A 112359-nucleotide genomic window follows, 5' to 3' on the forward strand; every position below is an offset into this window, starting at 1 on the left:
CTCATCGGAAACGGGGGTTACACTAGAGGCCGGGGGCGCCTTAGCCGCCGGCGCGCAGGCGGCAAGGAGAAGGACAGTGGCTAGGGTCGTGAGGTGGCGCATGAGTCGTCCCTTTCTTGGCGCGGCGCTCTGCTCGCTCTAAGGGTTCAGGTCAGAGCAGAAACTTAGCAGGGCACATAGCATGGCAAGACCGGGTTCGCGCAACCTCATAACCGACATTGAAGGCATCCGCGTTGGTCAGGCCGAAGATGCCCGGGTTGGAACGGGCGTGACCGTAATTGTTCCGGATTGGCCGGCTTTGTCCGCGATTTGTGTCGCCGGTGGCGGCCCCGGAACCCGGGAAAGCGACGTTTTGTCTGCCGGACGGCTGGTGTCTGACAGTATCGACGCGATCTGCCTGTCGGGCGGTTCTGCCTTTGGACTGGCCGCTGCTGACGGCGTGATGGCGGGCCTGAAGGCGCAGGGCAAAGGCTTTGCGTTGGTGCCCAGGGCCGGCGTTCCGGCCACCCCCATCGTCCCGGCTGCTATCCTTTATGATCTTGCCAATGGCGGCGACAAGGACTGGGGCGATACCGCTCCCTACGCCCAGCTGGGCCGGCAGGCCTTTGAGTCGGCAGGAAAAAATATCACCCTTGGCAAAGCGGGCGCCGGTTTTGGCGCCCGTGCAGGCCTGGCGACGGGCGGGACTGGCTCGGCCAGCATCGTCACACGTGACGGCCTGACGGTCGGCGCCTTGGCGGCGGTCAACAGCTTCGGGTCTGTCCGCATGCCAGGCTCTGACGCGTTCTGGGCCTGGCCCTATGAAATCGCTGGAGAATTTGGCGCCGCCCGCCCAGAAGCTGGCTTTGCCTTCGACCCCGAAGACTGGGGCGCGGCCAAGGCCAATCCCAGCCCCCGCGAGAACACCACGATCGCCTGCATCGCCATCGACGCGGCCGTCACCCATGATGAACTGCAGCGCATCGTGCAGATGGCGCTCGCCGGGATGGCCCGCGCCATCCGTCCAGTTTTTGCCCCGACAGACGGAGACGTGCTCTTCGCCCTCTCAACGCAGGCCCGCCAGATCGATGGCGCCCGCCCGATGGCGATTGCCCGCCTCGGCGAACTTGCCGCCGGAACCCTCGCGCGATCCATAGCGCGTGGTGTATACGAAGCGGAACGGCAGGAGGGACGGCCATGAACAGATATCTCAAGCTGGCGGTGGGGACCGCCATCCTGGCAACACTCAGCGGCTGCATGGTCGCCGGGCGCGACGCCGACATTGCTGACTGGCCAGGCATGGCCTCAGTGCAGACGGTTTCGGGAAGCACGATCTATCATGAGTGCGGTGCCACGATGATTGCGCCCGAATGGGCCCTGACGGCAGCCCACTGCGTCGAAAACGCCCGCATGGAAGCCAATGGCCGCGCCGCCCAGTATCTGGAAGGGGACAATGGCCAGATGACCCGGTTTGGCACCCTCGCGGTCGCCGCCGGGCTCGGCGACCTGACCGTCGTTCCCAAGGATACCGTCTTCGCCGTGCGCCGCATCGTGATCCATCCAGGCTATCGCCGAAGCGCCCCGGAGCAGGGCAATGACATCGCCCTTCTGCGGATCGCAGGAAGCTGGGACGGGCCGCTGATGCCGCTCGACGGGCTTACTGCGAGCGCGGGAGACCTGATGCAGCCCTATGCTGACATCGTGGCTGCAGGCTATGGCAAGCTCGGCGAAACGGCGCAGGGCCAGGAGGGCGTTGCCCGCGGGGGCCGGCATGTTCGCGCGCCCTCACTGATCCTTCAGGAAGGCTATGTGCCGGTGGTCGATACTGGTGTCTGCAACAGCCAGATCCGCGACCGCATCAATGAGGCCGGCCTCGCCGCGGCCTATCCTGGTCTCGTCATCGATGGCATTACCCAGCTCTGCGCCGGTATCGGCGGGTCGGACGCCTGCCAGGGCGACAGTGGCGGCCCGCTCGTCATCCGCAAATCATCCGGCAGTGCGGTTCAGGCCGGAGTGGTCAGCTGGGGCATGGGTTGCGCGCGGGAAGAGAGCCCAGGCGTCTACATGCGCGTCTCCGCCTTTGCGCCCTGGATCAGCGCTGTCACGGGCGTTGCCCTGCCGGCGCAGGTCGTTGCTGAAGCGCCCCCCGCCATCGAGCCTGTGGCGGAAGATAGTGTCCCGGCCGCGCAGACAGGCCCGTCCGCACCAGAACGGGCCGACGGTTTGCCACCGGAAACCGTTGAAACACCTGCTCCGGAAGAGACTGCACAGGATACCGGCAATTGAGGCTTGCATGGCGGTAAACCCGACTGTATGTGTCCCGCTTCTTCAAGTGGACAAGCACCCGTAGCTCAGCTGGATAGAGCACCAGACTACGAATCTGGGGGTCAGGAGTTCGAATCTCTTCGGGTGCACCATTAAATCAAGGACTTACGAGCCTTGGGGGTCAGCAAAAAAACTCAAAAATAGCTCTGGGTCCCACTGGGGTCCCAATTAACAGGCTGTTTCGCGGTGTTTCGCCGCGTAGTGTTGTGAGAACAGGATAATGCTGCTCTTGCGGGCCAGTTGGTTGACCGCGTCCGATGACGTGAAGATCTTCCGTTTCAGCTTGAGTTTCACACGAGCGGAAAGGTGCTGAATACCGCCGGCGATTGAGCCCTCTGCAGGATCCAGCTGATCCCTCGAAGCCTGGTAAAAACTCGAACTGCCGAGCGGCAGCAATCTGGCGGAAGCCAGACGGAGTCCAGGTTTGCGTATCAGGCAATTCATCGCCGATTCCTGCCTTAGAGCCCCATTCGCAATCGCTTGCTGCTTCGGTGTTGTCCGCTCGCAGGTACCGCGAACAGCTTCTGTGAACCCATCGAAAAAGGAGTCAATTCTTGTTGGAAACAAGGACGCCCTCAATCGCGTCCATGACGAAATCCACGACCTGGTCAAAAAATTCAGGGTCAGGGCGACGTGAATATTCGAGCGCCAATCCTCGGGTTAGCGCCCTCATTGCATACTTGTAGACACGGAAGTTCACAGCGCTTTCGCCAAAATCCGCAAGCATACGGGTTAGCGCGTCGTCGCCGATGCTTCTTTCTGTTTGCAGGTAGGTTTCAACGCGGTCGCGCAACGCCTGATCGCTTTTCGACGCGATCCAGATCTCTAAGAGAAACCAAGTTGCGGGATCACGGTAAGCGGCCTTCAAGCCGTAACGAGCGCCGGTAAGATTAGCCTGCGCAAGGTCTGCAATAGATTCTTTGTATTTTTTCTGGCGCCGCTCAAGAACTTGCGCACATGCCGCAGCTATTAAGTCCACGCGCGTATCACCAAAATGATGCTGGATAGCGCCGCGCGTTAAGCCCGCCCGCCGGGCAATGCGTTCGAGCGTGGCTCCCGCATAGCCGTACTCAAAGACAACCGCGATGACTGCATCGACAAGTTTCTGTTGGGTTTCCAGCGCCTTCATGATGCTCCTCTTTGCCGCCCTCGCGGGGCATGTTGCTTTGGGCGGCTTCCCTTACCCGAGTTGCAACAAATAGCGTCCCGAGCCAACCCGCTGTCACGAAACTGATGCCTAAACGCGCTAAGCAGAACATACATACACGAATGTATGTGGAGGGGAATTATGATTTCTACCAGAAAACATCTGCTACTCGGATTGCTGGTTGCCACGTCCGTAACGGCATTTTCGTCTGCGACGGCGCAAGAGGCGAGCATTCAATCCGCGACCGACGAAGTCGCCGACGTTCTGGTTCAGGACGCGGTTGTCGTGACTGCACGCAAGCGCGAGGAGCGTCTGAGCGATGTTCCCATCGCCATTTCGACATTTAACGGTGAGCAGCTCAAGGATAGCGGGGTGTCGAGCCTCACCGACCTCTCCACTCTCGCGGCCGGGGTCAGTTTCCGCCAGGACGTCGCGGGGCGGGCGTCCCCAAGCATTGTGATCCGGGGCATTGGATTTGATGACTTCCGTTCAAATGGAAACCCCGCCGTCGCTGTAAGCTTCGATCAAATCTACCAAGGATCGAACGCCCTTATCGGCGGCGGCCTTTTTGATATTGACCGGGTCGAAATCCTGAAGGGACCTCAAGGCACGCTCTACGGTCGCAATACCACTGCCGGTGCCGTCAATGTGATCACGCGGGCGCCGGGAGAAGCTCTCCAGGCCAACGCATATGCTGAGTACGGCAGTTTTGACCGTATCCGAGCAGAGGCAGGCATAGGCGGGCCACTGAGCGATACCGTCAGCATCCGGTTGGCGGCGGCATACGAATCGGGTGGAGGCTTCCTTACAAACAAAGGCACATCGACGTTCACAGGGTTCACGCCGGCGCCCGGACTGGTTCCACCCCTGCCGTTCGTTCCTGAAACTGAAAACGTAGGCGATGCAGACTTCCTGGCTGTCCGAGGTACGCTTCTTTTCGAGCCCTCTCCGGACACCACTATAACCGCGCAGCTAAACTTTGCGCGCGACCAGGGCGATAATAGCCAATCAGATGTTCTTGGCAGGTCTGCGACGGGCTTTACTGAGCCCGACACCGATCCGTTTACGTACTTTGGGAACGTTGCGCCGACCATCGACTCTGATCAGTCGGGTTTCAATCTGCGTCTTGAACAAACAATTGGCGGCGCTACGCTAACTGCAATCGGCTCGTATACCAATCTCGACCGGGCCTACACGTTCGATCCCGGCGATCCGCGCCGCCGGTTCGACCTCGACTACGCCGACGACCTTGACCAGTATACCGGCGAGGTTCGACTGTCGGGCTCAGCCGGAGCCCGCATGGACTGGACTGTAGGCGGATTCTATTTCCAGGACGAAGTGCGTCTTCGCAGCCTGCTCGACGCGAGCGATTTCGTCACCTCTATCATCGCCACTGACTATCTGCAGATGCGTGAAAGCTCGGCGCTCTTCGGTGAGACGGACTGGCATTTGTCACCCAGCATCACGCTCACGGCAGGGCTGCGGTATACTGACGAGACGAGCGAATTCTCTGGTTCTACGATAGATCTGGACCCTTACGGCACAGGCATTGCCACAGCAGCGCTGCGACTGCCCGTATTCTTCGACAATACCTTCGAGGATGACAATCTTTCTGGCCGCCTCATCCTTTCTTACAGCCTTGCAAACGATGCGCTGGTCTATGCTTCGTATAGTCAGGGCTACAAGAGCGGCGGATTTGACGGGTCGACGATCTTCTCTGCGCCGGAGGCGTTGCCGTTCCAGTCTGAGAATGTCAACGCGTATGAAGTCGGGGCAAAATTCCTTGATGCGGGCTCTCCGTTCAATGTCACAGTTGCAGGTTTCCGTTACAGCTTCGACGACCTGCAAGCCAACTCGGTGCGTCAGACCGCCGGGATCACCACCGCCGTGCGCACGAACGTCGCCGCTGCAACTGTCTGGGGCGGTGAAATTGAAGCCGTGATCCGCCCGGTCCGAAACGCAAGAATCGGTATGGGCTTGGCGTATCTCAACACAAGCGTTGATGATTTCGTTTCGTCCGACCCGGCGGAAGTTGCTCGGCGTAACGGCAACGAACTGCCAGACTCCCCGGAAATAGCCTTCAATATCGACGCAAGCTACAACTACGGCCTTTCAGGCGGCTGGGAGCTGAAGCCGCAGATGAATTTCAGCTACATTGATGATCACTTCAAGGAGATCGATAATTTCGTCGCCGTTGAAGGGTACGGAAGGCTTGATCTTAGGCTGGCGCTGACATCGCCCGACAGCGGACTGACGCTGGCGGCCTTTGGCCGAAATGTGACCGATGAAGTCTACTTCACGGGCGTGATCCCGGCCACTGCAGCAGGCGCCGTGATCGGCCAGCAGCGGATAGTCGGACGCCCTGCGACATACGGCATATCGCTGGAGTATGCGTTCTGATGGCGTCTATGCTCATAGCGCACATCTCAGACCCGCACATCGTAGAGCAGCCGAAGCTCTGCTATGATACCGTCGACACGCGCGCCAATCTGGCGCGCGTGCTCGCGCGGATTGAGACAATGCGGCCTACACCCGATTTGGTTGTACTGACGGGCGATCTGGTGGACGAGCCAAGCGCTGAAGCCTACGCAACTCTGCGGGAGACGCTCGGCTCCCTGTCGATCCCGCTCATTCTTTTGCCGGGAAATCATGACGACCGGGCCCTGCTTGCCAAAAGCCTTCCTGAACACAACTATCTTCCGCAAGGAGGCGGGAAAGCGCATTTCGTCATTGATCGGACGGATGCGCCGCTCATCGTTGGCTTTGACGCTGTCGTCCCAGGATGCGAACACGCGTTTGTCGGGAACGAGGAACTCGACTGGCTGGCGCAGGCCTTGGGTGGGAATTCCTCGCGGCCGACGATGCTCATGATGCATCATCCTCCAGTTCACACTGGGCTGGCTTTTATGGACGCTATGCAACCGCCGCTCGATCCACGCTTCGAGTCCCTCATCGCACGGCATCGCCAGGTTAGACTCATTGTTTGCGGACACGTGCACCGAACGATCGACGCAGTGTTTGGAGGCACTCGCGTTGCGGTGTCAGGCAGTACGGGCTTTCAGTTCGAGTTCGCTCTTGACCCCAATACGCCGCCTCGCTTCTCACTTGAGACGCCGAGCATCAGGCTCCACCATTGGAACGGCGAAAGCGTGACTTCATTTACCGCGCCGCTCGCCGAGAACTGGCCGAGCTTCGGATTTCCCGGGGTGAACGAAGCGACATGGCCCGAGATGATGCGCCGTATGCGCGACGGGGCCTCGCGCAATGATGTGTATACCCCGGAAACGGCTGCGGAAGGATGACGACGCAACCGGAGCGCCTCGGCCTGGTGCGGGTGCTTAGCTATGCTGCGCCAGGGCTTGCAATCAAGGCGCTGACGCTGCCCTTAATCGCCTATCTCCCACCCTTGTACGCGAGCTTGCCAGGACTTTCGCTGGCTGCTGTCGGCGCCATCTTCATGCTGGCGCGCCTGTGGGACATTGTAACCGACCCGCTGGCGGGCGCTCTTATGGACAGGTCGCGCCCGCCACTTGGCCGCCGCAAGTTCTGGATTGTACTCGCGACGCCGGCTCTCATGGCGGCGCTCTGGCCATTGTTAAATCCGCCTGAGACGGCTGATACAGTTTACCTTGCCGGGTTGCTGTTCTTTTTTTACCTCGCCTGGACATTGCTAACCATAGCCCACGCCGCCTGGCCGGCCGACCTGACACCCGATCCTGCAGGTCGCACGCAGCTCATAGCCTGGCGCGAATGGGCGGGCGTTATCGGCATGATTTTAGTGTTGGTGGCGCCAATTACCCTTCTGGGAAGTGGCGCGCCGCTTGATGATCAATTGGGGGTCATGGCAGGCCTGCTCTTGCTGATCATACCGCTTACCATTTTGCCATCTCTGATACTCCTTCCGCAGGGCCTGGCTGCAGAACAAAAAGAAAAGCCAAAGCTGTCTGGCGCCTGGCGGCTCATCCGGCAATCGCCTTCGTTACGGCGCCTCCTTGCTGCGGATTTGCTTTCCGGTGGCGGCTACGCTGCGAACAGCGCCACATCATTTTTCATCATGTCGCACTATCTCTCCGTAGGCGATCAATATTCCTCAATCATGTTATGTTTCATGCTGGCAATGATCGCCGGCATTCCAGCCTTTCTCAAGCTCAGCCTTTGGAAGGGTCCGCATGCCAGCTTCGCTTTAGCTATGATTGGCGCGGCGGTGGCGAGCGTTGGGTTTGCTTTCGCGCCAGCGGACAATGTCGTCGCCGCAATGATGCTAAACGCTGCGTTGGGTTTCTGCACGGGCGGCTACCAATTTAACTTGCACACAGAGATGGTTCGATTGGCCGATAATGATCGCAAGCAATCCGGCCAGGATCGCGTCAGCCTCCACCTCGCGTTGCTCGCAATGACTAACAAGCTTGGCTATGCTTTGGCCGTGGGCATCGTCTATATACTGCTTGAGTGGTTTGGCGGGACTCGCGAGGGCTCTGCAGAATTACCCTCGGTCGCGCTCGTTGGTCTCGGACTTGTGGCCCCTGCGGCGATGTTCGGGTGTGCGGCATGGGTGCTGACAAAGTCATCAATTCGGCATGCCAAGCATGAGACTGCTTTTGAATGACAATCTCTGGAGACTAAACCCATTTTGGGAGAAAACCGAGTTTTGTCCGAGTTGCAGACAAACTGACTTTGTGGCTGAGAAACGAAGATAGCGGAGTGAACCGCGCCGGCAGACCCCGAGACTGTCTGCCTGGGGTCCTGCAGCGAGGGTGCTTTCCTTCAGCAAAGCAAAGTAGATGGTCCGGGCTTATGTCTCAGGAATGTTCCTGATCGGCTGAAATGGGCCAAGCCTGTTCCGCCAATCGGTTTCGGCGTCCGGCAGGGTCACTTCAGTCCTGTCATTCAGTGCCATCACCAGAACCCGGCTGGAGATCGCCGAAGCAAGACACTGACCCGGATAAAGCGAATGTCACCTTCCGGCGATCTGATGGCGCTGAGGAAACGCGCTGGAACAAATTACTGAATATCAGTCATCGTATGGATCAGCGAGGGTATTTGGATGACTGTCATCATACGCTGTTTCAATGAGCGTCCGCATTGCGATGATATCATCAATAACCAATGGGATCAGCGACTCTGTGACGAATATTCCATAGATCCCCCGTTGCGTATCGATCCAGGGATATGCGCCGAACGCCCCAACGCTTTGAAGAATGCCGCAGTCTTCACCCGGTTCGTTCAAATGACACCATTGTCCCAGCGCGTATTCCCAATCGGCCTCCGAAATTGCGGGCAGTGCGCCGCGTGCGAGACCGACAGTCGTAACCTTCGAGAGATCATCCAGAGCTGCTTCTGACAAAATGCGGCGCCCTTTGTAGACGCCGCCTTCTGAGATCATGGCGAGGAAGGCACCAAAGTCTTCAGCACTGATCTTCAATCCGCCTCCGATAAGCGGGTTTGTGACATCCTCTGGATTTTCGACATCACAGTTCAGCGGATGGCAGAAATAGGCCCCCTGCATTTCAAGCGGACCGGCCAGGCGGTCGAGAAAAAGGGCCTGGAAGGATTGGCCTGATACTTCTTCCATGATGGCACCGGCAATCTGCATTGACACCCCGCCATAGCTAAGCGTGGTGCCCGGGGCCGACTCCAGTGGGAGGATCGCCAGTTCTCGAGCGAAGGTTTGTAGCGAGGCATTTGCTCGCGCATCGACGAGATTGCTCGAGTTCATTCCGGATGTGTGAGACAGCATCTGGCGCAGCGTGATCCTGGAAAGCTCTGCTGTCAGATAAGGGGCGTACTGGCTTGCGGGCGCGTCCAGTTCAAGCAAGCCTTCATCGACCAAGGTCATCACAAGGGCGGCGACGACCCATTTGGAGGCTGATGCGACATAAACAGGATCACTCACCGCCATTGGTCCTGCAGAGGCTTGATAGAGGATCGTGCCGTCTGCATTGTAGACAAGCATAACGGCTCCGGTTTCACCGGCCGCGCGTTCGAGGTAGGGTTCAATCGTCTGATAACCATCTTTGGCCGTCGACATGTGTTCGATGGCTACATAAGAGGTCACATGATTGGATGATGCGCAGCCGGTAAGGCCGGCGATGAAGAGAGACATGGCGGCGAAGCCCTGATCAAGTCGCATGTCCAGTATTCCTCCGCCTCACTCTCGATGGTTTACACCTGCACCCTAAAATCTTGTTCGGAGCGTCACGCCATAGGTCGCAGGGTCCTGTGTGAATTGCGCACGGGACCGGTTTCCAGCCGCACCCCGTAGCGGCACTGTGAAGGTGCTGTTTACGGTTTGCTCATCTGTTACATTGCGTCCCCAAAGCTCAATGGCCCAACGCTCATTCTCCGATGACAGACCAACCCGAAGATTGATCTTGGTATTGGCTTCCTGAATGTCGCCCGGAAGCAGAAGCGTGGGGTTAAGCAACTCTGCAGCCTGTGTGCTGGTGCGGCGGTCGTCCTCGTAGCGGAAATTTGCATTGGCGAAGAAGTTCAACCCGTTGAACTGGTTTTCATAGGTCGCTCCGCCAATGACGACCCATTCCGGTGAGTTGGTAAGCGAGATCCCGCAAAGACTGGCGGAGTTGGGATTGAAGCCTGGCGCGCCAGGCGTCGTGACGTCGCAATCATCGGGATAGCTCGCATCTGTGTAGGTGACGGCGAGGTTGCCGAGTATCTTGTCGGTCAGGCTCGCCTCTGTCTCCAGCTCAAAGCCCGAGGCTTCCGCTTTGCCGACATTGAAAGTCCGGAACTGAATGCCTGTGAATTCCAGAACCTGGAAGCCCTCCAAGTCTTGCTGGAAGATGGCGACATTGGCGCGTGCGCGACCGTCAAACAGATTGGCCTTAACGCCGAACTCCCATGCGTCGATGCGTTCGGAGCCAAAGCGCGGATCGACTCCGCCAGCTGCTGCAGAAGGGTCAAGGTTGAAGCCGCCTGATTTGAAACCGTGCGTGAAGCCACCATAGACGTTCACATCGTCGCTCAGCTCATAGCTGCCTTTGATCGTGTAAACGACTTCCTCATCCTCGAACGTGTCGTCGAACTCCCGGGGGAGGAAGGCCAGCAGCGGGGCCGCTGGACTGCCTGCAATCGCGCCAAACAGAGGACCGGGATTGATCGGATCATAGACAGGCGCAGTGAAGACGAAACAGTTTAGTCCGACCGCCGGTGCCGAGAGCGGAGGCGGCACGTTTGCGAGGTTTCCGAACGTCCCGAGACATGCATTGTGCTGCCCGCCAAGCTGCGTGAAGCGGCCATCCTTGGTCTCTTCGACATAGCGCACCCCCAATGTGACATCGAATTTTTCGGTCACCGCCAGAATATTGTGTGTGAAGATCGAGAAGGACTCGCCCTCCTGGAGGAAGGCGTTATCCGCAAAATCACCGGTAGCCGGAGCGCCGCCTGAAAACGCCAGAAGCAGATTAGACGTCTGGCCGAGTAGCCCGGCGCTGACAGCGGCCTGATACTCATCCAGAAGTGTGACCGAGCCACCTGTCGTGATTTCCTCATTCGAGACGTAAAGGCCGACGAGCCAGTCAAGCCGGTCATCAAATGCAGTATTCTGGAGCCGTAATTCGTGCGTGGTGGTCTCGATCGTTGTGAGATTGCTGCCCGGGTCGAAATTGGTGCCGCCAAGTGCGATCGCTTCTGCAGAAGCCCCTGATGTGAACATACGCAGTCCCGTATAGTCGGTGCTCAATGCCTGCGTTGCCTGATAGTCGCGATAAGCTCCGATATAGGTAAGTTCGCCAAGTGGCGTTTCGGCGTTGTATTCCAGAGAGACGCCCATTTGCTCAAATGGGTTGCGGAACTCACCGTCATTCGACTGCAAGGCGTCAAGTGCAGCGGGTCCGATATTCGGCGCCCCACCCGTCGGGTCGAGGCCCGCAGGAGCGAATGCAGCAGCGATCGAGGTGTCACTGAACCAGACTGCCTGACAGCAGCGCTCTTCAGCCTCAGCATAGTCAGCAATCAGACGAAGAGTGCCGCCTGTCCCCAGATTCCAGAGCGCCTGCCCGCGCAGGGAGAAACGATCGCGGTCATGGCTTTTCTGACCATTGAGGCCTTCGACGAAGCCATCTCTTTCATGAATGGCTCCAGACAGGCGAATGCCGAACTTGTCTTCAACAACAGGAATGTTGAGGCCAGCCTGAAGATTGAAAAGACTGTAGTTGCCCACAGTGAGGTTGCCGAAACCTTCATATTCTGAGAGGTCTGGCCTCCTGGTCTTGATGTTGAGTGCGCCTGCTGACGTGTTGCGGCCAAACAGCGTGCCTTGTGGTCCGCGCAGCACTTCAACCTGCTCGACGTCGAGCAGGTCGCCCAGCGCGATACCTGGACGCGACAGATAGACACCGTCGACAAACACGCCGACCGAGCTCTCCAGCCCGATATTGTTACCCGTTGTGCCAACACCGCGAATGCGGAGCGTGGTTCCGCCAGATACAGTACCCGCGCTGTTCATGTTGAAGCTAGAGGCAAGGCTGTCGAGATTGGCGATATCAGACACTCCGGCGCGTTCCAGCGCTTCGGGATCGAGAGCGGTCACTGCAATCGGAATATCCTGAATACTCTCCTCGCGCTGAGTCGCTGTGACGATCACCGTGGACAGCGTACGCGGATTATCGTCTGCTTCCTGAGCGGTTGCGATAGGACCGCCAGCAAGCAGCGCCATTGTGGATACACTTGCAAGTGTTGCACTGATGGGGCGGACAGAGACAGTGTTTGGTTTGACGGTTTTCATAGATTCCTCCCGATCGATCTCGAAGCGATCTTTCAGGTGAGCTATCAGGAGATCACGGGGAGGAATGTCAAAATTGCAACATTCTTAAACTCGAATTCCTCTGTCACTTTCCAAGCTGAGCCGTCTTAAGGACAAGCCCCGATCAATCATCACCGACCGTCTTTTCCAGCCAGACCGAGAGAGCCGCGGCCGAGCATATTTCGATGTGTCCGTAGTAACGCCGCACCAGTTTGAGGCTCTCCAGCTCCGCCAGCGCGCGGTTCATTGAAGCGCGTGACAGTCCCAGCGTGGCAGCAAGATCTGACTGGCGAAATCGGAGCTTCGCATTCACACCGTTCAAAGGCGCCATGATCAGCAGATATTTCGCGACACGGGGAACCAGCGCCAGCAATCTCAACGCATGCAGCATCTCAATGAGCACATGAGAGCGAAGCAGAGTCGCCCGGAGCAGGGCACTAAGAAAGGCAGGTTCACGGTCACAGAGTTTGAGGAAAACTTTGGCCGGAATGTTGATCAGCGTGGTTGGCCCTACAGCCGAAATGTCGTGACTCAGAGGAAGATCGGTGAAGACAGTAAACTCGCCAAAAGAGTGACCTGCGCCGATAAAGGAAGTCAGAATGAAGCCGCCATCTGGTCCATATATACCCGCCTTGGCCGCGCCTTTCTCAATCACCGATATGCCAGGCTCACCATCACCGCGGCTATGGATAAACTGACCATCCGAAAGCGTCCTTCGGCGTCCGGCTGATTGCAGTAGCGCAATCTGGTCCGGCGACAGAAACTCGAGGAATGGTTTGGGTCTGTGTCTTGAGATGTCCATGCCGAGGAATGTCGCATTTTCGACATTCCTCGCCAAGTCGGTTTGCTAAGCCAAGCCAATGCAGACTTTGTTTCTCTTGCCTGGACGCAGCCAGTTGAGCTGGACATTACCGAGCACTTCAACGGAAGGCGGACCTCATGAAGACTCTTGTGCTGGCGATGGCGGCATTTGTACTCGCTTTACCTTGTGTGAGCGCTCCGTTGGCTGAAAAAGGGCAAGACCCGTTGTGCGGGACCTCCCAGTCCGGGACCGACGCCGCCCGGGAAGCGTTCTTCTTCGCTTTTCCGCTCTATGAGATGTTTCGGATGCGCCAGCGCGCGCTGCTGCCTGAAGGGGCTCTACTCAACAGTCTGCGACATCGCGCGGAGCTATCCGGTCTGGAAGATCGATACATTACTACGCCAAACCGGGACACTTTGTATTCGCAAGCCTGGCTTGATCTGGCGGACGGACCTGTGCGTTTTTCCATTCCGGAGATGGGAGACCGCTATCACAGCGCACATCTGATGAACGCGTTTTCCGATACGTTCGCGGTTTTGCGCAACGAAACTACCAGAACTCGCGCCTTCCTGATCGCAGGTCCGGAGTGGCAGGGCGAGGTTGGCGCCGATGAGACCCTCATCCGTTCACCAACCCTGGATGCATGGCTGGTTCTTCGCACACACGTCAAAAACGATTCAGATCTTGCGGAGGTCCAGCGTCTTCAGCTTGCCTATAGCCTCGACAGCGACAATGGCAGCGCCGACGATCTGGCGTTCGAAGGGCGGATACCGGCTCTTCCTGATGGCAAACAGTTTCGCGAAGTGGTCAACGCCGCACTCGCTCGGGGACCCATCCCAGAAGCGCAGAAGGACAGGCTTGAGTGCATGTCAGCAACCGGCAGTGGCCGGATATTCTCGAATGACACAGGCGCGACAGAGATTCCGGAATATCCGAAACTGAATACGTTTATTGGCCAATTTTATAGCGAAACTCAAACAGCGTTTGAACAGGCAGGGGTATTGGTCAATGGCTGGAGATATCCTCCAGCGAACATCGGGGCGTTCGGAACAGACGATGTCTATCGCAGTGCCATGGCCTTAGGGGGTCTTGCAGCACTTCCGATAGAGGAAGCAGTCAACCCGATGACAAATTTGGATGCAGATGGTGGTCAGCTTGATGGTCAATCAGCCTATCGGCTCCATATCCCCAGCGACATCCCGGTTGACGGATTCTGGTCGCTGACTCTCTACGAATCGGACGGTGCCGGACGATGGTTCTTCTATCCCAATGAGATTGATCGCTATGCGATCAGCAGCGCGTCCAATGATCTTCATCGGGAAGAGGACGGTTCAATCGTCGTGGAAATCTCCAATGAAGAGAGGTCGGACTCCGCCAATTGGTTGCCAGCTCCACGCGGTGCATTCAGATTGGTATTCAGGGCCTACAGACCGCAAAAAGCATTCCGCGATGGCGAGTTTCGCTTGCCCCCAGTTGAACGCGATTGATCGAGTATGCGTGATCCTGCCGAAAACGAAGGTCTGAACAAAGAAGTGACTTCTGTCATGAGCGAGTTGTTCGCCTGATATCCGGTCCGAGGCTGATCCAGACTAATGGAGCTGCTGCTTGTTCAGCCCTGGCAAACATTGCGAGCGGCTGTTTCGGGCCAGGTTGGCCCCGATCATCGGACTCGGCGTCGGGCAGGGTCGCCTCAGTCCGGTCATTCGGCCGCCATACAGTAGCCAGGCCTGAGTTCGCCTCAATCATTCGAACGCCCCCAACTCTGCGGACGGCCGCAATGCGAGCAAAAGGAGACAAAAAGCTCAGAGACTTGTCTCGCCCTGAAGCGGTCGTTCGTAGTGTCAGCTCTCGGTCAGGAGCTGACATAAGGCGAATAAGGATTTGGCCGCAGCTGGCTGCTGACAGTCCAATGCAAACCAGTCTCTGGCAGCGTTTGGGATAGGGGCGTTTATTCAGAAAGAAGTTCACGCTATTCTGAAAGAGCGGCGCTTCTAATCGATCTAAACATCGCTCCAGCTTCGTCTAATCAAGACAGATCAACTGATCGGTTGACGGATCGATGTCGAGGTTCACGCAATCGTCCAGGTCGGGCTGAGGGCTGGATGGCGGCAGGGTATTGCCGGACCCGTTGTCTGGAGATTGCCGACCTTCAGCTGGGAGCAGAAAATAGTCATATTTGGGGATGCTCGCTACGCTGACGCTGATCCGGCCATCCGGCAATTGGGTCATGGTCGAGGCTCCGAGCAGAGGCAGGTCCTGGCCAGTAAACGTATTTGGACCGGTCTGTCGAATATCCCTGATTATTACCATATTCGGTCGGATCTTCAACGTGAGTGCATGGGTCCAGGGATCCAGCGCATAGGCCCGGCCTTTTTCTATCCGGATCGTTTTCCCCAAAGTCGAGATTTTCCAATCTCCATCGATTGCAAGCGGCTCGGTTTCAGGCACTTGTGTTGAATAGGGCAGGAAGGCGTCCATTTGCGGAATTCCGGCCGCTGCGGCGAATGCATCTCCCATCGTTCCAGCCGCAAGCGCCTCGGTTCCGGCGCACCCAGACAAGATAAGCGCGGCTGCTCCAGACAGGGGCGCAGCATAGAATTTTCCCATTGATTTAAGTCGCATATTGAATCCTCCTTTGATCCAGGACCTCTCATTTGTCTGGGGAGTCGTAACGGAAAAGCGCTGCACGCCTAATGGGTAGCGTTACCCAAAAAAGGGGACTCACGGGGATCACACGTCTCTGACCGCTCGCGGATTTGGGTAACGCTACCCATAAGCCCGGTCGCCCGCGTGCGTTAGATTACCGGCTAAGCTGAGCAGTCCTTTGACTGCCCGGATCGTCGGAAAGGACGGGGAAAAATCATGGCCGGAATCATTCATTCAATCCTTCGAACGAGTATGCTGTGCATGCTTTCAATCTCCTTCATGCTCTCGTTTCCATCGACGGCATTCCAAGCCCATGCAGACGATGTCGAAGACGAGATAGAGACGCTTGCAAGAGAGAAACTGATGTCGCTGGGCCCCGAGCTCTTCGAAGCATTCGTGGTCGGACTCGATGCGGCGAATGATGAATCCCTGCAATCCGGTATCAAGAATGAAAGCGCCCAAAACCTGCCCGGTTGTGTGGCCCCGCTTTCGGATTTCCAGACCCGGACCTTGAGTCTGTCCGGCGGTGGGACGCTACTCGTGGTCGGCGCAGATTTTGAGGGCGGCGTGGCTTTTAAGTGCGGGGAAGGTGTTGATCTTTTCGACCGCCGTCAGACCAAGTTTTTCGGGGCGGGCGGCTGGGCCGTGCGAGTTGGTGCTGCGGTAGACGCGGCGTTTAACATCGGGCACTGGCAAGTCCCGCACAATAATCTGAGAGGTCGATCCGTCGGTTGGGAGTTCGAGTTGGCCGATCTCCTGAAGTCTCTACGCGCTGTGGCGAAGTATATGGATTGGATCGAAAAAGAGAACAGCGGGTCGGAGCGGTTCCCGTTTTCGATCGGGGTCACCTTCTGGTGGGAGAATGAGGCCTCAAGCAGCTGGGCCAAACCGATCCGGGGTGAGTATCAGGGCTTTGTGATTTCATTCGTGAAGGACATGGGTTCCGAACTCGGAGCTGGATTAGTGACGTCTCGAACGGTCCAGTTCTGCGATAATGATTCAGAGTGCACACTTGGGCTTTGGAGCGATGAGTCTGGAGACAATCAAGTCCTCATTCGCAAGCATGTTTTCGACCCTGATGAGAACAATCTGAACATCAAGCTCGGAGATCATTATATCGTCGCTGACATCGATAGTGACTATCTGGACCTGGACACATCAGAAAAGACCGTACGCGGCCAACCCCTGGACTGGAGCGACTATCGCGAACGCCGGGATGGTCGGACCCTGTATAGGATTTGCTTCCGGGACAATTATACGAAAATGCATCTCAGCCTGGGTGGCGGCATCTGCAACAATTCGCAAAAGGTGACGCTGACCATGCAACGCCCGCTGGAGGAAAGCGATGTTGTTGGCCGGGATTATCGCGGATACTGGAATGGCGCGCAGGGGGGCACAACGCGTTACATCCGGATTGTCGAACGTGACGCGAACCACACCCTGACTCTGCAGGAGTTCGGGTCCAGCGCCCAGCGTGTATTCACAAAAATCATCGGGCCGACCTATACCGAGAGGAGTACGGCAGCGATGCTTACTGTGCGCAATGATGTCCTTCGGCTCCAGGAGGGGAGAAGCACGCTCGAGTTTACCCGAAATTCGGTAGAGGATGATGAGCGCATGCTCGGCTCGGATTTTGCCCTCGCGGACTCGATCAATGGCGAATACTGGAATGCAATTGTGAATGGCGAGACGGTCTATGACAAAGTCGTCTCCCGCTCGGCAGGCCGAATTGAACTCTCGCGCGTCGGTGAAAATGAGAGCAGACAGTATATAAAAACAAGCCCCTTCGGAAACCGTTTTCTGGGCACGGACGGGGTCTTGGTTGTCGATGGCGCCCGAATGGAACTGAATGGAGCTGTGTTCAGACGAAACTCGATTGACGAGGATGCTCGACTGGCAGAGCTGCTGATGCAATCGCGCCCCTGGCCTGGTATCGGGGCCGTGGTTGCGGCTGAAGATGAAATCATTGACGTCGTGGGCGCTTGGACCTGGACCTCGGACGACACCCTGAAGACAAACATCTTTGTTAGCCAGACAGACTCGGAGATCCGGCTGCGCGATCGTCGGAACCCGCTTGCACTGCACACATACCAAAAGATCGCTCCGAATATCTATCAGCACAGTTCGGGCAGCACGTTCGATTTTCGTTCCGAGACGATCCTGGTCTGGAAAAACAGTGGGGGCGATCAGAGCATCATCATGCGTCGTGAATAGTGCAAATCCGGCTTTCGCATTGACGATCTCCTCGACTGGTTCTTAAGAACGAGTCGGGGAGACTTGAATATTGAGTACAACAACGCCTTCTCGCACAGTGATCGTGGCTGATGATCATGCGGTAGCCCGTACGGGGACAAAGTCCGTTCTCTCAGAGATCGCCGGTGTTTCAATTGTGGCGGAGGTTGCCGACGGTCTCAGTGCGATTGCGGCGGTCAAGACGCATCTACCCGACCTCCTTGTGCTGGACGCCGCGATGCCGCATGCAAAAGGCATAGAGGTCTTCGCCGATGCGCGCCGCTGGAGTCCGGGTACGGCAATTGTCCTGCTTACGGGCTTCACTTCTGCGGGGTTTCTGGCAAACTGGCTGGACGCCGAAGTTGACGGGATATTGCTGAAATCCTGCGAGCCGAGCGAGATGCGAACCTGTTTCGAGACGGTGCTGGCGGGAGGGCGCTTTATCGCCGAAGAGGTGGGAGACATTCTCGAACGCACAACGCCTGCGGATGCCTTCACCAATCGCGAGCGTGAGGTTCTGTCTCTACTGGCCATGGGGCATCAAAGCGTAAACATCGCAGCGCGCCTCAATATCAGTTCGCGCACCGTGGAAAAGCACAGAGCAAGCCTGATGGCGAAGGTCGGGGTCAATTCGATCGCGCAGCTCATCGCGTATGCGTTGCGTGAAGGGTTGCTGGATGAGCATCGGCAAGTCTAGGCACCTCACTCTTTGCCCGGGAATGCAAATGGGTAGTCGCACCCATGGTCCGGGCGACGGGTTAGGGGCAGATTCTTTGCATGATTGATAAGCTGCGTTCCTGCATCGACTCTGTGCCGGCTGCCATAAGGTCCGCGCTATTGCTGGCGGTGATGATCGCAACGTCGATAGGTCTATGCCTCGTCTTCGCGACCCCGCAGGACGATCCCGCGGAGCGGGGAGAGGTGATCGAACTTCCTGTCGCGGATTATTCAAGCGCATTCTTTGGCCTGTATGCCGAAACCCTGGCCGAAACGGATGGGCCAATGACGCTCGAAGACGTCATTGCGAGCGACGGTTGGGAGACCATGGGCACGCGATATATGAGTTTCGGATCTGTCTCGGATACCATCTGGATTCGGGCCAGGGTTCGAAACATTTCCGATGCACCCATCACGATCCGGTTCGATACGCGCCGCGTCGCATTCGATCATATGGACATGTATCTGACCGATCCTGACGGAAGCGGTTCGACACAATTCCTGGATTATAGCTATGCAGCGCCGTTCTCGGATCGGCCCGTCAACCATCGGTTCCTGGTCGCAGATATCGAGCTGGCGCCCAATGAAACACAGATGGCCTATGTGCGTTTCCGCGGCCTGTTCAACACAATCCTGCCGCTCCGGCTGGCCTCACCTGAAGCCTTTCAGATGGCCGAGAAACATGAGGTGTTCTGGTCGGCTCAATTCTACGGCACGTTCACTGCCATCACATTCCTGACCTTGCTCGCCGCGCCTCTTATTGGCTGGCGCACAAGTCTCAGTTTCGGCTTCTTTCTGATCACCAGCGCCGCCACATGTCTTGCGGTGGAGGGTTATATTGATCAACACCTCATCCCCGACAAGAACGAGATCACTGCCCGCCTGACCGACAGCCTGTATTTCCTCACAGCCGCAGCCATTCTGATCTTGAGCCGCACCGTGTTCGATCTGCAGGCCAAGGCGCGGTTGCTGGACTTCGGTGCTTGGTTGGACATCTTACACCATTCTCCTGATTGGAACCTTCCACTTCCTGTTTGGCATTGCGCCGAGAACCGTGTTCATACCCATTTTTCTATTCTTGCGTGGCACATCGCTGATCTTGCATGCTGTGGTCGGGATTTGGGCGGTCTGGACACGGGAAAAAGGGGGGACAGCCTTCGCGGCCAGTTCGATCCTCGTCGCGACGGCGTCGATCGCGCTGGTGGTCGATCCGACGTTTGGCTATCCCTATGGCGGCTATCCTTTCATCATGCGCTGGCTTGTAACGGTCGAAGCGATGGCGCTCGCGATCGCTATTGTTCAGAGTGTTTTGGGCCTCAGAAAAGAGCGTGACCTCGCCATCAAGGCGGATCTCGTCGCAACCCGCGAACGCCTTCGATTGTCGCTCGCGCTTGCAGACAGCCAAAGGGCTTACTCTCGCGCGCAGCGCGCAGCAGGACAATATATGCGCCGCTTGCAAACCGTGAGTCATGACATTTTGCAGCCACTTCAGTCTCTGAAATCTACGCTGCGGGAGAAGCCCTCAATAACCGACGAGCAGGCTGAGAGACTCGAGGAAGCGTTCGATTACCTGGAGGCGCTGGCGCGCCAGAATCTGCAGTCCCATCATGACCATACGCGCGTGGCGGCGCAGGCTCAATCGAGCGGATCGGACAACATCCCGATTGCCACGGTGATCAGCACTGTTGCGACCATGTTCGCGAACGACGCGGCGGCGAAAGGCGTTGAATTGTTGATTCACAGCGCTGACGAGACAATTTCTGTCCCGCACCCCGTTCTACTTATGCGGGCTATCAGCAATCTGGTATCCAATAGTTTGCAACATGCCACGGGCAACAGGATAGACATCTCTTTTGACTGCGACCAAACAGGCACCTGGGTGTCGGTCAGGGATCAGGGGCCTGGCATGTCCGCCGACGCGCTTCGGGATATGCTGGATTTCGGAAATCGCGGCGCTGTATCGCACGGATCCGGCTTTGGCCTGGCAATCGTGCAAGACGCAGCGCGAGAAATGGGAGCAGAGCTTGAGATACACTCCACGGAGAGCGGCGGTACAACGGCGAAACTCTCATTCATCAACTCGCCAAACCGTTGACTGGTGCTGAGTGTATTCGAATTTGTTGTTTGTTTCTCATAGTAGCGAATTATCGAATATTGGCAGCGTTCCTAAAGTCCTCTTTGCGAGCAAAAAGAGACATAAAAATTAAAGCGTGTTCGACCGGAATGGGCCAGGCTGGCTCCCACCAGAAGAATCCGGGACCGGCAGGGTTGATCCGATCGTGCCGTCCGGCAGGCTCACCGCCGACGAGGCCGAAGATCGCGGATAGAAGTCATTGATACTGCGGCGCCGCAAGAGCGCTCGCGCCAAGCAATGTGTAAGTTATCCCGCAACCGCTAGCTGTTCAAACATACCGAGCGACCTCTCCGATCCAAGACGGCGAGCAGACTGGACCAAGCGGTCCAAGCCGACCGAAAATTCTCGCCCAGGATGCTCTAAAACGTGCTATAGAACACCAATAGTATGATTTTTGCGCCCGAAGGAGCCCAGCCATGACCACCGTCCGAAAGACCATTACCCTCACCGATACGCAGAATGACTGGATCAAGGCGCAGATCGACAGCGGCGCTTACACGAACGACAGCGAAGTGTTGCGCGACCTGATCCGCAAGGCGCAGCAGGAAACTTCCGAGATCGAGGCTATTCGCGCGGCGCTCATCGAAGGCGAGAGAAGCGGCCTCAGCGCGCGCGGGCCCGAAGAGATTCGCGCAGCGGTGAAGAAGCGGAAGCCCCTGAATGGTTGATGGCCGCTATCACTTAACCCAGGCGGCCGATGCGGACCTCGAACGCTTGTACGAGTGGGGCATTGATCGCTTCGGCGTGAATGCTGCGGACGAATATTATGATGGGCTGACTGCACGCCTGGCGCAGATCGCGGGTACTCCGCAGCGATGGCAGGAGGTCGATCATATCCGCGCTGGCTATCGCCGCTCGGTGTATGTCGCGCATTCTGTCTATTTCCGGGTCGAGGCCCGTGGCGTCTTGATCGTGCGCGTCCTCGGGCGCGAAAATCCGCAAACCGGTCTTCCGAATGACTAACCGATGATCAGGGCAGCCCGGTCTTCGGTATGCCACGCCGATATGAGGCCGGACTTCGCCGAAATCGGTCACAGCGTGACCCTTGATTATTGCCCTTGACCGGGGAGCGAGACGTGCGCTTCTACTTTTCCAATGCTCGATCATAACAACACCACAGTCCTAATCACGGGCGCTGGCTCAGGCATCGGCAAGGCGCTCGCTGAGGCGTTTGCTGCGCGTGGCGCGTTTGTGGTGCTAGCAGATGTGGACGCAGCAAGTGTCCACGCGGTCGCGGCCGAGATCGGAGCAAACGCGCTGCCGGTCGTTGTCGATCTCGTGCATCCCGAAGCGGCGGCAGAGACAATCAACAAGGCGTTCGCTTGGCGTGGACGGCTCGATCTTGTCTGTTCGAACGCGGGTATAGGACACCACAAGAAGATCAAGAACGAGCTCCTTGGTCCTGAAACAGAGCGCCTGTTCGCGGTGAATCTTTTCGCTGCCGTTCGTATTGCACAGGCATATCTGCGCGCAATCGAGACAAGCGGCGCGCGCGGACGCCTGATGATTACCGGCTCGGAGAACTCCCTCTCCCTACCGGCGGCGGTGCGGGGGCGGGGATTGGGCCTCTACGGCGCAACCAAGCATGGCGTTCTGATCATGGCAGAGTGGCTCCGCGACGAAAATGACGGCGCGCTTGACGTCCACGTCCTCATGCCAGGAGCGGTCTACACCCCGCTCATTGCCCGGGGGCTGCCCGATCCCGCAGAGGCCCCGCCGGAACTCGGGCTCATCACGCCCGAGCGCTGCGCAGAGCTTGCACTGAAAGGCATGGACCTGGAACTCTTCTACATTCCCACGCACGCTCACATAGCCGATGACATGCAGCCGCGCCATGAAGGCGTCGCAGTCGCACTAAAAGCGCTCGGCCTTCGCTAACAACGGTTCGACTGGCTTAGTCGCTCGTTTTCCTGGCGCTATTGCCCTACCTGTACCAGCAGCTCACCATCGCCGGTAGCGGCCGTTGTCTCAGTTGAGGGCCTGCCTCCGACTTGGTTGCGTTGCTACAAGGCGTAAACTCAAGATCAACGCGACCCAAGGCATGTTCTCACTTGTTCGGCCGGGCGCAAGGCCTCAGGGTAGCGGGCCTGCAGACTTTAAAGGCCCGCGATACTTGCCCTTGAGGAATACTCCAATGCAGGCTTCGCGCCACAGACGTCTACAACGTGAAAGGGATTTCACGGGCGACCGACTGACGAGCTTTCAACAGGTGTTCCTCAGGCACGGGCTTCCGGGACTGGTCCTTGCACTGACCTTGCTCGCGATTCCAGGGCTCCACACGGTATTTGTCGGGGGAATCCAGCGCGGACTTCACAATCCCTTTCCTTATGCGGCCCTCTTCCTTCTGACGTTCCTGATCTTGAATGTTTATGTATGGCGGATCGATCGGTGCTGGAGCCTGTCGAGGTTTGGTTGGGTCCTCTATCTCGGCGCGCTCTCGTTCTGGGAAGAGTGGTTGTTCCGGCTGGCCGTTCCCACGATCCTGGAAAGTTCGGGTGCTGCAGCCTGGCAGGCGTCGACGTTCAGCGCTCTGGTATTCGCAGGCGCGCACTATTTTACGCTACGCTGGAGGTTGCGGTGGTGCATAGCGGCGTTTCTGGGCGGACTGCTGCTCAGCCGACAAATGCAATTGCATAACGACCTGTTGCTGGTTGCAGCGCTTCATTGGATCGCCACGCTTGTGAACACTCCCCGACCGCCAGGAGTTTCTGCGGAACGTGCAACGGCTTGATCAATGGGGCCGGATTAAAACAGGTTGGCTCCGATGATCGATTTCGGCGTCTGGCTGGATCGACGCAGTCCTGCCGCTTAGTCACGTCATCAGCGCCAGGCGCAATCTCGCCGGAAGTTGCCCTTCGCGGAGCACCTTCAGCGTTTCTCCTGCTGACTCCTGCACCACAGCAGGTAGCCTTCAAACGTCTTCGCGATCGGCGCCAGTGATCCGTTCAGCAATTGCTCCAACCTGTGAAGTTCTACGTCGTAAACCTCGCCAGTTCTGAGCGCATAGAGTACGACGCCCTCGCCTTCAAAGCCGGTTAAAGCGACGAAACCGGCCGGCACGCCCAACTCATCTTGTGCGTACTGCGTCGCGTCAGCGATCTGGTCGGGTTCGTTGAGGTCATACCAGCCACGGCACGTCGACGCGCCGAAGCTGGTATAGAAATGCGCTAGCTCGCTGTTGGCCGGGATGCCCAAGTCCTGCAGCAGCGCGGCCGTCTCGGACCGCGCGCCTTCGACAAATTGCCGGTAACGCGGCGTGCTGTTGGACTTGAGCCAGCGCTCTACTTCGGGTGCGAACATGGGTATTTGCGCCTCTACTTCACAATGGCCTTTGGCGCCCCAAGCGGGTGGCGCCGGCTATTCTGGGCCAAGTCGGCACCCACCGTCAGAGTCCCGGACCGGCAGTGTCGATCCAATCGTGCCGTCCGGAGTCCTCACCGCCGCCAGGCCGGAGGTCGCCGAACCAGGTCGGCCGATCGCATCTTCTATTAACAGATAAGATTCAACGACTGTCTTATGCTGCATGGCAGCCACAGCGTTTTCACGATGGAACTCACATATGATCGTATCGTTTCTGGACGCAAAACTGGTCTTGCCGATGATGGGGCTTGTTGTGTTTGTCGGCGCCCTCTTCTTTAGTCGGCATCGCGACAAAGTCCGGCGAAATTCTCTGAAAAAGGACGCTAACGGCTTATACACTTGGACGGACTGGCCCGGTGGACCGCGAAGCTCCTACACGGACCCGTCGAGACCCGGTGGAAAATGGGACAGAGAGGGCGAGTAAAGTGCCTTTGATGGCAGACCATTGCGTGATGACCGGATCCGGCGCCACCTGTTCTGCCACCGACTTGACCACGAACACTATGGCAAACGTGCCTCGCTCGATCATGTGGCGCAGCTCGTGCGGGAGATTGCGCTCTGAGACTGCTCTGTCGCGCGTCCGCTCTGCGCAGGATGCTCGGGCAGAACTGACCGGGTAGTCATCCCTGAAGTTAAACGGCTTCAGAACTGGGATCTTGGGACCGATATGCGGGCCGAAAACATCCCCGTTTCTTCAAACCCAACATTCGCAGAACCAATTACGACAGGCAGCTTCGGGCCAGGTAGGCTCCCACCAGAAGATCCGCGACTGGCAGGGTCGATCCAATCGTGCCGTCCGGCAGGCTCACCGCCGCCGGGCCGAAGATCGCCGGGCCTTAACTGAATGCCTTTAATTTGCATTCGCTTGTTATTCAAACGAAAGCCAGTTTCAAAGATGATATGCGAAGAGACGGCGATGGTGCGGATTCATGGACAAGGTTCTTAGAGGCTTTTTGACCGTCCTGGACGCGGTAGGCACGATAGCGATGTCGATTGTCGTGCTCGGCGGCGCCTTGTTCGGTGCATGCTTGGCCTGGTTTGTTCTGGGTGCCATGGAAACCGGGCCAGTCTGGCGCATGACTGGTACGGTGGGGGCCGGACTGATCTCGGGCTTTCTGTCTTGGGCCATCTTGAACATCGCAGCGTTCTTCAATGCAGACTAAACCTGGGCCCACAAGAGGCTGGCCAGGTCGGGGACCCGGGTGTTGAAGCAGGGGACGCTCCCTCGCTTCCAGATAATCTGGAACGCCGGATCCAGGGCCAGCGCGACGAATGGGACGGATGCTGTTTATGAATGGATCGCAAACCCTGATGCGAGCCCACGGGATTAACCAGCCATCTGCCAAAGGCAGACCGACAGTGTCAAAAGGGCCAGATCGGCTCTGATCGTCATCGTCGGCAACAGGCAGTGTCGCTCCAGTCCGGTCATCTGGCCAGGTTTCGAAGGCGCGCTCGATTTCCCCGCCGTACGCTGATACCTTCGCAACCGCTTGAACGGGCTGGATGCGGCGCCGACAGATCCGGAACCAGGCAGCTCAATGCTTGTCGACTGTGGAGGGGCAAGGAGGTCAAATGAGTACCCGGAACTTGCGCTGGACGATCATCGCCCTCACGGCAACAGCCTGTGCATCGTCGGCGCCAGCAATCCGCGATACAACCGCAACGCCTGCCTGCGAAATCTCGGCGCCCGACACCGCCTGGCTGAACACGTCTTTGGCGGCCGTGCGCGAAGCGGCGCTCGGACTGGGCGGCGACATCCGGCTCGACCAGACAGAAATCATAGTCTTCGATGCAAGTTGCACCCTGATCGTTGCGCCAACCGGCGAACGCAGCTTCACCGCTCATGACGGCATGGTTTCGCTCCCGATCGGGCGCACGCCAGCTGTCATAACGTCTTTCGCAGCGCCATCGGCAGATCCCGGAGGCGCCTATTTCGTCATGGCCCTGCCAAGCATCTGGGAATCGGCCGGCTTCAAGAGTGAAATCTCGGTGCACGATTTCACACTCGGTGTCTTCGCTCATGAAATCAGCCATGTGTGGCAACTGCCGACCTATTTTCAGTCGATCCGGAGCGTGACTGGCGTCGAGCGCCTGCCCGCGCCGGTAGATGATGACATGGTGCAACGCATCTTTGGAGAGGATGAGCGGTTTCAGCGCGGCGTTGTCGCGGAGATTGAAGCCTTCAGATGGGCAGCCCGGCAAGAGGATCCGGAGGCGGTTGGCCGCCTTGCCCGCGAGGCGCTCGGACAATTGCGCGAAAGATGGAAGACGCACTTCACCGGCGACTATCGCGCCCTCGCCGAGGTTCAGGCGACCTTTCTGACGCTTGAGGGATCGGGCCAATGGTTCGCCTTGCGAGCCCTTACTGCGTCGCCTTCCGGGCCGCGTCTTGAACCTGACCTTGCTCTGCGTGCTTTTGGTCAACGTGGCGCAAAGTGGTCGCAGGATCTCGGCCTTGCTCTTGCAGCTGTGCTGGACCGGCTCGATCCTGGCTGGCCATCATCCGTCTACGGTGCCGACGATATGTCCCTGATCGATCTGCTGGACAATGCGCTGGCGCAGCCCTGAGCGTGGCCGACAAGACGCCTATCGGAGGGCTCTATGTCAGGAAAGGGCCAGGTTGGCTCCGACAATCGGTTTCGGCGTCGGGCAGGGTCGCCTCAGTCCGGTCATTCGGCTGTTTCACCAGCACCCTGCCGGACTTCGTCAACACTGACCTACAGAAAGCCGGTTCCATCTGAAGGCTCCGGCCCGTGCCAGTGACGGCCAGGCACATCAGGTCAGTCTTGCCACAATACTAGCGTTCTGCAGGAACATCGGGATAAGCTTGGGCATGGACCGTTTTGCACCAACCACAAGCGACTATGGCCTGCTGGCCATGCCCCTGGAGCAAGCCGCAGCCGCCTATGCCGTATTCTGGGCTGATGCGCCGGTCGTCATGACCCGGTCTGACCTTCAGGGCAGCCCGGAAGACCTCTTTGCACATCTGGAACCGCTGAGCATGGCGCTCGATCGAACCCTGCTTGTTGCCAACGGCCAAAGCTGGACCAGCTATTTTGCCAATGGCCTGATCGGATCGGATGTCTTCCTGCCGGTGTCCCGGATGGCGGCAGCGCGCGGATGTACTGGCTTGCGTGTCGTCAGATCACGCACGGCGACCATATTCGAGGCCTACGAAAGCCCGGAACGCGGCGGGAATATCCTCAACTCCCGACGATCCATTTGTGCTGCGCGCGAGGGAGGTTGGGAATTCAGATCCTCGGGCGAGCCTTACGCGTTTGAAGACCTCTCCCGCTACGAGGCCAAGCGCGTCAGGGATCGGTTTACGCCCGAGCATCTGGATGACCTTCTTGCGGGCCTGGGCGCGCCGTTGAGTCCACTGCCAGAGGACCAGAAGCTTGACGCCATATTGTTCGCCCACGAAGCAACCGCGTCGCATCTTGCGCGGTGGAGTTATGCGGAAGTGCAGGCTGGGCTGCCTTGGAAGAGGGGCTAGACTTCGGCCCTTGCATGTCAAGCACAGACGCAACCTTGCTGCCTTCTATGCGCGTCGAAGAGCCGATGCTTGCGATCGTGGCCACCCGTCTCAGAGCGGAAAGGCGCTCAGGAGCCAGGGTGCCAAGGGTGGCCTCGATCGGGCTGAACCCTGCAACCTATGGCACGCACTCGCTCAGGCGCACCAAGGCCGCCCTCATTTATCGCAAGACCGGCAATCTTAGGGCTGTCCAGCTCCTGCTCGGACACACAAAGCTTGAGAGCCCAGTCAGGTATCTGGGCGTGGACGTTGACGATGCGCTGGAAATCTCGACGGGCATCGATCTGTGAAAATCCGGAGGGGCAGGAAGCGAACTTACCTGCCGTTCCATTCTCGGTTCAAAACAGGCGCCGTCTCGCCGGAATGAGACATTTGAATTTTATTTTTGCAAACGACGGATCAAGCTGTCTGTCTCGTTAAATTCGAAACACAGAGAGCCAGCCATGCCTCAAACTCTTGCCGCGTCGATTGCCGTCAACCGCTTCGGGCTGGGTGCCCGGCCGGGTGAGCTTGATGCGGAAATCACAGACCCGAAAGACTGGCTGGCGCAGCAACTGACGCGCACGACGAGCTTCACGCTGCCCCCGGGCGGTTTGCCGACCACCCGCAGCGCCGCCGAAGCGCTCGGCAGCTATCTTGAAGACCTGAAGAAAAAAACGGCAGGCAAAGCGGGCAAGATGAGCCCGGATGAGCAGGAAGAGGCCATCCTAAAGCCGCTCCAGAAATTACGCGAAATCCTGATCGCCGAAATCGAGGCGCGCACCCTTCGCGGGCTCACGACCGAGGCGAGTTTCGCGGAGCGTCTCGTCCTGTTCTGGTCGAACCATTTCACGGTTTCTGCGAACAAGGCAGTCACCATTCCCTTTGCCGGGGTATTCGAGCGCGAGGTGATCCGGGCCGGCCTGACGGGCACCTTCGCCGACCTGCTGGTCGCCTCGACCCGGCACCCCGGCATGTTGCTCTATCTCGATCAGGCCCAGTCGATGGGGCCGAACTCGAAAGCCGGAAAACGCCGCGACAAGGGTCTCAACGAGAACCTCGCCCGCGAAATCCTTGAGCTGCAGACCCTCGGTGCGCAGGGCGGCTTCACTCAGGCGGACGTCACAGAGTTTGCCAAGGCGCTTACCGGCTGGTCGCTCGCGGGCGGGCGCACCAGGCTGCTTGTCCCCGGCGCAGACCCGGGCGACTTTATCTTCGTGGACCGCTTCCACGAACCTGGCACCCGCACGGTGATGGGAAAACGCTACAGCGCGGACGACGAAGGGCAGGGCGAAGCCATCCTGCGCGACCTCGCCAAGCATCCCTCCACGGCGCAACGCGTTGCCATGAAACTCGCCCGGCATTTCATATCAGACAAGCCGCCTGCTTCTGCCGTCGAGGCGCTGGCGAGAAGTTTCCGCACCAGCGGTGGCCGCTTGCCGGCGCTGCACGAGACACTGATCTCGCTTGAAGAGGCCTGGAATCCCGAGGCGCAGAAGTTCAAGTCTCCCAATGAGTTCTTCCTGTCCGCCCTGCGTTTCACGGGTCTGCCCAAAGTCGAGCGCAAGGCCATCACGGCGGCTTACGGCCTGCTCGGGCAGGTGCCCTATCAGGCGCCGTCGCCTGAAGGCTGGCCGGATGATGCGGCCAGCTGGGCAGGGCCAGACGCTGTGATCAAGCGCGTCGAGTGGGCTCAGGCTCTTGCCGACAGGCTGGGAAACAAGGTTCGTCCCGAAAATCTAGCGCGATCCGCACTCGGCCCGGCCCTGTCAGCAGCAACGGCCCAGAGCATCGCCCGCGCAGAAAGCGCCTCGCAAGGGCTGACACTCGCCCTGATGAGTCCCGAATTCCAGCGCCGATAGGAGGCCCATGATGACCCTTCCTCTGATGACGCGGCGCGCGGCGCTGATGGCGGGCGGCGCCATGTTCCTTGCGGGATCCGCAGGCGCCCTGACCATTTCCCGGCAGGCCGCAGACCGCAAGTTCGTCCTCGTCATCCTGCGCGGGGCAATGGACGGGCTAGCAGCCGTCGCCCCCTATGGCGACGCGCACTACAGCGCCTTGCGCGGCAAGCTCGCGCTGGCGCCCCCGGGCGAAGCCAGCGGAGTACTTCCGCTTACGGATGGATTTGGCTTGCATCCCAACCTTGCCTTTCTCTACGAACAATGGACAGGTCGCGAGCTCGCCATCATACCAGCCTGCGCGTCGCCTTACCGGGAGCGCTCGCACTTTGACGCCCAGGACGTGCTTGAGACAGGCGCTGCAGAAGTTTTCGGGGCAAGCGACGGCTGGCTCGGCCGCGCGCTGACAGCCCTGCCTGCAGACTTGAAACGCGAAGCAGTGTCCATCTCGGGATCGCTGCCGCTTGTGCTGCGGGGATCGCCCTTGGCGACCAGCTGGGCGCCCTCCTTCGCGCCGTCTGCCAGCGAGGACACACTCAACCGCTTGATGGACCTCTATGCAGGCGACGCCCTGCTGGGCCCGGCGCTCGCCTCCGCCATCGAGACGAATGCGATCGCCAGTGCGTCCGGCATGGACGGTATGGACGGCAAGGCCCGGCGCAATGGCCCCGGCGCCTATAAAGGTCTTGCGGAAGCGGCGGCGCGGCTACTGTCCGCCGAAGGCGAGCCCGCCGCCGCCGTGCTGTCGTTCGATGGCTGGGATACCCATGCCAACCAGGGCGCCGCCAATGGCCAGCTCGCCCTTCGCCTCGCCGGACTCGATGCGGCCTTGCGCGAGCTCAGGAACGGGCTCGGCGCTCATTGGCCCAGAACGGTCGTGGCGGTGGTCACCGAGTTTGGTCGAACGGTCGCCGAAAACGGAACCGGCGGCACCGATCATGGCAGCGGCAGCGCCGCCTTCCTGCTGGGCGGTGCGGTGTCGGGCGGAAAGTTCGGCGGCGACTGGCCCGGACTGGCGCCCAAAGCGCTGTTCCAGGGCCGCGACCTCGCGCCGGCAAACGACATCCGGTCGGTCTTCATGGCGGTGCTGCAAGACCATTGGGGCGTGGACCGGGACACACTTGGCCGGATCGTCTTTCCAGATGCGATTGGGGTGCGGTCAATTTCGGGCCTGTTACGGGCTTGACTATCTCCGCAACGGGCTTCGCCATGCGAAGGGTCATCCGGAATAACTCGACTGTCAGGTAAAGAAAAAACCAGCTCCGGGGCTCCGACTGGTTACAGCTCCCGCAGCAATGCGCCTGGCTGGCTCCCATCGTCATTGTGGGGGACCGGCAGGGTCCCTTCAATCCGGTCATCGCAATGCCCCACCACCTAAAGGCCGGGCTTCACCGCAAGTCGCACCGCTGCCGCTTCCTGAGTATCTCTGACGCTCTGCAAACCAAGCCTGCGTGATGCAAGGAATTGGATTGAGATGCGATGACGCTGCGGAGGCCATGGCCTGCATAGAGGCTTTCGCGCGGCGCGCGTGAAGTTTGAGAGCGGCACTATACCGGCTGATAACCAGATTGCGGCGCTCTGACGCGCCAGACAGTCTGCGCCGGCTAGGCGTGCGTAAAGAGGGCAGCTTTAAGGAGACATTCAATGAGTGAGATTTATTCGAGACGCCTGCTGGCCAGCATGTACATGCACCAGGCTCGCATGTTGTATGAGGATGGCCAGAGGAAGGCTGCAAGAGGGCTTCTGGTCAAAGCCATGGCCATGCTCGTCCTGCCGGTAGCGGCCCCCAGCCGGCACTGATACCGGTACGCGCGCACCGCCGCTGAAACAATCGGGTTCCCGGCGGCCGCCAGGCGCGCAGCAGTCACCGGGGGCCTCAGGCGCCAATACCCTGCGGATTGATGCAAGTTCGCCCACGCCCGATTGCACGGCGGGGAAGAGCCTTGGGCACATGCCGATCAGGACACTGACTATTTTTGCAAAAAGGAACAATCAGATGGCGACAGTTCTGATCATCGGGGCCAGCAGCGGAATAGGGCTTGCAACGACCCGACTGGCGCTGGAACGCGGACATTCGGTCGTAGCCTTTGCGCGTTCGGCAGGCCAGATAGCTCTCCAGCACGCAAGGCTCAGGAAACTGGTCGGAAATGCGCGCAAAACCGATGACGTCCGGCTCGCGCTTGCCGGCGTGGACGCGGTCATCCAGACGCTCGGCGTACCTGCGAACACCCGCATGATCACGGGTCCGGTCGACTTGTTCTCCACCGCAACGACAACACTCCTGCCTCTTATGAAAGAACTCGGGATCCGCCGGTTGATTAGCGTGACGGGTTTCGGCGCCGGGGAAAGCCGTTCCAGCATAGCGCCTTTGCAACGGCTCGGATTCAACCTCGTATTCGGCCGTGCCTATGGCGACAAGGATCTTCAGGAGCAGCTGATCACGCAAAGCGGTCTCGACTGGACCATCGTTCGGCCGGGTGTCCTGATAAATACGCGCAAAGTCGGGCGGTACCGCGTGCTGGTTTCCCAGCAGAACTGGCGCAACGGGATTGTCTCGCGCAGCGATGTTGCCGATTTCCTCGTCAGGCAACTCACTGACGAAACCTGTCTCAAGCAGGCGCCAGTGCTTGTAAGGTGATAGTGTGGGGCCAGCTTCAAACAGTCTGCCTGAACCGTGCTGGTTGGGCAGATTTATTCCGCAGACGAAAGGTTTGTGTATTTAAACTTATGCGACGCCTCATAATGGTTTTCTTCGCTGCGCTAACCTGTATGGTTTCAGGAATGACCAGTTCCGCTTCGCCGAAAAAAGCAACCATCTCACCTTTGGTCACCTTTCAGTCGCCGGAAGAGGCTCGCGCCTGGCGAACCGTCAACGACGATGTCATGGGCGGCCGCTCTCTGGGCGGAAGTGTTGTCGAGGCAGGGCAACTTGTCTTTACCGGGCTGATCAACACCAACGGAGGAGGTTTCTCTTCGGTGCGCCGCCAGTTAGAGCCCGGCGCGCTGGAAGGTGGCCGGGCCTTGGTTCTTTCGGTAAAGTCCGATGGACGTGCCTACAGGCTGATCGCGCAAACCGACGCCCGTTTCAGGGGCCGTTATGTTTCGTATCAAGCGCCGATCCCGGTAAGCGAAGTGGGCGAGTGGGCGACTGTCCGAATTCCCTTGAGCGATTTCGCACCCACTGTTTTCGGCCGCAGCGTTCCGGCCAGTGAGTTTGTGCCCGCGCAGGTTACCGAGCTTGGCGTCATCATTGCAGACAATGTCGATGGCAACTTTGCGATTGCCGTCAGATCAATCAGCGTCGAACGTTAGGTCTTACTTTGGTCGGCTGCTCGCCGCGAGTGCCGTGAGTTAAGCTTTGGGCCAGGTCATCAGCAGGCTGGGGTGCTGCTACCCGGCGAAAGATCGCCGAACTCTGGCGAAACGCAACACCTCAAACTACGAGGTATTTAAAGAGCCAGTAGCCTGAGAGCCAGAGTGTTGCATAGGCGGACACAAGTCCGATGCGTCCCCGCATGACCCCCTGAACCAGCGTTCTGTGTTCTCGTCCCGCGGCGAAATAAACCGTCAGCAGGTAGACCGAGAAAAGACCGCCAAAGCCGCAAGCAAAGAATGCAACATCGCCGATGATCGAGAGCGGGGTCGCGCCGTCGATGAGCACTCCGGCGAGCGGCAGAAATGACAGCATTACCCAGAAGCCCAGGACAGGCGCGGCATACATCCAGAGAAGTAAACGGCCGACGCCGCTATGGTTCAAAGTCGTCATGGTCGTGCTCCTTTAGCTTACTCTCTGATACGGTCGGCAAGTCCAGGTGGACCTCAGTCAAACCTGTGGTCTGCTGCCGCAGCGTCGCCGGAATGCTCCGAGAGTGACCGTCGACGACAGGCAGGGGCGGGTTCGGGCTTCAGACCGGCTCAAATGGGCCAGGTTGGCTCCGATCTACGTCGCTGACGACCGGCAGCGTCACATCAATCCTGTCATTCGACCGTCTCACGCAAACCAGGCTGGAGACCGCCGATTGTGGTCGCTCGACCAAAGCGATTGTCTCGCGATGATCATTCCGGAGGGATCGCGTCGGATCACGATTCAGCTTTGGTTGCTGTCCGGGCTTGCTCGGGCCGGATTAGCCAGAAATGATGTCGGCGATGCGCCTGTGCCTGTTGACTGCCCTGACGATGCTAGCCTTTGCCGCAAACTCGGTGCTGAACCGTTGGGCGGTGGGAGCAGGTCACATTGAAGCTGTGGACTTCGCCTTCGTGCGGGTCGTGGCGGGGGCAGCAACACTCTCGGCGTTGCTTCTTTTGCAGCGTGGCGCGCTGGTCTGGCCGGGGCGGCAGGGACGGGTTGCCGGGGTGCTCGGGCTCGCGGTCTATCTCATCGGATTTTCGTTAGCGTATCGTGGGATCAATGCGGGAACCGGGGCGCTGGTTCTGTTCGGCACGGTGCAAGTCATGATGTTTGCGGGCGCGCTCAGGTCGGGCGAAGCACTTCCGGCGCGGCGCTGGGCAGGTGCCGGACTTGCACTTGTTGGCCTGGCCCTGATTGCGGCGCCGGGGGACAGCGGGGTGGCGCTTGTGCCGCTTGGGTTGATGGCGGCGGCCGGGATCGGCTGGGGGGTCTATTCCCTGGCAGGGAGGCATGCCACCGATCCGCTGGCAGAAACGGCATGGAATTTCGTTCTTGCTGCGCCGCTGGTCCTGCCGCTGTGGCTGATCGCCGGGGACGGCGCGCCGGACGCGGTCGGGGTTGCACTGGCCGCGGTGTCGGGCGCGGTCACCTCGGGTCTGGGCTATGCGCTCTGGTACAGGATATTGCCCGCGCTGGGGGCCGGGCGGGCAGCGGCGGCGCAATTGACGGTGCCGGTGATTGCTGCGCTGGGCGGGGCGATCCTCTTGGCCGAGGTCCCGGGGCCACAGTACTGGCTTTCTGCGGCTCTGGTCTTGGGCGGAGTGGCCCTGGCAAGTCTGCCGGAACAGAGGTTCTTTTCCAGGCGATGAAGGGTATGTCCAGTCGCCGCATTGGCCCTGATCATCGATGGCCGCGACTGGCAGGGTCTCTTCAATCCGGTCATAGGGCTGCCAAGCGTGCACCCGACGGCAGTTCGCCGACAATAGACGCCCGCCGACTTATCCGGAGTGTCAGCAGTGGGCGCGCAACGAGACTATCAGATTGAGCCTCACCTAGGCCGGACATCGACCCTCGTCAGTCATGCAGCCTTCAACGGTTTCGCACGTTTGATTCGCGTCTGCTCTTTTGGATCATGCATAACCTCCCAGAGTTCCGTCCGACGTTGCACGTTCAACCAGAAATCCGGGCTGTTGGAAAAAACTCGCGCAAGTATCAAAGCCGTTGCCGCAGTAACATTGCGCTTGTTATTGCACAGCTCGTTGACATGCTTGCGTTGCACACCCATCGCCTCTGCAAGGGCGCTCTGGGTCAGACCGAGCGGCTCCATGAACTCCTCGATCAAGATCTCGCCGACCGAAGCCGGCTTGCGTTTGGTCATCAACATATCGCCTGTCCTTCCCGTCTGAACCTATCTGTAACTATGATCGTCCAGGTAGACGTTCGAGGCTTCGCCCCGCGCGCCATCCCACTGAAAAATCAGCCGCCACTGACGGTTGATGCGGATCGAATGCCAGCCCTCGAGATTGCCGCGCAACTTTTCGAAGTGGTTGCTCGGTGGCACCCGAAGATCTTGATCCGTCACGGCGTCATCGATCATTTGGAGCTTCCTGAACAATCGCCGATCAATATCAGATGGAATTCTCCGAGACGACACATCGTCGACGAAGAAGTCGTGTAACCACCCATCCCGGAAGCTGACAATCAATCATTCACCTTGTGGTAAATGTACCACTCCATGGGTCACCTGTCAATCGGCTGAGGCGCGCTCAATCAGTTCTTGCCTCATCGCTAGAACGACTTTTCGGGATGATGCCCCCCCTATCCGAATCATCAGCCGGCTGAAATGGGCCAAACGCGGCCGACTGACCAGGCGGTAACGTATGACTGTTGTCGCCCTCAAAAAAGACATCCAGCTTTCGGTCCCTGATAGCTCGACCGATCAATTCGGTGCCTGCTACAGGCCCCCCCCTGTCTGTTGAAGATCTGCTATCACGGGGTTGCAGAGGGGAGCCCGTCCCCCCCCAGGGTCACGAGCCCGCGTGGGAGCAAGGGTCCCCTCTGCGTGATGTTTAACCTGAACAGTTGCTTGGGACGGCAGATCCCGCATGACATGGACAGGAGCTTTCACCATGCCAGAAATTATTATTGGGTGCGACCTCTCTCGTGCCTGTCTTGACCTTCACATCTTGCCGGACGGCCTTGCCAGCCGGATCGACAACTCCCCTGAAGTCATTGAGGAATGGGTTGCCAGCCTGCCTCCCGGATGCCGTGTCGTCTTCGAGGCCACAAGCGGTTGCGACACGGATCTCATTGCCGGACTTTGTGCCGGCGGCGTAGCTTACAGCCGGGTCAATCCGCGCCAGGCCCGCGAGTTTGCCCGTGCCCTTGGCGTCCTCGCCAAGACCGATCAGGTCGACGCCCGCATCCTTGCAGAAATGGGCCTGCGCCTCGACCTTGCCATCACCGTCACGCCTGATCCGTCCCGCATACAGCTGGCCGACTACCTGCGCCGACGTCGACAGCTGGTCGACATGCGCAAGGCCGAAAAGGTCCGCCGTCACAGCGCCGGCCAGCGAGATATCCTCAAGGATATCGACAGCCTGATCCGCATCCTCGATCGCCGGATCGAAGCCATGGACAACAAAATCAGAAACCTGATCGAAGAGGATGAGGCCCTGGCCGATGACGCCCGGCTTCTTGCAGCCGTTCCCGGCATCGGACCAACCGTGCTCGCCACCCTGCTTGGCGAACTGCCAGAGCTTGGCAGACTCGACAGGCGAAAGATCGCCTCCCTTGCCGGTCTTGCGCCCCATGCACGCGAAAGCGGGACGTGGCGCGGGCAACGCCGGATATGGGGCGGACGACGAAAGGTCCGCGAGGCCCTCTATATCGCGGCACTCTCGGCATCCCGGCGCATCCCGGCTCTGATCGCAATGCGACAACGCATGAAGGAGAAGGGCAAGGCGCCCAAGACGATCCTCATCGCCGTCGGACGACAGCTCCTGGTAATCCTCAACGCGATGATCAGAAACCGAACTCCTATCGCTCTATGAGGAACACAGTTGCCCCCGCAAGCTATCAAGACAAGTATCCCTTCAACATTTTCGATGCCTGCGCGACCATGATGTCTGCCGATGCTGGCAAGGCGACCTGGTCAACAATCCACCTATGGGTAAGCGCATCCGCGGTATCGACGAGAAGCGTGGCTTTGAGTTCAGCTTCTTTGACATGTTCCGAAAGGACCTTAGCAACAAGAGCGATGATTCTGGAGCGCAGAGCTTTGATCCGCTCGCGCTGGGCGGACGAAATCGGGACCTCGCCGGCAAGGACGCGATGAAGGCGCGGATCATCTTGATGCAGGCGAATGAACCCAAATACCAAAGCACGGACAATGTCATCAATTTCCAAGCGCCCAGAAAGTCCGTTGGCCGCATCTGCCAGCATGGCTTCCCCAGCGGCCAGATGCCGGTCGATGATCACTGCCAGAATGGCCTGTTTGTCCGGGAAGTATTCGTAGACGGACCCGAGCGCCTGTTCCAGCAGCGGGCAGGGTGGCGGGTGAGGGTGAGGCGTTAACGCGGGAGGGCGAGCGGTTTACCGGGTGTATGAATCCGGGCTGCAGGTTTACACACTGCTATCCGGAAGGATAGGAATTTAGTCCAAACTTCATGGCTGGCGGGCACATGCTGGTAACTGGTTAAGTTACCAGCAGGTCCGCCCATGGCACGTGAAACGACATCACGGCAGATCCCTCTGCAGGTCGCCCGGTTTGCGTCACTGAAAACGGTGAGCGGGCTGGCCGCGCTGTGCCTGATTGCCATTGTTGCGGCCGCGCCCGTGCCGGATGCAATCCAGGCGCAACTCTGTATCCTGACGATTGCAACCTATTTCGTGATGGGTTGGCTGCGCCCAACGGGCGGGCCGTTTCGCGTGTTCGTGGCGCTGCTCATCATCTTCACCAGCACGCGCTACATGATCTGGCGTGTCACGGAGACGATGCCGTCAGACTCGGCGCTGTCGATCGCGGGGGGCATCTTCCTGCTCGGGGCAGAGAGCTATGGCTATGTCCTTCTGCTTCTGTCCACATTCCTGTCGGTTGACGTTTACAAACGCCCGCCCCGGCCTGCGCCGGTATCGGCGAGCCGGTCGCCCACGGTCGACATTCTGGTGCCGAGCTATAACGAGCCCGATGAATTGCTGGAAGTGACACTGACGGCCGCGCTGAATGTCATTTACCCGGCAGGCCGGATGAATGTTTATCTTCTCGACGATGGCGGGACGGTGGCCAAGCGGGCACACGCAGACCCGGTCAAGGCGGCGGAAGCGGCAGAGCGGCATGAGCGCCTCAAGGCGATGTGCGAGCGCCTGGGCGCGCACTATCTGACGCGGGAAAAGAACGATCACGCCAAGGCCGGAAACATCAACGCCGCGCTGGCCAGGACCAGCGGCGAGCTGATCCTGATCCTCGACGCCGATCACGTCCCTTCGGCGGATATCCTTGTGCGGACCGTGGGGTATTTTGTTGAAGACCCCAAAGTCTTCCTCGTCCAGACGCCGCACTTTTTCCTCAACCCCGATCCGCTTGAGCGCAATCTGGGCACATTCCGCGAGATGCCCAGCGAGAACGAGATGTTCTATTCGGTCATCCAGCGCGGGCTTGACGGGATCAATGCGTCGTTCTTCTGCGGGTCGGCGGCCGTGCTGCGGCGCGAGCTGATCATGGAGATCGGCGGCATTCAGGGCGATACGATCACGGAGGACGCGGAGACCGCGCTGGAGCTTCACGCGCGGGGCTATCGAAGCGTCTATGTAGACCGGCCCATGGTGGCGGGTCTTTCGCCCGAGACATTCTCCGGTTTCATCGTTCAGCGGATGCGCTGGACACAGGGGATGATCCAGATCTTCCTTCTGAAGAACCCCCTCCTCAAGAGGGGGCTGACGCTTTCGCAACGCATCGGCTATCTCAATTCCTGTTTTTACTGGTTCTTCCCGCTGGCGCGGCTGACGTTCATCCTCGCGCCGCTGCTCTATCTGCTGCTGGGCGTGCAGGTCTATGTTGGCGACTTCTCCGACTTCCTGATCTATGGCCTGCCGCATATCGTCGGTGCCCTGATGCTCTCGTCGATCCTTTACGGGCATACGCGCTGGGCATTTGCCTCCGAACTTTATGAAGTTGTCCAGTCGATCCATTGTTCGGGTGCCATTCTCCAGGTGCTGCGCAATCCCCGCGCGCCGAGTTTTGCCGTGACGCCCAAGGGCGAGAATCTGAGCGAGAACTTCATTTCACCTCTGGCGCGGCCGTTTTACGTCCTCATCGCGCTGGTCGGGCTGGGGCAGGTGGCGGGGCTGGTGCGCCTGTTTGTGGATCCGGTCGGCGCCGGTGTCATCACGGTGCTGCTGCTATGGAACACCTTCCACCTCCTGCTGCTGATCGCCGCCCTCGGCGTATTGTACGAGCGCTCGCAGCAGCGCTCTTTCCCGCGATTTGAAATCAGCCGGGACGTTCGCCTGGCGCAGGCGGGCCGGGACGTAGCCGCGCAGATGACGGATGTGTCGATCACCGGCATGGGCTGTCTCATCCCCAACGGCGCGGGCGGGCAGGTCAGCGTCGGCGACATGCTGACCGTGGATGCAAGGGAGCTGGGCGCGTCGAGTGCCTCGATGCTCAAGCTCAAGGTGCTTTCGGTATTCGATGCGCCCGAAGGCCAGAAGCTCGGCCTGAGCTTCGTCATCGAAACCCGCGAGCAATGGGCCGTTGTCGTCACCCTGATGTATGCGCGCAGCGAGAACTGGAAACAGTTTCGCGATACCCGCGCCAATGCCAAAGATATGGGCGCGAAAATCGCCCGTCTCATCCAGTCCAGCCTTTTTCAGGCGGTCAGCCACATCCGCGTCATTACACGGGAATTACGCTCATGAAGTCTTTCGTCTGTTCTGCCGCCATTGCGGCGACGCTCGCTTTGTCGCTCGGCCAGGCCCCGGCCTATGCCCGCCAGCCGGTTGCCGAAGAAGCGACGCTGGACATTTATGCCCGCTACCGGGAAAATCCCCGGGTTTCGACCGAGCGCCTCGAGAACGGTCTCTGGCGCGCCCGCCTGCCGCTGGCGGCGCTGCGCGCGGGGCCCGGCGCCATTCACCTGGCGGGCTCCTATGCGAGCGAGGAAGTGTCCTTCGCGGTTGCCCCGCAGGCTGACATAAAGGAAGCGCGGGTCATCCTGCGGCATGTCAGCGGGCGCTCCCAGCAGGGACAAAGCCCGCAGATCCGGCTCGGCATGAATGGCCAGTTCATCGGTCAGCTTGACGGCGTGACAGAGCGGGCCGCTGCGATCAACGAGGTCGTGCTTGACCCCTTAATGCTGCGGGCTGGCTATAACGCACTGCGCATTGATGCGGTTCAGCGCTACACGCTCGACTGCCAGGACAACAGCGCCGCCGAGCTGTGGACCGAGATCGACACGTCTCGCTCATATGTCGAGATCATCTATGCGCGCCCGCAATTTGCCGCGACGCTGGCCGATCTGGGCGCGGTGGTTTCTGCCGGTGTCGGCGGGGTCGACAAGCTCGGCATTCTGACGCCCGGGGCAGATGCCGAGACCCTGCGCTGGGGCGCGCTGGCCTCGCAGGCCGTCGGTAACCGGCTGGGCTACCGGCTTCCGGACATCTCGATGCTCTCCGCCCTTGGTCGGGATAGTGACGGGGACGGGCAGGATGTCATCGCCTTCGGTACGCCCCAGCAGCTTGCAGGGCTTGCCCCTGCCGGTCTTGCGGCCCTCAGGGAAGGCGACTCCTGGCTCTCCATCGGTCCCTCGCCGGCGGACCCGTCGCGGTTCCTGATCATTGCCGCCGGACATACGCCGGAGGCGATCGAAGGCGCGCTGCGCACCCTGGCATCGGACGGCTTCCCGCTCTCGGCCACCCCTTCGGCCATCATCAAGGCGTCGGACGTGCCCGGGGCTGTCGCAAGCGGCGGGCGTCTGCCGCTGCGCGCCGATTCCAGATATGTGTTCCGCGATATTGGCCTGGATGGCGCCGCCGTTCTCGGTCAGGAGCAGGGCAGTGCCCGGCTCTCCTTCGCGCTTCCGGCAGATGTCCGCTTTGATGCAGATGAAGACGCGATCCTGATGCTCGACTTTGCCTATGGCGCCGGGCTTGATGATCGCTCCGTGGTCAACATTCTCGTGAATGGCGCGTTTGAGCGGGCCGTGCGCCTGACCAATTCCGATGGCGAAGTCGTACCTGGCTATGAAGTTGAATTGCCGGCCAGTTCGCTGCGCCCCGGCTGGAACTCGGTGGATTTCCAGGTGGAACTGTCGTCTCCGCAACAGGGGGCGTGCGCGGCCGGTAACGCCCGCAATCTCGCCTTCACCCTGAAGGGCACCTCGACCCTGACCCTGCCGCCGGCCGGCCAGTTTGCCGAGTTGCCAAACCTCGCCCTGCTGCGCGAGGCCGGTTATCCCTTCACCGGGCTTGAGGACGCGCCGATGACGATCCGGGCGGCGGACGCGTCTGCCGAGACGATGGCCAGTGTCTGGACGCTGGCAGCACGCCTTGGGCAGATCAACGGAACAGTCTTTACAGAAACGGATTTCGGGATCGGGCTCGACCTGCCCGATGCCAACACGCTGCTGGTCGGCGCGCGGCCGCAGCTCGGCGGCTTCCAGCCACTGCAGACGCTCAAACTGCCTGAAGCGGGCGGGTTCAGCCGTCAGCTGAACCTGGTGGACCTTGGCGACAACGGCCTGCTGGCCGGCGGCGAATCTCCCGCGCATGACGGGCGTCTGGTCATGGTGGTCACAGCAGAAACCGATGCGCAACTGCTGGCCTCTGTGCGCTCCCTGGTCGAGCCGAGCCATTGGAGCCAGCTCAATGGCGGCGCCGCGGTGTGGCGCGAAAACGCTGCCACACTTGTCTGGGCGCAGGCAGATGCCGGCTTCACGCTCGGCAGAAGCCCGTCGGTTGAGCGGCTGCGCATCGCCGGGCTCAGTGGCTCCTGGGCCTGGATCTTCTCGATCGCCACGATCCTGTTCGCCATGGCTGCCGGCCTCGCCCTGATCGCACGTCACATGCGCAAGCAGATCGGCGGCAAGTGATCAGGCCGGTCGCTTCCCTGCGCGGCTGTCTGGCCGGCGCCTGCGCCATGCTCGCTCTGGGCATGAGCGCGCAGGCTGCGCCGGATATGAAGCGGGAAGGGGTATTCTCCATTGGTATTCCTGCAGCAGATATGGCCGTGGATGCCGGGCCGGCCCCTCTGACGCAGGCAGAGCCGGGCGGGGAAGATATCAACGCCGTCTGGGTGCTGGGGACGGAAGGAAAATGGGAAGAGGCCGCCGGCCGCCTGGAGGCTCTGCGCGGTCGGTATGGCTTCTGGCAGGCGCCGGCCGGCCTGGTGGAGTTCATTTCATCCGGACAGCGGGAACAGAAGCTGCGCGCAGCGCTGGCCGCCGAAGACTGGAGCGGTGTGCTCAGCTTTCTGCCGCCCCCGCCCGCGCAGGGGTGCGAGCGGCCCGATCATCTCTGGGCCCGGGCCGGTTCGCTGCAAGGGGTGGAAGATCTGCCGGGCCTTGAGGCATTTTATATTCGTGAGCTGACTATCTGCCGCGATACCGCGCAGGTCGCCGCGCTGGCAGTGCGCGCCGCCGGGACGCTGAACGCAGAGGGCCTCTCTGCTCTGGTGCAGCTGCCGTCCCTCTCCGGCAGCGATGTGCCGGAGGTCCGCAAGGCCCATGCGGGGCTGGTGCAGGCCAAAGCCCGGCTGGAATTTGCCGCGGCAAAGGCTGCGGGCGATGCGGACGCGGCAAGTACCATCGCTGAGCGCTCGGGGGATGCCGCCCTTCTGGCTGAGGCGGGCTGGCTACTTCTGGAAACAGATGCCGCCCGCGCGGCCACGCATTTCAGCAAGGCGCTGGCGCCTGCTGACGACGCAGCCACGCGCCGCGGCCTCATCCTGGCTGCTCTGAAGCAGCAGGACTTTGCCGGCGCCCGCTCGGTCATTTCCGCTGCGACCACCAGCCATCCCTATACAGACCTTCTGGCTCAGGCAGATCTGGGCGAGGCGCGCCTGCTTCGCGATCATGGCCAGGCCCGGCGCGCCGCCGACATGGCAGGCCGGGCTGCACGGCTTGACCCCGCCCTGGCCGCCGAGGCCGAAGCAATCAGTGGCGGCGCCCTGCTGGATGCCGCCGGAGCTGCTTATGACAGCGGTGATTTTGCCGGCGCTTTTGCCTTTGCCCGCAAAGCCGCGGCCTATCCGTCGGTGCGCCGCGCAGCCGACATGCGCGCTGCCTGGGCTGAGCTTCAGACGGGCGATGCCAGCGGCGCCGCCACGTCGTTCAGCATCCTTTACCGCGCGGTGCCCGATGAGGAGGCTGCGGAAGGTTTTGCCCTCGCCGCGCAGAAGGCAGGAAAGCTGGGGTCGGCCGAAGCTGTCGCCCGCGCGGTTGGCGGGCCGCTCGGCCAGAAAGTGCAGGCCCAGTATGCCTCTGCAGCCTTCTATACAGGCGATTATCTGACCGCCCGTGCGCTGGCGCCCGAAACCTATGCTGCCCTGGGCGGAATAGAGCGCACCCTTTACCGCCAGACGCTGACCCTGCGCGAGCAGGACGGCGCGCCGGGCGAGAACAAGATGACCGGGCTTGCTTCTGTCACCTCCGTTGAAGCCGTGCGTGGCACGAGCCGGTATGAAGCGGGCCTTACCCTCTACAAGATCGACAATGGCGGCGCCGGCGAGGAAACCTTCGCTGCCCCCCACCTTGCCTGGACCAGGGAAGGGGAGACCAGCCTTGCCGCACGCATCGGCCTGATGCCAGTCGGCAGCGCGCCAGGGGCTGAGGTCACCGGCGAAGTGGCCGCCGTTCGCAGTTTCGGTAAGCACAGCGCCGAAGTGCGGGCCTATGTTCGCCCGCGAACAGACAGTCTGCTGTCTTTCTCCGGCAATGCAGATCCGGCGGGGGCCGATACTGGCCCCGTCGCCGAGACCGGCGCACTGGTGCGCGGACGGTTCGATGCCGGCGGGGGGCGCGCGGTTCAGGCAGAAGTGTCCGCCGCCTCGATCGAAGGGCGCGGCAGAGTTGAGAATACCATGGTTTCGGCAGGCCTGTCCGCATCGCAGGCCATCGGCGCGAAGGGCTTTGACTATCTGGTCACCGGCCCGTTCTACCAGTTCCAGGCCTATGACCGGAACACCAACTTCTATTCGGCAGGCAATGGCGGCTATTTCAGCCCGCAGCAATTCCATCGCGCCGGCTGGTCGCTGAACGCCCGGACGCAGGCGCTGAAGGACTGGATCGTGAAGGCAGACGCGGCGCTTGCCTATGAAGATGTCCGCGAAGATGCCGGTGTTCAGTTCCCGGTGCTTTCCGGCCCGGCCACAGCGCTCGGGGGCGGCTCAAGTGCGGGCCTTGCCGGCTCGCTCGATCTCTCGCTGGCCCGCAAACTCAGCCGCGATGTCATTATTTCTGCCAATGTGTCGGTCACCGCGTCCAGGGCATTTGAAGATGTCCGCACCGGGATCGGCCTTGTCTGGGTGCCCGGCGGGCGCGCAGCGCTTGTGCCGTCAGACCTTGCCACAGATCCCTTCTCACCTGGCTCCTGGATTCGGCCATGACCTCTCAGACGATCTCTCCTTCCTTTGCCGCCCTGAAGCGCAATGATCCGGTTCTGGTGCGCGCGCTTCAGGCCGTCACCTTCGGCGGGCTGGTGCTGGGGATGTTGCTCTATGCTTTCATTGCGGTACGCAGTGATGTGGCCGCCAGCCATCGCCATCTTGCCGATGCGGCGTCCGCTGGCCAGCTCGCTGCCGAGGCAGAGCTTGCCCGTATCGATGCGGCCGCTGAACGCGCCCTGCCACTGGTGGCTGGAACGCTGGGCGCGGATGTTTCCGCCAGCGCGCTGCGCGCGGCCAGAAACAAGGTTGGCGAGATCCTTGCCTCGTCTCCGGTTTCCGCCATTGCGGTGATGGATGGCAGGGGCGGGGTTATCTCCGTATTCGGGCAGATGCCTGCCGATGCGGTGGGCCGTCTGGCGCCGCCCGCCCAGAGCCAGAGGGCAGGGCGTGAGCTCTTGCAGCTTGATTTCGCCAGCATTTCCAGCCACCGGGCTGCGTATTTCAGCGCTGTGGAGCTGTCTTCCGGGGCACGTGTCCCGGTCGTGTTCATTCTGCGCGCCGGCGCCTTTCGGGCCGCGCTCGATGCGGCGCCCCCGGCAGCGCGCGGCGCGCGGGCTGCGCTTCTGAATGTGGATGGCGCGATCGTCCTGTCCAGCGCGCCTGGGAAGGACGGATTTTCCGCGGCAGACGGATCGCTCGCCACGCGCGCTGCCAATGGGCAGCGTCTCTATACGGAAGAGACACTTGTCAGCGAAGAAGTGGCCGGCGCAGAGCAGGGCACCCTTCTGGAATTCCGGCCCGTGGCCGGTGGCCGCCTGCATCTGGCCTATATTGGCACCGAGCCATCGGTGCAGAGCGCAATTGCTGCCCGGCAGTGGGAATTCCTGGCGCTCGCCGGGGCCACGCTGCTGGCGCTGGTCCTGGCGCTGTCGCTGATCCAGAATGAATGGCGCCGGGAAGATCGCGATACCGAGGATCTCAACCTGGCGCTGGCCCAGGCCAGGGCAAGCAGCAACCTGCTGGACGCCGGGGTGATCGACTGGTCGGTCGCCGACGGACGGGTGACCTATTCTGATGGCTGGGCCGAGCGGTTTGCCCGCGGATTGAAGCCTGCATCAGAAGAGGCTTTTGACTGGATTGCCCGCATCCATCCCGAGGATCAGGCAAGCGCCCGCGAAATTTACCAGCTGATGCTGGACGGGGCTGCGCAGGATATCGAACACCGCATCCGTGTCCGTCTGCCTTCAGGCTTGTGGGTCCAGGTCCTGGAACGGGGCCGGATGATCGGGGATGCCGAGGGGCGCCCCGCCCGGATCGTTCTGGTCCAGACCCTGGAAGCGGCCGATGGCGGCGCGCTCAAGCAAGCCATCAGTGGGCTGACCGATAGAAGGGTTCAGGCAGCCACCGGATAAGCGCCCGCGTGAAGGGTCTGTCCAAAGGGGGAAAAACCGGATGCAAAGGCGTGCATGCAGTCAGCAAGGGGCCGCCCACCGACCGCGCGCCTTCAAATCACAAGCATAAAGACAAGACTATAGATTTTCGCCGCTCCGGTTTCAGGCCGGCTGGCAAACGAGCTTCTCTGCTGCGGGCCACAGGCGCCGGAGATCTAAACAGCCTTCCGGAGCCGTCCGGTGATGCGCAGTGCGTTCTCCTCGATAAGGCCAGCGGCTTGTTCGACATAACCGGCTGCGCTGCCGGGCAGCGCTTCTACGGCCCTGGTTACGCCGCCCCTCCTGGCGACACACTGGTCCACAAGTTCCTCTACCCGTTTGCGGACATCGGCCGGGCGGTAACTGACTGCCTTTGCAATGGCATCCCAATGATGCGCGCCCACCTCGCCCGGCTTGCGTCGCTTCCCGGCGATATTCTGGGCGAAGTACTGAACGACATTCGGCCAGGGGAGGACGGTGGACACATCGTAGAGCGGCGCGAGACGCGGCTCTGCTCCTACAGGCAGAAGGAGGGAGTAGTTTTTCGCGTGGGCGTCGGTGTTGGCGACGAGAATGTTGAAGATCGTCTGATCGAGCAATGAGAGGGCATCGGCTGGCGGCAGCTGACGGCCTGTCCGCAGCAGGGTTGCCAGATCGGGCCCTGGCCTTGTGCCGCGCTCATATTTTCGTCCGGGCGGGATACCATTTGCCTGGGCGAAATCTTCCTGATGTATCCGTTGCAGCGCGCCCGCCCGGCCGATGCGCCGGTCATAGCGCAGCACGCAGATTGCTTTCTGCCCGCCTGCAGGAAGGATCGACGCTTCGGCTGCAGGGATGCCGACCGCCCGCGCGAGGCGCAGGCAGTAGGTCTCGTTCTCGACGATACCCGGCAGGATGGGATTGCCCGGTTTGAGGATAACGGTCGAGGGCGCGCCGTGGCGCGGGACAGCCAGAACATCACCGTCGGCCGGCAGCCTCAGAACAGGCGTGCCGCCGGCGTCGAGCACGGCGAGCGCCGATTTCTTCTGCCCGCCTGCGAGGGAGAGCCGGACGCCTTCTTCCCCGGCAAGAAAGGGACGATGTTGCAGGTCATCGAAATGGCGTTCCAGGGCGGCTTCAGGATCGGCTTCCTGGTAGAACTCTGTGAGCGGGGTATAGGTCCACGCCGCCGGCTCGGAGGGCGCGCCGAAAGAGAGCGCGCCGGCCGTGTCCCCGCCGATCTCGTTGAGGATGGCGAGCGTGTCTGAACGGTCGAGCCCCAGGGAGCGGGTCAGGATGGACAGCTGCTCTTCTTCGGGAAGGAGATTGGCGAGCCAGGGGGAGATCACGTCAGACGGGTAGGGCGCCTGCCGGAGAGGCAGGGTAAGGGACAAAGGGAAGGCGCCCTGGGTGGCCAGCCATGCAGACGTATAGGCAAAGCCCAGCGCCCCGTCCTCTGCAACCTTAACATCGCCGACGTGCAGCGCGTCAAACCAGACCGGCACGGCCTTGCTCATGTGTAGTCACCCAGATCATACCCGCCGGGCCTGACGGCGGCAGGCTGGGAGGCGCCGTCTTCCCGCTCCTCAAGCAGGTCGCCCGCGCTGACCCGCAGGGCGGCGGCGATCCTGCAGAGGGTGGTCAGGCGCAGATCACGCTGGCCGGTTTCTATCAGGGACAGCGCTGATGTACTGATGCCGCTGAGACGGGCGAGCTCATGCAGATTCAGGCCGCGCGCCCCGCGGGCTGCGCGGATCCGGCCTCCGGTCCTGATGAGGCGGTCCTGGTCTGTGTCGTGAGGCATTCCGATCATCCGGTTTATTGCATTCGGTAAAAGTACGGCCATATCAGCCTCAGGACAACTTGTTTTACCGAAATCAATAAAATTTGTCCTGTCGGGCGCAGTGAGAAGGATAATTTATCTAAATCGATAAATGCGGCCCGGTTCCAGCGCATCTCGCGAAGAGCATGATCATGATCTGAGAATTGTCTCGCATCTCAGATGCGCGAAAATTGCATGGCTCTCTATTTGGTCGGTGAGACAACTGACGCCAGACGCGCGCATCAGCACGCGAAGGCCGGTGAGTTGATCCAATCCGGTTTCAGTTTAACCTTTTAGACCATTCGGACATCTGGCTGTAGCATTTGATGTGCTTTGGTGGCGACATGGAAAACCGCGCCAAGATGCAGAGACCAGAGATGCCGGACGAGTTTATCGACCTCGAATACGATCTGCATCGTGTCGAGGCCAGCCGGGGTGTTCTCGAGCTCGCGGTCCGGCAGCTTCGGGCGTTTGCGCTTTGCCTGATGTCCAGCCGCACTGAAGTCGATGACATGGTGGAAGACACGCTGATGCTCTTCCTGGCGGAGGACCGCATCCTTCGCGAGAGTGATGCCTGCTTTGCCGAACTGCTTGATGTGTTCCGCCGAGTGCATGGGCGGGCGATGCTTATCCAGGGCGCGCGGCCCCCGCCCGAGAGGCAATATGCCGGCTATCTGCAGCTTCCGATGCCTGAGCGGGAAGTTGCTGCCCTCGTCATCGGCGGCGGCATGACGCTGCATCTGGCGGCAGGTCTGCTGAAGATACCAGCGCAGGAGGCAGAGCGCCTCCTCGACAGCCTTCGCCGGCGGCCTGGTTCGTCCAGTCTTCCGGAGTGGCCATTCCTTCGGGCAGGGTCTACTGATCAAGCTTCGCATCGGGACGGCGACCCGGTCTGACATTCTATTCGGAAGAGCTGGGGAAAATGTGGCTGGAGAAAGTGCATTTTTCCAGGATCATCCTGATCCTCAGCTGATCGTTGATCCGGAAACCCGGAAAATTCTGGCGGCCAATGGCGCGGCATCGGCCGCTTACGGATATGATGTTGCTGCATTTCCGGCGCTTTGCCTGGAAGACATTGATGAGGCAGGGGCGCAGTTCCGGCTCGATATGGCCGAAGGGCCGGAAATCCGCAATCACCGGCGCTGCGATGGCGAAATCTTCAGTGTCCGGGTCCGGCAGCGTAACTTTCAGAAAGATGGGCGCAAGGCCGTGCTGCTCGTCATTCAGGACATCGCGACCCTTGTCGACTCTCTGGGGCCTGACAGGGAAAAAGCCGAAGAAGGCCTCGCGCGCCGGCAGGAACAGGAGGTCAATCTCAGGGTCGCACAACGCCTGCTGAAGATCGGCTTCTGGAAGTATGAAATCGGCAACAGGAAGCTCGTCTGGTCGCCAAGCCTCTATGACATGGCCGGTATCCAGCCACACGAATTCGACGGCACACTGGAAAGCTATGTAAAAATTCTTTATGCAGATGATCAAGATCAGGCGGCGCTCGCGGTTCAAGCGCTCGACAGCCCCGATGTTACCTACCATGCGTTCGAGCGCCGGATAACCCGCAAGGACGGAAGCATCATCTACGTAAAGGGTGTCGGTGAACGCACGCAGACCTATTCTGGCGATGTCATAACAGGCGTGGTGCAGGATGTGACCGCTGAAAGGCAAAGGGAAGGCCAGCTTCGCCTGCTTGGCGCCTCGATCGAAAGATTGAACGACATTGTCGTGATCCTGCGCGTTGATCCCTCCCTTCCCGGAACAGATGCGCCGATTGTGTATGTCAATTCGGCGTTCGAGCGGATTACGGGATATTCCCAGAAGGACATGATCGGGCGTCCGCTTTCCTTTATCCTTTCATATGCGGAGCCAAAGATTGACCCGCGCGCAATGGAGTCGACGCTGAATTCCGGGCAGTCATTGCGGCTGGAGCTGGTTGGTCCGGTTACGGCAGACAAATGGACAACCTGGGACGTTGAGCTCCTGCCTGTTGCCGACGTCCATGGAAAGTATTCGCACTGGGTGGCAGTTGCCCGGGACATTACCGACCGGCGTCTGGCAGAAAAGCGCGCTGCCATCAATGAAGACCGGTTCCAGCTTGTCAGCCGCTCGACGGCTGATGTTGTCTGGGAGTGGGATGTCATCACAGACACGTTCGTCTGGAGTGAGGCCTTTGACAAACTGACGGGCACGCCTGGCGCCCACCTTGAAGTCGAATTCGACGCCTGGAGCCGTCGGGTTCATCCCGAAGACCGCAGCCGGGTGGTTGCAACATTGCGTCAAACGGTTTCATCTCCTTTCTCGCAGAGCTGGTCGGACGAATACCGGTTCCTGCGCGACGATGGAAGCGAACGAACCATCCTCGACCGGGGTTTTGTCGTTCGGGATGATACCGGGCGCGCGGCACGGATGATCGGCACCATGATCGACCTTACCGAACGCCGGGCCAGCGAGCAGCGGACCAGGGAGTCCGAGCGGCTCGAGGCTGTGGGCCAGCTTACCGGCGGCGTTGCGCATGATTTCAACAATCTGCTCACGGTCATTCTCGGGAACAGCGATATTTTGCGGGACAAGCTGGAGGATCCGGCGCTTCGCAGGATGGCGGAGCTCATCCATCTGGCGGCAAGCCGGGGCTCAGACCTGACGCGCCGCCTGCTGGCATTTGCGCGTCGTCAGCCGCTCAAGCCGCAGCGTGTCTGCCTGAACGAGAGGACAGGCTCGGTTCATGCGCTTTTGCGCGGCGCGCTCGATGCCCGCATCCGCGTGCGCCACGCTCCGTCGAGCGATCTTTGGGGCGCGCAGGTCGATCCCGGCCAGTTTGATGTCGCCATACTCAATCTTGCGTTCAATGCGCGCGATGCAATGCCGGACGGGGGAACGCTCAGCCTTTCAACAGAAAATCTGCGCGTACGCGGACGTTCCGGGATGGAGCGGGAAGGGGTACCTGCCGGAGACTATGTCTGCGTCACCGTAAGCGATACCGGGACGGGTATGACGGAGGAAACCCTGCGCCGGGCCTTCGAGCCCTTTTTTACGACCAAGCCGGCGGGCAAGGGCAGCGGCCTTGGCTTGAGCATGGTGTATGGATTTGTTCGCCAGTCCGGCGGACATGTGCTGATCCTGTCCCAGCCCGGAGACGGCACGGCGGTAAGACTATTCTTCCCCAGAACGGCTTTGAAAAAGCAGGATGACGCCTTGCCTGCGCCAGAGCCTTTGGAGGCGCGCGGTCCTGAGACGGGAAGTGTGCTGATTGTAGAGGACGACCCGCTCGTGCGCGAGCATGCCGCCCATAGTTTCGAAGCGCTGGGCTATTCTGTCTGCCTGGCAGCCTCGGCAGCCGACGCGCTGGAAATCCTCGAAACAGGACCGGACATATGCCTTCTTTTTACGGACGTTATTCTCGGAGAAGGAATGAACGGGATCGAGCTTGCAGCAGAAGCCGGGCGCCGGCGGCCGGAGCTGAAAATCCTCTACACATCCGGCTACGTTCCCGGAGACTACGGGGTAGGCAGCCCGCTTGAAAAGGGCGCGGAAATGCTTCGCAAACCCTATGATCGGGAAGAACTTGTCAGGAAGCTGGGCCGCCTCAAAAAAAGCCCGCCATCAGGACATTAAGGCGTTCTGGCGACGATCCTGTATCCGATACCGCGCGCGGTTTGCAGAGCCTGCCCTGCGCCAGGATCGAGTTCTTCAAACTTGTGCCGCAACCGGCTGACATAGGTTTCGAGGACCTTCTCTCCTTCCTTGTAGGGGCGGCCAAAGGCGTGAAGATAAAGGCCGTCTCGGCCGACGGGCTTTCCGGCAGCAGCAATAAGGGCATCCAGGAGACGGGCTTCGGCATGCGTGAGGTCTGTCCGGGATGAGCCCAGCTGCAGGACATGCTCGGCTGCCAGATATTCGATATTCCCGATCTTGACGAGTGATCCTCTGCCCTCAATGGCGGGCAATGGGGCTCGCCGCAAAATCCGGCTGGCCCGGGCATGCAGTTCCCTGGCGCTGGTGGGTTTGAGGACGTAGTCATCGATGCCGCGATTGATCAGATCAGCGCGAAAGTCCGGGTCGCCCCAACCCGACAGCATGATGATCGGGACATCGCTGATCTCCCGGATTTCAGTGAGTATCTGTGAGCCGGATGCGTCGGGAAGCTGGAGATCGAGGATGACACAGTCGACGGCAAGGAAGCGCGGCGAAAAGAGGAAGGGCTTGAGGGCCGCAAAGGAGTCAAACGCATGGAACGCGTCGGCCGGCTCTGGCCAGCCGAGGGTTATGGTTTCGAGGACCATGGGGTCGTCATCGACCAGCACTATGCGCATTGCCTGCTCCGGTTTCGACCGGTTTCTGAAAACCCGTCAGCGCTGAAGGCGGTGGTGTAAAACTGTGCAGCCTCAGGTTTACAGAGGAATAACATTCTTTGCCGGATTCTGCGCTTTGGCAAAATCACCCATATGGGGGGTCCAGAAACCGCGCCGGCCGGGAACCTGTTAACAGGACCGCTGAATAATTTATCACTTTATCCGGACGCGGAGTGGAACTGAATCCTGCCTGCTGCGTATTTACGGGCAGACCGGGAAGACGCGCGGCGAAGCTTCCTCCCCCTACACAGCCCGCATGGCGCTGTCTTTCCGGTTCGCTTGCGTCGCTTCTCGATGCCATCCGGCACGAAGCGATTGTCTGACCCCGCCACATGCACCTCCCGCGTGCATGCCCGGCGGGTCAGCGCCTGTCGCAGAAGCGCAGGCGGGTCGAGCGGAACCTGACGGATGCCGTAACCGCGAGGTTGCGGACCTCATCAGAAAGGGAAGGGCCCGGAGCTTTGGCCGCGTCGCCGGACAATCGGGTTGGCACGTCTCTCAGGCAGGAAGTTTCCGGTATGAAAAAGCCGGTACAGAGCCTCCCGTACCGGCTTGATCCATTGTATTGAGACTAACACGCCCTGCCGTCCTGGGCGTGTTTTCCCGGTTCGGCCAGGCAGGGCCTAGTCCTTGGCACGCTCCAGATAGGTGCCGTCTTCGGTATTGATCACGACGCGCGTCCCGACCCCGATATGGGCGGGCACCATGATGCGCACGCCGTTTTCGAGAATGGCCGGCTTGTAGGAGCCCGAAGCGGTCTGTCCTTTGACAACCGGTTCTGTTTCCACGATCTCGGCAGTGAAACGCGCTGGCAGGCTGATCGAAACCGCCTCGCCGTTGAACATCTGCAGGGTAACGGGCATGTTTTCCTGAAGGTAGGGCGCGCCGTCACCGACCATGGCACCCGACACGGTGACCTGCTCGAAATTGGCCGAGTTCATGAAGACGAAATTGTCGCCTTCCGGGTAGAGATAGGTGTGCTCGACCTCTTCGACGAAAGCCTTTTCGAGCTTTTCGGAGGTCTTGAACGTGTTGACGACCTTGATGCCATCGGAAATGCGCCGCATTTCGATGGTGGTGGTCGGCGTTCCTTTGCCGGGGCGGAAGGATTCTGCCTTGAGGACGACATAGAGCTGGCCGTCCGTGTATTCGATAATGTTGCCTCTGCGGATATCCGCTGCGATTTCAACGGCCATGGGGTGTTCCTGAGTTGCGGGAGCGAAACGGCCGCTATATACCGCCTCCGCGCCATTTGGCCAGCCGCATGCTGTGGCTTTTCAGTCTGGCCCGGCCGGTCGCGCCCGACCCTTGACCCCTGGAACAGCCCCTATGGACGCATCTGGATGGTGGAATCCTGAGGAACATGCCCGCCGCCGTAGCCATTTGCTGGCCCGGGGACAGATCAAGGCTGCCCTGCGCCAATGGTTTGAAGCAGAAGGGTTTCTCGAGACAGAATGCGGCGCCCTGGTGGTTTCGCCCGGCAATGAGGCCCATCTTCACGCCTTCAGGACCGAGTTTGTGTTCGAGAACGGACAGACCCGTTCTCTTTACCTTCACACCTCCCCTGAATTTGCCATGAAAAAGCTGCTGGCTGCCGGGGAAACCCGGATTTTCGATTTTGCCCGGGCCTACCGCAACCGGGAGGCGGGCGGGCGCCATGCGCCGGAATTCACCCTGCTGGAGTGGTACCGCGCGGGCGCGGGCATGGCAGATGTCATGGACGACTGCATCGCGATTGCCCGGACGGCTGCGGCCGCGGGCGCCACCCGTCAGCTCCTCTGGAAGGGCGAGGTTTGTGATCCTTTTGCCGAGCCTGAAAAGATGACTGTGGCCGAAGCGTTTGACCGGTTTGCGAAGATCGATCTGGTGGACTGTCTGGAAGACGCCGGCCGTCTGCGCGCTGGCGCCCTTGCCGCCGGGGTCGGCGTTGCCGAGGGGGCCAGCTGGACGGATGTTTTCTCCGCCATTCTTGTCACCCGGATCGAGCCCCATCTCGGCAGGGACTGCCTGACATTCCTCTATCGCTACCCGGTCAGCGAGGCGGCGCTATCCCGGCCCGTACCGGATGATCCGCGGTTTGCTGAACGTTTTGAGCTCTACGCCTGCGGTGTTGAACTTGCGAATGGGTACCGGGAGCTGACCGATGCCACTATGCTTGAAGCGCGCCAGCGCGCCGAGATGGACCTCAAGGAGGCCCTCTATGGTGAAAGGTATCCGCTGGATGAAGGATTTGTTTCTGCCGTTGCGCATATGCCGGAAGCGAGCGGGGTTGCCCTCGGTTTTGACCGTCTGGTGATGCTGGCAAGCGGCGCTGCCTCGATCAACGATGTGCTCTGGACCCCGCCTGCCGTTTCGCAGGAGCAGGACATATGAAGCCGGTCACATTCAGGAGCCCTGAAGACCTTTTGTCTGCCGGTATCATTCCGGCCGGCGACATGGATATGATTGCGCGCGTGGCGGAGCAGTATGTGATCGCCCTGCCTGCGCCGCTCGCCGGGCTGATTGACAGGTCGGATCCGGCCGACCCGATCCGCGCCCAATATGTTCCGTCAAAGGACGAACTGTATACAAGGCCCGGAGAAGTGGACGATCCTATCGGGGACGAAGCGCACAGCCCGGTGCCGGGTATCGTTCACCGCTATCCCGACAGGGTGCTTCTCAAAGTAACCTCGACCTGCCCGGTCTATTGCCGTTTCTGCTTTCGCCGGGAGCGGGTGGGACCGGAAAAGGGCGCGCCGCTCGGCAAGGCAGAGCTTGAAGCGGCTTTTGCCTATATCGCGCAGCGGCCTGAAATATTCGAGGTGATCCTGACGGGCGGCGACCCGATGATCCTCTCGGCGACCCGGGCAGGCGAGATCACCCGCCGGTTTGAGGCGATCGAGCAGCTGAAGGTCATACGCTGGCACACGCGCGTGCCCGTTGCCGCGCCGGAACGTATCACGCCGGACTTTGTCGAAGCGATCCGGAGCCGGACGAAAGCGGTGTTCGTTGCCGTGCACGCCAATCACGCGCGGGAGTTCACCCCGGACGCGGTCAGGGCAGTCCGGCGGCTGGCAGAGGCGGGGATTTCGCTGGTGTCCCAGACTGTCCTGCTACGCGGCGTGAATGACCGTTTTGAGGACCTGGCAGACCTGATGCGCGCTTTCCTGGCCGCAGGGATCAAGCCCTATTACCTGCACCAGCTGGACGCTGCGCCGGGAACTTCGCATTTCCGGGTGCCGGTGGAGGAAGGCCAGGCACTGGTGCGCCGCCTGCGGGATGAGCTGTCGGGCCTTGCCACCCCGCACTATGTCGCCGACATACCCGGCGGGGTTTCCAAGGCCGTGATGAACCTGCCCGATATCGAGCGCCGCGGCGATGGCTTCCGTCTGCGGGGCAGGGACGATGCGGCCTACCTGCTGCCGGGGGAGACCGAATAGGCCTGCTCTTTCTGCTCGCGCGTGCGTCCGCCCGCCAGCAGGAGCAGCGCCACACACCCGATTGAGGTCGCCTGGCTGGAAAACAGTTCCAGCAACGCGGCAAACAGCCAGCTTGGCAGGGCAGCGCGACGGTCTGCCTGCAGAAGGATATTGCCCGATCCCTGGCCCAGCAGCTCGGCATTGGCCGCCTCAATCCGGGCGGTCAGATCGTCCCTGCGCTTTGCAAGGCCGAGTTCATTCTGCGCGTCGCGATAGGGTTTTTGCTCGGTGCGGCCAACCCTTTCGACCTCGGCGATGTAGGCTTCCAGCCCTTCAACCGAGCGGGTTTCGGGAGGAATGCCCTCCAGCTGGCGTCGCCAGTCCGCGATCTGGGATTCCAGCACGGCCCGGTTGGAACTGGCCGTCTCGATAATGGCTGCAGAGGCTTCGGCATTTCCGCGAATGTAGATTTCGGTCCCCAGAATCGAGGCGCCGGCGCCGACAAGGGCGAACAGCAAAGCCCGAGCGGCTTCCTTGAAACGCCGGTTGGCGCCGTGCCAGTAGACAAAGGTAAATCCGCCGAAGGAGATGATTGCGGCGATGACGCCCGCCCAGCCCCAGATGCGGCCCTGAACGGGATCGGCGACCGTCGACGAAAAGGCCTGGTAGTTTGCAAAACCCGACAGGCCGGCGGCGCCAAGACCTGCCAGCAGGAAAACCAGGGCGAGCGCGCCGATGATCATCCGCTCGCTGCGGCCCCGGCGTTTTTCCGCTTGCTGCGCTTTCAGGGCGGCGCGCCGCTCGGCGCGTTCGGCCTGGATTTCTTCAGGCGTCGGCAATCTCTGCTCGGGCCTGAGCTGAAGCACTTTGGCCTCGGTTTTCAGCACGGGATTGGCCGCGCGGGTCACTTCGGTGAATTCAGCATCTATCGGGCCGGGTCGCGTGAGTGCGTCCGCGCGCGGTCCAAGCGCCAGGGCGTCCCGCACGGCCGGGACCCTGTCTGGCGCCCGGGCGGTCTCAAGCTGCCGGATCAGGTCCCGCAGGGAGCCCTGGTCCCCCGTTCCACTGCACACATAAGCGTGTTTCTGCCAGTTCAGGATAAGGTTGTTGTCGCCAGATGCGGCGCATTCTTCGTGCAGGGGGCAGGGCAGGCGGGCCTCGCAGGTATCCTGGCTGACGTCGTCATCCAGTCCCAGCAACTCGGCAACCCGCTGCAATTCCTTCAATTGGCGCTCGTCGGCCATGTCGCCCCCCTTCACATCCGGACTTCACGCATAGAGGAAACTGCCTGTCACCGTCACCTGCCTGAGGCAATGCGATCACAAATGCGAATGGAACGCAGTGGAGGCGCATTTTCAACTTTAACCCCCCGCTGAGACATCTTAATCAGGTATTAAGGCAGCCAACGTGAGATTGCCTTTCCTATATGGGGGAGTGCCGCGCCATATCTGGCCGGCCATGAGAGGACTATATTGAAATGATACCGCGTTCCGTCGCGATCCCGAAAAACTGGAAAACGTTTGACGTGCCGAGCTTTTTCTCGGCGTTTGGCTATCCTGTCCTGGGGGTAGCCCTTTTCACGACCATGGTCCTGCTGGGCGTCTTTGTCAGCGAGCTGACCTTCCACTGGTGGTACCTGCCGACCGCCTTTGGCGTGATCGCCTTCTCGGTCTTCTGGTGCAATCTCGGCATTGGCCCGATGCACAGGATCCTCCAGCACCGGGCCGGGGAGATGAAATGGCCCGCCCAGGTCCTGACCATGCTCAACATCATCATCGCCATGCAGGGCAATCTGCGCGACTGGGTGAACTATCACTCACAGCACCACCGCTTTGCCGACGGCCCCGGCGATCCGCACAATCCCTTCGAGTCCAAGCGCTGGGCATGGGTTGGCTGGATCCTGTTCCGGGACCGCAAGGATACCGCCCGCCCGATGGCTGCCTGGCTGAAGCAGCACCCCGTGATCGTCTGGATGGACCGTTTCTACAACGAGATCAGCATCGTCATTCACTTCGTCATACCAGCCGTTATCTATCTGATCGTCTGGGCGGCAGGGGGCTCGCTTGTCCTCACGGCGCTGCTGCATGCCAGCGTCGTCATTGGCCGTGCGATCCAGTTTCATGCCACCGTTTACGGCATCAACGTGCTCGGACACCTGAAAACGCCTGTCTGGGCCGACCATCTGATGGCGCTGCTGACGGGCGGGGAAGCCTTTCACGATCATCACCATGACGAGCCCCAGAGCGCCCTGCACCGTCCGCGCAAGGGCGTCTGGAACCGGATCGTTGACTATAACGGCACGGTTCTGCTCCTTCTGGAGAAGATCGGCTGGGTGAAGGATCTGAAGATCGCCCCGCGCTTCGCCTGAGCACCACATAGCCGCAGCATAAAAATTCCCGGGCGCCCCTCTTTAACCGGAGGGGCGCTTTCCCATTTGAATGGGTCTGGCTTGGGGCGCTTCAGAGGAGGACTACCCATGCCCAATTCATCCGACCATTCCAGCGAAGCTGCTGCGAGCCATGCCTATATCCTCCTTGACCGGACAGGATCGATGTCCGCGATCTGGGAAGAGGCGCTCGGCTCGGTGAACGCCTATGCCGACGGATTGTTCACTCCCGAGGGCGGCCGGCCCCCTGGCGGAGACGACCGGATTACCCTGGCTGTGTTCGACCATCAGGCCGGTCTGCATTTTGATCTGCTTCGCACGGCGGCGTCGGCCAAAGACTGGAAGCCCGTTACCAGCGCAGAGGCGAGCCCCCGGGGCATGACGCCGCTGTTTGATGCGGTGGCCCGGATGGTGGCCCTCGCTGAGGCAGACAATCCCAAGCGGGCGATCCTTGTTATCATGACGGACGGGGAAGAGAACGCGTCGCGCGAAGTCACCCGGGACGGCGTAAAAGCCGCGCTTGCCAGGGCAGAGGCCCGGGGCTGGGAAGTGGTCTTCCTCGGCGCCGAATTTGCAAAGTTCACGGACGCAGAGTCCATCGGCATGGCAGCTGGCAAAACCATGGCGATGTCGAAGGACAATCTGGACCGTTCCATGCGTAGTCTCGCCTCCAAGAGCCGTCGTTACTTCTCTGCCGAAGCCGCCTCAGTGGACTTCACCGAGGAGGATCGCCGGCAAGCGGGTGAAGAAGACGTGAAGCGCCGCAAAGGCAATTGATCTGTCCCCGGACAGGCCGGAAATCCCGCGAAGTCTGAATGCCTGTTCAGTTTCGCAAGGGCTGCCCCTCAAAAGGCGGCCCTTTTCTTTTCTATTCCCGATTCGTGACACAGACGTGCCGCATTCGGGGCGCAGCTTTCCCCCACAAACGCAATTGGGAAGGGACGACCGCCATGAAACTCATTCATTCCATCATCGCTCTGGCCGCAGGCGCTGCACTGGCCGCGACAGCTTCCGCAAAGGTTCTGCCGGTGAAGCCCTCCAAGGCCGATACCGTGCAGTCCTACATCCTCCTTGATCGCACAGGATCGATGTCCGACATCTGGGAGGAAGCGCTGTCTTCGGTCAACGCCTATGCCGGCAGTTTCGCCGCAGATGCTCCGGGGACGGAGATTGCCGGGGCTGATATAAACACAGCCGTGACAGTCGCCGTTTTCGACTATCAGGATGGCATGCAGTTCGATGTACTGCGCGACAAGGTTGATCCCTCGGCCTGGAAAACCATCAGCAATGATGAAGCAAACCCGCGCGGCATGACGCCTCTGTTTGATGCCATCGGCAAGATGATCACGCGCGCTGAAGTCGACAATCCGGAAAAAGCCGTCATCGTGATCATGACCGATGGACTGGAGAATTCCTCGAAGGAATTCACCCGCGAAGGCGCCAAGGCAGCGCTTGACCGCGCCGAGGCGCGGGGATGGGAAGTGATCTTCCTCGGCGCAGAGTTTGCCAGCTTCAATGATGCCGAAGCGGTCGGCATGGCTGCTTCCAAGACCATGGCTGTCGGTCAGGGCCGTATGGAAAGGTCGATGGATTCCCTCGCCCAGAAAGCCCGCGCCTACGGCAAGGGCGCTGCGCCGGCTGTCGAGTTCAACGCTGAAGACCGCGCTGCAGCCGACGAAGCCGGTGTTCAGGAGCGCAAGGGCGGCAACTGAGCCGGCCCCCGGGGTCTCTCCGGGGAAGGCGCCCGGCTTGCCACGAACGAAGTCACCGTAAGAGAGGCGGCCCGTCCCATCCCCGGGGGCGGGCCTTGCCTTTTCCGCTGCGTCACGCTTGCCTTCGAGGGCCGATCCCGCTTCAGGGAAGGGGTTCACAGCAAGCGGATTGAGCCCATGAAATATTATGAGGATATGATCGTTGGCACGGTCACCCGGTCCTCGCGCACCTACAAGGTGACCCGGGAAGAAGTCATCGAGTTTGCCTCCAAATATGATCCCCAGCCATTCCATCTCGATGACGAAGCCGCCGCAAAGACCCATTTCGGGCGCCTCTCGGCCTCCGGCTGGCACACCGGCGCCATGGCGATGCGGATGATGGTCGAGACTTGGAAAGACATGGAGCCGACCGCCGGTCTTGGCTCGCCGGGGATTGATGAGCTGCGCTGGGTGAAGCCCGTCTTTCCGGGAGACGAACTCCGGGTGGAGATGGAGCTTGTCGGAAAGCGCCGGATGAAAAGCCGCCGGGACATGGGTCTCTCCAAATCAAAGCAGACCGTCTACAATCAGAACAACGAAGTTGTGATGACGATGGTCTCCAACGGGCTGATCCAGGTGCGCGATCCCGAACTCGATACCGAATAGCGCAAAAGGAAACGCCAGGCCCCTCGGCCCGGCGTTCCTTCAATTCCGTTCGTTATCAGATCAGAGTGCTTCGATGATCGTGACGTTGGCGACGCCGCCGCCTTCACACATCGTCTGCAGGCCATATTTGCCGCCGCGCGCCCGCAGGGCGTGGACCAGCGTCGCCATCAGCTTGGTGCCCGAGGCGCCCAGCGGGTGGCCGAGCGAGATGGCGCCGCCATTGACGTTGAGCTTGGAGGGGTCGGCGCCGACATGTTTGAGCCAGGCCAGCGGCACGGGCGCAAAGGCTTCGTTGACTTCGTAGAGGTCGATGTCGCCGATCCTGAGGCCGGCGCGTTGCAGCGCGCGATCTGTGGCGAAGAGGGGCTCTTCCAGCATGATGACCGGGTCACCCGCCGTAACGGTCACATTGTGAATGCGGGCCAGCGGCGTGAGGTTGTGCGCCTTGATGGCAGCTTCCGAAGCGATCATCACGGCCGAGGCGCCATCACAGATCTGGCTCGCATTGGCCGCGGTCATGATGCCGTCGTCCATCAGGATCTTGAGGCTGGCCATGCCTTCCATGCTGGCATCGTAGCGGATGCCCTCATCCTTGTCGTGCATCACTTCCTGGCCTTCGCCATTGCGGCCCCTGATGACGACGATTTCGTTGGCAAACGCGCCGGCCCGGGTGGCGGCGGCCGCGCGGCGATGGCTCTCGACCGAGAACGCATCGAGCTGTTCCTTGCTGTGGCCATGCTTCCTGGCGATCATCTCGGCGCCGACGAACTGGCTGAAATGCTTGATGCCGAACTTTTCCTTGACCGACACCGGCGTCGGGTCGGTGGGAATGTCGAACACCTTTCCGGCGCGCGCGTTGATGCCCATCGGGCAGCGCGTCATGCTTTCCACGCCGGCCGCGATCACGAGATCCTGCGTGCCCGACAGGATGGCCTGCGCTGCAAACTGGATCGACTGCTGGGACGAGCCGCACTGGCGGTCAATCGTCACGGCAGGGACGGAATTGGGAAGGTTGGAAGCAAGCACAGCCGTGCGTCCGATCTGGCCGGCCTGTTCACCGGCCTGCGAGACGCAGCCCATGATAACGTCTTCGATCGCTTTGGGGTCCACGCCGGCTTCGCTGACGATGGCGTTGAGAACCTGCGCGCCGAGGTCGCCGGGATGCCATTCGGCAAGGGCGCCGTTCTTGCGGCCACCGGCCGTGCGTTTTGCTGCTACGATATATGCGGTCGCCATGCTCTGTGCTCCTCCTGGCTGAAGCGCTGAGTTTACTGCGCCCTCGGGGCTGCGCCAGCGCTCACGCCGGGGCAGGGGTGAGCAGAAATGGCGTCAGTCGTCGAAACCGAGAAATACGGCCGCCTCGTCGACAGACTTTCTCCGCGAGACCACGGCATTGGCCGGGAAGCTCTCGTCGGGCCAGCCCATCGCCACGCAGGTCTGGATCACCTGATCATCGGGAATGCCGGCCTCTGCGCGCACCACCGGGCTCTGCATGATGCCTTGTGAGTTGATCACGCAGCCCAGCCCCTTGTTCCAGGCGGCATTGACGAGACAGTTGACGACGCCGCCACAGTCAAACGGGGCGATGTCGCTTCCCTGGATCGAGCGGTCATAGGTTACGACGATCGAGACAGGCGCATCGAACTGGCGAAAACCGCGCAGCACCCAGTCCATCCGCTTTTCCTTGTTGTCCCGCTCGATGCCCATCGCCTCGAACAGCTGAATGGCGATCTCGATCTGGCGCTTGCGATGGTCGCCCTCATAGCCTGGCCCCATCCGGAATTCCCGGCTGTCGGGAACACCGGCCAGATTGCGCTCCACATTGCCCTTGCGGATGCGGTCGAGCACGTCGCCGGAGACCACATAGAAGTTCCAGGGCTGGGTATTCAGCGAGGTGGGCGCGCGCATGGCGATCTCGAGAACTTCCCGGATCAGCGCCCTGGGCACCGGCTTGTTCAGGAACCCGCGGATACTTCTCCGCCCCCGGACAACATCATCAAATTCCACGGCCGACGCCTCCCCGAACTGTGATAGCTGCCCAGAGCTTAGCGCAGCAGGCCGCGCTGGCATCCCCTGACGCCGGGGCAAACAAAAAAGCCCGCTCGCTCGAGCGGGCTTTCTGTCAGGCGAGGGGTGAGCGCTTAGCGCGGCGCCATGCGGATGGCGCCGTCGAGACGCACATCTTCACCGTTGAAGTAGTTGTTGCGGCACATTTCAGCAGCCAGCGAGGCATATTCTTCCGGGTTGCCGAGGCGCGGCGGGAAGGGAACCTGCGCGCCGAGGGCCTGCTTGACGGGCTCGGGAGCGGCGGCCAGCAGCGGCGTGTTGAAGATACCCGGCAGGATCGTGTTGACGCGGATGTTCTCGCGGCTGAGGTCACGCGCGATCGGAAGGGTCATGCCGACAACCCCGCCTTTGGACGCCGAATAGGCGGCCTGGCCGATCTGGCCATCTTCAGCTGCCACGGAGGCGGTGTTGACGATGGCGCCGCGGTCGCCGCAGGGCAGCGGGTCGAGGCTCATCATGCCGGCGGCCGATTTGGCGATGCAGCGGAAGGTTCCGACGAGGTTGATCTGGATGATCAGGTTGAACTTATCCAGCGGGAAATGGTCGATATTGCCGGTGTTCTTGTCGCGGCTGGCGGTCTTGATGGCGTTGCCGGTGCCGGCGCAGTTGATCAGGATACGCTCCTGGCCGATGGCTGCGCGGGATGTTGCAAAGCCGGCATCGACAGAGGCTTCGTCGGTGACGTTGACATTGCAGAAGACGCCGCCAAGCTCTTTTGCCAGCGCTTCGCCCTTTTCAGCGTTGAGGTCGAACAGGGCGACCTTGACGCCGTAGCTGGCCAGTTTGCGGGCGGTTGCCGCGCCGAGACCCGAAGCGCCACCGGTGATGACGGCGGAGATGTTTGAATTGAGTTCCATGGGGCACTGCCCTCCCTGTTTCCGAAAACTGCGAACTTCAATTATAATGACCCTAGGAGAGCGCAATGTCTGACGCAGCGGAAATCATCGAGACGGTCAAAGGGCAGGGGAACGTATACCTTCCCAAGACCATCCAGCGGAATGAACGCCTGGCCAGGGGCCTGGTCCCCAAGCTTATGCGGCTGGCGGGGAAAGTGCCCTTTGCCGATGATCTGGCCGCCGCTTACTACGCCGCGCGAGATCCGCGCACACCCGTAAAGGCCAAGGCGGTCCTCTTCGGCGCGGCGGCATATTTCGTGCTGCCCATTGATATGGTGCCGGATGTGGTTGTTGGCCTTGGCTTTACAGACGACGCGACGGTGCTGGCCACCGCGCTCAGCGTCGTCGGCATGCATGTCAGGGAGAGCCATCGCTCCCTGGCGCGCAAGCTCCTGAACCTGCCGGAGCCTGTGCGGGACGCTCCGTGACGCTCTGGCTGCCGCTTGGGATCGCGGGCCTGCTGGCAGTTGTCTACGGCTTTACGCTGAGCCGAAGCCCGCCGAGCCCGGCGAAACTTCTCCTGAAGATTTCCGGCATGGTCATTCTGACCGTTGCAGCTGCCTGGGCGGGCGCGCCGCCGCTGCTGGTCGCGGGGCTTGCGGCGTGCACGCTGGGGGACGCCTTCCTTGCGGGCCGTACCGAGCGCTGGCTGATCCCCGGCATGGCCGCTTTCTTCATTGGGCATGTCTTTTACGTTGGCCTGTTCTGGTCGGCCGGTCAGGTCAGCGGCGACCTGATGAACTATCTGGCGCGGGGCGTGCTGGTATTTGCCGGGGCAGGGTATGTCTTCTGGCTTTCCCCCTCGCTCGGGCCGCTGCGGCTGCCTGTGCTGGCCTATGCAGCGGTCATTCTGGTGATGGGCGCCGGTGCCATCGCCCTGCCGCCCGGATTTGGCCTCGTGCTCATCGGGGCGCTCATGTTCATCGCTTCCGATGCCATTCTGGCGAATGAATTGTTCCGCAGGCCAACCGGTGAGACACCGCGCTGGCTGGCGTCCATATCCTTGTGGAATCTGTATTTTTTCGGTCAGATGCTGATCGCCCTGGGCTTTCTTGCAAAATAATTCACGCAGCCCCCCTTTGTGCTGACACCGAAACTATGCGACAGACGCGGCGGGCCAGGCGCCCCCAACGGCGCCCAGCCTATCTGTGAGGATAGGAGTAAAACAGATGACCGTGACCACCGCCAAGCCGGCCGTGCGCCCTGCTTGCCCGCATTTTTCGTCGGGCCCCACCGCAAAATATCCCGGTTTCTCGCTGCAGAACCTTGTCACCGCCGCCCTCGGCCGGTCGCACCGTTCCGGCGACGCCAAGAAGAAGCTGAAAGCTGCGATTGATCGCACCAAGCTGATCCTCGGCATTCCGGACGACTACCGCGTCGCCATCGTTCCGGCCTCCGATACCGGCGCCGTGGAGATGTGCATGTGGTCCATGCTCGGCGCCAGGCCTGTGGACGTCTTCGCCTGGGAAGCCTTCGGGCAGGACTGGGTGACCGACGCGGTCAAACAGCTGAAGCTGGCAAACTGCAACACCCATGTTGCCGAGTTCGGCCAGCTGCCTGACTTCGCCATGGCCCGCGAAGATGCCGACATCATCTTCACCTGGAACGGCACCACGTCGGGCGTTCGCGTGCGGGACGCGGACTGGATCAGGCCCAACCCCGACCGGGTGGTCATCTGCGACGCCACTTCGGCCGCCTTCAGCCAGGATATCGCCTGGGAAAAGCTCGATGTGATCACCTATAGCTGGCAGAAATGCCTCGGCGGGGAAGCGGCCCATGGCATGCTGATCCTCTCGCCCAACGCGGTGAAGCGCCTTGAAACCTACACGCCTGACCGGGCCCTCCCGAAACTCTTCCGCATGACCAAGGGCGGCAAGATCGACGAGGAACTTTTCCAGGGCGCCACGATCAACACCCCCTCCATGCTCTGTGTGGAAGACTATCTTCAGGCACTCGACTGGGTGGAGCGTCTGGGCGGCTGGAAGAAACTGAAAGCCCGCTCGGATGAAAGCCTTGCCATTCTCACAGAATGGGAGGGCAAATCCGACTGGGTCGAGTTCCTCTGCAAGGACGCTTCGGTCCGCTCGAACACGGGCGTGACCTTCCTGATCAAGGATGCCCGCGTCGCCGCCCTCGATGAGGCCGGCCAGCGCGATTTCATCAAGAAGATGATGAAACGTCTGGAGACGGAGAATGCCTGCTTTGACGCTGCCGGTTACGCCAAGGCCCCCCCGGGCCTGCGCATCTGGGTCGGCGGCTCGGTTGAGCCGTCGGATGTGAAGAAGCTTCTCCCCTGGCTCGACTGGGCCTTCCAGGAAGAAGCGGCAAAGCTTTGAAATCCGGCGTTCCGGGGTGGCTGTCCAGCCGCTCCAGGACGCCAGGACTGCAGCCGATGATCCGTCTTCGCCCCGCCACCCGAGCAGACCTGCAACGCCTCCTTCACTGGGATGAGCAGCCGCATGTGCAGGGCACAGGCGGGGAGGATGACTGGAACGAATGGGACTGGGAAAACCAGCTCGGCCGGGATGTTCCCTGGCGGGAATTCCTGATCGCGGAGCTGGAGGGCCGTCCCATCGGCTTTGTCCAGACCATCGATTGCCGGGAAGAGGAAAGCCATTATTGGGGCACAGACTGTCCCGAGCATTCCTGGGCCATCGACATCTGGATTGGCGAAGCAGACTGCCTCGGTAAAGGTTATGGCACGCAGATGATGCATCTCGCCTTCGCCCGCTGCTTTGCCCATCCGCTCTGCCAGCACATCCTGATCGATCCGCTGGCGGACAATATTGCTGCGCACCGCTTTTACCAATCCCTTGGTTTCAAACTGCTCGGGCCGCGTTCGTTCGGCCCTGACCAATGCCTCGTTTATCAACTCACCCGCGCCGACTGGCGCAATGGAGCCGTAAATGCCTAAAGTCCTTATCGGAGACACGCTCTCCCCCGCCGCCGTCGAGATATTCAAGGCGCGCGGTATCGAGACCGACATAAAGGTCGGTCTTTCCAAGGAAGACCTGATCAAGATCATTCATGAGTATGACGGCCTCGCCGTGCGCTCGGCGTGCAAACCCGACGCGGATGTGATCGCTGCCGCAACCAATCTGAAAGTCATCGGCCGCGCCGGTATCGGCGTCGACAATATCGACATCAAGGCGGCCACTGCCAAAGGCGTCGTGGTCATGAACACGCCCTTCGGCAATGCCATCACCACGGCGGAGCACGCCGTCGCCATGCTGTTTGCGGCCGCCCGGCAGATCCCGGCGGCCAACAATGACACCCAGGCCGGCAAATGGCCAAAATCCGGCTATATGGGGGTCGAGCTCTCCTACAAGACACTCGGCCTCATCGGCTGCGGAAACATCGGCAGCCGTGTTGCCGAGCGCGCCATCGGCCTCAAGATGAAGGTGGTCGCTTATGACCCCTTTCTGACCGAGGAGCGCGCTGTCGAACTCGGTGTGGAGAAGGTGGAGCTGGACGGTCTGCTGAAGCGGGCCGACTTCATCACGCTGCACGTTCCGCTGACGGAGCAGACCAAGAACGTCCTCTCGCGCGAAGCGCTGGAGAAGACCAGGAAAGGCCTGATCCTGGTCAATTGCGCCCGCGGCGGCCTTGTTGATGAAGAGGCGGTGCGCGACCTTCTGGAAAGCGGTCATCTGGCCGGCGCCGCGTTTGATGTATTTGCTGTGGAACCGGCCAAGGAAAACGTGCTCTTCGGCGCCAAGAATTTCGTGGCCACGCCGCACCTCGGCGCAGCCACGGTCGAAGCACAGGAGAATGTGGCCCTGCAGGTTGCCGAGCAGATGGCAGATTATATCCTGACCGGCGCGGTCACCAACGCTCTCAACATGCCGTCCGTCACGGCAGAGGAAGCCCCGCGCCTGAAGCCGTTTGCGAAGCTGGCTGAGAAACTTGGCAGCTTTGCAGGCCAGATTTCCGACTATGGCTATGATGAAGTGGTCATCGAATATGAGGGCGAAGTCTCCGAGCTGAACCGCAAGCCGATCACGGCGGCGTTGCTGGCCGGTCTTCTGCGCGCCTCGCGCGGGGACGTGAACATGGTGTCTGCCCCGGCGATCCTGGCCGAGAGCGGCGTCAAGCTCACCGAGACCAAGACCGAGACCAGCCCCGTCTATGACAGCCTGATCCGCATCAAGGTGAAAACCAAGCAGACAAAGAACTCCCCTGAGGGCGGCTGGCGCACTCTGGCAGGCGCGCTGATTGCCGGAAAGCCCCGCATCGTCGAAGTGAAGGGCATGGCGCTGGAAGGCGATTTCTCGCCGGTGACGCTTTATGTGAACAATCTGGACAAGCCCGGCTTCATCGGCGCGCTCGGCCAGATGCTGGGCGAAGCGAAGATCAACATCGCGACGTTCCATCTTGGCCGTCAGGAAGCGGGCGGGGAGGCGATTGCGCTGATCGGGATTGATTCAACCCCGCCGGCGTCGATGATCGAGAAGCTCGATGCCCTGCCGCAGGTGCGGTATGCCAAAGTCCTGTCTTTCTGAAGAGCCAGCAGGATGTGGCCGGGCGTGACCGCCTGGCCACACTTGACGGCGGCAGGGTCACGGGCTGATGGCTGGTCAACTGAATGTCATGAAAGGTTGCCCATGCGCCATATTCCCCTGCTGATCGCAACGCTTGCCGCGCTGCCGGGCGCAGCGTCTGCGCAAGTGCTTGATGAAGCCCGCTTCGGCGTGACGGCGCACAATACCTGCGTCCTCTATTGCGATAACTCGAACAAGGAAGACGGGCCCAATCTCAATGGCGAGATTGTCCTGAATTCTCCGGATTTTCTGGATCTGGTCTGGAGCCCGCGGCCCTATGCGATGGCCAGCCTGAATACGGCTGGCGACACCAGCTTTGCGGGGGCAGGGCTCTACTGGAACTGGGATTTTGCCGGCGGCTGGTCGTTTGAGCCGGGGCTTGGCTATGTCGTCCATGACGGGGAGCTGGATTTTCCCTTCCCGCAGGGCGACCCGCGCAATGATCCTGTCTCGGCGCAGACCGTGTTCCTTGGATCGCGCGACCTCTTCCGGACGAGCCTTGCGCTTAACCGGGACCTTTCCGGCCCGTGGGGCGTTCAGCTGCTCTTCGAGCACTACAGCCATGGCCAGATTCTCGGCAATGGACGCAACCAGGGCCTTGATAATCTTGGCGTCCGGGTGATCTACGCGTTCGGCGAATAGGCCTCTCGCAAGGGGTGGCAAAAGGCCCCTTGCAATTGGCTGCCGAATGCTGCCCTTGTCGCCGCGGCTTAGGAACGGAGCATCGTGATGGCAGGTGTCGTGGTCGTCGGGGCCCAGTGGGGCGACGAAGGCAAGGGTAAGATCGTCGACTGGCTGTCCAGCCGCGCCGATGTCGTGGTCCGCTTCCAGGGCGGGCACAATGCCGGCCACACCCTCGTGATCGACGGAAAAGTGTTCAAGCTGGCGCTTTTGCCTTCGGGGCTGGTGCGCGGGGGCAAGCTCTCTGTCATCGGCAACGGCGTCGTCGTGGACCCCTGGCACTTTCTGACCGAGATTGAAGGCATCCGCGCCCAGGGCGTTGACGTGTCTCCGGAAAGTCTCGTCCTGGCCGACAATGCCTCGCTGATCCTGCCCTGGCACAAGGACATCGATGCGGCCCGTGAAGGCGCGCTCGGCGCGGCCCAGATCGGCACCACCAAGCGCGGCATCGGCCCGGCCTATGAAGACCGGGTCGGCCGCCGCGCCATCCGCGTTGCTGACCTCGCAGACCCTGCCGCCCTCGACCTCAAGATCGAACGCCTGCTCGCCCATCACCGCCCGCTGCGCGCGGGTCTCGACCTTCCCGAGCCTGATGGCCCCGCCCTGAAAGCGGCGCTTCTGGAGATCGCGCCGCAAGTTCTGGCCTATGCCCAGCCGGTCTGGAAACTGCTGGACGAGAAGGTCCGCCGGGGCAGCCGCATCCTGTTTGAGGGCGCCCAGGGCGTGATGCTGGACGTCGACCATGGCACCTACCCGTTCGTGACCTCGTCCAATGTGGTGGCGGGCAATGCCTCGGCCGGTTCGGGCGTTGGCCCGGGCGCGATTTCCTATGTTCTGGGCCTTGCGAAGGCCTACACGACGCGCGTGGGCGCCGGCCCGTTCCCGACCGAACAGGACAATGACATCGGCAAGCGCCTCGGCACGGTGGGCCATGAATTTGGCACCAACACCGGCCGCGCGCGACGCTGCGGCTGGTTCGACTCGGTCATGGTGCGCCAGGCCTGCGCCACTTCGGGCGTCAACGGCCTCGCCCTGACGAAGCTCGATGTCCTTGATGGATTTGAAGAAATCAAGGTTTGCACGGCCTACCGGCTGAACGGCAAGACCATTGATTACTACCCCGCCGGGCTGACCGACCAGGCCGCGGTCGAGCCGGTTTACGAGATCCTCAAAGGCTGGAGCGGCTCCACCCGGGGCGCGCGCAGCTGGACGGACCTGCCGCCCGAAGCGGTTGTCTATGTGCGCCGCCTTGAGGAACTCGTCGGCAAGCCCTGCGCGCTCGTCTCGACCTCGCCGGAGCGGGAAGACGTGATCCTGATGCGCGATCCGTTTGAGGGATAAGGAGCGCCTTGTCCCGTCGACAAGGGGCCAGAAAGTTCCAAAAAAACGCCAATGGCGGGCCTGAAAACTCCAATAACTCCAACCTCGCTGGCGTGTTTCGTTTCAGAGGCGCGCCAGGATTTCGGCTGCCGCTTCGGCTGGTGAGGTCTGGTCGGTGTCGATCACGATGTCTGCGGGCGGCATCGCGGCCATCGAAGCGGTGAAGGCTTCTTTCAATTCGCTGAGAAGCTCTGGCGAGCGCAACTTGCCGAACTCTGCGCGGCTGGAGTTGGCGATCCGCTGCATCTGCTCCTGCGCGCTGACGGTCAGGGCAATGAAGATCATCTCGCCGCCGGAATTTTCCACCAGGGTTTTCACCGCTTGCGGAAAGCCCGGCTCGACGGTGGGTTCGGGCGCGAAGGTGAAGATCAACGAGCGGTCTTCGGCCACCGCCGCGCTGAACACATCCATCCAGAATTGCTCGCGCAGGCGTATGAAGTTTTCAGAACCAAATGGGAAGACGCAGGCCACTGCATCGACCACGAGATGATTGTGAAAGAGGGGGAGCCCCGTCTGTCTTGCCAGGTGCCGTGCCACGGTGAGCTTGCCGGCAGCGGCCTCGCCATAAATGAAGATCAGGCGCAGGGCGGTATCCTTTCAGCGATAAGCCGCGATTGAGCGCACGACCTTGCCTTCGGGGCCGAAGACAAAGGTTTCGGCCACCAGCTCTTCGCGATGGTTCGTGTAAAGAATGGTGATGGCATCTGACCCGACGAGGATGTCGTCAAGCTCGAAGAAAAGCTGCGGGGCGAGGGCGAGCGCCTTGGTCCAGTAATCCCGCAGCGTCTTCTTGCCGAAGAGGCTCATGGCTTCGTTCTCCATCACCCGCGCAATGCGCGGGGAATGGAAAATGATCTCCTCACTATAGTGAGACAAGATGCGCTCGATGTCGCGGTCGTTCCAGGCGGCGAGCCAGTCACGCGCGAAGCTTTCGGCAAAGCTCCTTGTGAGCATGGCCCTCAAGCCTGGCCGTTGACGGCGAGCACGTCTTCTACCGTGCGCAGGCCCGGCTTGGGCGCGGTGACAAGGACGGCCATGTTTCCGGGCAGGTGCTTGTTGTCGAGCATCTTTTCGTGCGCCAGCGGAATATCGCCCCAGGGGAAGACTTCCGACATGCCGGGGTCAATGCGCCGGTTGAGCACGAGCTGGTTGGCTTCGCTGGCCTGTTTCAGGTTTGCAAAGTGGGAGCCCTGTACGCGCTTCTGCCGCATCCAGAGGAAGCGCGCGTCCATGGTGAGGTTGAAGCCGGACGTGCCCGCGCAGATAACCACCATGCCGCCGCGCTTCACCACGAAGACCGAGACCGGGAAGGTGGCTTCGCCGGGGTGTTCAAAGACGATATCGACGTCTTTCTTGCCGGTGATGTCCCAGATGGCTTTGCCGAATTTGCGGCTCTCTTTCATATAGTCGGTGAACTCCGGCCCGTTGACCTTCGGCAGCTGGCCCCAGCAATTGAAGTCGTTCCGGTTGATCACGCCCCTGGCGCCGAGGGAGAGCACATAGTCCCGCTTGTCTTCAGACGAGACGACGCCGATGGCGTTGGCACCGGTGACCGCGCAGAGCTGGACAGCGAAGGAGCCAAGCCCGCCCGAGGCGCCCCAGACGAGAACGTTGTCGGCCGGCTTCACGATGTGCGGCCGGTGGCCGAACAGCATGCGGTAGGCCGTGGCGAGGGTGAGCGTGTAGCAGGCGCTTTCTTCCCAGGTGAGGTGTTTGGGGCGTGGCATGCACTGGCGGGCCTGCACGCGGCAGAACTGCGCAAAGCTGCCATCCGGCGTCTCGTAGCCCCAGATACGCTGGCTTGGCGAGAACATCGGGTCGCCGCCATTGCATTCCTCGTCATCGCCGTCATCCTGATTGCAATGGATGACCACTTCGTCGCCCGGCTTGACGCGGGTGACGCGCTTGCCGACCGCCCAGACGATACCGGAAGCATCTGAGCCGGCGACCTGATATGGGTCCTTGTGGCTGTCGAAATACGAAACCGGCTCACCAAGCGCAGCCCAGATGCCGTTGTAATTGACGCCTGCCGCCATGACGAGAACGAGCACTTCGTCGGAGTCGATTTCAGGCACGGGGACCTGTTCGACCTTCATGGCCGTCATCGGTCTGCCATGACGTTCCTTGCGGATCGTCCAGGCGTGCATCATTTTCGGTACATGGAATTCAGGCGGGATCTCGCCCACCTCATAGATGTCTTTCTTAACCCGTCCTGCCGTTTCAGTCGTCATGGACCTTCCTCCGTCATTCGGGCGGGGGCGGGCTCGCTCTATGCGGCGTCTTCACAGCCCCGTCCGGCGCGGGCACAGTGGCAAGTGTTGTGAGGCTTCGCAAGGTCAATGTTGCGCTGCACAATCGATGTTCCCTTCCCCTGAGGCATTTAAGTCATGACGATCTGCCAGCTGGTTCACCTCAATGGCGCCCTTCTGCCGCTGATGCAGGCGCATGTTTCCCCGCTGGACCGGGGCTTCCTGTTTGCCCATGCCGCTTATGAGGTGACGGCGGTTTATGGCGGCCGGTTTGTCGATCTGGAGGGCCATATTGCCCGGCTGCAGCGCACGCTGGCGGGGATTTCCATTCCCGATCCGCATTCGGCCGAGGGCTGGGCGAGCCTCCACCGGGAGCTGATCGCCCATAATGATCTCGTGGAGGGGCTGGTCTACCTGCAGGTGACGGGCGGGGCCTATGACGCGCGCGACTTTGCCGGGCCGCAGGCGTTCGTGCCGACAGTGTTTGCCTATGCCGATGCCAGGCCTCTGATCGGAGCGGGCGCGCGCGAGGGCATCGCGGCGGTGTTCCTGGAAGACATGCGCTGGAAGCGGCGGGACATGAAAACGACGCAGCTGCTCTCCCAGGCCCTGGCCTACCGGGCAGCCAGGGGGCACGGCGCCGATACGGCCCTGATGGTTGAGGACGGGTTTGTCACCGAAGCGGCCTCGGCGAATGCCTGGATCGTGACGGGGGAGGGTGAGATCATCACGCGCGACCTCTCGCCCGCAATCCTTTCGGGGATTACACGCGCGGGCGTAATGAAGCTGCGCGAGGCGGGTGGGTTTACCATCACCGAGCGCGCCTTCACGCCGGAAGAGGCGGTTAACGCCGCAGAAGTTTTCACAAGCTCGGCCGGGGCGATGGTGGCGCCGGTCGTGACGCTGGACGGGCGGCCTGTGGGCGAGGGGCGGCCGGGGCCGGTGACGCGCAGGGTGCAGCGGCTTTACTATGAGGCGATGGGCGCGGATGTGCCGGTGGCAGCGCCGTTCGTGTTTGACCGGGACTAGGCGCGGGGCGGTCCTTCCGGATCGATGATTTCGCCTTCTATGATGTCTCCGTCTCCGTCTCCGCCTGCCGGGCCGCCTGGTCGGGTGAAGGCGGCGCTGAGCTGGGAGCGCACTTCGGAGAACTCGCGCACGGCGATCCGGGCGCTGATTTCGTTGGCAATCAGAGCGATGCCTGCCGGCAAGGCGATCAGGGCAAGGTCGATGGCGGCGAGCTGCCGCGCGAGCGAGGTATCCCGGAAGAGGGCGAGCACGCCGACCGTGAGGATGAAAATGCCGATCAGAAGGCCGAGGCGGAAGCCGAAACCGGTGAGCAGGGACGCGCCGGAGATGGCGGTCTGCGCGCCCGCGGCACTGGCCATGCGGCGGCGTTCATAAAGGCTGACGGCGAGCATTGCGGCGGTGAGGAGCGCGAGCGCCAGCGGGCTGCGCTGGAAGATCGCCATCAGCGCGGCGCCGGCGGGAAAGGCGAGCAGCGAGGCGAGGCGCAGGGTGAGCGCGGTCTGGAGGGTGGCGCGGGGCTGGGTCATGTCTGGGGCACGGGGCTCTGGCGAGGTCCTCTGGTCTGGTGCAGGGTAGGTGGCAATTGGCGCGGCGGGCTGCAAGTGTGGCAGACGGGCGGCTTGCCAGCCATGAGGCGCTCGGCCATGTTGCGCCGCAGCATAGGGGAGGCCAGAAAACGATGACAAAAGCCACCAAAGAGTATCAGCACAAGCCGGACGAGCCCTGGATATTCCGCACCTATGCGGGTCATTCCACGGCGAAAAAATCCAATGAACTCTACCGGCTGAACCTCTCCAAAGGCCAGACCGGCCTCTCCATCGCCTTCGACCTGCCGACCCAGACAGCCTATGACGCCGACCATATCCTCAGCCGGGGCGAGGTCGGCAAGGTGGGCGTGCCGGTCAAGCATCTGGGCGACATGCGCGAGCTCTTCGCCGAGCTGCCGCTGGAGACGATGAATACCTCGATGACGATCAATGCGCCGGCGGCCTGGATGCTGGCGCTGTATGTGGCCCTCGCCGATGAGCGCGGCGATGACCGGAAAAAGCTGCGCGGAACGACGCAGAACGACATTGTGAAGGAATATCTCTCGCGCGGCACCTATGTGTTTCCGCCCGAGCCCTCGCTGCGCCTGATCGGCGATATGGTGAGCTGGTGTTATCTGGAAGTTCCAAAATGGAACCCGATGAATGTCTGCTCCTACCACCTGCAGGAAGCGGGCGCGACACCGGAACAGGAGCTCGCCTATGCACTGGCGACGGCCATTGCGGTGCTCGATACGGTGAAAGCCGGCGGGCAAGTTCCAGAATCAGACTTTGAGACCGTGTTTGGCCGGATTTCCTTCTTTGTGAACGCCGGAGTGCGTTTCGTAACAGAACTCTGCAAGATGCGGGCGTTTGTCGATCTCTGGGAGGAAATCGGCCGGGAGCGTTATGGCGTCACCGATCCCAAGGCGCTGCTCTTCCGCTATGGCGTGCAGGTGAACTCGCTGGGCCTGACCGAGCCGCAGCCGGAAAACAATGTCTACCGCATCCTGATGGAAGCCCTCGCCGTCACCCTTTCCAAGCGCGCCCGCTGCCGCGCGCTGCAGCTGCCTGCCTGGAATGAGGCAATGGGCCTGCCGCGGCCCTGGGATCAGCAATGGTCGCTGCGCCTGCAGCAGATCCTCGCCTATGAGAGCGACCTTCTGGAATTTGAAGACATCTTCGATGGCAGCCATGTCATCACTGCCAAGACCGAGGAATTGAAGGAAAAGGCCCGCGCCGCGCTGGCGCAGATCGACGAGATCGGCGGCGCGCAGGCGGCGATCCCCTTCATGAAGGAAAGCCTTGTCAGCGCGCATATCGACCGTATACGCGCAATCGAGTCCGGCGCGCTCACGGTGGTCGGCGTCAACCGCTTTACCGAAACCGAGGCCAGCCCGCTGGGCGCAGGCGACGGCGCGATCCAGACCGTGGACCCGGCCGAAGAAGCCGCGCAGGTGCGTGACCTGAAAGCCTGGCGCGCCGCGCGGGACAATGGCGCGGCCGAAGCCGCGCTCGCCGGACTGCGCGCCGCCGCCGCCGAGAACCGCAACATCATGGAGCCCTCGATCACCTGCGCCAAGGCAGGCGTCACCACCGGCGAATGGGGCACGGTGCTTCGCGAAGTGTTCGGCGAATTCCGCGCGCCGACCGGCGTTGCCCTCGTCGTTCCAAGCAGCGGCGAAGAAGATGTCGAAAAGGTGAGGGCGCAGGTCGCCCGCGTCTCAGAGGCGCTGGGCCGTACCCTGACATATGTGCTCGGCAAGCCCGGCCTTGATGGCCACTCCAACGGCGCCGAGCAGATCGCCGCGCGCGGCCGCGAAGTGGGCATGGAGGTTGTCTATGAAGGCATCCGCTTCACGCCCGCCGAAATTGCCGCCCAGGCCAGGGACGCCAAAGCCCATGTCGTCGGTCTCTCCATCCTTTCGGGCAGTCATCTTGACCTCGTGCGCGAGACGGTCGCGGAGCTGCGCAAGCTGGGTCTTGACGATGTGCCCGTGGTCGTTGGCGGCATCATCCCGCCCGAAGATGGCCGGGCCCTGCGCCAGATGGGGGTGGCGGCGGTCTACACGCCCAAGGATTTCCGCATCACGGAAATCATGGGCGACGTCACCCGCCTTGTTGAAAAAGCGTGGCTTGTGAAAGGATAAGTCCAGGAGTCTGTAGCTGGCCTTGCGGGCCGGGCCGAAAGCAGACTAACGGGGGCGAAGTCAGATGACGGAGCACCCTGCGCATGCCCTCTGCTGCCCCGTTCCAGCTCGGCTGGGAAGAATGGATCGCGCTAGGTGAGCTGGGCCTGCCCGCCATCAAGGCCAAGATTGACACCGGCGCCAAGACGTCAGCCCTGCATGCCAGCGTGATCGAGCCGTTCGGGCCCGCCCACGCGCCCCAGGTGCGCTTCCTGATCCAGCCAGATCCGGGTGATCCCTCCCTGGAGATCACCTGCTCGGCCCCGGTGGTCGACCGGCGCGAAGTTGCCAGCTCCAATGGCGAGCGGGAGCTGCGTTATGTCATCGAGACCCATGCCGGGATGGGCGGGCTCACCTGGCCGATCCAGCTGACACTGTCGAACCGCGAGACCATGACCTACCGGATGCTGCTTGGCCGCGCGGCGATCCAGCCAAGCTGGATCATTGATCCGAATGCGTCCTTTCTCCAGCCCGCGCTGAGCTATCAGACCTATCAGGGCCTGCCGCGCCGCAAGCCGGTGAAACGGCCCTTGCGAATTGCGCTGCTGACGCGCGAGCCGAAGAATTATTCCTCCCGCCGCCTGATCGAGGCCGCCGAAAGCCGCGGCCATGTGATCGAGGTGATCGATACGGCGCGCTGCTATATGCGCATCGGCGCGGTCGATGCCGAAGTGCATTATGATGGCGAGGCGCTGCCCCGCTATGACGCTGTGATCCCGCGCATTGGCGCGACGATCACGGACTATGGCATGGCTGTGCTGCGCCAGTTCTCAAACACCGGTGCCTTCTGTCTGAACACGGCCGGGGCTATCGGGCGCTCGCGCGACAAGCTGCTTGCCCATCAGATGCTGGCGCGGGCGAAGATCGCCATGCCAATCACGGCCTTTGCCCATAGCCCGAAGGATACCGCCGGGCTCGTGGCGCTCGCGGGCGGAGCGCCGATCGTTCTGAAGCTCCTCTCCTCGACGCAGGGAAAGGGGGTACTTCTTGCCGAGACCCGCAAGTCGGCCGAGCGGCTGGTGGACGCGTTCCGGGGGCTCGACGCAAATTTCCTGGTTCAGGAATTTGTCGAGGAAGCCGGCGGGGCTGACATCCGCGCCTTTGTTGTGGGCGGCAAGGTGGTGGGCGCGATGCGCCGCCAGGCAGAGAAGGGGGAGTTCCGCTCAAACCTTCATCGCGGCGGCACAGCGAGCGAAGCGCGGCTCACCCCTCAGGAGCGGGATGTGGCCAGGGAGGCAGCCAAGGTTCTGCGGCTGGAAGTGGCGGGGGTCGACCTTCTTCAGACCAGGGACGGACCGAAGGTATTGGAGGTCAATTCCTCCCCCGGCCTCAAGGGCATCGAGAAGGCGACCGGCAAGGACCTTGCCGCCCGCATCATCGAACACCTGGAAACGGTCGTGCGTCCACTCTCGCGCCATCGCGAGCCGCTCTGACGCCGGATCAGTTGCGGCTGAACAGCCGGCCTTTTTCCGTCACTAGGATCACGATCAGGGAGGCGCCGCCAAGGGTGGCAAAGCCCAGCGTCAGGGGCACGGTTGTGCCGTCAAACTGCGAACCGATGATCATGCCGATGATGCTGGAGATCATCGTGGTGGCAAAGCCGTAGGCGGCCGACGCGGTGCCCGCAATCCTGCCGAGCGGCTCCATCGCAAGGGCCGAGAAGTTTGACCCCATCATGCCGAAACAGGCAAAGCCGATGGCAAACAGCGGGAAGAACACTGCGAGGTTTTCTCCCCACACAAGCGTTGTCAGCGTCAGTACCAGTGACGAGAGAATGAAGGTGAAGAGGGCGATATGGCTGATGCGGCGCATGCCGACCTTCTCGACCAGGCGTGAATTGGCAAAGTTCGAGACGGCAAGCGCGGCGGCAATGCCGGCAAACCAGTAGGCGAAGGTATCGCCCTGATCGAACACGTCGCGGAAGACCTGTTCCGACGAGGCAATGAACGCAAACAGCGAGCCGAAGACGAGGCCTGAGGCCAGCATGTAGCCAAAGCTCACCCGTGTGCGGATGACCTGCAGATAGGCTGCCAGAACGCTTCCGATCTCGAGCGACCGGCGCGCTTGCCTGGGCAGGCTTTCGGGCAGGCGGAACCAGGTCCACACCAGCATGGCCGCGCCCCAGACAGCGAGCACGATGAAGATGCCCTCCCAGGGGGCGACATAGAGGATGAGCTGGCCGATGGCCGGGGCGATGATCGGCACGATCATGAACACCGTCATGACGAGGGACATGAAGCTCGCCATGGCGCGCCCGGCGAAAAGGTCCCGAACCACGGCGGCTGCGACCGTACGGGCGCCCGACGCGAACACCCCTTGCAGGAAGCGGGCGGCCAGCAGCGCCCAGAAGTCGTGCGCGAACACGCAGAGCAGGGCCGTGAGCGCGTAGCCGATGAGCCCGATGAACAGCGGCGCGCGCCGGCCGAACCGGTCGGTGATCGGGCCCCAGATCAGCTGTGGCGCGCCAAAGCCGAGCACATAGGCAAAGATGATCAGCTGCTGGCGGTTCTGGTCGCCGCCCTCTGCCGTCAGGCCGGTGGCGCGGGCGATCTCGCTCAAGGCGGGCAGCATGATGTCGATGGCGATCGCGTTGAGGGCCATGAGCCCGGCAACGATGGCCACGAATTCCACTTTCCGCATGCCTGTCGGCGGGGGCGCGTGAAGGCCCCCGGCCTCGCCCGCTTCACGTCCATCCATCCGTCCGGTCTTTCCAACATCCGGCCAAAAATCCGGCCAAAAATCTGGCGAGCGCCTGGAGACTGCCGGTCCGCCCGTCAACTTGGCCGCCTTTTGGACCCATAATTCGCGCTTGGCCAGAGTCGGCTGCAAACAAATTCGCGGCAGCGGATAAAATCCTTGCCAATTGTACACTTAAGGGGGCTCTGGGGGGATGATAGGGATCAAATCCATGAAACAAAAGACATTCCGGACCGCGCGCTGGGTCGGCCTTGCCGCCGCCAGCATGATTGCCCTTCAGGCCTGTGGTGGTGGAGGCGGGGGCAGCACAAGCCCGCCGCCCCCTCCGCCTCCGCCGCCCCCGGCGGCAAACCGGCCACCGGTGATCTCCTCGGCCGCGAGCGTCAACATCAATGAAGGCGTGACCGGCGCAGTCTACACTCTCACGGCAACCGATCCGGACGGCGACACGCTGACCCGCGAGATGCTGGCGGGCGGGGATTCTGCCCGGTTCAGCTTCAATGCCAGCACCGGCGTGCTGTCGCTCGGCGCCGCGCTCGACTTTGAAGCGCCCCAGGACGCCAATGGCGACAACACCTATGAGGTCAGCTTCCGGGTGAGTGACGGGCGCGGCGGCACGGACACGCTGGCCGTGCAGATCCGGGTGCAGGATGTCGACGAGACAGTGACCGGCATGGCGCTGCGCCGGGTTGGAACCGGTTTCACCGCGCCCCTCTATGTGGAAGGTATTCCGGGTACGGACCGGGTCGTTGTTCTTCAGAAGGGCGGCCTTGCCCGCGTGCTGAACCCCGATACAGGGACGATCGAAGGCGTCAACTTTCTGGATGTCTCGGGCAGTGTGGCAACCCAGGGCGAGCAGGGCCTGGTAGGCATTGCCTTCTCTCCGAATTTCACCACCGATCGCCGGGTCTATGTGAACCTCACCAATACCTCCGGGAATACCGAAATCCGCCGCTATCAGACGGTCATCAACAATCCGTTGGTCGTCGATGTGTCGACCATGGATGTCATCCTGACGATTACCCAGGTCGACGCCTTCCACAATGGCGGCTGGCTGGGTTTCGGCAATGATGGTTTCCTTTATCTGGCGACCGGCGACGGGGGCGGGCGGACAGCGAACGCAGAACTGAACGCCCAGAACACCGCCTCCCTGCTCGGCAAGATCCTGCGGATCGATGTGTCGGGCGATGATTTTCCCGGCGATGCCAATCGCGATTACCGCATTCCTTCGGGCAATGCGTTTCCAGGGGGGGCAGGCGGGGCGCCGGAGATCTTTGCGATCGGTCTGCGCAATCCCTGGCGGTCGAGCTTTGATCCCCAGACCGGCGACCTCTTCATCGCCGATGTCGGTCAGTCGGCCCGTGAGGAGATCAACCGGATGCGACCGGGCGATGCAGGCGTCAATTATGGCTGGGCCGTGCGGGAGGGCACTGCCTCCTATACCGGTGCCGACTCTGCCAGCTTCACACCGCCTGTGGCCGAATACAGCCACAACACAACACCCAGCCTCGGCCGCTCGATCACCGGGGGCTATGTCTATCGCGGCAATATCGGCCCGATCCGCAACCACTACATCTTCGGCGACTTCATCAGCGGCAATGTGTGGTCGGTGCCTGTCTCCTCGCTGACGGTTGGCCAGACGCTGGCGTCGAGCCAGTTCACGCGGCTCAATGATGATCTGGTGCCCGACGCAGGCACGCTCAGCTCGATATCGAGCTTTGGCCGGGGCAATGACGGAGAGATCTACATCGTCTCCTATGGCGGGAGCATCTTCCGCATCGAGGGCGCCCCGTAAGGCGCCCTCATCCGGTAGCGGTCAGGGCGCGGGCCGCTGGATCTGGCCGGCCAGGTTGAAGATCACCTGATCGGCATCGAAGAAGGCCACATCGTCCGGCTTCGGACCTTTGCCCATCACGATTTCGGCGCTGGCGACATAGCTCGTCTGCTCGCGGTAATTGATCGGACCATCCCAGAAGGGATCATAATAGCTGAACCGGCCATACCGCACCCGGCGGTAGGGATCGTAGAAGTACGAGGCCCGCGGCCCGAAAAAGCGGTAGTTCAGATGGAAATGATCATAGAAGGGCGAATAGGCTGCGCCCGAAGGAATGACCCGCGTGCTGGCGTCAGTGTCCCGGCGCACGACGCGGAAATGGTCAAACCCGTTCTGCTTGGTGATCTCGGCGGCGCGGAAGAGGAGATAGGTCTCCACCGTCTTCCGGTCGGTCAGCGAGTTGCCCGAGAACTCCACCTGGTAGCGGTTGTCCTCGATCTTCATGTCCGAAAAGCCGCGATCGGAACTGGTCGCCTGCTGGTAAGGCGTGGCGGTGGCGCACGCCGCGGTAAAGGCGAGCGCAGCAATGGCGGCGACTAGGCTAAGGCGTTTCATGGCAACGGCCTCCTGGAGTTTCTCATCACTATATAGTGTGACTCCACGAATATGAACGCCAGCCAACAGGCAAGTTCACAACACTGTGACGTGGGCCGATCCCGATCACGATCCCGTGGATTTCAGTTTCCGGGCGACATGGCCGCTGTCGACGCAGAGGACGAGCACCGTGACGAGACAGATCCCTGCAACCGCTGCAGGCAGCAGGGTGAAGCGGTCTTCCGGCAGGAGCAGCCAGATCGCAAAGACGGCCAAAACCCGGATCACGGCATGGGCAATGAACGGCGCCGGCCGGCCATACGACCAGCCGAACACCGGCCAGTGGCCCGACATTCCGATGGCGATCAACAGCGGGGCCAGCGCATTGTCGGTCCACATCGCCGCAATCGCGCCGGGCCAGAAAAGCAGCATCGCGCCCATCGCCATGAGCACGGCGCCCTGGTCGGGCACTTTCACTTTCATAAAGGGGTTACGGAAGATCGCCGCCAGCGCGACCGCGACAGGAATGATCGCTCCCGACATCACCTGCGCAATGAACGTCCAGCTCGCTTCGCTGATCCGGCTGCCAGGCATCACAAGCAAACCCGGGCATATCGCGCCTGCCAGTGGTACCGGCCAGCCTGCCCGGGTTTCAGCATAAGCCTACGGGCGGGCGGCCTTCAGACCGGCTTCGATCTCAGTGAGCGTGATCGGGCGTCATTTCGTTCCTCCAATTACTTTGAAATACAGAGTAAGTGGATTAATCAAGGGTGTGACGCCAGAAATTCAGTTCGGGTTGTTCAAACCCCTACAGCCAGCATCGCCTGATAGGCAGACCTGGCTGTCACGCGGTCCAGCCAGGACTTCGTGGCCGGCCGGTTGGCCAGCCCGCCCTGCGCGTCGGTCATCACAATCTGGAAGCCCATCAGGCAGTCTGCCGCCGTGAATGTATCCCCTGCAAAGTAGGCATGCTTCGACAGGTGCGCCTCGATATGCGCGCCGACCTTTTCGCGTTCGCCGGCGATCATCTGCGCCACCGGACCGTCCGTGATTCCGGCCATGCCGGTATAGAGCGCCAGCAACCCGGGCAGGAACACGGCGCCCTCGGCCGAGTGGACCCATTCCAGGTAGCGCGGAAAGTCCGCAGAGTCCGGCTTTGGATGCAGCGTGTGGGCGGCGTCGAACTTCGCCAGCAGGTATTCTGCAATCGCCCCGGTCTCGGCAATCACGACATCGCCGTCTTCCAGCAGCGGCGACTTGCCGAGCGGATGGATAGTCTTCAGGTCCGGCGGCGCAAGCCGCGTTGTCTCGTTGCGCTTGTGGTGGACAATCTCGTGCGGCACGCCGAGCTCAAGGAGGAGCCAGACGATGCGCTGCGAGCGCGAGGCGTTGAGATGATGCAGTTTGAGGGCCATCGGGAATTTCCTCTGTATCCGGATAAAAAAGAAGCGGCAGCTTCATGAGGCTGCCGCTTCGGTTATCTTGCTGCCAAGCGATGATTACGCCGCATTGTAGCCGATCACGGCTTTCACTTCGAGGAACTCCTCGAAGCCATGCTCGCCCCATTCGCGGCCATTGCCCGACTGGCCATAGCCGCCAAACGGCGCGGAGAAGTCCGGGCGGGCGCCGTTGACGAGGATCTGGCCGGCGCGGATGCGGTTGGCAATGGCGTGGGCTTCCTTGTCCGGGCCCTGAACATAGCCGGCGAGACCGTAGACGGTGTCGTTGGCCATCTCGACGGCCTGGTCGACCGTGTCATAGGGCAGGATGCAGAGCACAGGGCCGAAGATTTCCTCGCGCGCGATGGTCATGTCATTGGTGACATTCGCAAACACGGTCGGGCGGGCAAAGTAGCCCTTGTTGAAGCCTTCAGGGCGGCCGGGGCCACCGGCAACGAGGGTTGCGCCCTCTTCGATGCCCTTCTGGATGAGATCCTGGACCTTCTGGTACTGGTTGGCGTTGGAGATCGGGCCGATGGCGCCGGGCGCCGCTTCGGCCGGCATACCGACCTTCACCGATTCAGCCGTTGCCTTGGCAATCGCGATGGCCTGGTCCTGCTGGTCCTTCTGCACGAACATCCGCGACGGGGCGTTACAGCTCTGGCCGGTATTGGTCATCATGTTCATGATGCCGCTGGACACGGCCTTCTGCAGATCGGCCGTAGGCAGAACAATGTTCGGGCTCTTGCCGCCGAGTTCCTGGGCAACGCGCTTGACGGTCGGGGCAGCCGCCTGGGCCACCAGAACGCCGGCGCGGGTCGATCCGGTGAAGCTCACCATGTCGACATCGGGGTGTGCCGACATCGCCGAGCCGACGCCCGGGCCGTCGCCGTTCACAAGGTTGAACACGCCTTTGGGCACGCCGGCCTCATGCAGCACTTCTGCGAAGATCATCGCGTCGAGGGGGGCAATTTCAGACGGTTTCAGAACCATCGTGCAGCCAGCAGCGATGGCCGGAGCCACCTTGCAGGCGATCTGGTTCAGCGGCCAGTTCCAGGGCGTGATGAACGCGCAGACGCCAATCGGCTCCTTGCGCAGCAGGGTGGTGCCTTTCAGCTCCTCCCATTTGTAATCGCGCAGGATGGCAGCGGTGGTGGCGAAGTGGCCCATGCCCGAAGGCACATGCGCGGCATTGGCGAGCCACATCGGCGCGCCCATCTCATCGGAGATGGCCTTGGCAAGGTCGGGCATGCGCTTCTGAAGACCGGCTGTGATCTTGTCGAGGAGGTCTGCGCGGTAGTCCACGCTCGTCTGCGAGAAGCTCGGGAAGGCGCGCTTGGCAGCGGCGACAGCCTTGTCGACATCGGCGGCCGAGCCGATGGAAATCACGGCAAAATTCTCTTCGGTCGCCGGGTTTTCGACTTCCAGCGTGCGCGGCGTTACCGGATCGACCCATTCGCCGTCGATATAGAATTTGAGGAATTGTTGCATGGGCCAGGGCCTCCCTTGAGCGCGTCTTAAATGGACATCTTCCTTACTATAGGAGAGGCAGAGGCGTTTCGCCACTCCTGACGCGGGGGGAGGGGGCGATGGGGCAGACTGAAAACCAGCGCTTTTTCAGGCACTGGCGGAGACATGACATGCATACGCGGCTGGAACTGATGCTCACGCCGGATTGGGGGACTGGGCAGAACCGGAACAGAACCAAAAAAGTGGCCTTCGACGCACCGGTCTTTGAGGAGGCGATGCGGGCCTGGAAATGCGTGTTTCATGTCGACGGGCAGCCGCCGCGCCATGCCTATGGCGAGACGGCGATGCTCAGCCTGATGCTCGCCACGCGGCTCGTCAGCACCCTTGAGGAAAAGATGGACTGATGCGCGGCGTTTAAGTCTTCGGCTTCGTCCAGCCGCGCCCGGCCATGCAGGTGATGTAGTTCACCTCGATGCCATAGCTGATTTCCTGGCAGGCGGCGCGGGCGGATTCGTAGGGCATGGCCCCCTCTCGGGCGATCCAGCCGTCATTGGGCGAACTGGCACAGCCTGCCAGAAGCAGGGCGGCGGCAGGGATCAGGGCTGAACGGATCATCTCTTTTTCATATTCCCGAAAATGCCGCGCAGGATGTAGCGGGTGACTTCCCGGCTGATCGTGGTCGCGGCGGTGTTGGTGGCCCGCTCGGTCGGCGTCATGCGGCGTGAGCGGCTCGAGGTCGTGCGTGATTTTGCCGGAGCTTTCGCCCTGGCCCTGGCGGCCGCTTCCTTTTCCTTCTCGGCGGCGAGGCGTTCCTTCTCGGCGAGCTTTGCCGCCTCTGCCTCTTTCCTTGAGAGGATCTCATAGGCCGACTGACGGTCGACCATCTTGTCATACTGGCCAAAGACGGGGCTTGCCTTGAGGATCTCTGCGCGCTCGGCATCGCTCACCGGGCCAAGGCGAGAGGAAGGCGGCCGGATCAGCGTGCGCTGCACGACAGAGGGCGTGCCTTTTGCGTCGAGCGTTGAGACAAGCGCTTCGCCCACGCCAAGTTCGGTAATCACCGTCTCGGTCTTGAAAGACGGATTGGGGCGGAACGAAGCGGCGGCCGATTTCACCGCCTTCTGCTCCATCGGCGTATAGGCGCGCAGGGCGTGCTGCACCCGGTTGCCAAGCTGGGCGAGCACGCTCTCGGGCACATCGCGCGGGTTCTGCGTCACGAAATAGACGCCGACGCCTTTCGAGCGGATGAGGCGGACAACCTGCTCGATCTTCTGCAACAGCGCCGGCGCGGTGTCCGTGAAGAGAAGATGGGCTTCGTCGAAGAAGAAGACGAGCCGCGGCTTTTCCGGGTCGCCAATTTCAGGCAGCTGCTCGAAAAGCTCCGAGAGCAGCCAGAGCAGGAAGGTGGAATAGAGCTTCGGGCTGTTGATCAGCTTTGTTGCGTCCAGGATGTTCACATAGCCGCGCCCGTCCGGCGTCGTGCGCATGAAGTCGGGGAGCTGCAGGGCAGGCTCGCCGAAAAAGCTTTCCGCGCCTGCCCGCTCGAGAACCAGCAATTCCCGCTGCACGGCGGCCAGCGAGGCAGGCGCCACATTGCCATATCTGCGGCTCACCTCTTCGCGGATGCCTGGCTCGCCGAGATGCGCCAGCAGCTTGCGCAGGTCTTTGAGGTCAAGGATCAGGAATTCGGGATCTTCCACGCAGTGATCATCCGCATACTGAAAGGCGATGTTGAGGATGCCTTCCTGAACGGCCGTCAGCCCCATCAGGCGGGAGAGCAGCACCGGGCCCATCTCCGCGATGGTGGTGCGCACAGGGTGGCCCTTCTCGCCGAACACGTCCCAGAAAATTACCGGGGCAGGGCGATAGGTCAGTTCGCCCATGTTGATGGCGTCTGCCCGGCTTGTGAAGGCGCCGTGGGCTTTATGGGTCTCGGTGCCGGGGAAGGCGATGCCTGAAAGGTCGCCTTTCACATCGGCGGCAAAGACGGGCACCCCCGCATCGGAAAAAGCCTGCGCCATCACCTGCAGGGTCACGGTCTTGCCCGTGCCCGTGGCGCCGGCCACGATGCCGTGCCGGTTGGCCACCTTGAGGATCAGCGACTGGGCATCGTCGGGCTTGCCGGCGCCATCGGCGTCAGCGCCGCCCAGGAAAATTGTCTCGCTCATGCTGCCAGCCCCTTGCTTATACGGTCTCAGATAAAGGGCAGAGGCTAGCCGTTCCGGCAATTTGAGCAAGCCAGGGCGCGCAGGTTTCTCCTGCTTGACGCGTTTGTTGCGCCGCCCCACCCTGCGCCGGTCAACCCAATCGGAGCATTAAATGGGCAGCGCCACCAAGACCGGCATCTGGATCATCGCGACCGGCGTCATCATCGCCCTCCTTTATTTCGGCCGTGAAATCCTCGCCACCTTCGCCATGGCGGTGTTCCTGTTCCTGATCATCGAGGGCTTCGGCACGGTCATCAACAACGCCTCCCGCACCATCCATATCGGCCCGGCCAGAATCCTTGCCGTGCTGCTCGTGGTAGGCGGTTTTGTTGGCTTCATCGCCCTGATGGCAGACGGGGTGGCCGAGTTCGGCCGCGATGGCAGCGAGTATGAGGAAAAGATCAATGCCCTGATCGCTGAGATATATCGCCTGGCGGGCCTGAAGGATGCGCCGACGCTGACCCAGCTTGTCTTCAATGAGGGCGGCCAGCGCTTCTTTGCCACCATCGCCAATTCGGTACGCGGCCTTTCCGGGGATATCGTGCTGATCCTGATCTATGTCGCCTTCCTGTTCACCGCCCAGTCGATGTGGACCCAGAAGCTCGACAACATCTTCCCCGATTCCCAGAAGCGCGAGATGGTCCGCCGGATCGGCAATGACGCCCGCCTCGCCATCGAGACCTATCTGTGGACCCAGACCGTGATCTCCGCGATGATCACCCTGCTGACATACCTGTCGCTATTGGCACTGGGCGTGCAAAATGCGCTCTTCCTCTCGGCGGTGATCTTTGTCCTCAACTATATCCCGACCGTGGGTTCTATTGTCGCAGCGCTGGTTCCGCCGCTCTTTGCGCTGGTCCAGCCCGTCATCCCCGGCTGGGTCCCGGCTCTGGCACTGGACGAATCCTATGTCTACGCCGCCATCGTGTTTGCCATCGTCAGCTTCTGGCAGTTCTCCATCGGGAATTTCGTCCAGCCGCGGATGATGGGAGAATCCTTGAATCTTTCGGCGCTTGTGGTGCTTCTGTCGCTCGCCATCTGGGGCGTGATCTGGGGTATACCCGGCATGTTCCTGTCAGCCCCGCTGACGGTGCTGATGATGATCCTGTTTGCCCAGTCCCCGCACACCAGATGGATCGCGATCCTGCTTTCCGCAGACGGAAAGCCCAAGGTCCGCGCGGCCGCAGAAGAGGCCGCCTGACTGTTCCGCAGGCTAGCCAACCCGTCATTGAAATGTTACACAAGAAGCGGGCTGAGGGTGACGGGTATTGATTCCTGGCGCCACCACTACTGAAAATTAAGGTTTGCAGCGTCGGTTTGCTGTTGATTTACCGATACCGCAAACAGCATATATTGAAATCAGGCTTCCGCGTGCGTCCCCCCACCCAGCCTGCGGAAACTGCCTGTAGGGCCCGTCAGACATGTCCCCGTCTGACGGGTCCGCTTGCATCCGGCGCCCGTTTCCACACATTCCTGAATTTCTGCAACTGTTTCGTTTGAAACATGTTTCTTGAAGCCTTCCCCTGGGGCGGGTAGACCCGGGCATTGACCGGTTTTCGCGCGCGAGTCGTTCCCATGCCCCACTCCAAGACAGCCACCGGACCTGCCAGCCAGGTTCTCGACCAGATTCTTCAGGAAGCCGCCCGGGAAGATATTTCCGGCCTCAGCGAGGCAGACATCCGCGGACTGGCGCAGCGCCTCTGGGATTGGGCTGAAACCGTTCCGGCCGGCCAGCGCGCGGTGCATGTTTCCGTCAAGGCCGAGGGCGCCTCCGGAACGCTCCAGCGCAGCCTGCTTCAGGTCACCGGGCCCGACATGCCCTTCCTCGTCGATTCACTGCTCGGCGAATGCGCCGCCCAGGGCCATGAGGTGAAGACGCTCTTCCACCCGGTCGTCACCATGACCGATGGCCGGATGGTCTCCGTCATCCAGATCCACACCGCCCTCCTGACGCCGGCTGAAGCCGGCGTCCTGGAAGCGGGCGCCCGTGCCACCCTCGCCGATGTCGAGCGGGCTGTCTCCGACCATGCCGCCATGCGCGCGCGCATGCGCGCCGAAATGAAGCGCCTCTCCGGCCTCGCTCACATCCAGTCTGCGGAGCGGGACGAGTCCGTCTCCTTCCTCGAATGGCTCTCGCGCGACCATTTCGTCTTCCTCGGCGCGCGCGAATATGACTTTGAAACCGACGCGGAGGGCAGGGTCGTTCCGGCCGAGCCTCTGATGGTCGAAGGCTCCAATCTCGGCATCCTGCGCGACGAAAACCTCAACGTGCTGAGCCGTGACAGCGAGCCCCTCATGCTCACCCGCGAGATTGGTGACTTCCTCCAGTCGCCCGTGCCGCTGATCATCGCCAAGTCGACCCTGCCGAGCCGCGTTCACCGCCGCGTCCAGTGCGACTATATCGGGGTCAAGAAATATGACGCCGAAGGCCGCGTGAACGGCGAAGTCCGCTTCCTCGGCCTCTTCACGGCAGAGGCCTATGACGAGACGGCCCGGTCGATCCCCTTCGTGCGCCGCCGTGTACAGAAGATCATGGCAGCTTCCGGCGCGGCGCCGGGTGGCCACACCGAAAAGGCCCTCGCCAACCTCATCGAAACCTGGCCGCGCGACGAGCTGCTCCAGACCCGCTCGACGGTTCTGGGCCCGATGATCATGGGCGCGCTGCATCTCATCGGCCGCCCGCGCACCCGCGCCTTCCTGCGCCGCGATGAGTTCGACCGGTTTGTCACCGCCCTCGTCTTTGTGCCGAGGGAATCCTACGACACCGCCCTGCGCCAGCGTATCGGCGCGCTCCTGACACAGGCCTATCAGGGCGAGCTGAAAAGCTTCCAGCCCTATTTTGACTCCGGCCCGCTCGCCCGTGTTCATTTCGAGATCGCGCTGCACCCGAACCATCCCGAGCCCGATCCGGTCCTGATCGAAGAACAGATCATCGAGCTTGCCCGCACCTGGGACCAGGGCTTCCGCGACCTCCTGATGGGCTCAGATCTCAGCGGCGCTGACCGGGAAGGGGCCCGCGCCTTTGTCGGCGCCTTCAACGCTGCCTACCGCGAAGCCTTCCCGCCGGAAGAGGCGATGCGCGACGTCACCTGCATGGCCGAGCTCAGTGCCGGCATGCCCATCGTGGCGCGCGCTTACCGTCTGGATGCCGACAGCCCGTCCAAGGTCCGCGTCAAGATTTATGCCCGCACCGGTTCGATTGCCCTCTCGCGCTGCGTGCCCGTGTTCGAAAATCTCGGCCTCTTTGTGGACTTTGAAACCGGCTATCCTGTTCGCCCGCTGGCAAAGCCGGCGGCCGATGCGCCCGATGTCTACTGGGTCCACGCCCTGTCGATGGAAACCGCCGATGGCTCGACCCTGCCGCTGCAGGAGATCGCCACGCAATTCGAGCAGGCCTTCCTCGCTGTCTGGGGCGGGCGCGCCGAGAATGACGGCTTCAACAAGCTTGTCCTCGTTGCCGGCGCCAGCTGGCGGGAAGCTGCGCTCATCCGCGCCCTGAGCGCCTATCGCCGCCAGAGCGGGCTTGACCAGCCCCAGGAAGTGCAGGAAGCCGCGCTCGCCCAGTACCCGGCTGTCACCCGGCTGATCCTTGAGCTTTTCGCCACCCGTTTCGATCCGCAGGCCGATGCCACGCTTGACGCCCGCAAGGCCGCGCAGCGGGGGATCGCCGCCCGCTTCGAGGAAGCCATGAAGGATGTCGTCAGCCTCGCCGACGACATCGTCCTGCGCCGGCTCTACCATCTCGTCGAGGCCACTCAGCGCACGAACTTCTATCAGGCCGATGACAGCGGCGATTTCCGCCCCTTCATCAGCTTCAAGGTCGCCAGCCGTGAACTGGCAGACCTGCCCGAGCCCAAACCCTTCCGCGAAATCTTCATGCACAGCCCGCAGGTCGAAGGCGTCCATCTGCGCTTTGGCCCGGTGGCGCGGGGCGGCCTGCGCTGGTCGGATCGCCCGTCGGACTACCGCACCGAAGTGCTTGGCCTTGTCAAAGCCCAGCAGGTCAAGAACGCGGTCATCGTGCCGGTCGGCTCCAAGGGCGGGTTCTATCCCAAACAGCTTGCGGACCGGTCAGACCGTGACGCCTGGTTTGAAAGCGGCCGCGACGCCTACAAGCAGTTCATCACCGCGCTGCTCGGCATCACCGACAACATCATCGAAGGCAAGGTCGTTCATCCTCAGCGTACGGTCATCTGGGACGGGGAGGATCCCTATCTCGTCGTCGCCGCTGACAAGGGCACGGCCACCTTCTCCGACACGGCCAACGCCATCAGCCTCGAAAAAGGCCATTGGCTGGGCGACGCGTTCGCGTCCGGCGGCTCGGCCGGCTATGACCACAAGAAGATGGGCATCACCGCGCGCGGCGCCTGGGAAGCGGTCAAGCGCCACTTCCGCGAAACGGGCCGCGACATCCAGACCGAGCCCTTCTCCGTCATCGGCGTGGGCGATATGTCGGGCGACGTGTTCGGCAACGGCATGCTGCTCTCGCCGGAGATCCGTCTCGTGGCAGCGTTCAACCACATGCACATCTTCATTGATCCGGACCCTGCTGATGCGAAGACGTGCCTGGCCGAGCGCGAGCGCATGTTTGCCCTGCCGCGCTCGTCCTGGGCGGACTATAACCGCGACCTCATCTCCAGGGGCGGGGGCATCTTCGAGCGCTCCGCCAAATCGATTACGCTCACCCCGGAGATGAAATCGCTGACCGGGCTCGGCAAGGACACGGCGACGCCTGACGAGATCATCCATGCCCTCCTCAAGGCAGAGGCCGACCTCCTCTGGTTCGGCGGTATCGGCACCTATGTGAAAGCCATTCACGAAACCAATGCCGATGTCGGCGACCGGGCCAATGATGCCGTGCGGGTCAATGGCCGCGATCTCAGGGCCAGGGTCATCGGGGAGGGGGCAAACCTCGGCATGACGCAGGCCGCGCGGATCGAGTTCGCCCTCGCCGGCGGGCGCCTCAACACCGACGCCATCGACAATTCGGCGGGCGTTGATTCCTCCGACCACGAAGTGAACATCAAGATCCTGGCCGCCGAAGCCATCCGCCTCGGCGCGCTCAAGGAGGCCGACCGCAACGTCATGCTGGCGCAGATGACTGACGATGTTGCCCGGCTCGTGCTCACGCATAATTACGACCAGACCAACACGCTCAGCCTTGCCGAAGCGACCGCTTCTGAAGACCATGAAGCGCTCGAGCGCCTGATGGTCTATCTGGAAGAACGCGGCGTGCTCAACCGCGCGCTGGAAGGTCTGCCCTCCACCCAGGAGATGCAGGCCCGCGGCGCCGAAGGCCGCCCGCTCACCCGCCCGGAGCTTGCCGTCCTGCTTGCCTGGTCGAAGATTGTCCTGTTTGATGACATTGTCGCGTCGGGCCTGCCGGACGATCCTTTCTTCGCCAGCGTCCTGAAGGCCTATTTCCCGAGCCCGATCGACGGTTTTGAGCAGGCGCTCGCCAATCACCGCCTGCGCCGCGAAATCATCGCCACGATCATCGCAAACCGCAGCCTCGATCTTGGCGGCCCGGTTGCCATCCTGCGCCTGCGCGAACTGACTGGCGCGGCGCCTGCCGATGCCATCCGGGGCCTTGAAGCAGCCCGCGCCGTGCTCGACATTTCCGGCTACCGCCGCGAAATCTTCGCGCTCGACACGAAAGTCGCCGCCGACCTGCAGACCGAGTTGCATATCGAAGCGGTGCAGGCTGTCAGCGAGGCGGCGGCCTGGTTCATCCGTGCGCTGCCCGATAAATCCACCGGCGAGGCCGTCAGCCTCACCCATGGCCCGCTGAACGAGCTCAAAGCGGCCCTGGCCACCATCCAGACGGCCTATCCGGCCTCCCGGATCGAGCGCTCGGCCCGCGCCTTCATGAAACGCGGCGCGCCAGAAGCCCTTGCCCGCTGGGCGGCGGCAATGGGCTATTTTGCCCAGGGCCTTGTGGTCACCGATCTGGCGACGCGCACCGCCACCAGCGTCATCGAGGCTGGCACCACCTTCTATCATGTCGGCGACGCGCTCCGGCTTGACCGGCTGCGGTCTTCGGCCCGCGAAGGCCTCATCAACGCGCCCTATTGGGACCGTGTCGCCGGCCGCCGTCTCATCTCCGAACTCGTGCGCCTGCAGGCCAGCGTGTCGGAAGAGGCCCTTGGCGCAGGCGGGGCAGAGGCCTGGCTCGACGCGCGCAGCGACGGGCGCAAACAGCTCCTCGCCACGCTCGGCGGGCTCAGCAAGGACCGCGACTGGTCCTTCGCCAAATTCGCGCTGTCGACCGACGCGGTGCGCCAGTTCATGGGCCGTTAGAAAAAACCGGCGGGTAAATCGCGCGGGCACACACAACGTTTACGCCTGTTATCCACAGTGAAAAACATGCTGCGACTTTATCACTGGCCCCTTGATCCCGCCGGCCGCATGGTCCGCCTCGTGCTCTCCGAAAAGGGCGAGCCGTTCGAGGCTGTGCCGTCGCGCCCCTGGGCGCCGGAACTCGAGATTGCCTCGATTGCGCCTGGCGCGGTGGCCCCGGCGGTGGTTTCCACCCATGGCAGCGCCCGTTTCGCGGCCAGCGGCACGCGCGCCATCTGCGAGCATCTTGAAGAAGTCCGCCCCGTGCCCTCGCTCCTGCCCGACGACCTTTCCGAGCGCGCCGAGGCCCGCCGCCTCTGGACCTGGGTGGAAGCGGGCATGGAGGAGGTGACCGACACACTCCTCTCCGAACGCGTGCTGCAATGGACCCGCCGCGACCGCCAGCCCGATTCCGAAAAGCTCCGCCGCGGCGCCCATGCCCTGCGCGGCCGCCTGACTTTCCTTAACGCGCTGGCCGAGACGCGCGGCTATCTCGCCGGCCGCCAGCTCTCCCTCGCCGACTTCTCTGCCGCTGCCCATCTCTCCGCCTATGACTATTTCGGCGATGTGCAGTGGGACGCCGTGCCAGACCTCAAGGCCTGGTATATGCGGATAAAGTCGCGTCCGAGTTTCCGGCCGCTGCTGGCTGACCGTCTGGAGGCTGCCCGTCCGGTATCCCATTATGCAGAGCTCGATTTCTAACCCCGGCGCCCAGCTCAGATCCCGCGCCCTCGCCCTGGGCTTCGACGCGGCGGGCATCACGCGCGCCGACGAGGCCTGGCCCGCCGGCGATCGGCTCAAAGCCTTCGTCGAGCTTGGCCGGCATGGCGACATGGCCTGGATGGAAACCACGCTGGAGCGCCGCAGCGCGCCCACTGCCATGTGGCCGGGCGCCCGCAGCGCCCTTGTCGTGGCGATGAATTACGGTCCCGACCACAACCCCCTCGACACGCTGGCTGAGCGCCAGACCGGCAATATCTCCGTCTACGCACGGGGCAGGGACTATCATGACCTGATCAAGTCCCGTCTCAAGCAGCTCGCCGGGGACGTCGCTGAGATCACCGGCGCCGAGGTCAAGGTCTTCGTCGATACCGCCCCCCTGATGGAAAAGCCGCTCGCCCAGAAGGCGGGCCTTGGCTGGCAGGGCAAGCATACCAATCTCGTCAGCCGCGAGCTCGGCTCCTGGTTCTTCCTCGGCACGGTGCTGACCAGCGCCGAACTGACCCCCGACGCGGCCGAGGCCGATCATTGCGGCTCCTGCCGCGCCTGCCTCGACATCTGCCCGACAGCTGCGTTCCCCGCGCCTTACCAGCTCGACGCCCGCCGCTGCATTTCCTACCTCACCATCGAATATGCCGGGCCGATTCCCGCCGAGTTTCGCCCTGCCATGGGGAACCGCATCTATGGCTGCGATGATTGCCTGGCCGCCTGCCCCTGGAACAAGTTCGCCAGCAGCGCGTCTGAATCGGCCTTGTTTGCGCGTGCAGAACTGAAAGGTCCGGGCCTGGATGAACTGGCCGCTCTCGACGAGCCGGCGTTCCGCGATGTCTTCTCCGGCTCCCCGGTCAAGCGCTCGGGGCGGGACCGGTTCGTCCGCAATGTTTGCATCGCTATCGGCAATTCGGGCGAGCCCCGCCTCGTCTCCAGCCTGCTGCCGCTGCTGCAGGACGCCGCGCCCGTCGTGCGCGGGGCGGCTGTCTGGGCGCTCGCCCGCCTTGATCCTGCCGGCTTTGCGGAGGAAAAGGCGCGCCGCCGGCCGGCAGAGCATGATAGGACGGTGATCGCAGAATGGGACGGAACGCCTGAATGAGCGACGGCATCAACGCAGCAGCGCCCCGCGGGGCCCAGCCCGCGCCTGCGCCCGGGAAGCGTAAAGCCCCTCTCTGGCGCCGCCTCCTGGCTGGCCTCCTGCTGGCGGGCGTCGCCGTCTTCGTCCTCTTTCATCTCTATGCGCTCATCCTGCGCCTTGCGCCCAATCCCGGCACCCTCCTGATGACCCAGCGCGCGATGCAGGGGCAGGCGGTGAAGCGCGACTGGGTCCCGCTCGACAGGATCTCCCCCCGCCTCGTCTACGCCGTCATCGCCGCTGAGGACGCCAAGTTCTGCGCCCATGGCGGGATTGACTGGGACGCCATCGAGCAGGCCCGTGAATACAACGCCAGGAACCCTGACAAGCGCCGCCGCGGCGGCTCCACCATCAGCCAGCAGACCGCCAAGAACGTCTTCTTCTGGAATGGCGGCGGCATGCCCCGCAAGGCGGGTGAAGCCTGGATGACCTATGTGATTGAAACCGTCTGGGGCAAGCGGCGCATCATGGAGATGTATCTCAATGTCGCCGAATGGGGCGATGGCCTCTTTGGCGCCGAAGCCGCCGCCCAGGCCCGGTTTGGAAAATCTGCCGCGGACCTGACCGAGCGCGAAGCCGCGCTGCTGGCGGCTGTCCTTCCGTCTCCGAACAAATGGAGCGCCGACAATCCCGGCCCCTATGTGCGCCGCCGCGCCGGTTCCATCCAGGGCCGCCTGCGCGTCGTGGCCAACGAAGGCTACGCGGCCTGCGTCTTTGGCGAAGACGCTCCGAAACTCCCCTCCCGCCAAACGCCCAAGGGCGAAACCCCGCGCCCGCCGCCCGTGCTCGAAGACCTCCCCGAAGCCCCCGAAACCGGCGAGGAAGCCCTCGGCGCGCCGGTGGAAGAGGAGGGGACAGATGAGCCCCGCAATGCCAATGACGCGCTCAACGACATCCTGAACTCGGCGGACGAAACCTTCGCCAACCCGCCGCCGCCGGACCCGGAAGCATCCGGCGAGCCGATCAGCGATGCCGCCGCCGATCCTGGGCCTGAAGACTTGCCCGAACGGCCCCCGGAAGAGACCCAGGCTGATCCGCCCGCTAAAGCGCCCGACCCTTCCGGCCCGGCAGAGCTGCGCCCGCCGGAGTGACGCGGCGTTAAGTGTCGCCCGTTGGCACGGGCGTGTCCGGATCTGTCCCCAAATGGCCGCGTCCGCCGCGCCGGTGCGCCATACTGCTGCTTGCCATGCCCCAAGCGCAATCGGGGCAGGCTGCAACAGCCCGCCCCGATACGTCTTGATGTCATTTTCTGTCCCCGGATCACCGGGATCAACGCCTTTGCCGGACAGCGGTGAGGGCGGCGCCGGGCAAAGCGGCCGGGGTCAGATCGGCTCGTAAGGGAACACGCTCGCCGTCGCGCCGAGATCGGTAAAGTCCGGGCTCATCGCCGGGAAGGCCTGGGAAATGAGGCTTTCGGGGTTCCACCCTTCCATCCGCGCCAGGGATTTCACCGGGCGGGGCTGGTCGAAGAGGATCACTTCGTTGCCGCGCACGCCGAAAATCTGTCCTGAAACATTCGAGGACTGATCCGAGCAGAGCGCCACGGCGAGCTGGGCCACCTGATCGGCGCGCATCCCGTTCTTCATCCGCTCAACGCGCTGGGCGCTGGCTTCGTCCTTCACCGGGATCGAGGCAATCATCCGTGTCCAGGCAAACGGCGCAATCACGTTGGAGCGGATGTTCTTCGCCGCCCCTTCCATCGCCAGGATGCGGGAGAGGCCGACAATGCCGAGCTTGGCAGCGGCATAGTTTGCCTGTCCGATATTGCCGATGAGGCCCGAGGTTGAGGTGAAGAAGACATAGGCGCCGCGCGCGTTCTCGCGGAAATATTCCACCGCCGCGCGGCCGACATTGTAGGAGCCGTGCAGGTGAACATCGATCACGGCTTTCCAGTCGCCTTCGCTCATCTTGTGGAACATGCCGTCCCGCAGGATGCCGGCCGGGTTGACGATCGAATCGAGGCGGCCGAACGTGTCGAGGGCCTGGGTCACCATATTGGCGACCGCGCCATAATCGGTCACGCTTTCGGAGTTGGAGGCCGCTTCCCCGCCTGCCGCGCGGATTTCCGCCGCGACAGCTTCTGCCGGGCCGGCATCGCCCTCATCGCCGCCCTTCAGGCCGCCGCCGAGATCATTGACCAGCACCTTGGCGCCTTCGCGCGCTGCCAGAAGCGCGGTTTCCCTGCCAATGCCATTGCCGCCGCCGGTTACCAGCACAACCTTGCCGTCCAGAACGCCCATTTGATCCTCCTTTGTGTATCGGGGCGGGACACTATCGCCCCAAAGCCGGGCTGCAAGGGGCGGGGAGAAAATCAAGGTTTGAAAAGCGCCGCTCAAGCGGCTAGCAAGCCGGTCATGACACGTACCTTTCAGGCAGTAATCTGGGATTTCGGCGGGGTCTTCACCTCTTCGCCGTTCGAGGCATTCAACCGCTATGAGGCCGAAAAGGGCCTGCCCGCAGACTTCATCCGCTCGGTCAACGCCGTCAATCCGCTCGAAAACGCCTGGGCCAGGCTCGAGCGCAGCCTGGTCGGCGCTGAGGAATTTGACGGTCTCTTCCGCGCTGAGGCCCGGTCGATGGGCCATGATGTGCCCGGCAAGGACATCCTGGCGCTTCTCTCGGGCCATCTGCGCCCGCGCGTCGTCACTGCGCTGAAGGTCTGCAAGGGCCATGGCAAGGTCGGCTGCATCACCAACAACGCCCCCATCGGCAAGGGCGCCTCGATGACCCAGGACGCGGAGAAGGCTGCCCAGCTCGCCGAAGTGTTTGCCCAGTTCGATCATCTGATCGAGAGCTCCAAGCTCGGCATCCGCAAGCCTGATCCGCGTATCTATGCGCTGATGTGCGAAGCCCTCGATGTGGACCCGAAGAATTGCGTCTATCTCGATGATCTGGGAATCAACCTGAAGCCGGCCCGCGAAATGGGCATGGCGACCATCAAGGTGACCAGCGAAGAACAATTGCTGGCCGACCTGGAAGCCATCACCGGCTATGCGGTGCGCTAGCTTCACGCTCGCCCTCCTGATGGGAGCGCTCGCGGCCTGCTCGCAGGCTGAGCGCGGCGTTGTGCCGGTTGCAGGCCCGCCCGCGCCGCCCCAATCCCTCACCCGTCCGCCCCAGCCGCCCGAGGCGGTCGAGCTGACCGAAGACGCCGAAAAGATGAAAGCCGCCATCCTGCGCGAAGCCGAACGCGGCGCCCTGCGCAGCCTTGGCCGCCTCGCCAGCCAGCAGGAAGGCTTCATCTCCAATATCGGCGGCCAGGATCATTACGAGTTCTGGGACCTCCTGCGCCGCACCGGCGTCGATCCCAACCGCAAGATCCGGGATCTCTTCGAGGGCCCGCCCGGCAAGCGCGAGATTGATGGCGAGACCTGGTTCGTCTGGCCCGACATTGCCGCCAAGGACGCGCGCGATCTGATCCCGGAGAAGCTGACTTTCCTGGAGCGCCGGCGCCTGCGCGAACTTGTCGGCGAGGATGGTATCGCCCGCATCCGCGCCGGTGAAGGCTATCCGGGCATGCGCACAGCCATATCGGCCGATGGCCGCTGGGTGTATTTCGTACTCGGCCAGGATGGAGAGGAATAGGACATGTCAAAGATCGGTGCAGACGCTGCCATAAAGGCCCTCAAGGGCTGGAAGGTCGCCGAAGGCGAGCGCGACGCCATTTCAAAGGCCTACCGCTTTGCCGACTTCAAGACCGCCTTCGCCTTCATGTCGGCCACCGCCCTCAAGGCCGAGCAGATGGACCACCATCCCGAATGGTTCAACGTCTACAACAAGGTCGACGTGATCCTCACCACGCATGACGCCGACGGCGTCACGCAGAAGGATCTCGAACTCGCCGGCTTCATGGACCAGCTGGCCGCAAAGCTCGCCTGAGCCTTACTTCCAGACCACCCGGTAGAGATCAAACCTGCGGTCCTTCAGGTTCTGCACGGCGCCTGACTGGCGCGCCGTGAGCAGGTCTGAGAGGGAAAGGTCGGCAATCGCCACGGTCTCTGTATTGGGCGCGGCATCGGCGGCAATCCCGTCACGGGAGAAGGGGAAGTCTGAGGGCGTCAGGATACAGCTCTCGGCATAGTGGATGTCCATGTTCTCGACATTCGGCAGATTGCCGACCACGCCGGACATGACGACATAGCACTGGTTCTCCACGGCGCGGGCCTGACTGCAATACCGCACACGGAGGTATCCGCGGCGCTCATCGGTGCAGAAGGGAACAAACAGGATCAGCGCGCCCTGATCGACAAGGTGGCGGGCGATTTCCGGGAATTCGGAATCATAGCAGATCATCACGCCGATCGGGCCGCAATCGGTCTGGATAACGGAGTTGCCCTCGCCGCCCTTGATGTTCCACCAGCTGCGCTCGGACGGGGTCGGGTGGAGCTTCTCCTGGGTGTGGACCGAGCCATCCCGCAGGAAGACATAAGCAACATTGTGAATGTCACCGTCAGGCATCCGGGACGGATGCGACCCGCCAATGATGTTGACATTGTAGGAGACGGCCAGGCGCTCCATGAAGGCGATGAAGCGCGGGGTATATTCGGAAATCCGCGCGATCGCTTCGGCCGGGCCGAGCGGCTTGCCCTCCAGCGACAGCAGTTGCAGCGTGAAGAGTTCCGGGAAGGCCACAAAGTCTGCGCGGTAGTCTGACGCAATGTCGACGAAGTATTCCACCTGCTGCTCGAATTCATCAATCGCGTTGATGCGGCGCATCTGGAACTGAACCGTTGCCACGCGGACACGCTCGGGCAGAGAGGTGTCGCCAAGGCTCGGCTTGGCCTTGATCGTTTCCTGTTCCAGCGGGTTGCGCCAGAACATCTGCGTGGCGTGACCACAGGAATCCATATCCTCCGGCATGTAATTCTTCAGCACACCGACGACCTCAAACCCCTGGCGCAGCTGGAAGCTGAGCACCGGGTCGCGCAGTTTGGAGGCTTTGACCGCTTCAATATAGTCGGCCGGGTTGGGGAATTCCTTCCTGTGACGATGGTAGCCGGGCATCCGCCCGCCAAATACGATGCCTTTGAGTTCCAGCCATTGGCAAAGATCCTGACGGACCTTGTAGAAGCGCTGGCCGATACGCAGGCGGCGGAACTCAGAATCGACGATCACATCCATGCCATAAAGCATGTCGCCTTCCGGATCATGGCGGGCGGCAAACCCACCGCCGGTTATCTCGGTCCAGGTATGCTGGGAGAGCGCGGTTGCCGCATCGATCACGAAGGTGACGCAATGGCCGACGATCTGGCCTTCAAACTCGGCAACAAACTGCCCATCCGGGAATTTGTTGATCTGACCGGCTATCTGATCAACCGTATAGCCGTCCGCGACGCCATACACCTTGTCATAGAGCGGACGGATGCCCGCAATATCTTTCGGCTTGGCATTGCGGATGACGAGTTTGGTGCGTGTGGCAGTCATGGTTTCTCCGATGAACGTCCTGGCGCCCTTACCTAGTGCGGTAGTCTTAAAATTGCGCGTAATCCACCCAGTGGGCTGGGGGAAAGGCGCACATCGCCGCCATGCAGCCTGGCTGTGTCGCGTGCCAGTGTCAGGCCGAGACCCGAACCGGAGGTGTTCTGCGAGCGGGCCTTGTCGAGCCGCGAGAAGGGCCGGAAGGCCTCTTCATACCGCTCGGGCGGAATGCCGGGGCCATCATCATCGATGATGATTTCCGCCCAGTGCGGGCCATTGATCACGGTGACGCGGGCGTGGCTGGCATATTTCAGCGCGTTGGAGACAAGATTTGTGATCGCCCGTTTGAGGGCGAGCGGGCGCCCCCGGACCGTGAGCGAGGGCGGCCCGCTGACGGGAATATGCGGCCCGAAGCTCGCCGCCACTTCCAGCGCCATCACGCCAATATCGAACTGGCCCGGCTCGTCGCCTTCCTCGCCGCGCGCAAAGGCGAGGTATTCGTCCAGCATCATTGCCATGTCGTCGAGATCGGACTGGGCCGCTTTCATGTCCTCGGAGTCCGGCATGAGGGCGAGGGTCAGCTTCAGCCGGGTGAGGGGTGTACGCAGGTCATGGCTGACGCCGGCGAGCATCGCGGTGCGCTGGTCTGCAAAGGCGGTGAGGCGGTTCTTCATGTCGATGATGGCGCGCGCCGCGTCGCGCACCTCGGTCGCCCCCGAGGGCCGGAAGTCTTCCAGATCGCGGCCGCGGCCGAAAGCCCGCGCGGCCTGCGAGAGCCTCAGGATGGAGCGTACCTGCTGGTTCAGGAAGCCGATCGCGAGGGCCACCATCAGCAGGGAGAAGAAGATGACCCAGACGATGAAAAAGTGGGAGTTGATGACCAGCGCGCGTTTGCGATCGATGTTGATCTCGGCGATTGTACCGCCGGCAGGAAAACGGATGTGAAGCTTGGCGTCCTGCGGAACCTGCCCGACGACAAGCTCATTGCCCAGACGTGCAGCCAGTTCGCTGACGAGCGTGTCGTTGTAGGCAAAGCTCTGCTGCAGCTGATCGCTGGGAACAGCGCCTGCCGGAAGGGTGCAGGTAAATTCCGTTTCCAGAAGATATTGTATCCGCGCATGGTCATCCGGGCCATAATCGGGATTTATGCAGGCGTCCCGGATGAAGGCCGCGTCGCGCGCGATTGCCTGTCCGAGCTTGCGGTTCATTTCGGCGATGTGGCTGGAATAGTAATACCAGGTCATCAGACCAAGGATCAGCAGGACCGGCGCCAGGATCAGCAGCAGGCTGCGAGCATAGAGGCCGCTTGGGGTGATGTCTCTCAGGCGGAACATCGGCCGATCAATCCGGCATAAGGCGGTAGCCGATGCCCCGCACCGTCTGGATGTGGACCGGTTCCTTCGGATTGGGCTCGATCTTGCGGCGCAGGCGCGTGACCTGAACATCGACCGAGCGCTCAAGCCCTGCCGAAGTCATCTCGGCGAGGTCCTCCCGGCTGATCGCTTCGCCGGGTGTACGGGCAAGGATGGTCAGGAGCTGCGCTTCGGCATCGGTCAGGCGGACGCGCTGGTCACCCGCCTTGAGCTCTCCGCGCTCCACATTGAAGACGAGGCCCGACATCTCGATCTCTTCGGGCGGCGGGGCAGGCTTCTGCCAGCGGCGCAGGATCGCTTCGCAGCGCAGGGCGAGCTCTTCTGGCTCGAAGGGTTTGGCAAGATAGTCATCTGCGCCAAGCCGCAGGCCTTCGATCCGGTCCCGGGTTTCCCCCCGGGCGGTGAGCAGCATGACCGGCGTGGTCCTGGACGGGCCCGACCGGATGCGTTCCAGGAGTTCAAGTCCGGTCTCGCCTGGCATCATGATGTCAAGCACGGCGAGGTCAAAGGCCATATTCTCCATCAGGCGGGAGGCCGCCGCCGCGTCGTGCGCGCCGGTCACCCGGAAGCCTTTCAGGGTCAGGAAGCGCTTGGTCAGGTCGCGGATGCGGTCATCGTCATCGACGATGAGGATGTGGGCAGGATCCCTGAGGCTCATGGCAGTGTCCTCACTTCACCAGCGCTTCCAGCAGGAACCGCGCGCCGGCGACCGCTTCGGGCCCGCAGGCGCGAAACGCCACGCGCAGGCGCTCGCGCACCTCGATGGCCAGCGGGGTGGTCAGGGTGGTGCCGGCGTCGGACAGGGACAGCTTGCGCCGCCGGCCATCGGAGCCCTCCCGGGCCCGCTCGATCAGGCCGCGGGCGTCGAGTTGGCCGATGATACGGGCGAAAGTTGGCACGGTCATGCCCAGTTCGCCGCGCAGCTGGCTGACCGTCAGGCCCGGCCGGTAGCGGATTGCCATGAGAATCTGCATCTCAGACTTGCTGAGACCGGCCTTCTTGCGGGCCGGTTCGGAGGCCCGCATGAGCTCGTTGGCCCCTGAAATCAGGAGTCCGGCCCCGCGATCGAGCTCCTGGTCGGTCAGGAACAGGCGGGGGTCAAATGGGCGGGTCAGGTTGACGGATTGGGCCATAAGTCGGAAATGAACGCGAACCGCAACAAAAGTGCAAGCGAGGAGCGTTCCCAATGGCTGCCATCCCCTATGATGACCGTGACGGCTACATCTGGATGGACGGGGCGTTCGTACCCTGGCGTGACAGCAAGGTACACGTGCTGACCCATGCCCTGCACTATGCCTCGTCCGTGTTTGAGGGCGAGCGGGCCTATAGCGGCAAGATCTTCCGATCTCTCGATCATTCCAGGCGCCTGCACAATTCGGCCGGCATCATGGGCTTCGACATCCCGTTCAGCGTGGAAGAGATCGAGAAGGCCAAGACAGAAGCCCTGGAGAAGTCTGGCCTGGAGAGCGCCTATGTCCGCGCTGTCGCGTGGCGCGGATCGGAAATGATGGGCGTTTCGGCCCAGAACAACACGATCCACCTCGCCATCGCCGTCTGGCATTGGGGCGACTATTTTGCCGACAAGATGAAGGGCATTCGCCTGACCCACGCTCAGTGGCGCCGCCCGGCGCCCGATACCGCGCCCTGCCATGCCAAGGCGGCCGGCCTCTACATGATCTGCACCCTTTCCAAGCATGCTGCCGAGAAGGCAGGCTATCAGGACGCGCTGATGCTGGATTATCGCGGCCAGATCGCCGAGGCGACCGGCGCCAACATCTTCTTCGTGCGCGACGGCGTGCTGCACACGCCGACGCCCGATTGCTTCCTCAACGGCCTGACGCGGCAGACGACGATTGCGCTCGCCAGGGCGCGCCAGATCGAAGTGGTCGAGCGGGCGATCTTCCCGGATGAACTCTCCACATTCAGCGAATGCTTCATCACCGGATCAGCCGCCGAGCTGACCCCCGTGGCCGAGATCGGCGAGCACCGCTACAAGCCCGGCCAGATTTCCCAGGCGCTGGTGAACGACTATTCCAACCTCTGCAACGGCAAGCTGGAGCTGGCGCTTTAGGGCGTCAGTTCGGGCCCTCAGGTCAGGATGTCGCTTGCCGGAAGCTTTGCTTGCCGGCGGGCGATGAAATGGGTTTCGAAGGCGACGACGAGGCAGGCGGCAATGATGATGCCGGCGCCCGCCCAGACCCGCCAGCCGGGGATTTCCTGAAAGAAGAAATAACCCAGCAAGGCCGACCAGATGAGGCCTGTATATTCAAATGGAGCAAGCGTCTGCGCCCTGGCGCGGGCATAGGCCATGGTCATCAGCCACCAGATGCCGATGCCGAAAACCGCCGCGCCCGTCAGCATCATCCAGGAGCCTTCGGCGGGCAGCGGGTCAGAGAAGATGACCATGAATGGCAGAAGGAAAAGAGCCGGGAAGATGTTCATGAAGGTGACGAGGGTGAGGCTGTCTTCTTCTCTCGTCCTCAGTCGGAGGAGCACGATATTCAGGGCATAAAGAACAGCCGAGGCGATCACGGCGATGGTTCCAAAAAGGCGGTTGCCGTCGGCTGGGGCGCCGGCTGTTTCGGCGGTGGCAGCCAGGGCTGCGCCGCAAAAGCCTACCAGGGACGCGCCTATGGTAACCGGGCTCATCTTCTCACCAAGGATCACGCGCGCGATCGGCGCGATCATGAGCGCGGCCGTGAACCCCATCACGACCGCCTCTGCCAGCGCAATCTGGGTAAGGGAGTAGAAGAAGCAGAAGGCCGAGATCACCTGAGCCAGCGACCTCAGGGCATGAAACCGGATCGCGGGCAGGGTGGGGAACGGGCGCCGCGCCTGCATAAACAGGGCGAGCATGATGACGGATCCCAGCGCGTAGCGCCATGTCGTCGCGGTGATGACACTGGTAGCGCCCTGCATCACTGACTTCATGAGCGCGTCTATCCCGCAGCCGAAGATGACGCCGAAACAGACGAGCAGGATGGGATGGGGCGTACGCATGTCAGGCGCCGGCGTTCAGCCCAAGCCAGCTGACATAGGCCGCGTAGCCAAGGAGCATGACGCCGCCTTCGACACGTCCTATCCGCCAGCGGGAGATGGCCGCCATGAACAGCAGCGCGGTGGCCGCCAGCATGACCCAGATGTCGAGCTGCATGATCTCTGCCGGAACAGCGATCGGCTTGACGAGGGCAGTTACACCAAGGATGCCGAACATGTTGTAGATGTTTGAACCGACAATATTGCCAAAGGCGATGTCGCCCTGCTTGCGGAGCGACGCCATGACCGACGTGATAAGCTCTGGCAGCGACGTGCCGACCGCCACGATGGTCAGTCCAATGATCGTCTCGGAGAGGGAGAAGATCCGGGCAAGGTCGATTGCGCCGTTTACGAGGAAGCGGGCGCCCAGCATCGTCATGCCAAGACCGGCCGCAACGAGAAGCAGGTCAAGGGTGATTGCGCCAGCTGCAGGACGGGGTGGGGCGACCGTGTCGTTGGCGGCGGCCGCAGCATGGGTCGCCTTCCGGTCCTGCCGGAAGGCAAACCAGATATAGGCCGCCAGGCTGATCAGGAAGATGGCGCCCATCCAGCGCGTCAGCTGGCCCATCAGGACTGCGCCGAGACAGAAGAGGGTTGCCACGGCCAGGACAAGACCGTCTCGCCTGAAGCTTTCTTTTGCGACGGCAATCGGAAAAATCAGTGCGGCCGCGCCGAGAATGAACAGGATATTGGCGATGTTGGAGCCGACGACATTCCCGATTGCGATGCCGGGTGATCCTGCAAAGGCAGCCTGCAGGCTGGTGACCAGTTCGGGCGTTGATGTGCCAAAGCCGACAAGGGTCAGGCCGATCAGCAAGGGGGAGATGCTGAACTTTTCCGCAAGTCTGACCGCGCCTTTTACGAGCAACTCGCCCCCGGCAACGAGGAGGACCAGACCGATGAGGATAAACACAAGCAGCATCGAGAGAGTCCCTGTGAACCTGCCGGCCCATCCTCTGGCCTATTGCGAAGGCGCAGGGAAGGAGGGCGCAGAAATAATCTGCAGCCGCGCGTTCAAGATTATTCCCGGCTATGGCAAAAGCAGGAATGAAGGACGCTGAACCCCTGCTCAAAGGATTATCCGGGAGGCGGGCAATGTCGCTGAATGCCCTGGCAGTCCTCAGCACTGTCTGCGTTCCGGTCGAGGTGATCGACCGCGACTTGCGCTTTGTGTTTGCAAATCTCTCAATTCCCGAGGTTTCCGGCAAATCCCGGGAAGACCTGGCCGGAAAGCATGTGTTTGATGTTTTTCCGCAGACGCCGCAGCGTATCGCTGAGTTTACCGCCACATTTGAGCGCGTCCCTGACGGGGCCCCTACACCTGCCAAAGAGCAATCCTTGAGATCTGATGCTGCGCCTGATGCATGCCGTCCGGCGGATTGAAGACGAAGACGCAGATACGCCAGCGCGGTCCGGGCGCCTGGGTGAACTTTTGCCTCCCGGCTATTGATTTTCCCTGCGTTAGGGGTGCCTAAGGCTTGGCCTTACCAATTGCGCGTGCTTGATTCCGTCCATGAAAAATTTTCCAGAATTCAAGCATTGGCCCGCGGCATGAAACGCCTGATCCTGATGCGCCATGCCAAGACCGAGCCCTGGAACGAGGGGATCGATGATTTCAGCCGGGCGCTGACCGCCCAGGGGCATGAGGACGCGACGCGCATCGCTGAGGAAATCGTTACCTTGGGCTGGAGTCCGGAGCGCATCCTGGTCTCCAGCGCGCGGCGGGCGCGCGAGACCTGTTCTGAAGTCGCCAAGGTGTTCACTGGCGAAAAGGTTCGCCCGATGGAGTCCCTCTATCTGACAGGTGTTCGTGGCCTGACCGAGGCGGTTGCTCAGAATGACGCGGCGCGTGTGCTGATGCTCATCGGACATAATCCCGGATTGCATGATTTTGCACTCAGCATTCTTCGGGAAGGGGGGGCACTCGATCATGCTGCAGCGCTGCGCCTGCATGAAAAGTTTCCGACCAGCTGCGCGGCCCTCTTTGAGACAGAAGAAGAAGGCAGTTTCGTGCCTGCCAGTTTCCGGCTCGCGCATGTCCTTCGCGCCAAGGATTTCCGGCCGCAGGGCGCGGAGTGAGACGAAATCAAAAAAAACCCGCCTCTGCCCTTGTGCGGGCGGGAGGCGGGAGGAGCCACGGTTGCCTGGAGGGTCAGGGCTGAGAGGCTTGAGGTCAGGAACCGTGAAGGGATTGTCCGATCAGCGGCGGTCTTCGTGCACGTCGGTCAGCATGGGGTTGCCAATGGAATTGACTGCGCGGCTCAGCGTCTTGCGGACGCAGTAGGTCTGAGCGTAGCCGCCGACAAATCCGAGATCTGACTGTTCTGCCTGGCAGCGCTCTGCGACCTGTTTGCGGATATACTCGTATTCCTGCTCTGCGCCCGTGCGGGTCGCGAGGTTCTTGCCGGAATATGTCAATTCCATCTTGAAGTTGTCGCTGGCGGCGTAAGCGGGCGCAGACAGCGTGGCGGCGGCGAGCGCGGCGGCGAGGATGAGACGTTTCATGGGCGTTTCCTGTGATGTGAAGTTTCTGGGAGGGGTGCGCAGCCGGACCAGGGGGTGTCCGGCTGCGCGGGCGCCGCTTAGGTGCGGGCTTCGCGGCGGTTCTGACGGCGGCGGCGAGCGACCAGGAGGTTCAGGCGACCCTCCGAGCCTTCGTCATTTGCCGGCAGGGAGCGGATGGTGGCATCGCCGGAGACGAGGCCGTAGGCCAGGACACCTTCGAACACCATGGGTCCGTTGTCGCTGAGACGGGCGCGGGGGGACATGACTTGATACTCCTTCTTGCTGGTTAGCGTGTCTGTTTGTCTTGGCGGGCTGTTCCCGCTGCCGACACCAACTAGATAGAGCTGAAATTATTGTTTTTCAATATGCAATTATCGAAAAAAAATAAGAACCAATAAAATCAAGGACATAATATCATCGAATAACGATAATCTCTCCGGTCGAGGCCCATTTTCCCGGAATTATTGTATATCGATAATACCGAATATGCCGCTCACCGCTTCCGGCGACACCGATCAGAGCAGTATTTTACCTCGTCCCAGACCCGTTCCCATTTCTTGCGCCACGAAAAAGGCCGCCCGCAGGCAGCGCAGGTTTTTGAAGGCAGATCAGACTTCCGGACTGTTTTGCCCGGCGGGCCGTTATGAGGCATGGGCGTGAGGTCCCGCCTGCATGCCGAGATCAAAACTGAGCTGGGCGGGTTCGCAAACGCCGCGAGCCTTCGTCTTGCCCGCCGGAGGCTGGCCACGAAAGGGTATTCCGGCGCGGCGGCTTCCATGGCGGGTCTGGATCTGATCGGCATGTCTGGGGTGATCGGCCTGCTTGCGCAGCGCGAAAATGCGGCTGCGCGCCTCTTCGGCCGCCGCCATGTGATCAACAATCCGCATTGGATAGGTCTGGCCAAGCACAATGCCGGCCCGCGCGCGGACGGCCGAAGGCGCCTCCCAGGGGGCGTGCAACCATTCGTCCGGAAGGCCGGCAAGTTCGGGCACCCAGCGCCGGATGAAAGCCCCGGCAGGATCCTGGTCCCGTGACTGCTTCACCGGATTGTATATGCGCGGCGTGTTGATGCCTGTGGTGGCCGACTGCATCTGGGCCTGGGGATAGTGGATGCCGGGCTCAAAGTCGGTGAACAGCGCTGCCAGATGCTGGGCGGGCCGTTTCCAGTCCATCCAGAGATGATGGGCCGCGAACGCCATTGTCATGGCGCGCATGCGGAAGTTGAGCCAGCCCGTCGCCCTGAGCGAGCGCATGCAGGCGTCGAGAAAAGGGAAACCCGTGCGCCCCTCGATCCAGGCGGCCAGACGCGGGTCTCCTGCCTCGGGTTCCGGACGAAGCCCGTCATAGGCCGGGTGGAGGTTGCGCGATTCAATCGAGGTCTGGTCTTCGAGTTTCTGCATGAAATGACAATGCCAATGCAGACGGGAGATAAAGCTTCCGATTGACGCGGCAAATTCGGTATCCCCGGCCTGGGAATGGGTGATCTGGGCACGCGAAGCGGCTTGCCAGGCTTCCCGCATCGACACCGTCCCGAAGGCAAGGTGAGGCGACAGGCGGGAGCAGGCGTCTGCCCCTGTGAGCGGGCTGGACATGGCGCGCTGATAAGACCGGCCGCGGCGCTCGAGGAAGCTGCGCAGGTTCTCTACGCCTGCAGCGCGGCCGCCCTTCTGCCGCCCGGGGCAATCATCGGGCCCAAGGCGGACGTCTTCAGGCAGGGGAAAGGGCTCACTTTCTGCGCCGGCAGAGCGCAGGACTTCCGGTGCGATCATGCGCGGGCGGCGCATGAAAGCTTCCCACCTGGCGGCCCAGCCGTCCCGCGTCGGGGCGGCGCGCCGGACACCGTTCTGGGGCTGCTCGCGCAGGGAGATACCCGCATTGCGGGCCCAGCGGCGAACCGCGCGGTCCCGGTCAAAGGTCCATTGGACCCCTGTCTCTTCATGGGCGTGGATCGCCTCGATCCCGTATGTCCGATGGATCGCAGACAATATGTCGATTGCCTCGCCGCACCGGACGGTAAGGGCGGCGCCACGGGTTTCGAGCGCCCAATTCAATTCCTCCAGAGACTCGCGGACAAAGTCGAATTGTCTGCGCGAGTGTTCCGGAAGCGCCCAGTAGCCCGGCTCGAAAATGTACAAGGGAATGAGGGGCGCGCCGCTCGCTGCGGCCGCCATGAGGGCTGCGTTATCGTGAACACGCAGATCCCGCTTGAACCAGATGACATGAACACCAGACATGGAACAAATATAGAACAAATAGCAGAAGGCAGCAAGGGCGGTCCTGTCCGAAGGGCGCCTGGCCATACAGCGGGGCCGGCAAAAGGAGTGCCCGGCGGGGCTCAGCTGCCCCGCCGGCCCGGGAAGCCTGGCAGAAGCGGCCATGCCCTGTCAGGCGAGTGTTTTCGCGTATGGCCCGAGTTATTTCGGAACCGAAACATTCAGGCTGCGGTCCGGCCCCTGGCCGGGTGCAAGTGAGGCGCGGATGCTCTGACGCCGCGTGAACGCTTGGCGAGTCCAAAGGTCAGGAATAGGGTACCCCCTCAGACACATGTTTGCCCAAGGGAGCACCGCCATGGCTTATGACAATGCTGAGCAACTGGAAGGGTTTCGCCTGGAAGCGCGCAAATGGCTTGAAGCCAACTGCCCGCCGTCCATGCGCACGCCCATGGTCGATGACGAGGTCGTCTGGGGCGGGCGCAATGCAACATTCAAGAACCCTGATTCGAAAGTCTGGCTCGACCGCATGGGCGAGAAAGGCTGGACGGCGCCGGAATGGCCCAAAGAGTATGGCGGCGGTGGCCTCTCCCGCTCAGAAGCGCGGGTGCTCGAGCAGGAGATGCGCCGCATCAAGGCCCGTCCGCCGCTCTTCTCCTTCGGCCTCTGGATGTTCGGCCCGGCCTTGCTCGAGTTTGGCAATCATGAGCAGAAGCTGCGCTTCATTCCCGATATCGTGAAAGGCAAGACCCGCTGGTGCCAGGGCTATTCTGAGCCGGGCGCAGGATCTGACCTTGCCGGCCTTCAGACGCGCTGCGAGGACAAAGGCGACCACTATCTGATCAACGGCCAGAAGGTGTGGACCTCCTACGCTGACAAGGCCGACTGGATCTTTTGCCTGGTGCGCACCGATACCAGCACAAAGCATGAGGGTATCAGCTTCATCCTGTTCGATATGAAGAGCCCTGGCGTCGAAGCGCGTCCGATCCAGCTGATCTCTGGCGAAAGCCCGTTCTGCGAGACCTTCTTCACGGACGTGAAAGTGCCCAAAGACCAGCTGGTCGGCCGGCTGAACGGTGGCTGGGACATCGCCAAACGCCTGCTGCAGTTCGAGCGCTCCTCAATTTCGGCGGGCGGGTTTGGTGGCACGGGTGGCTCGGGCATCCTCGGGCCGGATGACTACGCGAAACATCATGTGGGCACCGACGAGACGGGGCGCGTTGCCGATGGTGACCTGCGCGGCCGGATTGCCGACCACAAGATGTATGTCAAAGCCTTCTCCCTGACGGTCCAGCGCCAGACCGAACAGGCCAAGGCAGGGCAGGCGGTCGGGCACACGGCGTCGATCCTGAAATATGCCGCAGCCAAGATGAACCAGGACCGTCATGAACTCCTGATCGAGGCGCTGGGTACCGAGGGGCTTGGCTGGTCGGGCGAGGGCTTCGACAAGGGCGCCCTGAAGGCAACACGCCAATGGCTGCGGTCCAAAGGCAACTCTATCGAGGGCGGAACCTCTGAGATCAATCTCAATGTTATCGCCAAGCGCGTGCTCGGTCTTAAAGAACATCAGTAGGCGGCTTTCCTGCCGCCAGCCATATCGAACATACGACCAGGAATTAAAGGTGTCAGAGTAATGAGCTTTGTACTGACTGAAGATCAGGAAATGCTGCGGGAAACCGCGACCGCGTTTGCGCGCGATGAATTGTCCGTCAACCATTTGCGCGCCCTTCGTGATGCAGGTGCCAATGGCAAGGACCCCAGGACGCGCCAGAAGCTCGCAGAGCTTGGCTTTTTCGGCGTCATCATTCCCGATGAACCAGGCGCCGAGACATTCGGGCTGACCGGGCTGGGACAAATCCTTGAGGCGCAGGGGCGCACGCTCGCGGCAACGCCGCTGCTGCAGACGGCGCTCATCGCAGCCACGGCGCTGCAACTTGGCGGCAGTCCCGCGCAGCAGGCAGAGTGGCTTTCGAAGATCGCGGGCGGCGAGACGACATTCGCCCTGGCGCTCGACGAGTCAGCGCACTTTGCGCCCTATAGTGTCGCGACAGAAGCCGAGCGCAACGGTCAGGGCTATACGCTCAACGGTCTCAAGAAATATGTGCCCGATGCCCATCACGCAGACATGCTGATCGTCGTTGCGCGCACCTTTGGTGAAAGCGGCGACCGGCACGGGCTCAGCCTGTTTCTGGTTCCCCGGGACGCTAAGGGGGTCACGATTGCCGAGTTGAAGACCGTGGACAGTCACGGCGCGGCGCATGTGACGCTGGAGAACGTGATGGTGCCCGAAGACGCCCTTGTCGGCCCGGCTGACCAGGGTGCAGACATCCTTGATCCTGTTCTGGACCGGGCCGCCATCGGCCTGGCTGCCGAGATGCTCGGCTCTGCCCAGGCCGCGTTCGACATAACGCTGGAATATCTCAACAACCGCAAACAGTTCGGCCAGCTGATCGGCTCTTTTCAGGCCATGCAGCACCGCGCGGCCAAGATGTTCATCGATCTGGAGATGACCCGCTCCTGTGTCGGGGCGGCGCTTGCGGCGGCCGATGCCGGCAAATCTGATGTCGCAGAACTCGCGAGCCTTGCAAAGGCCAGGGCGGGTGAACTCGTCCACCTCGTCTCCAATGAGTGCGTGCAGATGCATGGCGGGATCGGCATGACCGATGCAGCAGACCCTGGCTTCTACATGAAGCGGGCGCGGGTTCAGGAAGCACTTTACGGGTCTGCCAGCTGGCACCGTGACCGGTATGCGCGCCTCAACGGCTTCTGACCGGAACACGCAGAAACAAAAAAGCCGCCGCTCTGAAAACCGGAGCGGCGGCTTTGTTCTGGTTGCAAGCCGTGTCAGGCTTTCTTGAGCGATGCGGCTTTTTTCAGTTCTTTGGCGATAAGATAGTACAGCACCGGGCGATGCTTGGCACGCACGCTGCGGCCATATTTCTCGACCGCGGCCTTGATGGCTGCATCTGCCTTTGCTTCATCTGCCACGCCAAGGCGTTTGCCGATGAAATTCGTCCTTACACGTGCAAGCTCGTCTTTGTCGGATGCGGCGACGGTTGCAGAGTCGGCCTTGTAGATCGAGGGACCTGAAGCTTTGACGCAGGCATCAAGCAGGGCAAGGTCCGGGCGGGCCTCGCCGACCTTGTCCTTCAGGTCTGCAATATATTTCTCAACGAGCACTTCTTTGGCGCTGGGCGCCTTGGTGGTGGCTTTAGCCATTTTGATTTCCTTCCTTGGTCCACTCCGGCACAATAAGGCGAAGCGGATAATGCACAGGGATAGCGAAGGAGGCCTCATGCCTCAGGGGCATGTAGACCTCGCTTTGCCGGAAGGATCAAGCAGAAATGCACAAGACGTGCATTTCTGCGGATAGATCAGTATAGGGATATTATTTGTTCAGCGCGTAAATCATGCAAACGCTTGAAGAAATCTGCTGCTTCTTGTCATCCGACGGCAGATTGAGGGAATCGATCTCTGCCTGCGTGATCGTGACCTGTCTGCCATCAATCATTCCGGCGGCAACCGGCGAAGGTGGCGGAGGCGGTGGTGGCGGCGCCTTCGCGGCGGGCGCTGAGCGATAATAGTCATAATCGCTGCCAGCCATCGACGACCACTGGCCAAGGCATGGCCCGCTGCCTTCCTGAACAACCATCAGCTTGCCGAGCGTCGCGCCGCTGGCCGCTGCCGTCGCCCTGGCGCGCGCAGCGCCGTCTTTGACGGCGGCTTCATAAGAGGCAAGGTTCATTTCCGTAGTGCGCTCAAGGTATGTTGAGAGACCTGACGAGTTTTCAGGGCCGAGGGCCAATGCGCCGGCGCGCGCTGCGCCCGCCTTGGCAACCTGATCCACAACGACACTCAGCGTAACGCGCGCTTCATAGGCGCGGATCTTGTCGGACCGTTGATTGTCGATTCGATTGCCGTCCTTGTCCC

The 112359-nt window shown here is 61.7% G+C and carries 105 protein-coding genes, 1 tRNA gene and 1 pseudogene (2 of these 107 only partly in view); 63 read left to right on the forward strand and 44 right to left on the reverse strand.

The features are described 5' to 3' along the window. Positions 1–102: the start of a gamma-glutamyltransferase gene (gene ggt / locus KG722_RS05615; protein WP_213270547.1), read on the reverse strand. The gene continues 1680 nt to the left of window position 1, outside the view; only the first 102 of its 1782 coding nucleotides appear in the window; its start codon is at positions 100–102; its stop codon lies beyond the left edge, outside the window. 79 nt (positions 103–181) lie between these two features. Here ggt and KG722_RS05620 point away from each other — a divergent pair, with 79 nt between their 5' ends. The 3 genes from KG722_RS05620 (at position 182) to KG722_RS05630 (ending at position 2396) form a co-directional block, all read left to right on the forward strand. After that, positions 182–1180, forward strand: a complete 999-nt coding sequence (locus tag KG722_RS05620) for a P1 family peptidase (RefSeq protein WP_213270549.1) — start codon at positions 182–184, stop codon at positions 1178–1180. After that, positions 1177–2265 (forward strand): serine protease, encoded by a 1089-nt coding sequence (locus KG722_RS05625; protein ID WP_213270551.1) that lies wholly within the window; start codon positions 1177–1179, stop codon positions 2263–2265. The genes KG722_RS05620 and KG722_RS05625 overlap by 4 nt, the downstream gene beginning before the upstream one ends. A gap of 54 nt (positions 2266–2319) precedes the next feature. Further along, positions 2320–2396, forward strand: a tRNA-Arg gene (locus KG722_RS05630). Positions 2397–2472: 76 nt separating this feature from the next. Here the strand turns inward: KG722_RS05630 and KG722_RS05635 are convergent. Next, complete coding sequence (locus tag KG722_RS05635; protein WP_213270553.1) at positions 2473–2748, reverse strand: hypothetical protein; 276 nt, start codon at positions 2746–2748, stop codon at positions 2473–2475. A 103-nt stretch (positions 2749–2851) separates the two neighbouring features. Then, positions 2852–3433, reverse strand: a complete 582-nt coding sequence (locus KG722_RS05640; protein ID WP_213270555.1) for a TetR/AcrR family transcriptional regulator — start codon at positions 3431–3433, stop codon at positions 2852–2854. A 159-nt stretch (positions 3434–3592) separates the two neighbouring features. Between KG722_RS05640 and KG722_RS05645 the strand changes: the two genes are divergently transcribed. The 3 genes from KG722_RS05645 to KG722_RS05655 are packed head-to-tail and all read left to right on the forward strand — an operon-like array spanning position 3593 to position 8057. Then, complete coding sequence (locus KG722_RS05645; protein ID WP_213270557.1) at positions 3593–5851, forward strand: TonB-dependent receptor; 2259 nt, start codon at positions 3593–3595, stop codon at positions 5849–5851. Further along, the gene (locus KG722_RS05650) at positions 5851–6753 is read left to right on the forward strand and encodes a phosphodiesterase (protein WP_213270559.1); all 903 of its coding nucleotides are present in this window, start codon (positions 5851–5853) and stop codon (positions 6751–6753) included. The genes KG722_RS05645 and KG722_RS05650 overlap by 1 nt, the downstream gene beginning before the upstream one ends. Further along, positions 6750–8057, forward strand: a complete 1308-nt coding sequence (locus KG722_RS05655) for an MFS transporter (protein WP_213270561.1) — start codon at positions 6750–6752, stop codon at positions 8055–8057. The genes KG722_RS05650 and KG722_RS05655 overlap by 4 nt, the downstream gene beginning before the upstream one ends. Before the next feature lie 405 nt (positions 8058–8462). Here KG722_RS05655 and KG722_RS05660 read toward each other — a convergent pair whose 3' ends face one another. The 3 genes from KG722_RS05660 to KG722_RS05670 all read right to left on the reverse strand — a co-directional run bounded on the left by KG722_RS05660 (position 8463) and on the right by KG722_RS05670 (position 13050). After that, positions 8463–9581 carry a serine hydrolase domain-containing protein gene (locus tag KG722_RS05660; RefSeq protein ID WP_213270562.1) on the reverse strand — a complete coding sequence of 373 codons (1119 nt, stop codon included), beginning with the start codon at positions 9579–9581 and terminating at the stop codon, positions 8463–8465. Positions 9582–9626: 45 nt separating this feature from the next. Continuing rightward, positions 9627–12194 carry a TonB-dependent receptor gene (locus KG722_RS05665; protein ID WP_213270575.1) on the reverse strand — a complete coding sequence of 856 codons (2568 nt, stop codon included), beginning with the start codon at positions 12192–12194 and terminating at the stop codon, positions 9627–9629. Positions 12195–12336: 142 nt separating this feature from the next. Next, positions 12337–13050, reverse strand: a complete 714-nt coding sequence (locus KG722_RS05670; protein ID WP_213270577.1) for a Crp/Fnr family transcriptional regulator — start codon at positions 13048–13050, stop codon at positions 12337–12339. 101 nt (positions 13051–13151) lie between these two features. Here KG722_RS05670 and KG722_RS05675 point away from each other — a divergent pair, with 101 nt between their 5' ends. Continuing rightward, entirely contained in the window at positions 13152–14501 is a 1350-nt protein-coding gene (locus KG722_RS05675) for a DUF1254 domain-containing protein (RefSeq protein WP_213270579.1), read from the forward strand. Between the two features lie 535 nt (positions 14502–15036). Here KG722_RS05675 and KG722_RS05680 read toward each other — a convergent pair. Then, positions 15037–15636 (reverse strand): hypothetical protein, encoded by a 600-nt coding sequence (locus KG722_RS05680; RefSeq protein WP_213270581.1) that lies wholly within the window; start codon positions 15634–15636, stop codon positions 15037–15039. A 240-nt stretch (positions 15637–15876) separates the two neighbouring features. On the opposite strand from KG722_RS05680, the gene KG722_RS05685 reads away from it, so the two are divergent. From KG722_RS05685 to KG722_RS05720, 8 genes are all read left to right on the forward strand, one after another. Then, positions 15877–17874, forward strand: a complete 1998-nt coding sequence (locus KG722_RS05685; protein WP_213270583.1) for a hypothetical protein — start codon at positions 15877–15879, stop codon at positions 17872–17874. Between the two features lie 70 nt (positions 17875–17944). Then, the gene (locus KG722_RS05690) at positions 17945–18589 is read left to right on the forward strand and encodes a response regulator transcription factor (protein ID WP_213270585.1); all 645 of its coding nucleotides are present in this window, start codon (positions 17945–17947) and stop codon (positions 18587–18589) included. Between the two features lie 80 nt (positions 18590–18669). Further along, entirely contained in the window at positions 18670–19941 is a 1272-nt protein-coding gene (locus tag KG722_RS05695; RefSeq protein ID WP_213270587.1) for a 7TM-DISM domain-containing protein, read from the forward strand. Beyond that, positions 19859–20704: a HAMP domain-containing sensor histidine kinase gene (locus KG722_RS05700; protein ID WP_213270589.1), complete on the forward strand. Its 846-nt coding sequence runs from the start codon at positions 19859–19861 to the stop codon at positions 20702–20704. The genes KG722_RS05695 and KG722_RS05700 overlap by 83 nt, the downstream gene beginning before the upstream one ends. 455 nt (positions 20705–21159) lie before the next feature. After that, positions 21160–21411 carry a type II toxin-antitoxin system ParD family antitoxin gene (locus tag KG722_RS05705; RefSeq protein WP_213270591.1) on the forward strand — a complete coding sequence of 84 codons (252 nt, stop codon included), beginning with the start codon at positions 21160–21162 and terminating at the stop codon, positions 21409–21411. Further along, positions 21404–21706: a type II toxin-antitoxin system RelE/ParE family toxin gene (locus KG722_RS05710; protein ID WP_213270593.1), complete on the forward strand. Its 303-nt coding sequence runs from the start codon at positions 21404–21406 to the stop codon at positions 21704–21706. Before KG722_RS05705 ends, KG722_RS05710 begins: the two co-directional genes overlap by 8 nt. A gap of 132 nt (positions 21707–21838) precedes the next feature. Next, positions 21839–22621, forward strand: a complete 783-nt coding sequence (locus KG722_RS05715) for an SDR family oxidoreductase (protein ID WP_213270595.1) — start codon at positions 21839–21841, stop codon at positions 22619–22621. A gap of 256 nt (positions 22622–22877) precedes the next feature. After that, a complete protein-coding gene (locus KG722_RS05720) occupies positions 22878–23474 on the forward strand; it encodes a hypothetical protein (RefSeq protein WP_213270596.1) in 597 nt (198 codons plus the stop codon). Between the two features lie 137 nt (positions 23475–23611). On the opposite strand, the gene KG722_RS05725 is transcribed toward KG722_RS05720, so the two are convergent. Beyond that, positions 23612–24043: a hypothetical protein gene (locus KG722_RS05725; RefSeq protein ID WP_213270598.1), complete on the reverse strand. Its 432-nt coding sequence runs from the start codon at positions 24041–24043 to the stop codon at positions 23612–23614. Between the two features lie 989 nt (positions 24044–25032). On the opposite strand from KG722_RS05725, the gene KG722_RS05730 reads away from it, so the two are divergent. The 9 genes and pseudogenes from KG722_RS05730 (at position 25033) to KG722_RS05770 (ending at position 32830) form a co-directional block, all read left to right on the forward strand. Further along, the gene (locus KG722_RS05730; protein WP_213270600.1) at positions 25033–25266 is read left to right on the forward strand and encodes a hypothetical protein; all 234 of its coding nucleotides are present in this window, start codon (positions 25033–25035) and stop codon (positions 25264–25266) included. Between the two features lie 409 nt (positions 25267–25675). Next, positions 25676–26671: a hypothetical protein gene (locus tag KG722_RS05735; RefSeq protein WP_213270602.1), complete on the forward strand. Its 996-nt coding sequence runs from the start codon at positions 25676–25678 to the stop codon at positions 26669–26671. Positions 26672–26936: 265 nt separating this feature from the next. Next, a complete protein-coding gene (locus KG722_RS05740) occupies positions 26937–27599 on the forward strand; it encodes a hypothetical protein (RefSeq protein ID WP_213270604.1) in 663 nt (220 codons plus the stop codon). Between the two features lie 128 nt (positions 27600–27727). Beyond that, positions 27728–27928: pseudogene (locus tag KG722_RS05745) on the forward strand (integrase); the annotation flags it as partial. A 153-nt stretch (positions 27929–28081) separates the two neighbouring features. Next, the gene (locus KG722_RS05750; RefSeq protein WP_213270608.1) at positions 28082–29479 is read left to right on the forward strand and encodes a DUF1800 family protein; all 1398 of its coding nucleotides are present in this window, start codon (positions 28082–28084) and stop codon (positions 29477–29479) included. Positions 29480–29489: 10 nt separating this feature from the next. Continuing rightward, positions 29490–30704, forward strand: coding sequence for a DUF1501 domain-containing protein (locus KG722_RS05755; RefSeq protein WP_213270610.1), 1215 nt, complete (start codon positions 29490–29492; stop codon positions 30702–30704). 458 nt (positions 30705–31162) lie between these two features. Next, a complete protein-coding gene (locus KG722_RS05760) occupies positions 31163–31318 on the forward strand; it encodes a hypothetical protein (protein WP_213270613.1) in 156 nt (51 codons plus the stop codon). Between the two features lie 196 nt (positions 31319–31514). Then, positions 31515–32156, forward strand: a complete 642-nt coding sequence (locus KG722_RS05765; protein WP_213270615.1) for an NAD(P)H-binding protein — start codon at positions 31515–31517, stop codon at positions 32154–32156. A 143-nt stretch (positions 32157–32299) separates the two neighbouring features. After that, the gene (locus KG722_RS05770) at positions 32300–32830 is read left to right on the forward strand and encodes a CIA30 family protein (RefSeq protein ID WP_213270624.1); all 531 of its coding nucleotides are present in this window, start codon (positions 32300–32302) and stop codon (positions 32828–32830) included. Between the two features lie 121 nt (positions 32831–32951). On the opposite strand, the gene KG722_RS05775 is transcribed toward KG722_RS05770, so the two are convergent. Further along, positions 32952–33284 carry a hypothetical protein gene (locus KG722_RS05775; protein ID WP_213270625.1) on the reverse strand — a complete coding sequence of 111 codons (333 nt, stop codon included), beginning with the start codon at positions 33282–33284 and terminating at the stop codon, positions 32952–32954. Between the two features lie 368 nt (positions 33285–33652). On the opposite strand from KG722_RS05775, the gene KG722_RS05780 reads away from it, so the two are divergent. Then, positions 33653–34516 carry a DMT family transporter gene (locus tag KG722_RS05780; RefSeq protein WP_213270626.1) on the forward strand — a complete coding sequence of 288 codons (864 nt, stop codon included), beginning with the start codon at positions 33653–33655 and terminating at the stop codon, positions 34514–34516. Positions 34517–34725: 209 nt separating this feature from the next. Here KG722_RS05780 and KG722_RS05785 read toward each other — a convergent pair whose 3' ends face one another. Both KG722_RS05785 and KG722_RS05790 read right to left on the reverse strand, forming a co-directional pair. Next, positions 34726–35031 carry a HigA family addiction module antitoxin gene (locus KG722_RS05785; RefSeq protein WP_213270627.1) on the reverse strand — a complete coding sequence of 102 codons (306 nt, stop codon included), beginning with the start codon at positions 35029–35031 and terminating at the stop codon, positions 34726–34728. 24 nt (positions 35032–35055) lie between these two features. After that, positions 35056–35352 (reverse strand): type II toxin-antitoxin system RelE/ParE family toxin, encoded by a 297-nt coding sequence (locus tag KG722_RS05790; RefSeq protein ID WP_213270628.1) that lies wholly within the window; start codon positions 35350–35352, stop codon positions 35056–35058. Positions 35353–35776: 424 nt separating this feature from the next. Here KG722_RS05790 and KG722_RS05795 point away from each other — a divergent pair, with 424 nt between their 5' ends. Further along, on the forward strand, positions 35777–36700 hold the full coding sequence (locus tag KG722_RS05795) for an IS110 family transposase (protein ID WP_213270629.1): 924 nt from the start codon (positions 35777–35779) through the stop codon (positions 36698–36700). A gap of 25 nt (positions 36701–36725) precedes the next feature. Here the strand turns inward: KG722_RS05795 and KG722_RS05800 are convergent, their stop codons facing one another. Then, the gene (locus tag KG722_RS05800; protein WP_213270630.1) at positions 36726–37127 is read right to left on the reverse strand and encodes a hypothetical protein; all 402 of its coding nucleotides are present in this window, start codon (positions 37125–37127) and stop codon (positions 36726–36728) included. A gap of 240 nt (positions 37128–37367) precedes the next feature. On the opposite strand from KG722_RS05800, the gene bcsA reads away from it, so the two are divergent. The 4 genes from bcsA to KG722_RS05820 are packed head-to-tail and all read left to right on the forward strand — an operon-like array spanning position 37368 to position 45662. Then, positions 37368–39566, forward strand: coding sequence for a UDP-forming cellulose synthase catalytic subunit (bcsA, locus tag KG722_RS05805; protein WP_213270632.1), 2199 nt, complete (start codon positions 37368–37370; stop codon positions 39564–39566). Then, positions 39563–41737, forward strand: a complete 2175-nt coding sequence (locus KG722_RS05810) for a cellulose biosynthesis cyclic di-GMP-binding regulatory protein BcsB (RefSeq protein WP_213270634.1) — start codon at positions 39563–39565, stop codon at positions 41735–41737. The genes bcsA and KG722_RS05810 overlap by 4 nt, the downstream gene beginning before the upstream one ends. Then, a complete protein-coding gene (locus KG722_RS15400; protein ID WP_213270643.1) occupies positions 41734–44250 on the forward strand; it encodes a cellulose synthase subunit BcsC-related outer membrane protein in 2517 nt (838 codons plus the stop codon). The genes KG722_RS05810 and KG722_RS15400 overlap by 4 nt, the downstream gene beginning before the upstream one ends. Beyond that, on the forward strand, positions 44247–45662 hold the full coding sequence (locus KG722_RS05820) for a PAS domain-containing protein (RefSeq protein WP_213270645.1): 1416 nt from the start codon (positions 44247–44249) through the stop codon (positions 45660–45662). Before KG722_RS15400 ends, KG722_RS05820 begins: the two co-directional genes overlap by 4 nt. A gap of 194 nt (positions 45663–45856) precedes the next feature. On the opposite strand, the gene KG722_RS05825 is transcribed toward KG722_RS05820, so the two are convergent. Further along, positions 45857–47176, reverse strand: coding sequence for a type II toxin-antitoxin system HipA family toxin (locus KG722_RS05825; RefSeq protein WP_213270647.1), 1320 nt, complete (start codon positions 47174–47176; stop codon positions 45857–45859). Further along, a complete protein-coding gene (locus tag KG722_RS05830) occupies positions 47173–47463 on the reverse strand; it encodes a helix-turn-helix transcriptional regulator (RefSeq protein WP_213270649.1) in 291 nt (96 codons plus the stop codon). Before KG722_RS05830 ends, KG722_RS05825 begins: the two co-directional genes overlap by 4 nt. A 380-nt stretch (positions 47464–47843) precedes the next feature. Here KG722_RS05830 and KG722_RS05835 point away from each other — a divergent pair, with 380 nt between their 5' ends. Both KG722_RS05835 and KG722_RS05840 read left to right on the forward strand, forming a co-directional pair. Next, on the forward strand, positions 47844–48377 hold the full coding sequence (locus KG722_RS05835; RefSeq protein ID WP_213270651.1) for a hypothetical protein: 534 nt from the start codon (positions 47844–47846) through the stop codon (positions 48375–48377). 28 nt (positions 48378–48405) lie between these two features. After that, complete coding sequence (locus KG722_RS05840; protein ID WP_213270653.1) at positions 48406–51087, forward strand: PAS domain-containing protein; 2682 nt, start codon at positions 48406–48408, stop codon at positions 51085–51087. Here KG722_RS05840 and KG722_RS05845 read toward each other — a convergent pair. Beyond that, the gene (locus KG722_RS05845) at positions 51084–51785 is read right to left on the reverse strand and encodes a response regulator transcription factor (RefSeq protein WP_213270655.1); all 702 of its coding nucleotides are present in this window, start codon (positions 51783–51785) and stop codon (positions 51084–51086) included. The genes KG722_RS05840 and KG722_RS05845 overlap by 4 nt on opposite strands. Positions 51786–52447: 662 nt before the next feature. Next, on the reverse strand, positions 52448–53020 hold the full coding sequence (gene efp / locus KG722_RS05850) for an elongation factor P (protein WP_213270657.1): 573 nt from the start codon (positions 53018–53020) through the stop codon (positions 52448–52450). 133 nt (positions 53021–53153) lie between these two features. Between efp and epmA the strand changes: the two genes are divergently transcribed. Further along, a complete protein-coding gene (gene epmA, locus KG722_RS05855) occupies positions 53154–54197 on the forward strand; it encodes an EF-P lysine aminoacylase EpmA (protein ID WP_213270659.1) in 1044 nt (347 codons plus the stop codon). Next, entirely contained in the window at positions 54194–55243 is a 1050-nt protein-coding gene (locus KG722_RS05860) for a lysine-2,3-aminomutase-like protein (RefSeq protein ID WP_213270661.1), read from the forward strand. Before epmA ends, KG722_RS05860 begins: the two co-directional genes overlap by 4 nt. Here KG722_RS05860 and KG722_RS05865 read toward each other — a convergent pair. Next, positions 55216–56466, reverse strand: a complete 1251-nt coding sequence (locus tag KG722_RS05865; protein WP_213270663.1) for a hypothetical protein — start codon at positions 56464–56466, stop codon at positions 55216–55218. The two genes, KG722_RS05860 and KG722_RS05865, sit on opposite strands and share 28 nt — an antisense overlap. Positions 56467–56699: 233 nt before the next feature. On the opposite strand from KG722_RS05865, the gene KG722_RS05870 reads away from it, so the two are divergent. The 4 genes from KG722_RS05870 (at position 56700) to KG722_RS05885 (ending at position 59965) form a co-directional block, all read left to right on the forward strand. Next, positions 56700–57590 (forward strand): acyl-CoA desaturase, encoded by an 891-nt coding sequence (locus tag KG722_RS05870; protein ID WP_213270665.1) that lies wholly within the window; start codon positions 56700–56702, stop codon positions 57588–57590. Between the two features lie 108 nt (positions 57591–57698). Continuing rightward, positions 57699–58385 carry a vWA domain-containing protein gene (locus KG722_RS05875; protein WP_213270667.1) on the forward strand — a complete coding sequence of 229 codons (687 nt, stop codon included), beginning with the start codon at positions 57699–57701 and terminating at the stop codon, positions 58383–58385. Positions 58386–58558: 173 nt separating this feature from the next. Then, entirely contained in the window at positions 58559–59320 is a 762-nt protein-coding gene (locus tag KG722_RS05880; RefSeq protein WP_213270669.1) for a vWA domain-containing protein, read from the forward strand. A gap of 177 nt (positions 59321–59497) precedes the next feature. After that, complete coding sequence (locus KG722_RS05885) at positions 59498–59965, forward strand: MaoC family dehydratase (RefSeq protein ID WP_213270671.1); 468 nt, start codon at positions 59498–59500, stop codon at positions 59963–59965. A 60-nt stretch (positions 59966–60025) separates the two neighbouring features. Here the strand turns inward: KG722_RS05885 and KG722_RS05890 are convergent, their stop codons facing one another. From KG722_RS05890 to KG722_RS05900, 3 genes are all read right to left on the reverse strand, one after another. Further along, complete coding sequence (locus KG722_RS05890) at positions 60026–61201, reverse strand: acetyl-CoA C-acetyltransferase (RefSeq protein WP_213270673.1); 1176 nt, start codon at positions 61199–61201, stop codon at positions 60026–60028. Positions 61202–61294: 93 nt separating this feature from the next. Next, entirely contained in the window at positions 61295–61972 is a 678-nt protein-coding gene (locus KG722_RS05895; RefSeq protein ID WP_213270675.1) for a nitroreductase family protein, read from the reverse strand. A gap of 134 nt (positions 61973–62106) precedes the next feature. After that, positions 62107–62889 (reverse strand): SDR family NAD(P)-dependent oxidoreductase, encoded by a 783-nt coding sequence (locus tag KG722_RS05900; RefSeq protein WP_213270677.1) that lies wholly within the window; start codon positions 62887–62889, stop codon positions 62107–62109. 65 nt (positions 62890–62954) lie between these two features. On the opposite strand from KG722_RS05900, the gene KG722_RS05905 reads away from it, so the two are divergent. From KG722_RS05905 to KG722_RS05935, 7 genes are all read left to right on the forward strand, one after another. Continuing rightward, positions 62955–63356, forward strand: a complete 402-nt coding sequence (locus KG722_RS05905) for a YkvA family protein (protein WP_213270679.1) — start codon at positions 62955–62957, stop codon at positions 63354–63356. Then, the gene (locus KG722_RS05910; RefSeq protein WP_213270681.1) at positions 63353–63991 is read left to right on the forward strand and encodes a lysoplasmalogenase family protein; all 639 of its coding nucleotides are present in this window, start codon (positions 63353–63355) and stop codon (positions 63989–63991) included. Before KG722_RS05905 ends, KG722_RS05910 begins: the two co-directional genes overlap by 4 nt. Positions 63992–64103: 112 nt before the next feature. Next, the gene (locus KG722_RS05915) at positions 64104–65264 is read left to right on the forward strand and encodes a phosphoserine transaminase (RefSeq protein WP_366910221.1); all 1161 of its coding nucleotides are present in this window, start codon (positions 64104–64106) and stop codon (positions 65262–65264) included. A 56-nt stretch (positions 65265–65320) separates the two neighbouring features. Then, positions 65321–65842 (forward strand): GNAT family N-acetyltransferase, encoded by a 522-nt coding sequence (locus KG722_RS05920; RefSeq protein ID WP_213270701.1) that lies wholly within the window; start codon positions 65321–65323, stop codon positions 65840–65842. Next, positions 65835–67430, forward strand: a complete 1596-nt coding sequence (gene serA / locus KG722_RS05925) for a phosphoglycerate dehydrogenase (RefSeq protein ID WP_213270703.1) — start codon at positions 65835–65837, stop codon at positions 67428–67430. The genes KG722_RS05920 and serA overlap by 8 nt, the downstream gene beginning before the upstream one ends. Positions 67431–67532: 102 nt before the next feature. Further along, entirely contained in the window at positions 67533–68111 is a 579-nt protein-coding gene (locus KG722_RS05930) for an acyloxyacyl hydrolase (protein ID WP_213270705.1), read from the forward strand. 87 nt (positions 68112–68198) lie between these two features. Beyond that, a complete protein-coding gene (locus tag KG722_RS05935) occupies positions 68199–69491 on the forward strand; it encodes an adenylosuccinate synthase (protein ID WP_300998259.1) in 1293 nt (430 codons plus the stop codon). A 102-nt stretch (positions 69492–69593) separates the two neighbouring features. Here KG722_RS05935 and KG722_RS05940 read toward each other — a convergent pair whose 3' ends face one another. The 3 genes from KG722_RS05940 to ccrA are packed head-to-tail and all read right to left on the reverse strand — an operon-like array spanning position 69594 to position 71761. After that, positions 69594–70067, reverse strand: coding sequence for a shikimate kinase (locus KG722_RS05940; protein ID WP_366910118.1), 474 nt, complete (start codon positions 70065–70067; stop codon positions 69594–69596). A gap of 60 nt (positions 70068–70127) precedes the next feature. Beyond that, positions 70128–70484 (reverse strand): nuclear transport factor 2 family protein, encoded by a 357-nt coding sequence (locus KG722_RS05945; RefSeq protein ID WP_300998260.1) that lies wholly within the window; start codon positions 70482–70484, stop codon positions 70128–70130. A 5-nt stretch (positions 70485–70489) separates the two neighbouring features. Next, positions 70490–71761 (reverse strand): crotonyl-CoA carboxylase/reductase, encoded by a 1272-nt coding sequence (ccrA, locus tag KG722_RS05950; protein WP_213270709.1) that lies wholly within the window; start codon positions 71759–71761, stop codon positions 70490–70492. Between the two features lie 156 nt (positions 71762–71917). On the opposite strand from ccrA, the gene KG722_RS05955 reads away from it, so the two are divergent. Continuing rightward, positions 71918–72808, forward strand: coding sequence for an aminotransferase class IV (locus tag KG722_RS05955; protein ID WP_213270711.1), 891 nt, complete (start codon positions 71918–71920; stop codon positions 72806–72808). Here KG722_RS05955 and KG722_RS05960 read toward each other — a convergent pair. Next, positions 72805–73335, reverse strand: coding sequence for a hypothetical protein (locus KG722_RS05960; RefSeq protein WP_213270713.1), 531 nt, complete (start codon positions 73333–73335; stop codon positions 72805–72807). The genes KG722_RS05955 and KG722_RS05960 overlap by 4 nt on opposite strands. A gap of 77 nt (positions 73336–73412) precedes the next feature. On the opposite strand from KG722_RS05960, the gene KG722_RS05965 reads away from it, so the two are divergent. Both KG722_RS05965 and rimK read left to right on the forward strand, forming a co-directional pair. Then, on the forward strand, positions 73413–75482 hold the full coding sequence (locus KG722_RS05965) for a protein meaA (RefSeq protein ID WP_366910122.1): 2070 nt from the start codon (positions 73413–73415) through the stop codon (positions 75480–75482). Between the two features lie 83 nt (positions 75483–75565). After that, the gene (gene rimK, locus KG722_RS05970; protein ID WP_213270717.1) at positions 75566–76954 is read left to right on the forward strand and encodes a 30S ribosomal protein S6--L-glutamate ligase; all 1389 of its coding nucleotides are present in this window, start codon (positions 75566–75568) and stop codon (positions 76952–76954) included. Between the two features lie 7 nt (positions 76955–76961). On the opposite strand, the gene KG722_RS05975 is transcribed toward rimK, so the two are convergent. Then, positions 76962–78218, reverse strand: a complete 1257-nt coding sequence (locus KG722_RS05975; protein ID WP_300998262.1) for a multidrug effflux MFS transporter — start codon at positions 78216–78218, stop codon at positions 76962–76964. Positions 78219–78429: 211 nt separating this feature from the next. On the opposite strand from KG722_RS05975, the gene KG722_RS05980 reads away from it, so the two are divergent. Then, positions 78430–80013: a PQQ-dependent sugar dehydrogenase gene (locus tag KG722_RS05980; RefSeq protein ID WP_213270719.1), complete on the forward strand. Its 1584-nt coding sequence runs from the start codon at positions 78430–78432 to the stop codon at positions 80011–80013. Positions 80014–80034: 21 nt separating this feature from the next. Here KG722_RS05980 and KG722_RS05985 read toward each other — a convergent pair whose 3' ends face one another. From KG722_RS05985 to KG722_RS06000, 4 genes are all read right to left on the reverse strand, one after another. Then, complete coding sequence (locus tag KG722_RS05985) at positions 80035–80607, reverse strand: hypothetical protein (RefSeq protein ID WP_213270721.1); 573 nt, start codon at positions 80605–80607, stop codon at positions 80035–80037. A 105-nt stretch (positions 80608–80712) separates the two neighbouring features. Further along, positions 80713–81180 (reverse strand): hypothetical protein, encoded by a 468-nt coding sequence (locus tag KG722_RS05990; protein ID WP_213270723.1) that lies wholly within the window; start codon positions 81178–81180, stop codon positions 80713–80715. A 206-nt stretch (positions 81181–81386) separates the two neighbouring features. Continuing rightward, on the reverse strand, positions 81387–82001 hold the full coding sequence (locus KG722_RS05995; protein ID WP_213270725.1) for a glutathione S-transferase family protein: 615 nt from the start codon (positions 81999–82001) through the stop codon (positions 81387–81389). Positions 82002–82085: 84 nt separating this feature from the next. After that, positions 82086–83516 carry an aldehyde dehydrogenase family protein gene (locus KG722_RS06000; protein WP_213270727.1) on the reverse strand — a complete coding sequence of 477 codons (1431 nt, stop codon included), beginning with the start codon at positions 83514–83516 and terminating at the stop codon, positions 82086–82088. 149 nt (positions 83517–83665) lie between these two features. Here KG722_RS06000 and KG722_RS06005 point away from each other — a divergent pair, with 149 nt between their 5' ends. Beyond that, positions 83666–83899, forward strand: a complete 234-nt coding sequence (locus tag KG722_RS06005) for a hypothetical protein (protein ID WP_213270729.1) — start codon at positions 83666–83668, stop codon at positions 83897–83899. A gap of 10 nt (positions 83900–83909) precedes the next feature. Here KG722_RS06005 and KG722_RS06010 read toward each other — a convergent pair whose 3' ends face one another. Beyond that, the gene (locus KG722_RS06010) at positions 83910–84110 is read right to left on the reverse strand and encodes a hypothetical protein (protein ID WP_213270731.1); all 201 of its coding nucleotides are present in this window, start codon (positions 84108–84110) and stop codon (positions 83910–83912) included. Further along, positions 84107–85663 (reverse strand): helicase HerA-like domain-containing protein, encoded by a 1557-nt coding sequence (locus KG722_RS06015; protein ID WP_213270733.1) that lies wholly within the window; start codon positions 85661–85663, stop codon positions 84107–84109. Before KG722_RS06015 ends, KG722_RS06010 begins: the two co-directional genes overlap by 4 nt. Before the next feature lie 151 nt (positions 85664–85814). Between KG722_RS06015 and KG722_RS06020 the strand changes: the two genes are divergently transcribed. From KG722_RS06020 to mtgA, 5 genes are all read left to right on the forward strand, one after another. Further along, the gene (locus tag KG722_RS06020) at positions 85815–86903 is read left to right on the forward strand and encodes an AI-2E family transporter (RefSeq protein ID WP_213270735.1); all 1089 of its coding nucleotides are present in this window, start codon (positions 85815–85817) and stop codon (positions 86901–86903) included. A gap of 374 nt (positions 86904–87277) precedes the next feature. Further along, on the forward strand, positions 87278–92002 hold the full coding sequence (locus KG722_RS06025) for an NAD-glutamate dehydrogenase (protein ID WP_213270737.1): 4725 nt from the start codon (positions 87278–87280) through the stop codon (positions 92000–92002). 66 nt (positions 92003–92068) lie between these two features. Further along, the gene (locus KG722_RS06030; protein WP_213270738.1) at positions 92069–92743 is read left to right on the forward strand and encodes a glutathione S-transferase family protein; all 675 of its coding nucleotides are present in this window, start codon (positions 92069–92071) and stop codon (positions 92741–92743) included. Continuing rightward, a complete protein-coding gene (queG, locus tag KG722_RS06035; RefSeq protein ID WP_213270741.1) occupies positions 92724–93851 on the forward strand; it encodes a tRNA epoxyqueuosine(34) reductase QueG in 1128 nt (375 codons plus the stop codon). Before KG722_RS06030 ends, queG begins: the two co-directional genes overlap by 20 nt. Continuing rightward, positions 93848–94978, forward strand: a complete 1131-nt coding sequence (gene mtgA / locus KG722_RS06040) for a monofunctional biosynthetic peptidoglycan transglycosylase (protein WP_213270742.1) — start codon at positions 93848–93850, stop codon at positions 94976–94978. The genes queG and mtgA overlap by 4 nt, the downstream gene beginning before the upstream one ends. 231 nt (positions 94979–95209) lie before the next feature. On the opposite strand, the gene KG722_RS06045 is transcribed toward mtgA, so the two are convergent. Next, positions 95210–96127 carry an SDR family oxidoreductase gene (locus KG722_RS06045; RefSeq protein WP_213270743.1) on the reverse strand — a complete coding sequence of 306 codons (918 nt, stop codon included), beginning with the start codon at positions 96125–96127 and terminating at the stop codon, positions 95210–95212. A 114-nt stretch (positions 96128–96241) separates the two neighbouring features. Here KG722_RS06045 and KG722_RS06050 point away from each other — a divergent pair, with 114 nt between their 5' ends. The 3 genes from KG722_RS06050 to KG722_RS06060 are packed head-to-tail and all read left to right on the forward strand — an operon-like array spanning position 96242 to position 97766. Beyond that, complete coding sequence (locus KG722_RS06050; RefSeq protein WP_213270744.1) at positions 96242–96892, forward strand: HAD-IA family hydrolase; 651 nt, start codon at positions 96242–96244, stop codon at positions 96890–96892. Beyond that, positions 96879–97472: a hypothetical protein gene (locus KG722_RS06055; protein WP_213270745.1), complete on the forward strand. Its 594-nt coding sequence runs from the start codon at positions 96879–96881 to the stop codon at positions 97470–97472. Before KG722_RS06050 ends, KG722_RS06055 begins: the two co-directional genes overlap by 14 nt. A 3-nt stretch (positions 97473–97475) precedes the next feature. Next, a complete protein-coding gene (locus KG722_RS06060) occupies positions 97476–97766 on the forward strand; it encodes a 4a-hydroxytetrahydrobiopterin dehydratase (RefSeq protein ID WP_213270746.1) in 291 nt (96 codons plus the stop codon). 3 nt (positions 97767–97769) lie between these two features. On the opposite strand, the gene KG722_RS06065 is transcribed toward KG722_RS06060, so the two are convergent. The 4 genes from KG722_RS06065 to KG722_RS06080 are packed head-to-tail and all read right to left on the reverse strand — an operon-like array spanning position 97770 to position 101811. After that, positions 97770–99311, reverse strand: coding sequence for a carbon-nitrogen hydrolase family protein (locus KG722_RS06065; RefSeq protein ID WP_213270747.1), 1542 nt, complete (start codon positions 99309–99311; stop codon positions 97770–97772). A gap of 32 nt (positions 99312–99343) precedes the next feature. After that, the gene (locus KG722_RS06070) at positions 99344–100639 is read right to left on the reverse strand and encodes an ATP-binding protein (RefSeq protein WP_213270749.1); all 1296 of its coding nucleotides are present in this window, start codon (positions 100637–100639) and stop codon (positions 99344–99346) included. A gap of 7 nt (positions 100640–100646) precedes the next feature. Beyond that, positions 100647–101336: a response regulator transcription factor gene (locus KG722_RS06075; RefSeq protein ID WP_213270751.1), complete on the reverse strand. Its 690-nt coding sequence runs from the start codon at positions 101334–101336 to the stop codon at positions 100647–100649. A gap of 10 nt (positions 101337–101346) precedes the next feature. Continuing rightward, positions 101347–101811 (reverse strand): MarR family winged helix-turn-helix transcriptional regulator, encoded by a 465-nt coding sequence (locus KG722_RS06080; protein WP_213270753.1) that lies wholly within the window; start codon positions 101809–101811, stop codon positions 101347–101349. 53 nt (positions 101812–101864) lie between these two features. On the opposite strand from KG722_RS06080, the gene KG722_RS06085 reads away from it, so the two are divergent. Then, the gene (locus KG722_RS06085; protein WP_213270755.1) at positions 101865–102749 is read left to right on the forward strand and encodes a branched-chain amino acid aminotransferase; all 885 of its coding nucleotides are present in this window, start codon (positions 101865–101867) and stop codon (positions 102747–102749) included. Between the two features lie 17 nt (positions 102750–102766). Here the strand turns inward: KG722_RS06085 and KG722_RS06090 are convergent, their stop codons facing one another. Together KG722_RS06090 and KG722_RS06095 are read right to left on the reverse strand one after the other, a co-directional pair. Next, positions 102767–103678: a DMT family transporter gene (locus KG722_RS06090; RefSeq protein WP_213270757.1), complete on the reverse strand. Its 912-nt coding sequence runs from the start codon at positions 103676–103678 to the stop codon at positions 102767–102769. Position 103679: 1 nt separating this feature from the next. After that, positions 103680–104636, reverse strand: a complete 957-nt coding sequence (locus KG722_RS06095; protein WP_213270759.1) for a calcium/sodium antiporter — start codon at positions 104634–104636, stop codon at positions 103680–103682. 173 nt (positions 104637–104809) lie between these two features. On the opposite strand from KG722_RS06095, the gene KG722_RS06100 reads away from it, so the two are divergent. Continuing rightward, positions 104810–105097, forward strand: coding sequence for a PAS domain-containing protein (locus KG722_RS06100; protein ID WP_213270761.1), 288 nt, complete (start codon positions 104810–104812; stop codon positions 105095–105097). 168 nt (positions 105098–105265) lie between these two features. After that, the gene (locus KG722_RS06105; RefSeq protein WP_213270763.1) at positions 105266–105793 is read left to right on the forward strand and encodes a histidine phosphatase family protein; all 528 of its coding nucleotides are present in this window, start codon (positions 105266–105268) and stop codon (positions 105791–105793) included. A 120-nt stretch (positions 105794–105913) separates the two neighbouring features. Here the strand turns inward: KG722_RS06105 and KG722_RS06110 are convergent, their stop codons facing one another. The 4 genes from KG722_RS06110 to KG722_RS06125 all read right to left on the reverse strand — a co-directional run bounded on the left by KG722_RS06110 (position 105914) and on the right by KG722_RS06125 (position 108453). Beyond that, the gene (locus tag KG722_RS06110; RefSeq protein WP_213270765.1) at positions 105914–106219 is read right to left on the reverse strand and encodes a UrcA family protein; all 306 of its coding nucleotides are present in this window, start codon (positions 106217–106219) and stop codon (positions 105914–105916) included. A 77-nt stretch (positions 106220–106296) separates the two neighbouring features. Continuing rightward, positions 106297–106482: a hypothetical protein gene (locus tag KG722_RS06115; protein WP_213270767.1), complete on the reverse strand. Its 186-nt coding sequence runs from the start codon at positions 106480–106482 to the stop codon at positions 106297–106299. A 230-nt stretch (positions 106483–106712) separates the two neighbouring features. Then, a complete protein-coding gene (locus KG722_RS06120) occupies positions 106713–106871 on the reverse strand; it encodes a DUF2256 domain-containing protein (protein ID WP_213270769.1) in 159 nt (52 codons plus the stop codon). Next, positions 106861–108453 carry an FAD-binding domain-containing protein gene (locus tag KG722_RS06125; protein WP_300998263.1) on the reverse strand — a complete coding sequence of 531 codons (1593 nt, stop codon included), beginning with the start codon at positions 108451–108453 and terminating at the stop codon, positions 106861–106863. The genes KG722_RS06120 and KG722_RS06125 overlap by 11 nt, the downstream gene beginning before the upstream one ends. A gap of 334 nt (positions 108454–108787) precedes the next feature. Between KG722_RS06125 and KG722_RS06130 the strand changes: the two genes are divergently transcribed. Next, positions 108788–110002: an acyl-CoA dehydrogenase family protein gene (locus tag KG722_RS06130; protein ID WP_213270770.1), complete on the forward strand. Its 1215-nt coding sequence runs from the start codon at positions 108788–108790 to the stop codon at positions 110000–110002. Positions 110003–110062: 60 nt separating this feature from the next. Beyond that, the gene (locus KG722_RS06135; RefSeq protein WP_213270772.1) at positions 110063–111199 is read left to right on the forward strand and encodes an acyl-CoA dehydrogenase family protein; all 1137 of its coding nucleotides are present in this window, start codon (positions 110063–110065) and stop codon (positions 111197–111199) included. A 74-nt stretch (positions 111200–111273) separates the two neighbouring features. Here KG722_RS06135 and KG722_RS06140 read toward each other — a convergent pair whose 3' ends face one another. Together KG722_RS06140 and KG722_RS06145 are read right to left on the reverse strand one after the other, a co-directional pair. Further along, positions 111274–111648, reverse strand: a complete 375-nt coding sequence (locus KG722_RS06140; protein ID WP_213270774.1) for a DUF2853 family protein — start codon at positions 111646–111648, stop codon at positions 111274–111276. Positions 111649–111817: 169 nt separating this feature from the next. Next, positions 111818–112359: the 3' portion of an SIMPL domain-containing protein gene (locus KG722_RS06145; RefSeq protein ID WP_213270776.1), read on the reverse strand. The gene runs 358 nt beyond the window's last position; 542 of the gene's 900 nt are visible here — the last part of the coding sequence; its start codon lies beyond the right edge, outside the window; it ends in the stop codon at positions 111818–111820.

Origin of the sequence: Hyphomonas sp. (genome assembly GCF_018402285.1) — a bacterium.
Lineage (GTDB): Bacteria > Pseudomonadota > Alphaproteobacteria > Caulobacterales > Hyphomonadaceae > Hyphomonas.

Excerpts from the sequence above, each read along its gene's own strand:
- KG722_RS05935 (WP_300998259.1), top strand. The coding sequence starts at position 68,199 with ATGGCAGGTGTCGTGGTCGTCGGGGCCCAGTGGGGCGACGAAGGCAAG.
- KG722_RS05730 (WP_213270600.1), top strand. The coding sequence starts at position 25,033 with ATGGACAAGGTTCTTAGAGGCTTTTTGACCGTCCTGGACGCGGTAGGC.
- KG722_RS05635 (WP_213270553.1), bottom strand. The coding sequence starts at position 2,748 with ATGAATTGCCTGATACGCAAACCTGGACTCCGTCTGGCTTCCGCCAGA.
- KG722_RS05785 (WP_213270627.1), bottom strand. The coding sequence starts at position 35,031 with ATGTTGATGACCAAACGCAAGCCGGCTTCGGTCGGCGAGATCTTGATC.
- KG722_RS05720 (WP_213270596.1), top strand. The coding sequence starts at position 22,878 with ATGCAGGCTTCGCGCCACAGACGTCTACAACGTGAAAGGGATTTCACG.
- KG722_RS05890 (WP_213270673.1), bottom strand. The coding sequence starts at position 61,201 with ATGGCGACCGCATATATCGTAGCAGCAAAACGCACGGCCGGTGGCCGC.
- queG (WP_213270741.1), top strand. The coding sequence starts at position 92,724 with ATGCAGAGCTCGATTTCTAACCCCGGCGCCCAGCTCAGATCCCGCGCC.
- KG722_RS06060 (WP_213270746.1), top strand. The coding sequence starts at position 97,476 with ATGTCAAAGATCGGTGCAGACGCTGCCATAAAGGCCCTCAAGGGCTGG.
- KG722_RS05945 (WP_300998260.1), bottom strand. The coding sequence starts at position 70,484 with ATGCTCACAAGGAGCTTTGCCGAAAGCTTCGCGCGTGACTGGCTCGCC.
- KG722_RS05865 (WP_213270663.1), bottom strand. The coding sequence starts at position 56,466 with ATGGCCGACGAGCGCCAATTGAAGGAATTGCAGCGGGTTGCCGAGTTG.
- KG722_RS06070 (WP_213270749.1), bottom strand. The coding sequence starts at position 100,639 with ATGTTCCGCCTGAGAGACATCACCCCAAGCGGCCTCTATGCTCGCAGC.
- KG722_RS05870 (WP_213270665.1), top strand. The coding sequence starts at position 56,700 with ATGATACCGCGTTCCGTCGCGATCCCGAAAAACTGGAAAACGTTTGAC.
- rimK (WP_213270717.1), top strand. The coding sequence starts at position 75,566 with ATGCCCTCTGCTGCCCCGTTCCAGCTCGGCTGGGAAGAATGGATCGCG.
- KG722_RS05810 (WP_213270634.1), top strand. The coding sequence starts at position 39,563 with ATGAAGTCTTTCGTCTGTTCTGCCGCCATTGCGGCGACGCTCGCTTTG.
- KG722_RS05920 (WP_213270701.1), top strand. The coding sequence starts at position 65,321 with ATGATCCGTCTTCGCCCCGCCACCCGAGCAGACCTGCAACGCCTCCTT.
- KG722_RS06050 (WP_213270744.1), top strand. The coding sequence starts at position 96,242 with ATGACACGTACCTTTCAGGCAGTAATCTGGGATTTCGGCGGGGTCTTC.
- KG722_RS05660 (WP_213270562.1), bottom strand. The coding sequence starts at position 9,581 with ATGCGACTTGATCAGGGCTTCGCCGCCATGTCTCTCTTCATCGCCGGC.
- KG722_RS06055 (WP_213270745.1), top strand. The coding sequence starts at position 96,879 with ATGCGGTGCGCTAGCTTCACGCTCGCCCTCCTGATGGGAGCGCTCGCG.
- KG722_RS05975 (WP_300998262.1), bottom strand. The coding sequence starts at position 78,218 with ATGGATGGACGTGAAGCGGGCGAGGCCGGGGGCCTTCACGCGCCCCCG.
- KG722_RS05665 (WP_213270575.1), bottom strand. The coding sequence starts at position 12,194 with ATGAAAACCGTCAAACCAAACACTGTCTCTGTCCGCCCCATCAGTGCA.
- ccrA (WP_213270709.1), bottom strand. The coding sequence starts at position 71,761 with ATGACGACTGAAACGGCAGGACGGGTTAAGAAAGACATCTATGAGGTG.
- KG722_RS06135 (WP_213270772.1), top strand. The coding sequence starts at position 110,063 with ATGAGCTTTGTACTGACTGAAGATCAGGAAATGCTGCGGGAAACCGCG.
- KG722_RS05695 (WP_213270587.1), top strand. The coding sequence starts at position 18,670 with ATGATTGATAAGCTGCGTTCCTGCATCGACTCTGTGCCGGCTGCCATA.
- KG722_RS06125 (WP_300998263.1), bottom strand. The coding sequence starts at position 108,453 with ATGTCTGGTGTTCATGTCATCTGGTTCAAGCGGGATCTGCGTGTTCAC.
- KG722_RS06120 (WP_213270769.1), bottom strand. The coding sequence starts at position 106,871 with ATGCCTCATAACGGCCCGCCGGGCAAAACAGTCCGGAAGTCTGATCTG.
- KG722_RS05740 (WP_213270604.1), top strand. The coding sequence starts at position 26,937 with ATGGACCGTTTTGCACCAACCACAAGCGACTATGGCCTGCTGGCCATG.
- KG722_RS06045 (WP_213270743.1), bottom strand. The coding sequence starts at position 96,127 with ATGGGCGTTCTGGACGGCAAGGTTGTGCTGGTAACCGGCGGCGGCAAT.
- KG722_RS06090 (WP_213270757.1), bottom strand. The coding sequence starts at position 103,678 with ATGCGTACGCCCCATCCCATCCTGCTCGTCTGTTTCGGCGTCATCTTC.
- KG722_RS05725 (WP_213270598.1), bottom strand. The coding sequence starts at position 24,043 with ATGTTCGCACCCGAAGTAGAGCGCTGGCTCAAGTCCAACAGCACGCCG.
- KG722_RS05990 (WP_213270723.1), bottom strand. The coding sequence starts at position 81,180 with ATGCCTGGCAGCCGGATCAGCGAAGCGAGCTGGACGTTCATTGCGCAG.
- KG722_RS06095 (WP_213270759.1), bottom strand. The coding sequence starts at position 104,636 with ATGCTGCTTGTGTTTATCCTCATCGGTCTGGTCCTCCTCGTTGCCGGG.
- KG722_RS05760 (WP_213270613.1), top strand. The coding sequence starts at position 31,163 with ATGAGTGAGATTTATTCGAGACGCCTGCTGGCCAGCATGTACATGCAC.
- KG722_RS05650 (WP_213270559.1), top strand. The coding sequence starts at position 5,851 with ATGGCGTCTATGCTCATAGCGCACATCTCAGACCCGCACATCGTAGAG.
- KG722_RS05765 (WP_213270615.1), top strand. The coding sequence starts at position 31,515 with ATGGCGACAGTTCTGATCATCGGGGCCAGCAGCGGAATAGGGCTTGCA.
- KG722_RS05900 (WP_213270677.1), bottom strand. The coding sequence starts at position 62,889 with ATGGAACTCAATTCAAACATCTCCGCCGTCATCACCGGTGGCGCTTCG.
- KG722_RS06010 (WP_213270731.1), bottom strand. The coding sequence starts at position 84,110 with ATGATCCGTTCAGCCCTGATCCCTGCCGCCGCCCTGCTTCTGGCAGGC.
- KG722_RS06110 (WP_213270765.1), bottom strand. The coding sequence starts at position 106,219 with ATGAAACGTCTCATCCTCGCCGCCGCGCTCGCCGCCGCCACGCTGTCT.
- KG722_RS06105 (WP_213270763.1), top strand. The coding sequence starts at position 105,266 with ATGAAACGCCTGATCCTGATGCGCCATGCCAAGACCGAGCCCTGGAAC.
- KG722_RS05930 (WP_213270705.1), top strand. The coding sequence starts at position 67,533 with ATGCGCCATATTCCCCTGCTGATCGCAACGCTTGCCGCGCTGCCGGGC.
- KG722_RS06085 (WP_213270755.1), top strand. The coding sequence starts at position 101,865 with ATGGCTGCCATCCCCTATGATGACCGTGACGGCTACATCTGGATGGAC.
- KG722_RS05795 (WP_213270629.1), top strand. The coding sequence starts at position 35,777 with ATGCCAGAAATTATTATTGGGTGCGACCTCTCTCGTGCCTGTCTTGAC.
- KG722_RS05905 (WP_213270679.1), top strand. The coding sequence starts at position 62,955 with ATGTCTGACGCAGCGGAAATCATCGAGACGGTCAAAGGGCAGGGGAAC.
- KG722_RS06080 (WP_213270753.1), bottom strand. The coding sequence starts at position 101,811 with ATGGCCCAATCCGTCAACCTGACCCGCCCATTTGACCCCCGCCTGTTC.
- KG722_RS05845 (WP_213270655.1), bottom strand. The coding sequence starts at position 51,785 with ATGCGCATAGTGCTGGTCGATGACGACCCCATGGTCCTCGAAACCATA.
- KG722_RS06030 (WP_213270738.1), top strand. The coding sequence starts at position 92,069 with ATGCTGCGACTTTATCACTGGCCCCTTGATCCCGCCGGCCGCATGGTC.
- KG722_RS05980 (WP_213270719.1), top strand. The coding sequence starts at position 78,430 with ATGAAACAAAAGACATTCCGGACCGCGCGCTGGGTCGGCCTTGCCGCC.
- KG722_RS05860 (WP_213270661.1), top strand. The coding sequence starts at position 54,194 with ATGAAGCCGGTCACATTCAGGAGCCCTGAAGACCTTTTGTCTGCCGGT.
- KG722_RS06140 (WP_213270774.1), bottom strand. The coding sequence starts at position 111,648 with ATGGCTAAAGCCACCACCAAGGCGCCCAGCGCCAAAGAAGTGCTCGTT.
- KG722_RS05775 (WP_213270625.1), bottom strand. The coding sequence starts at position 33,284 with ATGACGACTTTGAACCATAGCGGCGTCGGCCGTTTACTTCTCTGGATG.
- KG722_RS05835 (WP_213270651.1), top strand. The coding sequence starts at position 47,844 with ATGCAGAGACCAGAGATGCCGGACGAGTTTATCGACCTCGAATACGAT.
- KG722_RS05880 (WP_213270669.1), top strand. The coding sequence starts at position 58,559 with ATGAAACTCATTCATTCCATCATCGCTCTGGCCGCAGGCGCTGCACTG.
- KG722_RS05620 (WP_213270549.1), top strand. The coding sequence starts at position 182 with ATGGCAAGACCGGGTTCGCGCAACCTCATAACCGACATTGAAGGCATC.
- KG722_RS05985 (WP_213270721.1), bottom strand. The coding sequence starts at position 80,607 with ATGAAACGCCTTAGCCTAGTCGCCGCCATTGCTGCGCTCGCCTTTACC.
- epmA (WP_213270659.1), top strand. The coding sequence starts at position 53,154 with ATGGACGCATCTGGATGGTGGAATCCTGAGGAACATGCCCGCCGCCGT.
- KG722_RS05625 (WP_213270551.1), top strand. The coding sequence starts at position 1,177 with ATGAACAGATATCTCAAGCTGGCGGTGGGGACCGCCATCCTGGCAACA.
- KG722_RS06115 (WP_213270767.1), bottom strand. The coding sequence starts at position 106,482 with ATGTCCCCCCGCGCCCGTCTCAGCGACAACGGACCCATGGTGTTCGAA.
- KG722_RS05750 (WP_213270608.1), top strand. The coding sequence starts at position 28,082 with ATGCCTCAAACTCTTGCCGCGTCGATTGCCGTCAACCGCTTCGGGCTG.
- KG722_RS06065 (WP_213270747.1), bottom strand. The coding sequence starts at position 99,311 with ATGACTGCCACACGCACCAAACTCGTCATCCGCAATGCCAAGCCGAAA.
- KG722_RS05825 (WP_213270647.1), bottom strand. The coding sequence starts at position 47,176 with ATGAGCAAGGCCGTGCCGGTCTGGTTTGACGCGCTGCACGTCGGCGAT.
- KG722_RS06075 (WP_213270751.1), bottom strand. The coding sequence starts at position 101,336 with ATGAGCCTCAGGGATCCTGCCCACATCCTCATCGTCGATGACGATGAC.
- KG722_RS05755 (WP_213270610.1), top strand. The coding sequence starts at position 29,490 with ATGACCCTTCCTCTGATGACGCGGCGCGCGGCGCTGATGGCGGGCGGC.
- bcsA (WP_213270632.1), top strand. The coding sequence starts at position 37,368 with ATGGCACGTGAAACGACATCACGGCAGATCCCTCTGCAGGTCGCCCGG.
- KG722_RS05675 (WP_213270579.1), top strand. The coding sequence starts at position 13,152 with ATGAAGACTCTTGTGCTGGCGATGGCGGCATTTGTACTCGCTTTACCT.
- KG722_RS05995 (WP_213270725.1), bottom strand. The coding sequence starts at position 82,001 with ATGGCCCTCAAACTGCATCATCTCAACGCCTCGCGCTCGCAGCGCATC.
- KG722_RS06130 (WP_213270770.1), top strand. The coding sequence starts at position 108,788 with ATGGCTTATGACAATGCTGAGCAACTGGAAGGGTTTCGCCTGGAAGCG.
- efp (WP_213270657.1), bottom strand. The coding sequence starts at position 53,020 with ATGGCCGTTGAAATCGCAGCGGATATCCGCAGAGGCAACATTATCGAA.
- KG722_RS05960 (WP_213270713.1), bottom strand. The coding sequence starts at position 73,335 with ATGACCCAGCCCCGCGCCACCCTCCAGACCGCGCTCACCCTGCGCCTC.
- KG722_RS05680 (WP_213270581.1), bottom strand. The coding sequence starts at position 15,636 with ATGCGACTTAAATCAATGGGAAAATTCTATGCTGCGCCCCTGTCTGGA.
- KG722_RS06005 (WP_213270729.1), top strand. The coding sequence starts at position 83,666 with ATGCATACGCGGCTGGAACTGATGCTCACGCCGGATTGGGGGACTGGG.
- KG722_RS05655 (WP_213270561.1), top strand. The coding sequence starts at position 6,750 with ATGACGACGCAACCGGAGCGCCTCGGCCTGGTGCGGGTGCTTAGCTAT.
- KG722_RS05830 (WP_213270649.1), bottom strand. The coding sequence starts at position 47,463 with ATGCCTCACGACACAGACCAGGACCGCCTCATCAGGACCGGAGGCCGG.
- KG722_RS06000 (WP_213270727.1), bottom strand. The coding sequence starts at position 83,516 with ATGCAACAATTCCTCAAATTCTATATCGACGGCGAATGGGTCGATCCG.
- KG722_RS05955 (WP_213270711.1), top strand. The coding sequence starts at position 71,918 with ATGACGATCTGCCAGCTGGTTCACCTCAATGGCGCCCTTCTGCCGCTG.
- KG722_RS05640 (WP_213270555.1), bottom strand. The coding sequence starts at position 3,433 with ATGAAGGCGCTGGAAACCCAACAGAAACTTGTCGATGCAGTCATCGCG.
- KG722_RS05705 (WP_213270591.1), top strand. The coding sequence starts at position 21,160 with ATGACCACCGTCCGAAAGACCATTACCCTCACCGATACGCAGAATGAC.
- KG722_RS05700 (WP_213270589.1), top strand. The coding sequence starts at position 19,859 with ATGCGCTGGCTTGTAACGGTCGAAGCGATGGCGCTCGCGATCGCTATT.
- KG722_RS05715 (WP_213270595.1), top strand. The coding sequence starts at position 21,839 with ATGCTCGATCATAACAACACCACAGTCCTAATCACGGGCGCTGGCTCA.
- KG722_RS05780 (WP_213270626.1), top strand. The coding sequence starts at position 33,653 with ATGATGTCGGCGATGCGCCTGTGCCTGTTGACTGCCCTGACGATGCTA.
- KG722_RS05710 (WP_213270593.1), top strand. The coding sequence starts at position 21,404 with ATGGTTGATGGCCGCTATCACTTAACCCAGGCGGCCGATGCGGACCTC.
- KG722_RS05645 (WP_213270557.1), top strand. The coding sequence starts at position 3,593 with ATGATTTCTACCAGAAAACATCTGCTACTCGGATTGCTGGTTGCCACG.
- serA (WP_213270703.1), top strand. The coding sequence starts at position 65,835 with ATGCCTAAAGTCCTTATCGGAGACACGCTCTCCCCCGCCGCCGTCGAG.
- KG722_RS05685 (WP_213270583.1), top strand. The coding sequence starts at position 15,877 with ATGGCCGGAATCATTCATTCAATCCTTCGAACGAGTATGCTGTGCATG.
- KG722_RS05820 (WP_213270645.1), top strand. The coding sequence starts at position 44,247 with ATGACCTCTCAGACGATCTCTCCTTCCTTTGCCGCCCTGAAGCGCAAT.
- KG722_RS06020 (WP_213270735.1), top strand. The coding sequence starts at position 85,815 with ATGGGCAGCGCCACCAAGACCGGCATCTGGATCATCGCGACCGGCGTC.
- mtgA (WP_213270742.1), top strand. The coding sequence starts at position 93,848 with ATGAGCGACGGCATCAACGCAGCAGCGCCCCGCGGGGCCCAGCCCGCG.
- KG722_RS06015 (WP_213270733.1), bottom strand. The coding sequence starts at position 85,663 with ATGAGCGAGACAATTTTCCTGGGCGGCGCTGACGCCGATGGCGCCGGC.
- KG722_RS06100 (WP_213270761.1), top strand. The coding sequence starts at position 104,810 with ATGTCGCTGAATGCCCTGGCAGTCCTCAGCACTGTCTGCGTTCCGGTC.
- KG722_RS05770 (WP_213270624.1), top strand. The coding sequence starts at position 32,300 with ATGACCAGTTCCGCTTCGCCGAAAAAAGCAACCATCTCACCTTTGGTC.
- KG722_RS05875 (WP_213270667.1), top strand. The coding sequence starts at position 57,699 with ATGCCCAATTCATCCGACCATTCCAGCGAAGCTGCTGCGAGCCATGCC.
- KG722_RS06025 (WP_213270737.1), top strand. The coding sequence starts at position 87,278 with ATGCCCCACTCCAAGACAGCCACCGGACCTGCCAGCCAGGTTCTCGAC.
- KG722_RS05735 (WP_213270602.1), top strand. The coding sequence starts at position 25,676 with ATGAGTACCCGGAACTTGCGCTGGACGATCATCGCCCTCACGGCAACA.
- KG722_RS05885 (WP_213270671.1), top strand. The coding sequence starts at position 59,498 with ATGAAATATTATGAGGATATGATCGTTGGCACGGTCACCCGGTCCTCG.